This window comes from Sphingobium herbicidovorans, from assembly GCF_002080435.1.
GTDB classification, from domain to species: Bacteria; Pseudomonadota; Alphaproteobacteria; order Sphingomonadales; family Sphingomonadaceae; genus Sphingobium; species Sphingobium herbicidovorans.
Window position 1 is genome coordinate 114,734 of the sequence record NZ_CP020538.1, and the last position, 114,746, is coordinate 229,479.

102 protein-coding genes, 1 tRNA gene and 5 pseudogenes (2 of these 108 running past the window's edge) are annotated in these 114,746 nt (G+C 64.0%); 71 read left to right on the forward strand and 37 right to left on the reverse strand.

What is annotated here, in order from left to right; translation table 11 throughout:
• Together B6S01_RS20905 and B6S01_RS00620 are read left to right on the forward strand one after the other, a co-directional pair.
• Window positions 1-215, forward strand: partial view of a hypothetical protein gene (locus B6S01_RS20905; protein ID WP_156103372.1) — the 3' portion only. 178 nt of this gene lie to the left of the window's left edge; only the last 215 of its 393 coding nucleotides appear in the window; the start codon falls outside the window, past its left edge; the stop codon is at window positions 213-215.
• Entirely contained in the window at window positions 212-1,249 is a 1,038-nt protein-coding gene (locus B6S01_RS00620) for a rod shape-determining protein (protein ID WP_037466730.1), read from the forward strand. Before B6S01_RS20905 ends, B6S01_RS00620 begins: the two co-directional genes overlap by 4 nt.
• A gap of 23 nt (window positions 1,250-1,272) precedes the next feature.
• Here the strand turns inward: B6S01_RS00620 and B6S01_RS20910 are convergent.
• Window positions 1,273-1,365, reverse strand: a pseudogene (locus tag B6S01_RS20910) (IS5/IS1182 family transposase); the annotation flags it as partial.
• A gap of 848 nt (window positions 1,366-2,213) precedes the next feature.
• The gene (locus B6S01_RS22060) at window positions 2,214-3,020 is read right to left on the reverse strand and encodes a Crp/Fnr family transcriptional regulator (protein WP_407695210.1); all 807 of its coding nucleotides are present in this window, start codon (window positions 3,018-3,020) and stop codon (window positions 2,214-2,216) included.
• On the opposite strand from B6S01_RS22060, the gene B6S01_RS00630 reads away from it, so the two are divergent.
• The 9 genes from B6S01_RS00630 to B6S01_RS00670 all read left to right on the forward strand — a co-directional run bounded on the left by B6S01_RS00630 (window position 3,000) and on the right by B6S01_RS00670 (window position 15,694).
• Entirely contained in the window at window positions 3,000-4,034 is a 1,035-nt protein-coding gene (locus B6S01_RS00630; protein WP_077145338.1) for an AraC family transcriptional regulator, read from the forward strand. The two genes, B6S01_RS22060 and B6S01_RS00630, sit on opposite strands and share 21 nt — an antisense overlap.
• A 183-nt stretch (window positions 4,035-4,217) precedes the next feature.
• Complete coding sequence (locus B6S01_RS00635) at window positions 4,218-7,022, forward strand: TonB-dependent receptor (RefSeq protein WP_037466737.1); 2,805 nt, start codon at window positions 4,218-4,220, stop codon at window positions 7,020-7,022.
• 559 nt (window positions 7,023-7,581) lie between these two features.
• Window positions 7,582-8,226 carry a Crp/Fnr family transcriptional regulator gene (locus tag B6S01_RS00640; RefSeq protein WP_037466741.1) on the forward strand — a complete coding sequence of 215 codons (645 nt, stop codon included), beginning with the start codon at window positions 7,582-7,584 and terminating at the stop codon, window positions 8,224-8,226.
• 120 nt (window positions 8,227-8,346) lie between these two features.
• The gene (locus B6S01_RS00645; RefSeq protein WP_037466744.1) at window positions 8,347-8,877 is read left to right on the forward strand and encodes a thiamine pyrophosphate-binding protein; all 531 of its coding nucleotides are present in this window, start codon (window positions 8,347-8,349) and stop codon (window positions 8,875-8,877) included.
• Between the two features lie 48 nt (window positions 8,878-8,925).
• Complete coding sequence (locus tag B6S01_RS00650) at window positions 8,926-9,489, forward strand: thiamine pyrophosphate-dependent enzyme (RefSeq protein ID WP_197689939.1); 564 nt, start codon at window positions 8,926-8,928, stop codon at window positions 9,487-9,489.
• Window positions 9,482-11,119 (forward strand): GMC family oxidoreductase, encoded by a 1,638-nt coding sequence (locus tag B6S01_RS00655; RefSeq protein ID WP_037466748.1) that lies wholly within the window; start codon window positions 9,482-9,484, stop codon window positions 11,117-11,119. The genes B6S01_RS00650 and B6S01_RS00655 overlap by 8 nt, the downstream gene beginning before the upstream one ends.
• Window positions 11,120-11,129: 10 nt before the next feature.
• Window positions 11,130-12,422: an MFS transporter gene (locus tag B6S01_RS00660; RefSeq protein ID WP_037466751.1), complete on the forward strand. Its 1,293-nt coding sequence runs from the start codon at window positions 11,130-11,132 to the stop codon at window positions 12,420-12,422.
• A 44-nt stretch (window positions 12,423-12,466) separates the two neighbouring features.
• Window positions 12,467-14,833, forward strand: a complete 2,367-nt coding sequence (locus B6S01_RS00665) for a TonB-dependent receptor (protein WP_037466753.1) — start codon at window positions 12,467-12,469, stop codon at window positions 14,831-14,833.
• Window positions 14,834-14,899: 66 nt separating this feature from the next.
• The gene (locus B6S01_RS00670; protein ID WP_062793000.1) at window positions 14,900-15,694 is read left to right on the forward strand and encodes a Crp/Fnr family transcriptional regulator; all 795 of its coding nucleotides are present in this window, start codon (window positions 14,900-14,902) and stop codon (window positions 15,692-15,694) included.
• Window positions 15,695-15,779: 85 nt separating this feature from the next.
• Here B6S01_RS00670 and B6S01_RS00675 read toward each other — a convergent pair whose 3' ends face one another.
• A complete protein-coding gene (locus B6S01_RS00675; RefSeq protein WP_037466758.1) occupies window positions 15,780-17,867 on the reverse strand; it encodes a malate synthase G in 2,088 nt (695 codons plus the stop codon).
• Window positions 17,868-17,962: 95 nt separating this feature from the next.
• Here B6S01_RS00675 and B6S01_RS00680 point away from each other — a divergent pair, with 95 nt between their 5' ends.
• Complete coding sequence (locus tag B6S01_RS00680) at window positions 17,963-18,862, forward strand: LysR family transcriptional regulator (RefSeq protein WP_034156878.1); 900 nt, start codon at window positions 17,963-17,965, stop codon at window positions 18,860-18,862.
• A gap of 45 nt (window positions 18,863-18,907) precedes the next feature.
• Here the strand turns inward: B6S01_RS00680 and B6S01_RS00685 are convergent, their stop codons facing one another.
• The 6 genes and pseudogenes from B6S01_RS00685 to B6S01_RS00710 form a co-directional block, all read right to left on the reverse strand.
• Window positions 18,908-20,347 carry an NAD-dependent succinate-semialdehyde dehydrogenase gene (locus B6S01_RS00685; RefSeq protein ID WP_020997462.1) on the reverse strand — a complete coding sequence of 480 codons (1,440 nt, stop codon included), beginning with the start codon at window positions 20,345-20,347 and terminating at the stop codon, window positions 18,908-18,910.
• 259 nt (window positions 20,348-20,606) lie between these two features.
• Entirely contained in the window at window positions 20,607-21,833 is a 1,227-nt protein-coding gene (locus B6S01_RS00690; protein WP_256837422.1) for a Rieske 2Fe-2S domain-containing protein, read from the reverse strand.
• A gap of 156 nt (window positions 21,834-21,989) precedes the next feature.
• Window positions 21,990-22,658, reverse strand: a complete 669-nt coding sequence (locus B6S01_RS00695; protein ID WP_052215406.1) for a dienelactone hydrolase family protein — start codon at window positions 22,656-22,658, stop codon at window positions 21,990-21,992.
• 66 nt (window positions 22,659-22,724) lie between these two features.
• Window positions 22,725-23,740 (reverse strand): annotated as a pseudogene (locus B6S01_RS22065) (chlorocatechol 1,2-dioxygenase).
• Window positions 23,741-23,757: 17 nt separating this feature from the next.
• Window positions 23,758-24,837 carry a maleylacetate reductase gene (locus tag B6S01_RS00705; RefSeq protein WP_020997467.1) on the reverse strand — a complete coding sequence of 360 codons (1,080 nt, stop codon included), beginning with the start codon at window positions 24,835-24,837 and terminating at the stop codon, window positions 23,758-23,760.
• Window positions 24,838-25,023: 186 nt separating this feature from the next.
• Window positions 25,024-25,914 (reverse strand): LysR family transcriptional regulator, encoded by an 891-nt coding sequence (locus tag B6S01_RS00710; RefSeq protein WP_077145339.1) that lies wholly within the window; start codon window positions 25,912-25,914, stop codon window positions 25,024-25,026.
• 179 nt (window positions 25,915-26,093) lie between these two features.
• Here B6S01_RS00710 and B6S01_RS00715 point away from each other — a divergent pair, with 179 nt between their 5' ends.
• The 23 genes from B6S01_RS00715 (at window position 26,094) to B6S01_RS00815 (ending at window position 46,752) form a co-directional block, all read left to right on the forward strand.
• On the forward strand, window positions 26,094-27,290 hold the full coding sequence (locus B6S01_RS00715) for a muconate cycloisomerase family protein (RefSeq protein WP_081570248.1): 1,197 nt from the start codon (window positions 26,094-26,096) through the stop codon (window positions 27,288-27,290).
• Window positions 27,287-28,033 (forward strand): sulfite exporter TauE/SafE family protein, encoded by a 747-nt coding sequence (locus B6S01_RS00720; RefSeq protein ID WP_037468440.1) that lies wholly within the window; start codon window positions 27,287-27,289, stop codon window positions 28,031-28,033. The genes B6S01_RS00715 and B6S01_RS00720 overlap by 4 nt, the downstream gene beginning before the upstream one ends.
• Before the next feature lie 77 nt (window positions 28,034-28,110).
• Window positions 28,111-28,623: an AraC-like ligand-binding domain-containing protein gene (locus B6S01_RS22070; protein ID WP_409372958.1), complete on the forward strand. Its 513-nt coding sequence runs from the start codon at window positions 28,111-28,113 to the stop codon at window positions 28,621-28,623.
• A 68-nt stretch (window positions 28,624-28,691) separates the two neighbouring features.
• Window positions 28,692-29,111 carry a helix-turn-helix transcriptional regulator gene (locus B6S01_RS22075; RefSeq protein WP_409372959.1) on the forward strand — a complete coding sequence of 140 codons (420 nt, stop codon included), beginning with the start codon at window positions 28,692-28,694 and terminating at the stop codon, window positions 29,109-29,111.
• A 212-nt stretch (window positions 29,112-29,323) separates the two neighbouring features.
• Entirely contained in the window at window positions 29,324-30,766 is a 1,443-nt protein-coding gene (locus B6S01_RS00735; protein ID WP_037467195.1) for a TonB-dependent receptor, read from the forward strand.
• 26 nt (window positions 30,767-30,792) lie between these two features.
• A complete protein-coding gene (locus B6S01_RS00740; protein WP_062793167.1) occupies window positions 30,793-32,592 on the forward strand; it encodes an FAD-dependent oxidoreductase in 1,800 nt (599 codons plus the stop codon).
• 99 nt (window positions 32,593-32,691) lie between these two features.
• On the forward strand, window positions 32,692-33,378 hold the full coding sequence (locus B6S01_RS00745; protein WP_020997479.1) for a 3-oxoacid CoA-transferase subunit A: 687 nt from the start codon (window positions 32,692-32,694) through the stop codon (window positions 33,376-33,378).
• 14 nt (window positions 33,379-33,392) lie between these two features.
• Window positions 33,393-34,046: a 3-oxoacid CoA-transferase subunit B gene (locus B6S01_RS00750; RefSeq protein WP_034156879.1), complete on the forward strand. Its 654-nt coding sequence runs from the start codon at window positions 33,393-33,395 to the stop codon at window positions 34,044-34,046.
• Between the two features lie 24 nt (window positions 34,047-34,070).
• Window positions 34,071-35,276, forward strand: a complete 1,206-nt coding sequence (gene pcaF / locus B6S01_RS00755; RefSeq protein WP_020997481.1) for a 3-oxoadipyl-CoA thiolase — start codon at window positions 34,071-34,073, stop codon at window positions 35,274-35,276.
• A gap of 252 nt (window positions 35,277-35,528) precedes the next feature.
• Window positions 35,529-35,858, forward strand: coding sequence for a Rieske (2Fe-2S) protein (locus B6S01_RS00760; RefSeq protein WP_051908354.1), 330 nt, complete (start codon window positions 35,529-35,531; stop codon window positions 35,856-35,858).
• A 48-nt stretch (window positions 35,859-35,906) separates the two neighbouring features.
• The gene (locus tag B6S01_RS00765) at window positions 35,907-37,301 is read left to right on the forward strand and encodes an MFS transporter (RefSeq protein ID WP_051908352.1); all 1,395 of its coding nucleotides are present in this window, start codon (window positions 35,907-35,909) and stop codon (window positions 37,299-37,301) included.
• Window positions 37,302-37,494: 193 nt separating this feature from the next.
• The gene (locus B6S01_RS00770; protein ID WP_231568033.1) at window positions 37,495-38,016 is read left to right on the forward strand and encodes a helix-turn-helix domain-containing protein; all 522 of its coding nucleotides are present in this window, start codon (window positions 37,495-37,497) and stop codon (window positions 38,014-38,016) included.
• A 59-nt stretch (window positions 38,017-38,075) separates the two neighbouring features.
• On the forward strand, window positions 38,076-38,408 hold the full coding sequence (locus B6S01_RS00775; RefSeq protein ID WP_037467191.1) for a hypothetical protein: 333 nt from the start codon (window positions 38,076-38,078) through the stop codon (window positions 38,406-38,408).
• A gap of 38 nt (window positions 38,409-38,446) precedes the next feature.
• The gene (locus B6S01_RS21240; protein WP_051908350.1) at window positions 38,447-38,923 is read left to right on the forward strand and encodes a hypothetical protein; all 477 of its coding nucleotides are present in this window, start codon (window positions 38,447-38,449) and stop codon (window positions 38,921-38,923) included.
• A gap of 62 nt (window positions 38,924-38,985) precedes the next feature.
• A complete protein-coding gene (locus tag B6S01_RS21245; protein WP_169802885.1) occupies window positions 38,986-39,858 on the forward strand; it encodes a JAB domain-containing protein in 873 nt (290 codons plus the stop codon).
• Window positions 39,859-40,048: 190 nt separating this feature from the next.
• Entirely contained in the window at window positions 40,049-40,807 is a 759-nt protein-coding gene (locus B6S01_RS00785) for a transcriptional regulator domain-containing protein (protein ID WP_051908348.1), read from the forward strand.
• Window positions 40,808-41,044: 237 nt separating this feature from the next.
• The gene (locus B6S01_RS00790) at window positions 41,045-41,839 is read left to right on the forward strand and encodes a LuxR family transcriptional regulator (protein WP_081570252.1); all 795 of its coding nucleotides are present in this window, start codon (window positions 41,045-41,047) and stop codon (window positions 41,837-41,839) included.
• A gap of 81 nt (window positions 41,840-41,920) precedes the next feature.
• Window positions 41,921-42,532: an acyl-homoserine-lactone synthase gene (locus tag B6S01_RS00795; protein ID WP_037467180.1), complete on the forward strand. Its 612-nt coding sequence runs from the start codon at window positions 41,921-41,923 to the stop codon at window positions 42,530-42,532.
• A 10-nt stretch (window positions 42,533-42,542) separates the two neighbouring features.
• Window positions 42,543-43,445 (forward strand): phytanoyl-CoA dioxygenase family protein, encoded by a 903-nt coding sequence (locus B6S01_RS00800; protein ID WP_051908357.1) that lies wholly within the window; start codon window positions 42,543-42,545, stop codon window positions 43,443-43,445.
• Between the two features lie 14 nt (window positions 43,446-43,459).
• On the forward strand, window positions 43,460-44,065 hold the full coding sequence (locus B6S01_RS00805; RefSeq protein ID WP_037467177.1) for a GntR family transcriptional regulator: 606 nt from the start codon (window positions 43,460-43,462) through the stop codon (window positions 44,063-44,065).
• A gap of 96 nt (window positions 44,066-44,161) precedes the next feature.
• Entirely contained in the window at window positions 44,162-44,302 is a 141-nt protein-coding gene (locus B6S01_RS20920; RefSeq protein ID WP_156103381.1) for a hypothetical protein, read from the forward strand.
• A gap of 69 nt (window positions 44,303-44,371) precedes the next feature.
• The gene (locus tag B6S01_RS00810; RefSeq protein ID WP_077145342.1) at window positions 44,372-45,019 is read left to right on the forward strand and encodes a lasso peptide biosynthesis B2 protein; all 648 of its coding nucleotides are present in this window, start codon (window positions 44,372-44,374) and stop codon (window positions 45,017-45,019) included.
• Complete coding sequence (locus tag B6S01_RS00815; protein WP_037467172.1) at window positions 45,016-46,752, forward strand: asparagine synthase-related protein; 1,737 nt, start codon at window positions 45,016-45,018, stop codon at window positions 46,750-46,752. The genes B6S01_RS00810 and B6S01_RS00815 overlap by 4 nt, the downstream gene beginning before the upstream one ends.
• Before the next feature lie 58 nt (window positions 46,753-46,810).
• Here the strand turns inward: B6S01_RS00815 and B6S01_RS00820 are convergent, their stop codons facing one another.
• The 4 genes from B6S01_RS00820 to B6S01_RS00835 form a co-directional block, all read right to left on the reverse strand.
• Window positions 46,811-48,793: an Atxe2 family lasso peptide isopeptidase gene (locus tag B6S01_RS00820; protein ID WP_037467169.1), complete on the reverse strand. Its 1,983-nt coding sequence runs from the start codon at window positions 48,791-48,793 to the stop codon at window positions 46,811-46,813.
• On the reverse strand, window positions 48,787-51,726 hold the full coding sequence (locus B6S01_RS00825; protein WP_037467166.1) for a TonB-dependent receptor: 2,940 nt from the start codon (window positions 51,724-51,726) through the stop codon (window positions 48,787-48,789). The genes B6S01_RS00820 and B6S01_RS00825 overlap by 7 nt, the downstream gene beginning before the upstream one ends.
• A 91-nt stretch (window positions 51,727-51,817) precedes the next feature.
• Window positions 51,818-52,726, reverse strand: coding sequence for a FecR family protein (locus B6S01_RS00830; protein WP_051908346.1), 909 nt, complete (start codon window positions 52,724-52,726; stop codon window positions 51,818-51,820).
• The gene (locus tag B6S01_RS00835; protein ID WP_051908344.1) at window positions 52,723-53,307 is read right to left on the reverse strand and encodes an RNA polymerase sigma factor; all 585 of its coding nucleotides are present in this window, start codon (window positions 53,305-53,307) and stop codon (window positions 52,723-52,725) included. The genes B6S01_RS00830 and B6S01_RS00835 overlap by 4 nt, the downstream gene beginning before the upstream one ends.
• Window positions 53,308-54,399: 1,092 nt before the next feature.
• Between B6S01_RS00835 and B6S01_RS21980 the strand changes: the two are divergent.
• The 9 genes and pseudogenes from B6S01_RS21980 to B6S01_RS00880 form a co-directional block, all read left to right on the forward strand.
• A pseudogene (locus B6S01_RS21980) lies at window positions 54,400-54,579 on the forward strand (ArdC-like ssDNA-binding domain-containing protein); the annotation flags it as partial.
• Between the two features lie 164 nt (window positions 54,580-54,743).
• The gene (locus B6S01_RS21985) at window positions 54,744-55,109 is read left to right on the forward strand and encodes a zincin-like metallopeptidase domain-containing protein (RefSeq protein ID WP_322788857.1); all 366 of its coding nucleotides are present in this window, start codon (window positions 54,744-54,746) and stop codon (window positions 55,107-55,109) included.
• A gap of 156 nt (window positions 55,110-55,265) precedes the next feature.
• Window positions 55,266-56,615, forward strand: a complete 1,350-nt coding sequence (locus B6S01_RS00850) for a tyrosine-type recombinase/integrase (protein WP_015449377.1) — start codon at window positions 55,266-55,268, stop codon at window positions 56,613-56,615.
• Window positions 56,612-58,402 (forward strand): hypothetical protein, encoded by a 1,791-nt coding sequence (locus tag B6S01_RS00855; protein ID WP_037465845.1) that lies wholly within the window; start codon window positions 56,612-56,614, stop codon window positions 58,400-58,402. Before B6S01_RS00850 ends, B6S01_RS00855 begins: the two co-directional genes overlap by 4 nt.
• A complete protein-coding gene (locus tag B6S01_RS00860; RefSeq protein ID WP_015449375.1) occupies window positions 58,399-60,612 on the forward strand; it encodes a phage integrase in 2,214 nt (737 codons plus the stop codon). The genes B6S01_RS00855 and B6S01_RS00860 overlap by 4 nt, the downstream gene beginning before the upstream one ends.
• Window positions 60,613-60,661: 49 nt before the next feature.
• Complete coding sequence (locus tag B6S01_RS00865; RefSeq protein ID WP_015449374.1) at window positions 60,662-61,564, forward strand: ArdC family protein; 903 nt, start codon at window positions 60,662-60,664, stop codon at window positions 61,562-61,564.
• Window positions 61,565-61,620: 56 nt separating this feature from the next.
• The gene (locus B6S01_RS00870) at window positions 61,621-61,887 is read left to right on the forward strand and encodes a zincin-like metallopeptidase domain-containing protein (protein WP_322788858.1); all 267 of its coding nucleotides are present in this window, start codon (window positions 61,621-61,623) and stop codon (window positions 61,885-61,887) included.
• A complete protein-coding gene (locus tag B6S01_RS00875; protein ID WP_077148360.1) occupies window positions 61,884-62,396 on the forward strand; it encodes a DUF2958 domain-containing protein in 513 nt (170 codons plus the stop codon). Before B6S01_RS00870 ends, B6S01_RS00875 begins: the two co-directional genes overlap by 4 nt.
• Before the next feature lie 171 nt (window positions 62,397-62,567).
• Window positions 62,568-64,382 carry a ParB/RepB/Spo0J family partition protein gene (locus B6S01_RS00880; protein ID WP_234810777.1) on the forward strand — a complete coding sequence of 605 codons (1,815 nt, stop codon included), beginning with the start codon at window positions 62,568-62,570 and terminating at the stop codon, window positions 64,380-64,382.
• 247 nt (window positions 64,383-64,629) lie between these two features.
• On the opposite strand, the gene B6S01_RS00885 is transcribed toward B6S01_RS00880, so the two are convergent.
• Window positions 64,630-64,923 (reverse strand): hypothetical protein, encoded by a 294-nt coding sequence (locus tag B6S01_RS00885; protein ID WP_037468476.1) that lies wholly within the window; start codon window positions 64,921-64,923, stop codon window positions 64,630-64,632.
• Between the two features lie 430 nt (window positions 64,924-65,353).
• On the opposite strand from B6S01_RS00885, the gene B6S01_RS00890 reads away from it, so the two are divergent.
• The 6 genes from B6S01_RS00890 to rlxS all read left to right on the forward strand — a co-directional run bounded on the left by B6S01_RS00890 (window position 65,354) and on the right by rlxS (window position 70,209).
• Complete coding sequence (locus tag B6S01_RS00890; RefSeq protein ID WP_037468478.1) at window positions 65,354-65,677, forward strand: DUF736 domain-containing protein; 324 nt, start codon at window positions 65,354-65,356, stop codon at window positions 65,675-65,677.
• A gap of 158 nt (window positions 65,678-65,835) precedes the next feature.
• Window positions 65,836-66,105 (forward strand): helix-turn-helix domain-containing protein, encoded by a 270-nt coding sequence (locus B6S01_RS00895; protein WP_051908552.1) that lies wholly within the window; start codon window positions 65,836-65,838, stop codon window positions 66,103-66,105.
• Window positions 66,098-66,670 (forward strand): S26 family signal peptidase, encoded by a 573-nt coding sequence (locus B6S01_RS00900; RefSeq protein ID WP_037468480.1) that lies wholly within the window; start codon window positions 66,098-66,100, stop codon window positions 66,668-66,670. The genes B6S01_RS00895 and B6S01_RS00900 overlap by 8 nt, the downstream gene beginning before the upstream one ends.
• Complete coding sequence (locus tag B6S01_RS00905) at window positions 66,658-67,365, forward strand: lytic transglycosylase domain-containing protein (RefSeq protein ID WP_077147482.1); 708 nt, start codon at window positions 66,658-66,660, stop codon at window positions 67,363-67,365. Before B6S01_RS00900 ends, B6S01_RS00905 begins: the two co-directional genes overlap by 13 nt.
• 240 nt (window positions 67,366-67,605) lie before the next feature.
• Window positions 67,606-67,965 (forward strand): hypothetical protein, encoded by a 360-nt coding sequence (locus B6S01_RS00910; protein ID WP_037468482.1) that lies wholly within the window; start codon window positions 67,606-67,608, stop codon window positions 67,963-67,965.
• A 267-nt stretch (window positions 67,966-68,232) separates the two neighbouring features.
• Window positions 68,233-70,209: a relaxase/mobilization nuclease RlxS gene (gene rlxS / locus B6S01_RS00915; protein ID WP_037468483.1), complete on the forward strand. Its 1,977-nt coding sequence runs from the start codon at window positions 68,233-68,235 to the stop codon at window positions 70,207-70,209.
• A 289-nt stretch (window positions 70,210-70,498) separates the two neighbouring features.
• Here the strand turns inward: rlxS and B6S01_RS20925 are convergent, their stop codons facing one another.
• Genes B6S01_RS20925 through B6S01_RS00930 form a run of 4 tightly spaced genes read right to left on the reverse strand, consistent with a single transcriptional unit; the run spans window position 70,499 to window position 72,741 of the window.
• Complete coding sequence (locus B6S01_RS20925) at window positions 70,499-70,660, reverse strand: hypothetical protein (protein WP_156103405.1); 162 nt, start codon at window positions 70,658-70,660, stop codon at window positions 70,499-70,501.
• 22 nt (window positions 70,661-70,682) lie between these two features.
• Entirely contained in the window at window positions 70,683-71,591 is a 909-nt protein-coding gene (locus tag B6S01_RS00920; RefSeq protein ID WP_037468721.1) for an exonuclease/endonuclease/phosphatase family protein, read from the reverse strand.
• A 59-nt stretch (window positions 71,592-71,650) separates the two neighbouring features.
• Window positions 71,651-72,232: an alpha-ketoglutarate-dependent dioxygenase AlkB gene (locus tag B6S01_RS00925; RefSeq protein WP_051908554.1), complete on the reverse strand. Its 582-nt coding sequence runs from the start codon at window positions 72,230-72,232 to the stop codon at window positions 71,651-71,653.
• Window positions 72,229-72,741 (reverse strand): SOS response-associated peptidase family protein, encoded by a 513-nt coding sequence (locus B6S01_RS00930; RefSeq protein WP_077147481.1) that lies wholly within the window; start codon window positions 72,739-72,741, stop codon window positions 72,229-72,231. The genes B6S01_RS00925 and B6S01_RS00930 overlap by 4 nt, the downstream gene beginning before the upstream one ends.
• Window positions 72,742-72,796: 55 nt before the next feature.
• On the opposite strand from B6S01_RS00930, the gene B6S01_RS00935 reads away from it, so the two are divergent.
• The 3 genes and pseudogenes from B6S01_RS00935 to arr all read left to right on the forward strand — a co-directional run bounded on the left by B6S01_RS00935 (window position 72,797) and on the right by arr (window position 74,259).
• Complete coding sequence (locus B6S01_RS00935) at window positions 72,797-73,414, forward strand: SOS response-associated peptidase (protein WP_037468486.1); 618 nt, start codon at window positions 72,797-72,799, stop codon at window positions 73,412-73,414.
• A pseudogene (locus B6S01_RS22080) lies at window positions 73,411-73,764 on the forward strand (DUF1810 domain-containing protein); the annotation flags it as partial. The gene B6S01_RS00935 and the pseudogene B6S01_RS22080, both read left to right, overlap by 4 nt.
• Before the next feature lie 81 nt (window positions 73,765-73,845).
• Window positions 73,846-74,259 carry an NAD(+)--rifampin ADP-ribosyltransferase gene (gene arr, locus B6S01_RS22085; protein WP_256838305.1) on the forward strand — a complete coding sequence of 138 codons (414 nt, stop codon included), beginning with the start codon at window positions 73,846-73,848 and terminating at the stop codon, window positions 74,257-74,259.
• Window positions 74,260-74,316: 57 nt separating this feature from the next.
• On the opposite strand, the gene arsH is transcribed toward arr, so the two are convergent.
• Genes arsH through B6S01_RS00960 form a run of 4 tightly spaced genes read right to left on the reverse strand, consistent with a single transcriptional unit; the run spans window position 74,317 to window position 76,922 of the window.
• On the reverse strand, window positions 74,317-75,069 hold the full coding sequence (gene arsH / locus B6S01_RS00945) for an arsenical resistance protein ArsH (RefSeq protein WP_037468489.1): 753 nt from the start codon (window positions 75,067-75,069) through the stop codon (window positions 74,317-74,319).
• 5 nt (window positions 75,070-75,074) lie between these two features.
• Window positions 75,075-76,139 (reverse strand): ACR3 family arsenite efflux transporter, encoded by a 1,065-nt coding sequence (arsB, locus tag B6S01_RS00950; RefSeq protein ID WP_037468492.1) that lies wholly within the window; start codon window positions 76,137-76,139, stop codon window positions 75,075-75,077.
• An 11-nt stretch (window positions 76,140-76,150) separates the two neighbouring features.
• On the reverse strand, window positions 76,151-76,579 hold the full coding sequence (gene arsC, locus B6S01_RS00955; RefSeq protein WP_037468496.1) for an arsenate reductase (glutaredoxin): 429 nt from the start codon (window positions 76,577-76,579) through the stop codon (window positions 76,151-76,153).
• A 13-nt stretch (window positions 76,580-76,592) separates the two neighbouring features.
• The gene (locus tag B6S01_RS00960) at window positions 76,593-76,922 is read right to left on the reverse strand and encodes an ArsR/SmtB family transcription factor (protein ID WP_037468498.1); all 330 of its coding nucleotides are present in this window, start codon (window positions 76,920-76,922) and stop codon (window positions 76,593-76,595) included.
• Between the two features lie 122 nt (window positions 76,923-77,044).
• Between B6S01_RS00960 and B6S01_RS00965 the strand changes: the two genes are divergently transcribed.
• On the forward strand, window positions 77,045-77,581 hold the full coding sequence (locus tag B6S01_RS00965; RefSeq protein WP_231568073.1) for an arsinothricin resistance N-acetyltransferase ArsN1 family B: 537 nt from the start codon (window positions 77,045-77,047) through the stop codon (window positions 77,579-77,581).
• Window positions 77,582-77,637: 56 nt separating this feature from the next.
• On the opposite strand, the gene B6S01_RS00970 is transcribed toward B6S01_RS00965, so the two are convergent.
• The 3 genes from B6S01_RS00970 to B6S01_RS00980 are packed head-to-tail and all read right to left on the reverse strand — an operon-like array spanning window position 77,638 to window position 83,186.
• Window positions 77,638-81,000 (reverse strand): error-prone DNA polymerase, encoded by a 3,363-nt coding sequence (locus B6S01_RS00970; protein WP_081570256.1) that lies wholly within the window; start codon window positions 80,998-81,000, stop codon window positions 77,638-77,640.
• Window positions 80,984-82,534: a Y-family DNA polymerase gene (locus tag B6S01_RS00975; RefSeq protein WP_037468501.1), complete on the reverse strand. Its 1,551-nt coding sequence runs from the start codon at window positions 82,532-82,534 to the stop codon at window positions 80,984-80,986. The genes B6S01_RS00970 and B6S01_RS00975 overlap by 17 nt, the downstream gene beginning before the upstream one ends.
• Window positions 82,455-83,186 (reverse strand): ImuA family protein, encoded by a 732-nt coding sequence (locus B6S01_RS00980; protein WP_037468504.1) that lies wholly within the window; start codon window positions 83,184-83,186, stop codon window positions 82,455-82,457. Before B6S01_RS00980 ends, B6S01_RS00975 begins: the two co-directional genes overlap by 80 nt.
• Window positions 83,187-83,363: 177 nt before the next feature.
• Here B6S01_RS00980 and B6S01_RS00985 point away from each other — a divergent pair, with 177 nt between their 5' ends.
• Complete coding sequence (locus tag B6S01_RS00985) at window positions 83,364-84,278, forward strand: HEPN domain-containing protein (protein ID WP_231568074.1); 915 nt, start codon at window positions 83,364-83,366, stop codon at window positions 84,276-84,278.
• Between the two features lie 15 nt (window positions 84,279-84,293).
• On the opposite strand, the gene B6S01_RS00990 is transcribed toward B6S01_RS00985, so the two are convergent.
• The 6 genes from B6S01_RS00990 to B6S01_RS01020 all read right to left on the reverse strand — a co-directional run bounded on the left by B6S01_RS00990 (window position 84,294) and on the right by B6S01_RS01020 (window position 94,461).
• Window positions 84,294-84,542 carry an EexN family lipoprotein gene (locus tag B6S01_RS00990; RefSeq protein WP_156103406.1) on the reverse strand — a complete coding sequence of 83 codons (249 nt, stop codon included), beginning with the start codon at window positions 84,540-84,542 and terminating at the stop codon, window positions 84,294-84,296.
• Window positions 84,543-84,816: 274 nt separating this feature from the next.
• Window positions 84,817-85,458 (reverse strand): hypothetical protein, encoded by a 642-nt coding sequence (locus B6S01_RS00995; protein ID WP_051908556.1) that lies wholly within the window; start codon window positions 85,456-85,458, stop codon window positions 84,817-84,819.
• A gap of 19 nt (window positions 85,459-85,477) precedes the next feature.
• Window positions 85,478-89,383 carry a CHAT domain-containing protein gene (locus tag B6S01_RS01000; RefSeq protein WP_037468506.1) on the reverse strand — a complete coding sequence of 1,302 codons (3,906 nt, stop codon included), beginning with the start codon at window positions 89,381-89,383 and terminating at the stop codon, window positions 85,478-85,480.
• A 198-nt stretch (window positions 89,384-89,581) separates the two neighbouring features.
• Window positions 89,582-91,744, reverse strand: coding sequence for an ATP-binding protein (locus tag B6S01_RS01005; RefSeq protein ID WP_062793020.1), 2,163 nt, complete (start codon window positions 91,742-91,744; stop codon window positions 89,582-89,584).
• Between the two features lie 49 nt (window positions 91,745-91,793).
• The gene (locus B6S01_RS01010; RefSeq protein ID WP_062793022.1) at window positions 91,794-92,780 is read right to left on the reverse strand and encodes a DNA cytosine methyltransferase; all 987 of its coding nucleotides are present in this window, start codon (window positions 92,778-92,780) and stop codon (window positions 91,794-91,796) included.
• A gap of 331 nt (window positions 92,781-93,111) precedes the next feature.
• A complete protein-coding gene (locus B6S01_RS01020; protein ID WP_013039775.1) occupies window positions 93,112-94,461 on the reverse strand; it encodes an IS1380-like element ISSp1 family transposase in 1,350 nt (449 codons plus the stop codon).
• Between the two features lie 155 nt (window positions 94,462-94,616).
• Between B6S01_RS01020 and B6S01_RS01025 the strand changes: the two genes are divergently transcribed.
• The gene (locus B6S01_RS01025) at window positions 94,617-94,937 is read left to right on the forward strand and encodes a hypothetical protein (RefSeq protein ID WP_081570258.1); all 321 of its coding nucleotides are present in this window, start codon (window positions 94,617-94,619) and stop codon (window positions 94,935-94,937) included.
• 113 nt (window positions 94,938-95,050) lie between these two features.
• Here B6S01_RS01025 and B6S01_RS01030 read toward each other — a convergent pair whose 3' ends face one another.
• A complete protein-coding gene (locus tag B6S01_RS01030) occupies window positions 95,051-95,659 on the reverse strand; it encodes a hypothetical protein (protein WP_037468513.1) in 609 nt (202 codons plus the stop codon).
• Between the two features lie 254 nt (window positions 95,660-95,913).
• Between B6S01_RS01030 and B6S01_RS01035 the strand changes: the two genes are divergently transcribed.
• From B6S01_RS01035 to B6S01_RS01100, 14 genes are all read left to right on the forward strand, one after another.
• A complete protein-coding gene (locus B6S01_RS01035) occupies window positions 95,914-97,950 on the forward strand; it encodes a conjugal transfer protein TraG (RefSeq protein ID WP_037468514.1) in 2,037 nt (678 codons plus the stop codon).
• Window positions 97,947-98,354, forward strand: a complete 408-nt coding sequence (locus B6S01_RS01040; protein WP_037468516.1) for a hypothetical protein — start codon at window positions 97,947-97,949, stop codon at window positions 98,352-98,354. Before B6S01_RS01035 ends, B6S01_RS01040 begins: the two co-directional genes overlap by 4 nt.
• Entirely contained in the window at window positions 98,351-99,340 is a 990-nt protein-coding gene (trbB, locus tag B6S01_RS01045; protein ID WP_037468518.1) for a P-type conjugative transfer ATPase TrbB, read from the forward strand. The genes B6S01_RS01040 and trbB overlap by 4 nt, the downstream gene beginning before the upstream one ends.
• Before the next feature lie 11 nt (window positions 99,341-99,351).
• Window positions 99,352-99,681: a TrbC/VirB2 family type IV secretion system protein gene (locus B6S01_RS01050; RefSeq protein WP_037468729.1), complete on the forward strand. Its 330-nt coding sequence runs from the start codon at window positions 99,352-99,354 to the stop codon at window positions 99,679-99,681.
• The gene (locus tag B6S01_RS01055) at window positions 99,678-99,938 is read left to right on the forward strand and encodes a VirB3 family type IV secretion system protein (RefSeq protein ID WP_037468520.1); all 261 of its coding nucleotides are present in this window, start codon (window positions 99,678-99,680) and stop codon (window positions 99,936-99,938) included. The genes B6S01_RS01050 and B6S01_RS01055 overlap by 4 nt, the downstream gene beginning before the upstream one ends.
• Entirely contained in the window at window positions 99,932-102,397 is a 2,466-nt protein-coding gene (trbE, locus tag B6S01_RS01060) for a conjugal transfer protein TrbE (RefSeq protein WP_037468522.1), read from the forward strand. Before B6S01_RS01055 ends, trbE begins: the two co-directional genes overlap by 7 nt.
• A 14-nt stretch (window positions 102,398-102,411) precedes the next feature.
• On the forward strand, window positions 102,412-103,110 hold the full coding sequence (gene trbJ / locus B6S01_RS01065; protein WP_234810778.1) for a P-type conjugative transfer protein TrbJ: 699 nt from the start codon (window positions 102,412-102,414) through the stop codon (window positions 103,108-103,110).
• 115 nt (window positions 103,111-103,225) lie between these two features.
• The gene (trbL, locus tag B6S01_RS01070) at window positions 103,226-104,548 is read left to right on the forward strand and encodes a P-type conjugative transfer protein TrbL (RefSeq protein WP_037468526.1); all 1,323 of its coding nucleotides are present in this window, start codon (window positions 103,226-103,228) and stop codon (window positions 104,546-104,548) included.
• 4 nt (window positions 104,549-104,552) lie between these two features.
• Window positions 104,553-105,341 carry a conjugal transfer protein TrbF gene (trbF, locus tag B6S01_RS01075; protein WP_037468528.1) on the forward strand — a complete coding sequence of 263 codons (789 nt, stop codon included), beginning with the start codon at window positions 104,553-104,555 and terminating at the stop codon, window positions 105,339-105,341.
• The gene (trbG, locus tag B6S01_RS01080; protein ID WP_037468530.1) at window positions 105,338-106,162 is read left to right on the forward strand and encodes a P-type conjugative transfer protein TrbG; all 825 of its coding nucleotides are present in this window, start codon (window positions 105,338-105,340) and stop codon (window positions 106,160-106,162) included. Before trbF ends, trbG begins: the two co-directional genes overlap by 4 nt.
• Complete coding sequence (locus tag B6S01_RS01085) at window positions 106,159-107,415, forward strand: TraB/TrbI/VirB10 family type IV secretion system protein (protein WP_231568076.1); 1,257 nt, start codon at window positions 106,159-106,161, stop codon at window positions 107,413-107,415. Before trbG ends, B6S01_RS01085 begins: the two co-directional genes overlap by 4 nt.
• Window positions 107,415-107,639, forward strand: coding sequence for a DUF2274 domain-containing protein (locus B6S01_RS01090; RefSeq protein WP_037468731.1), 225 nt, complete (start codon window positions 107,415-107,417; stop codon window positions 107,637-107,639). Before B6S01_RS01085 ends, B6S01_RS01090 begins: the two co-directional genes overlap by 1 nt.
• 5 nt (window positions 107,640-107,644) lie before the next feature.
• Window positions 107,645-107,983: a helix-turn-helix domain-containing protein gene (locus B6S01_RS20830; RefSeq protein WP_037468532.1), complete on the forward strand. Its 339-nt coding sequence runs from the start codon at window positions 107,645-107,647 to the stop codon at window positions 107,981-107,983.
• A gap of 17 nt (window positions 107,984-108,000) precedes the next feature.
• Window positions 108,001-108,960: a tyrosine-type recombinase/integrase gene (locus B6S01_RS01100; RefSeq protein WP_037468534.1), complete on the forward strand. Its 960-nt coding sequence runs from the start codon at window positions 108,001-108,003 to the stop codon at window positions 108,958-108,960.
• A gap of 17 nt (window positions 108,961-108,977) precedes the next feature.
• Here B6S01_RS01100 and B6S01_RS01105 read toward each other — a convergent pair.
• The 5 genes and pseudogenes from B6S01_RS01105 to B6S01_RS01125 all read right to left on the reverse strand — a co-directional run bounded on the left by B6S01_RS01105 (window position 108,978) and on the right by B6S01_RS01125 (window position 114,038).
• A tRNA-Lys gene (locus tag B6S01_RS01105) sits at window positions 108,978-109,053 on the reverse strand.
• 435 nt (window positions 109,054-109,488) lie between these two features.
• Window positions 109,489-111,542 (reverse strand): annotated as a pseudogene (gene mrdA / locus B6S01_RS01110) (penicillin-binding protein 2).
• Window positions 111,539-112,066 carry a rod shape-determining protein MreD gene (gene mreD / locus B6S01_RS01115; protein WP_037468540.1) on the reverse strand — a complete coding sequence of 176 codons (528 nt, stop codon included), beginning with the start codon at window positions 112,064-112,066 and terminating at the stop codon, window positions 111,539-111,541. Before mreD ends, mrdA begins: the two are co-directional and overlap by 4 nt.
• Entirely contained in the window at window positions 112,063-112,974 is a 912-nt protein-coding gene (mreC, locus tag B6S01_RS01120; RefSeq protein ID WP_051908560.1) for a rod shape-determining protein MreC, read from the reverse strand. The genes mreD and mreC overlap by 4 nt, the downstream gene beginning before the upstream one ends.
• A gap of 17 nt (window positions 112,975-112,991) precedes the next feature.
• On the reverse strand, window positions 112,992-114,038 hold the full coding sequence (locus B6S01_RS01125; protein ID WP_007685698.1) for a rod shape-determining protein: 1,047 nt from the start codon (window positions 114,036-114,038) through the stop codon (window positions 112,992-112,994).
• 159 nt (window positions 114,039-114,197) lie between these two features.
• Between B6S01_RS01125 and mutL the strand changes: the two genes are divergently transcribed.
• Window positions 114,198-114,746, forward strand: the beginning of a protein-coding gene (gene mutL / locus B6S01_RS01130) for a DNA mismatch repair endonuclease MutL (RefSeq protein ID WP_037468542.1). Its footprint extends 1,239 nt past the window's final position; the window shows 549 of its 1,788 coding nt (coding positions 1-549); its start codon is at window positions 114,198-114,200; its stop codon lies off the right edge, out of view.

The window sequence follows — 114,746 nt, forward strand, 5'->3', positions numbered from 1 at the left end:
ATATTATTCCCTTGCAATATCCATTGTGCTTGCTTTGCTCTGACAAGCGGCAAACTCGTATCTGCCTGTTCTTATCAATTGCGATCGATCCGTCGAGCCTTCGCTTGGCCCCGCTAACCGGACGGGTCGTCGCACGGCTCTTCTGCTCACGCGAAGGCATGGGCAGGGGGCAGGCTTCCTCATGGCCTCTCAAAAAGATTGCTTTCCTGCGATGAAATTGCCTCGGTTCCTTTCGTCCTCCGCCTACGACATGGCCATCGACCTGGGCACCGTTAACACAGTCATTCACGTTCGGGATCGAGGCATTGTGCTGAACGAGCCGTCGGTGATCGCTATTGAAACCCGACAGGGCTTTCGTAAGGTCAAGGTTGTGGGCAATGAGGCCAAACTCATGATGGGCAAGACGCCCGCGAACATCCAGGCGATCAGACCTCTGCGCGACGGCGTCATTGCCGACATCGACGTCGCTGAGCAGATGATTAAGCATTTCATCGATAAAGCGCTGGACGGAAGCCGTTTTGGTCGACGTCACGAAGTTGTCGTTTGCGTGCCCTCTGGTTCCACCATGGTTGAGAGGCGTGCGCTTCGCGATGCAGCCGCGAACGCGGGCGCAGCTCGTGTACAATTGATCGAAGAGCCGATGGCTGCGGCGATCGGCGCAGGCCTGCCCGTTACCGAACCGCGCGGCGCGATGGTGGTCGATATCGGCGGCGGCACGACCGAGGTTGCAGTGCTGTCGCTGCGGGGCATCGCCTACAGCAATTCCGCGCGCGTCGGAGGCGACCGGATGGACGACGCCATTGCTTCGCATATCCGCCGCAATCATAATTTGATGATAGGCGAAGCGACGTCCGAGCGCGTGAAATGTGAAATTGGAGCTGCTACTCCTCCTGATGGGGAAGGGCGACGGATCATCGTCAAAGGTCGAGATCTGGTGAATGGTCGGCCCGCCGAAATGAGCATAAGTGAGGCCGAGATCGTCGATGCACTCGCTGAACCGGTTGGACAGATCAAGATGGCGGTGAGAACGGCGCTGGAACAGACCGCGCCTGAGCTAGCCGCCGACATCATCGACGAAGGCATAACGCTGACTGGCGGCGGGGCACTGCTCAGGCGGCTCGATGAAGCACTGATGGAAGAAACCGGACTACCGGTAAAGGTGGCCGACACACCGCTGATGTGCGTCGCGATGGGGGCTGGGAAGGCGTTGGAAGACCCCGCCTATCAGGGGGTCCTAACCATTTCCTGATAGGCGGGATCAGGACTCATTGATCAGAGCCAGAAGCTGACGGTTGCGATGGCGGACATGAAGGTTTGGACGTAGCGGTCGTAGCGGGTTGCGATATGTCGCCAGTCCTTCAGGCGCTGTTGGTGGGTGCTTGTCGGAATGGTGTGGACCTTGCGGTTGGCAGTGGCGGGATTCGCCTCCTGAACACCAGCATGAGGCGGTCCTGTTCGCTTTGCCGACCGGCCTGCGTTAGGGCAACATACTATATCTGCGATGGGATCAGGTCGATATGACCCGGCGCGTCGTCACGATCGGGCACGGCGAAACCAAGAGCGGGAAGGCGCTTGGCATTCCCCTGAACGATGGGTGCCGCTGGGCGTGTTACGGCGGGAGAAGGGAAAGCATCCGGTTCTTGTGTTCACATCTCGGGCAAGCGCTTGCCAATGCGAGTACGCGAACCTGGCATGCGGGTCTACGGCTCAGACTTGTCGCCGGCCTCGACGTAAACTCTTGATTATGAAGTAAGAAAAATGGTGGACGCACTAGGGCTCGAACCTAGGACCCGCTGATTAAGAGCGCGGTGGCCATTATTTTTATTTTTTAATGTTAGTTACTTAGGTGCATCCGTGTTCAATTCATTCTAATTCTGGCAACCGAATTCTAACATGCTCTACCATATCCTACGGCACAAATTCACCTACAACGGATATCGGGTTGAGTGTCAGTTCAGCGCCCGATTGTGGACATTCGGCGCGCGCCGTACGATGCCCGACAGTGGACATTCGTTGGATTGGCCGATGAGCTAGCCGTTCAAGGTCAAACGGCCGGCAAGAATCTCTCGGCAGATTGTCGATCCTCGTCCGGACGGGGGATATCATGCCGTCGGCCATAGGTTCCCGGAGAGCGCCTGGCCACTGGAAGACTGGCTACGCATCCGCTTCTTGGGAAGCTTCGCTGGAACTGACCTGTCGCCGGCCTCCATCGGTTACGGAGGGTCGAGGTTGGCCGCGCGCTCGGCAAGGGAGCCGAGCAGCTGGATATAGCCATAATGCTGCCGGACCTGATTTTGCTGCGCGAGTTCGGCCAGCGAGGCGCCGAGCGTCATGCGCGAGACGCCGAGCAGGTCCGCGAGCTGCTGCTGCGTCGCGCGGGCCACATCACGACCGGCTTCGTTCCGCGCCATGACGACAAGCATGTTTGCGAGCCGTTCGGTCGTGTTCAATCGTCGTTCGGCGTCGATGATGTTGAGTGCGCCCCCGAGCCGTTGCGCCAGGTTTGCCATCATCAATTCGGCCCATCTGACATCCGCGGCAATCAACCGGTGCAGCAAAGGCCGATCGATGGCGATCAGGCTCGCCTCGCCTTGAGCGATCGCATCATCCTGTCGCGGCATGCCGGTAAGGAAAGCCAGCTCCCCGAACATGGCGCCCGCAGCGAGAACTGCGAAATGGGTAAAAACGCCATCTTCGGAATGCCGGCCGATGGTGACATGGCCATCGAGGATCGCCCAGAAGACGTCTCCCGGATCGCCCCGATGCTGGACGAACTGGCCATCGGCGAAATGCTGGACCTTTGCGTACGCGGTCAGTTCCGCGAACTCGCGCGCGGAAAGTTCTGATCGCTCCGGCGTCGCTAAATGATAGCTCTTTGGCATTTCCGGACATCGAGTTGTGGCATTGCGTGCGCAATAGCAAGCCGCAATCTTTCGCGCATGGGGGAGGGGATGCGGTTTGCGGCAATCATTTGTGGGAAGCAGGCAGTGGACCGCGGGATGAAAAGCAGGCCTGAACATTTCTCGGTCGAGGATTTCCGCGTGCCCCGGGATTATCTCCGGCTCATTGCGGGAAAGGCTGCGAGCGAAGCGATGCTCGCTGCTACAAACGACAATGCGGGCGACAATGCAGGCGATGACGACAGCCTCTCGTCGATCACCTTCGTCAATCTTTGCCTCCATTATTTCCGATCGACTTATCGTGAGAGCCTTGCCAACGGACCCGAGGTCCGGTTTGGCGCGTTCGGCCTGATCGTGTCCGCCGCAGGACAGGGATTGAGTTTCGCCGATGCGCTCGAGCGCACCGTCGGCGCGATCGAGATTCTGCGCCCCGAACTTTCGGCGAAAGTCACCAGCAATCCTACCTCGCTGGCCCTGTCCCTCGAACCGAGGCAGGGCGGACCGGCGGCAGAAGTCGGCGTCGAATTTCTGGCCATGTCGCTGCAATGCGCGTTTCGGTGGCTCACCGGTAGAAGGCTACGGCCGGTCCAGGTTCGCGCGGCAGAGCCCGCCGCACGGCACGAGGTGTCGATGCTCAACATTCTGGCTTGCCCCGTCGTCCGGCGCGGTACCGGCGTGACCATCTATTATGATCGCGCGGATGGCGCGCGACCGCTCCAGCCGCAAAAATATGATTGTTGGGCGAGCAAGGAACTTCCCGAATTCCGCGCGCTGCTTCGCGAATTCGCCGACAAGATCAACCGGCATGAACATGTAGCCGAAAGCCCGCTCGTCGCGCGCGTCGACGAACTCCTCACCACGGGCGTCCATCTCGAGGCCGAGGTCGCGGCGCGGCTTCATATGAGCCCGGCTTCGCTGCGACGCCACCTGTCCGAATATGGGACGTCGTTCCGGGCGCGGCTCGACCGGATGAAGCGCGATACCGTCGAGGCGCTGCTCCAGACCGATATGCCGCTCGAGGCCATCGCGGCGGACACCGGATTCTCCGATGTCCGCAGCCTGCGCCGGGCGTGCGTGCGCTGGTTCGGATCGCCACCCGCCTCGTACCGCCGGAGCGGACCAAAGGGGACATAAGGCGAGGGGGGGCATTTTAAGCGATAAAGTCCCCCCACTTTGCGCGCTCGGGTCATTGTTGGCCGAAAAACAAGGCCATATCGAAAGAGTATTCCGGAAATGGCGGGCCCTCCCCGGGACCAGGGACATCGCCAAGCGGGATTGCGTGCCGGCTCACTGACCGGAGTATTTGGGAGGACTTTGATGAATTATGTGGAACGCGCGGCATCGCCGCGTCGGCGGGGTCTTGTTGCACGCCTGCTGTTCGGGGCAGCGCTACCGGCCATCGCAATCGCCTTCGCCATGCCTGCGCACGCGGCCGAAGATGGCGCAAGCGCCGACAGCGCCGACGCCGCTGCAACCGATGCTGATAAGGACATAATCCTTGTCGTCGGCGAGCGTCTCGAAACGAACCTCATGAAAATCCCGATGGCGATCCAGGATATTCCTGCCGAACGCCTGCAGGATCTGAAAATCAATTCGGTCAAGGACCTCAATCTCGTTGCGCCGTCCTTCACCGTGTCGCGCAGCTATCAGGGCACGCCGCAATACAGCATTCGCGGCATCGGCTTCAACGCGATCAACATGTCGGCCTCGCCGACGGTGACGCTGTATCAGGACGATATCGCCTATCCCTATCCTTTCACGCAATTGGGTCCGGTCTTCGACCTTGGTGGCGCGCAGGTGCTCAAAGGACCGCAGGGCACGGTGTTCGGCCGCAATACGACCGCGGGGGTGATCAACCTGACGTCGAACCAGCCGACCGAGGAATATACGGGGTCGCTCGCGATCGACGTTGGCAATTATGAGACATTCAATCTCGAAGGCTTTCTGAGCGGACGGGTTTCGCCATGGCTGAAAGCGCGCCTCGCTTTCCGGACCGAGCAAAGCATGAAAGGCTGGCAGCGGAGCGAATCGCGTCCCGAAGACCGGCTGGGCGAGGTTCACAATACAGGCGCCCGCCTGATCCTCGCGGCCGATCCGTCGCCGGGGCTGGACATTACGCTGACGCTGTCGGGATGGAAGAATGAATCGGACACCCGCGCGATGCAGGCGATCGGCCTGACCCCCGGCGCAGACCAGAAATATGGGAATGGTGCGGCGGCGCTCTCGACGAATGACACTTTGAGGGAGTTCGTTGGCGCCCCTTGCCCGGCTGACGATACAGAATGTTATAATGGCGGATATGATTTTGAGCTTGAGGAATATGTCTATCCGAAGGATCATATCCGCGAATGGGACAACCGGACAGCAGACTGGTCACCTGCACATAAGACGTCATATCGACACGCTGCCGTTCGTGGATATGATCCTGACAGCTTTATCTATAATCATCCCTTTTTTCAGGATGTGGTGCCGGGCCGCGCCGACGGTATTGGCAACAGCGAAGCTTTGCCGGGCAAGCTGAACGAAAATACCAGCTTCTGGTCCACCAGCCTCGATATCGGATATGATATTTCCGATGGTCTGCGGCTGATATCGCTCAGCAACTTCCAGAAACTCAGCCGCGATTCGCTGCAGGATGTCAGCGGTGCACCCTATGAAGTTCTGATCCAGAATCCCAAGGGATCGATTCAGTCCTGGTCGCAGGAACTGCAGCTGAAGGGCGATACGGGTCCGGTCAAATGGTCGGTTGGCGGCTATTATGGGAAGGACAAGATCGAGGAAAATATCCGGAGCAATATCTTTAACAACTCCAACTCGCAGGCGGTTCGGCGATATTTTTCCAATGGCGCGAACGTCGCCGAGGGGCTCCCCGGATATGACGAGTATATCGAACAGGTTAGCGACGACGATCGGGCCGGTGCGTTCCGCTCGCTTCGCGATGTGGGCCAATTCGACGTCGAGACGAAAAGCCTTCTCGCCAACGCCGAATGGGCGGTTACCGATACGCTGACCCTGAGCGGAGGCGCCCGTTACACTTGGGATCGCCTCGAATTCCGGGGCTGTACAAAGGACGTCAACGGCAACGCCCTCCTCGGCGCCCACTCGGGGGTGCTTTACCTGATAGAAAGGGCGTATGGAAAGGCAGCCATTCCCGACGCTCCGGCCAAGCCGAACGAATGTCTGACCATGTATCAGGATGGCACCCGGATTGACGACGAAAAGGGAGAGGTTCCGCATTTTGAGCGCGGCGAGGTCCACAATATCCAGAAAGAGAGCAATTTCTCGTGGCGCGCGGCATTGAGCTGGCGGCCTGTCCCGGAATTGATGGCTTATGCCTCTGCCTCGCGCGGGTATAAGTCGGGGGTCAACCCGCTCAACACCGCCAATTCCGAAAAGCAGGATGCTCCGGTAAAGCAGGAAGAACTAACCGCCTACGAAGCCGGTGCCCGCCTCGATATCGATCGCTTCCGATTGGGTGTCGGCGGCTTCTATTATGATTATCGCGATAAGCAATTGTCGGGATATTACAAGGATCCAGTGTTCACGACCCTCGCAGCGCTGGTCAATGTGCCCAAATCGAAAGCCTGGGGTATCGAGGGAGACCTGAGCGTCGAGCCGGTGCGGGGCATCACCCTGTTTGGTAACGCTCTCTATCTCAAAACCAAAATCCTCGAAACCGACCCAACTGCAGTCAACGAACTGGGACGTTTGGCAAGCTACAATGGATCGGGCTTCGGCGTTCCCAAATGGGCATTGAGCGGCGGTGCGTCGTTCAACACCTCACTTGGTGAGGCACTTGGCCTGCGTGCGACGGTGAACTATCGCTGGCAGTCAAAGACGATTGGCATGCGAAGCACCCAGTTCGCCTATGAGGAATTTGGTGAAAAGATACCGGAACAGTCCAGCCCGAAGGAGCATTATTACGATATCAAGGCTTACGGGTTGCTCAACGCGAACATCACCTTGTTCGACGGCGACGACAATGACTGGGAATTCTCGATCTGGGGTCGCAACCTGAACCAAACCGACTATGCCATCGGGGTCAAATCGAACGCCACGACGATCTTCCGCATTCCGGGCGATCCGCGCACCTTCGGCGCGACCTTCCGCGTGAATTTCTAAACCTCCACAGCCTGCGTTCGAACCCACCTCTCATTTTCGGGAACGCAGGATCACTGCTGCCGCGCAAATATCATTGCGCGGTAGCATTTTTTTTCGTGCCACATTTACCGGGCGCCAAGGTTCCCCATTTCCCGATATGCGGGGAAGGTCGCGCCCGATGCTTCTGGTTCATCATTTCGGTGGAGTCCGCTCTGTCCTTTTGACGACCGGAAGCGGACCGTCGGTAGAGGGGCAGGGCCGGTTCTTCCTGGCGCCAGAAGGCGCTGTGGCGGATATCTACATGGCTCGAAAGTGCAGGCGGTCGGGCTCGATAGCGCCCGCCTGACGCACAGCAACCGCGCCTCCCGTGTCGTGGGATCCCCCGTAAGCAGACCTACCCTAAACGGCCATCATTCGACCGCGATACCGCGAGCCATCGGGACCCATGGATATGCACCGGGGATGCCGGCATCCATATCCTTGTTCTCCGGAAAGATCGGCCACAGCAATTGCCGCTTGCCATTGCGTTCCCGGTGCCTCAGCAGAGCATGCGGGAATGCAAAGAAGTTATCATTTTGCGATGGCCGAGCGATCACGGCTTTCCGCGCGCGAGCTCGCGCAACTGGCCGCGCGCGCAAGGGTTCAGCATTTTTCTGGCGGACAATTCATTCAGCACCAGGGCGATCCGGGCGATGCCTTCTGGGCGGTCGTCGACGGTCATGTCACCATCGGCCGTCATTCCGAAGACGGCGTCTTCACCCACTTCGCGGTTCTCGCCGCGGGAGACCTGTTCGGCGAGCTTGCCTTCTTCACCGATGTGCCGAGGCAGGTCGACGCGATCGCCGACGGCAGCGCCAGCATGATCGCCATCGATCGGCCCCTGCTGCGCCAGCTGATGGCCGCGGATGTCGGTTGGGCCGAATTGCTGCTGCGGAGTCTGTCGCGGCAGCTCGCGAGCGCGCTCGACACCATCGATGCCGACCGGCGATTGAGCGCGACCGAGCGGCTCGCCAATCTGCTTGTCACCATCGCGCGGAGCGATGCCGGCCGTGACATCGTTCGCGCGACGCAGCAGCAGCTCGCCGACCTGCTCGGTGTCTCGCGCGTGACGCTGGGCGCCGCACTGACCGACCTCGCGAAGCAAAATCAGGTCCGGCGGCACTATGGCTATATCCGGCTGCTTGGATCCCTTGCCGGGCGGGCGGCCGATCCAGATTCCGAATAGGCCGCGACAGACCCGATCCAACGATTGCGTTCACCGGGTGGCGGCAAAAGTCGCAAACTTGACAGACCGGCCTCGCCGTCCGGCGTAACCCGCTTCCAAACATAATGGGAGAGGAAGCGAATGGAAGCGCATCCGTACAATATTCCGGCGTCGGCCTGTCTCGCAGCGCTGCAGCGAAACGGGGTCGATCACTTCGTAACGGTGCCGGACTGGATCCAGCTCGCGCTGCACGAGCGGGTCGAGGCCGGGGTCGATGGGCTCGAGCTCGTCCGCTGCAGCAACGAGGACCAGGCCGTCTGCGTATCCGCGGGCCTCAGGATCGCCGGCAAACGTCCGATCACCGTCATCCAGAACCAGGGCCTCTATGCCTGCGTCAACGCGCTCCGCGCCGTCTGCCTCGATGCGTCGATCCCCGTGGTGTTTCTCGTCGGGCATTTCGGCCGCGAATTCGGCAATTTCGGGCAGGACCCGAACCTGTCCGAGCGCAACACCGTCAAGCTTCTGGAGCCCATTCTGAACGCGCTCGGCGTCCGCTTCTGGCGGCTCGAAACCGAAGGAGACCTTGCCGGTATGGATGAGGCCTTCGCCTATGCCGACAGGGAAAGCCGCAGCGCGGTCCTGATCGTTGGCGCCCCCACGGGCTGGAACTGAAAGGCGCACGACATGGACATCAACGAAGCCTGCCGCATCATCGAGGGCGTGCGCGGCGGCGCCATATTGGTCGCAACGATGGGCGCGATGGGCGCGTTCGACCAGCTCGGCGCCGCGCAGCCGCGGATCAATTCGGTCCCCCTGATGGGGGGCGCCGCGAGCATCGGGCTGGGGCTGGCGATCGGCCGGCCGGATCGGCGCGTGATCGTCGTCGACGGCGACGCGAGCCTGCTGATGCAGCTCGGCGGCCTCGCCACGGTCGCCGAACGGCAGCCGCGCAATTTCCATCATTTCGTCATCCGCAACGGCACGCAGTTTTCGGGCTTTTCGAACCTCGCGACACCTGCCGAAGATATCGTCGATTTTGCGGCGATGGCGAAAGCGGCCGGTTATCGTGGAGCGTCCAGTTTCTCGGACGCAGCCGCCTTTTCCGAAGCGCTTCCCGCGATCCTCGCGGAAGACGGCCCCATCTTTACCGAGCTTCGCGTCACTCCGCCGCCGCCGATCCCGGGTGCCAACACCCAGTTCGAGATCCCGCCGCAGCAATTCGTCCGGATGGGCGCCGAGGCGGTCGCCCTGTCGGCGTGGCTCGCGGAGCGCGGCAATGACTGAAATCCAGGCCGATATCATCGTCGTCGGCGCGGGTTCGGCGGGCGCGACGCTCGCATCGCGGCTCGCCGAACGAAACGCAGGGAAGATACTCCTGCTCGAAGCGGGCGGCGCGCGGCAGGATGATTTCTGGGTCCGCACGCCGATCGGCATCGCGAAAATCCTGCAGAACCCCGACTATGTCTGGCCTTCTCAGACCGTTCCGCAGGCCAATCTTGTCGGCCAAAATGTCTATCTGCCGATGGGGCGGATGCTGGGGGGATCAAGCTCGGTCAACGGCATGGTCTATGTTCGCGGCGATCCGGAGGAGTTCGACCATTGGCGCGACCTAGGGTGCGAGGGTTGGGGCTATGACGACCTGCTGCCCTATTTCCGGCGCATGGAGGATTTCCCCGAAGGCGATGGGGCGACGCGCGGACGCGGCGGGCCGGTGCATGTCACCTCGCTCGCTCCCGACGCCGATCCGCTGACCGAAGCGTTCGTCGCGGCGTGCCGCGAGGCCGGCATTCCGCAGACGCGCGACTATAATGGCGGCCGTGCGGGTTCGAACAGCGGCGGTTATGAAGGCGTCGGCTATCTCCAGCTTTCGACCGAAGGCGGCGAGCGGTGCGGCACCGCGCGGGCCTATCTGAAGCGCACCGCACGGAATACCGATCTTCGCATCGAGACGGGCGCCCGCGCGGCGCGCATATTGTGGGAGGGCAAACGCGCCGTTGGTGTCGAGTTCAGCCAGAACGGCAGGCTGGTCACTGCGCGCGCGGCGAGGGAAGTGATCCTGTCGGCCGGTCCGATCCGGTCGCCGCAACTCCTCGAGCTGTCGGGTATCGGGCAGGCCGCGCGCCTCCAGGCACTCGGTATCGAGCCGGTCGCGGAGCTGCCGGGGGTCGGCGAAAATTTCCTCGACCATCTGCAGTCGCGCATCACCTTTGAATGTACCGGCTCCGACACGCTGAACATGATCCTCGCGAGCCGGATCAAGATGCTGACGATGGGCGCCAAATATCTCCTCACGAAGAAGGGGCTGATGGCGACGCCGTCGGCTACCGCCCATGCGACGGTGCGAACGAGCCGCGAGGCGCGGCCGGCGGTGAAGATCCAGATCCATCATCTCAGCGGCGCGGATCGTTATGCAAATGCGAAGGGAATGGGGCTCGATCCGTTCCCGGGTTTCGGGATCGGCTTCTTCCAGCTCCGCCCGCGCTCGCGCGGCAATATCCATATCACGTCGGCCGATCCGGCGCTCGACCCCGCGATCGATCCCAATTATCTCGCCGACGAAGGTGATCGTGCCGACATGCTCGACGCGCTGCGCATTTCGCGCGACGTCGTCGCGCAGGACGCTATGCGGCCCTTCGTCGTGCGCGAGACGCGGCCCGGTCCAGAGATCGCCGACGATGCCGGCCTCCTCGACTATATCAAGCGGTCGGGACAAACCTCGTGGCATCCGATCGGGACGTGCAAGATGGGTAGCGACCCGATGGCGGTGGTCGGCCCCGACCTTCGCGTGCAGGGTGTCGAAGGGCTGCGCATCGCCGATTCCTCGATCATGCCGACCATGCCATCGTCGAACACCAATGCGGCCTCGATCATGATCGGCGAAAAGGCCGCCGATCTGATCGCCGGCCAGCGTTGAGCGCGCCGCGATGAACGCCGATCAGTCGTTCCAGCCAGGCAAGGCATGGCGTATCGCCCTGCTGCTTGCGCTGTTCATCTTGATCAACTTCCTCGACAAGATTGTCTTCGGCCTCGTCGCGGTGCCGATGATGGCCGAACTCGACCTGTCGCCGACCGAGTTCGGCCTGATGGCGGGCGGGTTTTTCTGGCTGTTCGCGGTCGGCGGCATCGCCGGCGGGCTGCTGGCCGACCGCTTCCCGACCAAATGGATCATCGCCGGCATGGCGGCCTCATGGGCGCTGCTGCAGTTCCCGCTCGCGCTGACCTCGTCGATCGCGGTCATCTTGATCGGGCGGGTGCTGCTGGGCATGGCCGAGGGGCCCGCTTGGCCCGTCGCCGTCCATTCGCTTTACAAATGGTTCCCCAACACGAAGCGCACCCTCCCGGCCTCGATCCTCGGCCAGACCGCCGGGGTCGGATTGATCATCGCCGGACTTCTCATCCCGCAGATCACCCACAATTTCGGATGGCGCGCCAATTTCCTGATGCTCGGTGCGCTGGGCTGTCTGTGGCTTCTGCTCTGGCTTCTATTCGGCAGCGAAGGCCGCCTGATAGATGACAACGAGGCCACTGCGAGCGAACGCGCCGGGTTCAGCGAACTTGCCCGAAACCGCACACTCGTCGCCTGCATCATTGCCCATTTCGCGGCCTTCTGGACCTTGGCACTTACGCTGACCTGGGTGCCGGTCTATCTCGAAACCGGGCTTGGCTTTGATGCGATCACCGCCGGTCATATGTTCTCGGCCTTCATCGCGATCAATGTCGTCTTCGGGCTGCTCATGCCCGGCCTGTCGCAAAAGCTCTCCGCAAGCGGCCATAAGAGCCGTACCGCGCGGGGGCTGCTGACCACCGCCACGCTGATCGTCGCGGCGCTTTGCTACATCGCATTGCTCCTGCCCGACTTGACCCCGACTTTGCGGATCATCCTGCTCGGTCTCGGCGCGGGGATGGCGCAGACGATCTATTTCACCGGCCCCGCGATGATCAGCGAATGCACGCCGCCGCGGCAGCGCGGCTTCCTGCTCGCGCTCGATAATTCGCTCGCGTCGACGGCGGGAATACTCGCCCCCGTCGTCACCGGCTATCTCGTCCAATATTCGGCGGGCGGGATGACGCGTGGCTATGATTTGGGGTTCGCGGTCGCGGGCGTCCTGCTGCTCGTCGCTGCCGCGATCGGCGCCAAATTCCTCCATCCGGAACGGTCGGGCTCGCGCGAAGCGACCAGCCTCGGTGCGGCGAGCGCCATTCCAACTCAAAATTAGAAGGCGGGCACGAAACCACGTCTTCGATCAACAGGGAGAGTCTTATGTCCAGGAAATTCGTCCATCTGCTCCTCGGCGGCGTTGCGGTCACGGCAGCCTGCCCGGTCTTTGCGCAGGACACGGCGACAGCCCCGGTCGCCGACGGCGATAGCGGCAGCGAGATCGTGGTGACGGCGCAAAAGCGCGCTGAAAATCTCCAGGATGTTCCCGTGTCGATCGCCGCTTTCTCGTCAGAGACACTTGCCGCGGCCAACATTGACGAGGTGGAAGAGCTTTCCGCGCTCACGCCGAACTTCTCGGTCAACAAGGCGACCGCCAGCGCGGCGGTCCGGATCAATATCCGCGGCGTCGGCGCATCGGGCAATACCGCGACCGAGCCCAGCGTCGCGGTCTTCCTCGACGGCATCTATGTGCCGCGCGCGGGATCGACGATCGCAACCTTCCTCGACATCGACGGCGTCGAGGTACTGCGCGGGCCGCAGGGCACGTTGTTCGGCCGCAACGCGAGCGTCGGCGCACTGTCGCTGCGGACCGCCCAGCCCGAATTCACCTTTTCGGGCGAAGTCACCGGCGAAGTTGGCAATGCCGATCGCTACCGCCTCGCGGGCCACGTCAACCTTCCCCTCAATGACAAGGTCGCCGTCCGCCTCGCGGCTGCCGGGAGCTGGTTCGACGGCTTCTGGTTCAACGAATATGACGGGATGCGTTACGGGCAGCAGGACGATGTCGCGCTTCGCGGCAGCGTGAAGGCCGAACTCGGCAATCTCGAATGGATCGTCAGGGCGGACTATACGAAGATCAGCGGCGACGGGGTCACCGACAGCGACTTCGACGCAAGCTCGGTATCGCCGACGCAGCTTGCGCAGTTGCGCACCATCCTTGGCGGTGACCTTCCCGATACGAATTTCAACGACCGCGTGATGAACTATGCCGTGACCGCCGATCTTGATGACCGGCAATGGGGCCTGTCGAGCGATGCGACGTTTTCGCTCGGCGACAGCAAGATCCGGCTCATCAACAGCTATCGCGACTGGCGCAACGACCAACTCGATGGCGATGTCATCTTCTTGCCGCTGCCGCTGCTCTCGCGCCAATCCTATTTCGATTCCAAGAGCCAGAACCACGAACTGCAATTCATCTCGCCGACCGAGCAATGGCTCGGCGGCAAGCTCGACCTCGTTGCCGGCCTCTATTATTTCGACGAAGAGTACCGGCTCGGTGAGGTCCTCAATCTCGGATCGCGTTTCTGCAATACGCTGCTCCCGGCGGGGGCCGCGCGAGACGGTTGCAACGCGTTCCAGACGACGACCGGCGGGGCGAATGCGACGACGCAGCGCATGGCGCAGAACACCACGAGCTACGCGGTTTACGGCCAGCTCAACTATCGCCTCGCCGAACCGCTAACCCTCGTTCTCGGTGGGCGCTGGACGCATGAAGAGAAGAGCGGCAGCTTCGCCCAGTCGATCGCGACCCCCGTTGCCTCGATCCTGCGCGCACCCGAAACGCTGACGCTGCCCGACCTCAGCGAGAGCCGCTTAACCTACCGGATCGGTCTCAACTTCAAGCCGACCGACGATGTGATGCTCTTCGGCAGCTATTCGACGGGCTACAAGTCGGGCGGTTATAACAGCGGCGGCGGCACACCGTCGCTCAGCACCTTCGACCAGGCGGGCAATCTCGTCTCGACGCGGCGGGTCTTCGGCCGCGAGACGGTCGACAATTATGAAGTCGGCATCAAGTCTGAATGGCTGGACCGGGCGCTGACGGCGAATCTCACCTTCTATCGGATGGACATCAACGGCTATCAGGATCGCAGCTTCGACGGCGTCAGCTTCATCATCCGCAACGCCGGGTCATTGCGGCAGCAGGGTTTCGAATTCGACACGGTGCTGCGTCCGTCGCGGAATTTCACCGTCAATGCCGCGCTCGCCTATCTCGACAGCGAGTTCACCAGCTTTCCCGGCGGGTCGCCGCTGCCGGGCCTGCCTGCCGGATCGGTGCAGGACCTCACCGGCACGCGCGCCAATTTCTCCCCGGCGTGGAGCGGGCAGGTCGGATTCAACTGGAAGGGAGATATCGGCAATTCGGGGATGAGCTGGAGCGCGAGCTCGAACGTCAACTTCGTCTCCGATTATCGCAACAGCCAGATTACCGACAACAACCCGCAGACGATCCAGGACGGCTATGCGCTACTGAGCGCGCGGCTGACGCTCGCGGGTGTCGACGATCGCTGGTCGGTGGCGATCTTCGGCAATAATCTCACCAACGTCCAATATTCGACCGTCATGTTCAACCAGACGCTCGCCGGCGCCTTCGGCCTCAACAATGGCGTATTCCCCGGTAGCACCGCCATTCGGCAAACGCACGCCAGCCCGCGAACCTATGGCGCGTCGCTGACGCTGCGCTTCTAACGCCAGTTGCTGTCCGGACTTACCCTCGCATGCGCCGAACATGTCGGCGTGTGCGAGGGGCATGGCATGCTGTGGTTTCTCGACTTTGATGTTGTGGACCCATCCCGAGGCGATCTAGGATCGTCGGAGGAAGGTGGCGGGCCATTGCCGGAACAGGATGCGAAGCGTGCGCGGTCGGTTTTCGACCGGGTGAAGGGCGAGGACTGGTATCTTCGCTGCAGCGACCGGGCGCTGGAGGCCTTCGCGCGCGCGGGCTCGACGCGGCGGATGACGCATGGCGAGATTCTCTCCCAGCGTGGCGACATGGTCGACGCTTTGGCGATCATCCTCGACGGCACTCTAGAGGTCAGCATAACGACTTTCGACGGTCGGCGTCATGTGCTGGGCTTCGTGGGACAGGGGCAACTCGTCAATCTTATCCCCATTCTCGACGATCAGGTCGCGATCCACGATTTCTACACGCACCAGCAGTGTGAGCTTTTCATCATTCCGAAGTCGGCGTTCATCGATGTCGTCGACAGCGAACCGGTTCTCGCACGCCATTTAATGCGCTTGCTGTGTCTGCGCTCCCGGGTCCTGTACGACCGGCTGGCGGACGCGTCGCTTTTGCCGCTCCGGTCGCGCTGCGCCCGCGCGATACTCTCGTTGCTTCCCGTCGCCGACGTGCAGCAGCCTCAGGCGGAACCAGTCCAGATACAGCTCGCGCAATGGGAACTGGCCGACATGGTCGGCGTGTCGCGGCAGACGCTCAACGCGGAGCTGCGGCGGCTGGAGAATCTCGGCGTAATCGAACGCAAATATTCGAACATCCGCGTCACGGATATGAGCGCGTTCATGGAGATTGCTGCTAGCGAATATTAACGACCGATGCCCAAGAAGGCGGGGTGCAATCATCCGCTTTATCCAGTTGGCGTCCCAAAAGCTGCCAGACCGCAATCGGCCAGAGCTAGCCGCCCGCCTTCTTCTGAGCGCGAAAGACATGGAGCAGCGGTTCGGTATAGCCATTTGGCTGCCTGCTACCCTCGAAAACCAGGGCCTGTGCCGCCCTATAAGCGAGGCTCTTGTCGGCATGTTCCGTCATCGGCTGATAAAGCGGATCGTCTGCATTCTGCGCGTCGACCTTCGCCGCCATATGCTCGAATGCGGCGTCCACTTCCTCCACGGTGCAGACGCCATGGTGCAGCCAGTTGGCCATATGTTGGGAACTGATCCGCAGCGTCGCGCGGTCCTCCATCAAGCCGACGTCGTGGATATCGGGCACTTTGGAACACCCGACGCCCTGGTCGATCCAGCGGACGACGTAGCCCAGTATACCCTGTGCATTATTCTCGAGCTCTTCACGAACATCCTCCGGCGACCAGTTCCGCCAAGCGGCCACCGGGATGGTCAGCAGGTCGTCGAGACCGTCGATCGGTTCCGCCGCCCGTTCTTTCTGGCGAGCGAACACATCGACTCGGTGGTAGTGCGTGGCATGGAGCGTCGCGGCCGTAGGTGAAGGCACCCAGGCGGTGTTGGCGCCCGTCCTCGGATGGCCGATCTTCTGGTCGAGCATGTCGGCCATCCGGTCGGGTGCAGCCCACATACCCTTGCCGATCTGGGCTTTGCCCGAGAGGCCGCAAGCAAGCCCGATCTGGACATTGCGGTTCTCATAAGCCTGAATCCAAGCCGATGTCTTCATGTCGCCCTTGCGGATCATAGGGCCCGCCAGCATCGACGTATGTATCTCGTCGCCGGTGCGGTCGAGGAAGCCGGTGTTGATGAAGACGATGCGGTCTTTCACGGCGTGGATGCAGGCGGCAAGATTGGCGCTGGTGCGGCGCTCTTCGTCCATCACCCCGACCTTGATCGTGTGGCGGGTAAGCCCGAGCAGATCCTCGATCGCATCGAATAGCCGGTTTGTGAAACCGGTCTCGTCAGGCCCATGCATCTTGGGTTTGACGATATAGACGCAGCCGGCGCGGCTGTTGCCGGCATCGCGTGCCAGATCGTGCATCGCGATCAGGCTGGTGACGATGCCGTCGAGAATGCCCTCGGGTGCTTCGTTTCCGTCCGGCAGCAGGACCGCCGGCGTCGTCATCAGATGGCCGACATTGCGTACGAACAGCAGGCTCCTGCCCGGCAGCACGACGTCCTCGCCGTCTGGCGCCGTATAGATACGGTCGGGATTGAGCGCGCGGGTCATGAGCGTGCCATTCTTCTCGAACGAATCGGTGAGGTCGCCCTGCATCAGGCCGAGCCAATTCGCATAAGCTGCAACCTTGTCCTCGGCATCGACGGCAGCGACCGAATCTTCCAAGTCGCAGATCGCCGTTAGCGCCGATTCGAGGATGACATCGGCTATTCCGGCCGGATCCGTCTCACCAATCGGATGCGCGCGGTCGAAGACGACCTCGATATGCAGGCCGTTGTGGCGGAACAACCGGCCCTTTTCGCTGCGACCGACATATTGACCGGGGTCGGCCAGAACGATTTCTTCGCTTGCCAGATCGGCCCAACTGCCGCCGGCGAGAGGGATGGCGTTGTCGAGGAATGCCTTTGCCCAGGCGACCACCCGCGCCCCGCGCGCCGCGTCATAGTTTTGGCCGGCAGGGGCTCCGGGGATGGCGTCCGTTCCATAGAGGGCATCGTAAAGGCTGCCCCAACGCGCATTGGCGGCATTGAGCAAGAAGCGGGCGTTGAGAATCGGGACGACCAGTTGCGGGCCGGCCAGGCGTGCGACCTCATCGTCGACAGCGGTGCTGCCGATGGTGAAGGGCGCGGGTTCGGGAACGAGATAGCCGATCTCGGTCAGAAAATGGCGATAGGCTCCGATTTCGAATTCCGCGCCCGCCCTGTCCTTGTGCCAGCCATCGATCTGCGCCTGCAGTTCGTCACGGCGAATCAGGAGCTGCGCATTCTCCGGTGCGAAGCGGGTGAAGATTGAGGCGACGCCGGCCCAGAAGGGCTGCGGCTCGATACCCGTGCCCGGCAGTGCGCGCTCTTCAATGAAATGCGCCAGTACTGGCGAGATCCGTAGCCCGGCTTTCTCGATCATGGTCTTCGTCCTCTCGTTGCCATACGGACATAGACCCGGATCGATCCTTTCGGTAGAGAAGCAATATGAATGTCACTCATTCTCTAGATGAACGAATGATAGGCAACGAATATCGACTGTTCGCTGCCGTGGTCGACGCCGCAAGCCTCGCGGGGGCCGGCCGAGCGCTCGGGATATCGCCCTCGATGGTGTCGAAGCGTCTCGCGGCACTCGAGGAGCGGCTCGGGACGAGGCTGGTGAACCGGACGACGCGGCGTCTCTCACTTACCGAACGCGGCGCCCGCTTCCATGACGAGGTGACGGCAATCCTGGCCTCCATGCGCGAGGCCGAGCGGCGTGTGTCGGACCGCACCGACCATCCGTCCGGTCCGCTGCGGCTTTCGCTCCCGACTTCGTTCGGGCGCCTGCACGTGGTCCCTCATTTGAAGGCATTCCTCGATACCTGGCCCGATATCGAACTGACGCTCGACATGTCGGACGGGCTCAGGGACCTCTTCGCAGAGCGGATCGATGTCGCCATCCGGATCACCGCCGCGATCACATCGGGCTTGACGGCGCACCACCTCGCGCCCAGCCGCCGTCTGCTATGCGCGGCACCATCATATCTGGAAGCATATGGCGCGCCGCGCTCGATTGCGGATCTCGGACACCACCGCTTGCTCGCGGCGACCGGGCAATTGCCCTGGCAGCTTGACGGCCCGTCGGGGCCGCGGATCGTCCGCGGCAGAAGCGCCGTGAACACCAATTCGAGCGAGGCGGTGCGCGAGCTCGCCCTCGCCGGCGTCGGTATCGCGCTGCGGTCGATCTGGGACGTCGGCACGGAACTTCGCGAACGAGAACTGATTCCGGTTTTGCCCGCCTATCAGGGCTCGCTCGAGACGGGCATCTATGCGGTCTATCCGGCCGGAGCACCGCCCACGGCGGCCGCCCGGGCGTGTATCGAGTTTCTGGAAGCGCTCTTCGCCCGGATGGAGTGGGCGGCAGGTGGAGGCTGAAACGATCGCCTCGGTATCGGGCGGGTGCTGCCGTGCCCGCTGCAATCAAACGTTGGCGACCACGACGGCGCGTGGATTGATATAGTTGTCGAGCGCCTCGGGGCCTCCCTCGGTACCATATCCGGAATCCTTGATACCGCCGAAAGGCAGTTCGGCGGTTGGCGTCGCCGGACTATTGACCCACAGCATCCCGACCTCGACCCGGCGAGCAAGAATATCCGCAGTTGCGAGGGATTTCGTGAAGGCGTAGCCGGCAAGGCCGAAGGAAAGGCGATTGGCTTCGAGGATCGCTTCCTCCAGACGATCGAAGCTGCGGATACCGGCGACAGGCCCGAAGGGCTCGTCATTGAAAAGACGGGCCTCGAGCGGCACATCGCTCAGCACCGTCGGCGCCCAGAAATTGCCAACGTCGCCGACCCGATTGCCGCCGGTGAGGAGCGTGGCGCCCTTCTCGATCGCATCCTGCTGGAACTCGGCCATCGCGGCCAACCGACGCGAATTGGCAAGTGGCCCGATCTGCGTACCGTCCGCAAAGCCATCTCCGACCCTGAGGTCGCGAGCGGCGGCCGCCAGCGCGTCCGCAAACGCATGCTTGATGCTCGAATGAACGAGAAAACGAGTCGGAGCGATGCACACCTGCCCGGCATTGCGAAACTTCGAGGCGCTCAGGCTTTTCACCGCGAGCCCGATATCGGCATCCTCGCAGACGATGGCCGGCGCATGACCGCCAAGTTCCATCGACACGCGCTTCATATGTTTGCCGGCTAGGCTCGCAAGCAGCTTGCCGACCGGCGTCGAACCCGTGAAGGTGATCTTGCGAATGATCGGGCTCGAAATCAGATAATTCGAAATCTCCGCCGGATCGCCGAACACGAGATTGAGCACGCCATCGGGAAGACCGGCATCCTGAAATGCCCGGATCAGTTCGGCGGGGCTTGCGGGCGTCTCTTCGGGCGCCTTCACGATCATCGAGCAGCCAGCCGCAAGAGCCGCCGAAATCTTGCGCACCACCTGATTGATCGGGAAGTTCCACGGCGTAAATGCCGCCACCGGCCCAACCGCGTCCTTGATCACCATCTGGCGGATCGCGATGTCCGTTCTGTGCGGGACAAGCCGGCCGTACAGGCGAAAGCCTTCTTCGGCGAACCACTCGATGATGTCACCGGCGGCCATTGCTTCGATCTTGGCCTCGTGCAGCGGTTTGCCCTGCTCCTGCGTGAGAAGTCGCGCGATCTCGTCGGCGCGTTCGCGCATGAGGCCGGCAGCTCTGCGCATGATCTTGCTGCGCTCAGCGGGGGTGAGGTCCCGCCAGATTTCGAAGCCGCGTTGGGCAGCATCGAGTGCGCGGTCGAGATCGGCGCGTCCGCAGTGAGCGACGCGGCCGATTTCCAGTCCCGTCGCCGGATTTTGCACCGCCAGCGAACGGCCATCGGCTGCATCCTGCCAACGGCCGCCGATAAACAGCCGGGTGTCCGGATAGGTCATTGACAGCTCCAAATAAGGTCTTGAGGGCCGCGCGATCGTTGCCGCAAGCGCGCGGGGGACGCGGTGGAAGGGGCGGCATCGTCACAAGTTCGCCGATCCTTCGGGCTTCGCGAAAGTCCGCAGCTATACGGCCCACGCGTCGCCGGGTCGAACGAAGCGGGAGCAGAAACGGGATCGCTTCTACCCCCGCCATGCAGCCCGTCCTGCGGACAAGATGCGACGATAGCTTTGCTTCGGACCGCGCGCGGACCGCGTCAGGCTAGGCCGGCTGCGATTCCTTGTTGCTCGCGGTGGCCGGTGCCTCCTTCTTCTTCAGCGGGACATGCTCTGGAACAAAATCCTTCCAAGTCTTGCCTTCGGGGACGAGGAAATGAGTTCCTGCAATCGTCATCGGATTGCTGTAAAGTGCCGATGGTTCCTCGCCGTTGGCGATGGCATCGGCGAGCCGCAGAAAGACGCGGTAGAGACGCGCGACACCGATGTCGGCGGGTGCCAGAATCTCCTTCGAGCGATCGCGGATCGCGCCCGAGGAGGAGAGGATCACGACATCTTCGGGAACGAGCGGCGGGATTCCGGTCCACGCCCCATTCTTCATCGCCTCGCGATCCTGACGGTAATTGTTCATCCGGTTCGGCTTGTCGGGAAGGAACCAGGTGTCGGGATGTGTTCCCATTTGGATCAGCAGTTCTTCGGTCAGGTTTCCGTCGCGAAGGATGGCGGAGCGCGTCGGTTCGAGACCGAGTTGCTTCTCTTCGTCCCACCAGACGAAATAGTGCAGGGTGCGCGTATCGGTCATCGGCACAATGATGCCGAGAAAATTGCCGTTGGCGTTGTGATAGTGGAACGGCGCAACGAAAGTCGCGAGCCGCACTTCATCGACCGTACCGCCGTCTTCGGTCGGCACTGCGCGCGTCGCGGCGTAATAGAGCCCGAAATCGGTTTCCTGGACCTCGATTTTAGGGGCCGCGACCGCTCCGGCATTCTTCACGGCGACCGCTACCACCGTATCCGAATCCCTCGCGAAGATATCCTTGTGCAGGATCGTCAGGTGCGAACTGTCAACGAGCGCTTCACCGAGCTGAACGAAATTGCATTCGTCGACGACGAAGGCCACGGCCAACCGATTTTCGGCAGGAACATCGAAATAGGGCCAATGCGGGAAGGGCGGCTCGAGCTCCGCGGGCCCCATATACATCCAGATCATGCCGCCTTCCTCACGAACGGGATAGGATTTGGCGCGGAATTTTTCCTTGAAGCGCGGGTCGAGGACGTTGGGCGTTTCCATGATCGTACCGTCGACCGCGAATTTCCAGCCGTGGAAGAGGCAGCGGATGCCGCAGCCTTCGACGCGGCCAAGCACGAGGCTGGCGCCGCGGTGACAGCATTGCTCGTCGAGAATTCCGACAACGCCATCGGTGTTGCGGAACGCTGCGAAGGTCTCACCCATGATCTCCAGCCTGCGAGGCGGACCATCGGGTTCGCTCAGCTACTCGCTCAGCAGGACCGGAATCCAGAACCGGCGCAGCGCTTCGCCCATCGGCGTGCCGCGGCCGGTCTGGCACATCTTCATATTGTCGGCGTGGGACAACATAGGATTCTCCTATTCGCTTGATTTCTGGAGGGGCGTTTTCGGGCGCAGCATTCAGTCTCTCTCTTTCGCTTCTCCGACGAGCAGCACCTCTTCGACGATTTCTAGGGCAGCCCGCGCATTTTGCGCGAGCGAAGGGTCGTCGCTTCCGATGTCTGCTAGAAAGCCGTGACCGGAGCCGGGAAATAGGTGGAGCCCGAAGTCAGGTGTGCGCTCGGCAATCTCCGTCAGCCGAAGGAAATTCTCGGGTGACTGCGATTGGTCCTGATCGCCGAACAGGGCAACATGACGGTGCGGCAAGCCCTCGAGATAGTCGAACGGCACGGGTAGCGGGTCGTCGTTCGCCAGCCCTTGCGGAAATCCATAGAGGCTTACCAGGCTCACCGGAATCCCGCGCCGGGCGAGTTCGAACACGTAAAGACCGCCGAGGCAAAAGCCGGCAACGCCGGTGATGCGCTGCTCGCCTATGAAATGCGCGAAGGCATCGACATAAGCGCGATCACGGACGCGGTGCCGACGCGCGAACGCCGCCTCGCGGGTAACCTCCGGCAAAGGGCCCAGCTCGTGGAAAGGGTCCATCAAATGCACGAATGCGCCGCGCTCGGCCATGTGCGTCGCCAATTGCTGGTAGAAGGGGCCGGCCCCGTAGATGTCCGGCAAAATGGCGATCCGGACCCTTTCTCCTTCGTCGCCGAACGCGAGGCTCGGCAGACCATCGTTCATCGCAACATATTCACCCGGCGGCGGCAACGCCGCCGATGCTTGGCCATGGCACATGATCCGCGCCCGTCAGGCCGCTGCAGCGGCGTGCGCCAAGGCAGGTGCGAGCTCAAAGTCGGTCTCGATCACCTTGATGCCGCTCTCGCGCACATCGGCATGAATCAATTCCGAGTGAACGCCTTCGCAGCAATCGCTGTCCACATACTCGCCGCCCTCGAAATAGGCCTGGGTGGTCAACGTGTGGAATCCGGGTGCGCGAACCTTGTAATGGACATGCGCGGGACGCCAGCTGTGCCGTCCCATGGCTTCCAGCAATGCGCCGACCGGACCTTGATCCGGAATTTTATAAGCGACGGGCACGGTGGTGCGCACTTCATACCCCCCGCGGCATCGGTGCGCAGCTTCCCGCGATAGAAATCGCGCGGAATATTATTGTGGAAGCCGCCATAATGGCCGTCGGGCGTCGAATGCCAGACGTCGATGATCGCGTCGGCAACCGGCGCGCCGGCTAGGTCGAGGACCCGGCCGCGCAGCAGGAGCGGCTCGTGGCGGTCGTCCTCATAGGTCTTCAGCGCGCCCTCGACGAAGGGCGCATCGTCGAGGAAATAGGGACCCTCGAGCGTGCTCGTGCTCCCGCCGAAGTTGCGGTTCTCGATCTGGCAAATGGTCGTGTTCAGAAAGGCATCGATCATAAGCGGCAGCTCGCCGGCCTCGACGGTTTTCATGATGTAGCCGATGCCCTGCCGATACTCGTCGAAGGTCACGTCGTGCTTCATCAGCGCGCCGCGGATGCCCTCGACGATATCGGCCACGACCGCTTCCAAACGATTGCTCATATAACCTCTCTCCTGTGCGTCGCAGCGCCGCCACGACCGCATTCTTCCATTTTGAACTGCAAGACTATGGATTGTGGCGGATTCGGGAAAATACTTTATCGGCCGCCCGCCCATACCTCGACCGTATTGCCTGGAGGCGGATCGCATCAAATTGATCGCTGCCGAGCCGTGAAGATCAAATTGTTCGGAACCTCGATCCGTTCCCGCTCCCGTTCCCGGCCGGAGCAGGCCATGCGACCTTCGAGACATTCGATCCTTGAGGCGCTTTAATCCGTGTAAGTGCTGTGATCGGGCCGGACGCCCGCCCAGGCGTTTGCGATCAGGCGGCGCAGGAGATGCGGCTCGAGCGGGCGCGGATTGGCATAGGCATTCGCAAGCGCCAGCGCGACGGCCCGGTCGATATCGCTCTCCTCCATGCCGAGATCGCGTAGCGCCACCGGGACGCCGGCCCCTTCGGCCAGGTCGTAGATACGACCGGCTATCCCGTCGCCGCCCAGCGCGCGCTTGATGGCGTCGACGGCATCGCGTGCGGTGGGCGCATTATAGGCGAGCGCGTGCGGCAGAATGATCGTGTGCGTTTCGGCGTGCGGGAGGTCGAAGGAGCCGCCCAGCACGTGGCAGAGCTTGTGATGAAGGGCCATACTCGTCTGACCCAGGCAGATCGCGCAGAGCCACGCGCCGTAAAGCGCGTCGCGGCGCGCGTCCTTGTCGTCGGGCCACTGTGCGATTGTCGGTAGCCCACGATAGAGTGCCGCGATGCCTTCCTCGGCCATCAGCTGCACGATCGGATTGCCGTTGGTCGCATAAAGGGCTTCGACCGCGTGCGCCATCGCATTGATACCACTGGTAACCGAAAGCTTCGGGGGCAAGGTCAGCGTCAGATCGACATCGTATATCACCGTTTCGGGGAGAACCTTGGCCGTCACCTGGGTCGTCTTTTCTCCCGCTTCGGTCTGGCCGATGATCCGGGTCATCTCCGATCCGGCATAGGTCGTGGGAATGGCGATCTGGGGAAGGTCGGTTCGAAGCGCGATTGCTTTCGACAGGCCGATCGCCGACCCGCCGCCCAAGGCTACAAGACCATCGATCCGATGCTCTGCGACGATCGCCATGGCGTCGATGGTCACCTCGACCGGGGTGTGCATCCGCGCGCCGTGATAGGTGGCGGCGCACCGGTCGCCCAGAAGCGCGGCAACCTCCTCTGCTGCCGTTCGCTGGTCAGGTGTCGAAACTATGAGCAGACGTTCGCAGCCCAGTCGCTCTGCCTCCTCGGGTAACTTGCCGAGCGTCCCATGGCCGAACAGAACCCGATAGGGCTGACCTTCGAAAACAAACGGAATATTCATGCGATGACCTCGTGGCACTGGAGCCGGGTGCGACTGTCGCGCGCCTTCCGGCAACCCCGGCGCGAATGTGGATGACGACCACGCCGGCACGGCTGGAAGGCTCGCTCTTCGCCGGTCGTCATGATCCTTCGCCCCTGACGCTAGAGAGCGCTAGCCATGCGGTCCAATACTGTTGCTGGCTCCCGGCTATACGGAAGTGCTATCGCTTTCGGCCAAGCTCGCGAGAAACGCATCCACGACGGGCGGTCTGCCGTCGCGGAGGAAAACGCAGCTGATCGCGGAAACGGCTGCGGGATGCTCGATCGGCGAGAAGCAGATGCCAGGCCATGCGAGGCGGGCCACCGATTCCGGGACGATGCTGAGCGAATCGCTGACCAGCACCATGGCGAGCGCCGCAAATACATCTTCGGCGGGATCGGTCATCGCAGGCTGAACGTTTACGGTCATCAGAAACCGCAGGACCTCATCGGCGAAACCGGGACGGCCCAGCTGCGGAAATACCGTCAACGAGCGTCCGTGGATCTTCTCCAGCCCGTCAATCGGCGACGGCGGTTGCGCTGCATCGAGACGCTCGGCGAGGTACAGGCGCTCTTCGCCGATCCGCATGGTCTGGAGGTCGTGATCGACCGAATAATATCGGGCGAAGCCGATGCCCAGCTGGCCGTCGCGGAGCCGCGCGACCTGTTCGTCCTTGCTGGCTCTTTGTATCTTGACCGAGATATGGGGGCGGGCGGTCATGAAAGTGCGCACCAGCTGCGGAACGACCGTGTAGATTGTCGCTCCGAAATAGCCGATGTCGAGGCGCCCGAGCTCGCCGGCCTGCGCTGCCCTCGATTTTTCGATCGCGGTATGGCTGATATCGAGCAGGCGCTTCGCCTCGACGAGGAACAGCTTCCCGGCTTCGGTTACCTGCACACCTTTCGAGGATCGGACGAGCAGTTCGACACCGAGCTCGTCCTCCAACTGCTTGATCTGCCGCGTGATTGGAGGCTGCGAGACATGCAGCTTGCGCGCTGCGGCGGTCAGATTGCCTTCTTCGGCGACGGCAACAAAATAGCGTAGTTGGCGAAATTCCAAAACATGCTCCCATACCGTTCACGTATTGCGTGAGCCCTGCATTAGTATTTTTCTTCATCGAGCAACAGGGGCAACATTGGCCGACAAACGGAGCTGTCGGACAAACCGGTTCGATGGCAGCCGGGAAGCGAGACGAGCCCTGGTTCGCCCCGCTTCGGCGCAGGGGAGACAGATTTCAGATGACTTTGGTGACAGAGCTCACGCCTCCGGCGGCGAGCGCGCCCCCATTTTCCGACCATCCGGATCATGTAATCGCCGCCGTCACGGCGACGATCGTCGACTTGCCCCTTCGTCGACCGCATTTTCATGCAACCGGCACTCACGCCACGCAGTCGCTCGTTATGGTGGAGCTGGTCACGTCTGGCGGTGCCGTGGGCTGGGGGGAGGGCGGAACGCCGGGCGGCACGGCCTTCTGGGGCGGCGAGTGCGTCGAAACGATCAAGCTGATGATCGACCATTATCTCGCGCCGGCCGTCATCGGCATTAGCGTTTTCGACCAGGAGCGAATTCTTGCTGCGATGGACCGTATCGCGGCAAACAATCATTTTGCAAAGGCGGCGATCGATATCGCCGTCCACGATGCGGCCGCCCGCTTGATTGGCATATCGGTGTCGCAGATGTTCGGCGGAACGGCGCGTTCGACCGTTCCTGTCCTATGGGCTCTGGCAGCAGCTGCCTATGAGGCCGATGTCGCCGACGCGATCGAGCAGATCGAGGCCGGCCGCCACAGCGTCTTCAAGATAAAGATTGGCAAGGGCGATGCCGCCTCGGAAACCCGGCGCGCGCTGGAGACGGCGACGACCATTCACGATGCTCATCCCGATGCAAGGTTCGTCGTCGATCTAAATCAGGCGTGGGACGAGTCGACTGCGATGCGCTGGCTCGCGGCTTTTCAGGAGCGCGATTTCCTCTTCGTCGAGCAGCCCGTTCCGGCCTGGAACGTCGAAGGCATGATCCGTCTCGCGTCGCGCTTCGAAATTCCGATCATGGCCGACGAGGGATTGTGGGATTTCCACGATGCCTATGAGCTGATCCGGCGCGGCGCGACCGACATCTATGCCGTAAAGATTGCCAAGGGCGGCGGCCTGCGGCGGGCTTTCAAGGCCGCCGCCGTTGCCGAGGCTGCCGGGGTTCCTCTGTACGGGGGGATGGCGCTCGAGAGCTCCGTCGGGACGGCGGCAGGACTGCAGCTGTTTAGCGCGCTCCCGAACCTTCCCTTCGGCTGTGAGTTGATCGGCCCCAGGCTTCTGGCGGAAGATCTCACGGTCCAGCCGATCGCGTATCGCGACCGGGAAGTCGTCGTCCCGTCAGGCGTCGGCATGGGGGTTGAGATCGACCGTGATCGTGTCCGAAGCTTCACCCGGCGCAACAAATGACAGGGGATTCCGCTCTGATACTGGCTGCCGTGGCTGTGGGTGTGGCGACATATATCCAAGGCATCACGGGCGTTGGCTTCGGGATGGTAGCGATGCCTTTGCTTGTGCTGATCGATCCCGGCGCCGTTCCTGGCCCCGTGATAATCGCCGGGATTTTCGCTTCGGTGCCTTTCCTTATTGCCGGCTGGCGACAGGTTGCGTGGCGCGAGCTCGCCATTCTGCTTCCAGGGGTCGTGATCGGTTCGCTCGTCGCGGCGATTGTCATCAGCCTTGTCGCATCGAACACCTTGCGCGCTTTCGTTGGCCTCCTGCTCGTTGTCGTAGGAGGCGCAGCGGTGTTTTCGAAGTCCCGCGCGCCGGGTCCGGTCGCTTTCACTTCGGCTGGCTTCGCTACCGGATTCATAGGCACCGTTGCGGGCGTTCATAGCGCGCCGCTTGCGATCCTCTACCGCTACGACACGCTGGCGAAGGTGCGTCCGACTGCTGCAGCGCTGTTCGTTGCGGCCTATATCCTGTCGCTTGCGGGGTTGGCGGCGATTGCTCCGAGCCAGCTGGGATCGCCGACGATCGTGCTCGCAATGATACCGGGCGTCTTAGTTGGCCTTTTTGCTGCCAGCGGGCGGTTCGCCCGGCCGGCCGGCGGCATCATGCGCCCCATCATCCTCATGCTGTGCATTCTCGCCGGGCTACGTCTCATCGCGAGTGCCATGGGAGGCGGCATCCTTGCCGCGATGGCGATATGAGCGCGGTTCTCGATGCGTCCCGCGATTTCGAATGGTCGACGGACTCGGTTCGCGGCCCCTCGGCCCTGAGCTGCTGGATGGATCGCGTCGGGGCCTGCCTGACCGAAGTCGATATCGAGAGTCGGGCTTTCGGTGGACATCGCGCTCGCATCCAGCATTTCGAATTGGGTCCGGTGCAGCTGAATTTCCTGTCCGCCACCTCGCAGCGCATCGTGCACAGCAACGCGATGATCAAGCACAGCGCGAATGATTACCTTCTCCTGTTTTTCGAGAAGGGCGCCGGGAAGCTGCGGCATTATGATCTTGAAGTCACGGCTCCCGAACAATGTTTCATTCTCCTCGACAACCAGCAACCCTATGAGCTGCTCCGGGAAACCGGGGGATCACACTGTCGATGCGTCTCCAGGATGCCTGGCTACGCCATTGGCTCCCCCACCCTAAGACGGCGGTCGCTACACCTATCTTTGCGGAAGACGGATGGGGATCGTCGCTGGCCGCGACGCTCAAGACGATCTCTCACCATGGCCTGGCCGACGCGATCCTGCCGCGCGGGGTCATCGCCGATCAACTCGGGGCATTTCTGGCGCTGATGATGGGTGGACGGTGCCAGGCCGTCAGCCGTCATCGGGGAGAATTGTTCGTGCGCCTCAAACGATCCATGCGCGCCAGACTGGATGATCCCGATCTGGATCCCGGAACGATTGCTGATGCTGTCGGAATATCCAAGCGTCATCTGCATGGCCTGTTCGCACAGGCGGGCACGACCTTTGGCGCCTTGCTGATCGAGATGCGCCTCGAGCGCGCCGCCGGCATGCTGCGTGATGGACGTTTCAGCGGGTATCGCGCGGCCGATGTCGCATGGACGTGTGGCTTCGCCAACGCGAGCCACTTCGCGCGGCGATTCCGGGCAAAATATGGCGAGACACCCGTCCGCTACCGCAAGGGGGACGGATCCGGATCCATTCGGGCGCGTCCCGTCGCGTCGGGCCGGACTCCTTCTTGCGCTTTGACGGCAGGGGCGCCTTCTGCCGGACACAAGGAACGCCCGGCGCCTGCCGGCGCTGCGGGGGCCGAATGAGCCCGGCTCGCGATTTCAAGCCGCGAAGGTTGCGCTCGGAGAGCATTTTTCGCGCGCTGCGAGGCGCGCAGCAAAGCCTGCGCGAAGATATGATCGAACGCAGGAGAACAAGGATTCTGGGACAGGAGACGATCCGCCGGTTGCTGTCGGAAGCGACGCGTGCCGCCCTTGCGCGGCGCCCAGCAAGAACCGGTTTTGCGCGTCGAGCGGGCATGCCCTTCGCTGCAACGCAATCTTTGATCACATCCTACGACAAGTCCGACGTCCGTTTCACATATGATCTAGGCGGCCCGGGCGCGACCGATAACGACATCACGATGATCAACGGCAATGATCAAAGCTTTAAGCAGGTGAGCCAGGAACTGCGGCTGCAATCGACCGGCAAGGGGCCGTTACGCTGGATCGCCGGCTTCTATTATTTTCACGAAAGCTCGCTCCTCGGGCAGAATATGGGGTTCGGCCCATTCAATGGCGGGACCGGCGCGGGCGGTGCGGCTGCTCTGCTGCTGCTTGCCGGCGACCCGTACAGCAATCAGGCGGCGTTCAGTATCGCCCGGCTCAAGAACGAGGTACTCTCGCCCTATGGCCAGGTCGAATATGATATCAGCCGGAAAGTGACGGTCAGTTTCGGTCTTCGCTACACCGACGACAAGAAGAGGGCACCTTCGCTCTTCGTCGGCAACGTCGGAACCGGGACGCTCGGCCGTGACCAGTTCCGGTCGAACGAGGTGATCGGCTCGCTCGCGGGCGGGCTGCCGCTCTGCGACCTGGACGGGGACGGAAATCTCGCCGGTGGCACGCCCGACAATCGCGGCAAACCCTGTTCGCAAATCCTCTCGCCGGACGACATCCGCGCCAAGGAATGGGGCGGGAAGGTCGGGATCGACTTCAAGCTTGCCGACGACACGCTTCTCTATGTCAGCGCTTCGCGGGGGTTCCGCTCGGGCAAGCACGACATCGAGTTTTTCCATGGTCCGCAGACCGGCTTTGCGCGGGAGGATCAGCAGGTCGAGACGCTCGATGCGTTCGAGGTGGGGCTGAAATCGGAACTGTTCGACCGTACTCTGGTGCTGAACGCGGCGGTCTTCTACTATATCTGGAAAGATCAGCAGTTCTTCGACGTCAACCCCAATACCGGTCCGGTCTTCATCAATGTCCCGGAATCGCAGCTCAAGGGCGCGGAGATCGAACTGCGCTGGAATCCGGGGAGCGGCTTTTCCGCTCAACTCTCGGGCGGATTTCTCGACAGCGAGGTGACCGACGCCGGCACCGATCCGTCGGGTTTGGTGCAGAAGGGGCACGCCCTGCCATTTGCCCCGAAATATTCGGCCAATGCACTGGTAGCCAAAGAGTTCGAGATCGGCGACAACAAGCTGCGTCTGCAAGCCGACCTTCAGTATCTCAGTAAGTCGAAGGGCTTCCTGCGCGACGTCAATTATGTCGATGCGATCGGGAGCAGCGTTTTCCTGAACACGCGGGCGACATGGTCCTTCGGTGCGGACCACCGCTACGATCTCAGCGTCTATGCCACGAACCTTACCGGGCAGACGCGCTGTGAGTATAAACGCGACCTGTTCGCCTTTTCGGGAGCCGCTTACTGCCTGCCGAATTCGGGCCGGACGCTTTTTGGCGCCGAGGCGCGAGTGAAGTTCTGAATCAAATCACTTAGGAGGATGGATGCGTGTCTGAGACGGACGTGATCACGAAGGCAGATGTATTGGTTGTCGGTACCGGCCCAGCCGGCGGAACGATGGCGTTGGCGCTCGCGAGGCTCGGCGTCGATGTCATGGTCATCAACAAATACCCCTGGACCGCACCGACGCCCCGGGCGCACATCACCAACCAGCGGACGGTCGAAGTCCTCCGCGACCTTGGTCTGGCCGAGGAAGCGCTCGCCCTGGCGGCGCCCAACGATCTCATGGGCGAGAACACCTATTGCACGAGTCTCGCCGGCGAGGAGCTCGGCAGGCTGCGCACATGGGGTACGCAGCCGCATCGGCGATCGGACTATGAACTCGCGAGCCCGGAGCAGATCTGCGACCTGCCGCAAAATCTGCTCGAGCCGCTGCTGGTTGGCGGCGCTGCCCGCCAGGGCGCGCGCGTGCGGTTCAGCACCGAGTTTTTGCGGTGCGAGCAGGACTCGGACGGCGTTACCTCTTGGGTGCGCGAACGCGATACCGGGCGCGAATATGCGATCCGCTCGAAATATCTGATCGGTGCGGACGGCGCCAACTCGCGCGTGGTCGATCAGGCGGGGCTGCCGCTCGAAGGGAAAATGGGCGTATCGGGTTCGATCAATATCGTTTTCGAAGCCGATCTTTCGCGCTTCGTCGCTCACCGCCCGAGCGTTCTGTACTGGATTTTCCAGCCCGGCTCGAGCGTGGGCGGGATGGGTATCGGGGTCGTCCGCATGGTGCGTCCTTGGCACAAGTGGCTCGCGATCTGGGGCTATGAAGATGTCGCCAATCCGCCGAAGATCGACGACGAGTTTGCCAAGGGCATCCTCTATAATCTCATTGGCGACGATCAGGTCGATATCAAGATCGAGAGCTTCTCGACCTGGACGGTCAACGACATGTATGCAACCAAACTGTCGGCGGGCCGGATCTTTTGCATGGGCGACGCCGTGCATCGCCACCCCCCGACCAACGGTCTCGGCTCCAACCACTCGATCCAGGATGCATATAATCTCGCGTGGAAAATGGCGTTGGTGCTGGGCGGCAAGGCGGGGTCGGACCTGCTCGACAGTTATAACGCCGAGCGGGCGCCGGTCGCGGAGCAGACGGTGACCCGTGCCAACAAGAGCCTTGGCTGTTTTCCGCCGATTCTCGAAGCGCTTGGACTGTTCGGTACCGACGATCCCGAACAAATGCGCCGCAACATGGCGTCGATCAAGGACTCGACCCCCGAGGCCGCCGATCGCCGCGCGGCATTGCGGACCGCGATCGATGGCTCCGACTTCGTCTATAATTGCCACGGTGTCGAGATGAACCAGCGCTACGCCTCCAATGCCGTGGTCGGCGATGGAACCGCGCCGCCGCAATATGATCGCGATCCCGAACTTTTCTACCAGCCCACCAGCTTTCCGGGCGCGCGGCTGCCCCACGGCTGGGTCGCGCGCGATGGAGCGCGGGTCTCGACGCTCGCGCTGTGCGGGGATGGTGAGTTCACCCTCCTGACCGGATTGGGCGGCGAGGCGTGGGTGGACGCGGCGGCTGCGGCATCGGAGCAATTTGGCGTGCCGATCCGGGTGCACGTCATCGGTCCCGGGCGGCCGATCGAAGATCCGCATGGCGATTTCGCCCGAATCCGCGAGGTCGGCGAAAATGGGGCAATCCTCGTCCGGCCGGATGTTTACGTCGGTTGGCGCGCGGAAGCTGTCTCGGCCGATGCCGCCGAACGGCTGTGCTCGGCGATGGCCACCATTCTCGCCTTGCCCGCCGAAACGACTTCGGAACGTGCGGACGAAATGGTCGTCTGACGGATCGTCCGGCCGCTGTCTTGGGTGAGACTCCCTTCCCATTGCTGCAGCGGCCGGGCGATGCTTAGCCTTTGCCAATGTGAAAGTTTGGAGGGTCGAATGATCGACAAGTCGGTCGTCAGCGCCGAGGCGGCGGTGGCGGACATCAAGAATGGTTCGGCGGTCATGATCGGCGGTTTCGGTACCGCTGGAATGCCCGACCAGCTCATCGAGGCGCTTATCGCGCAAGGCGCCGGCGACCTCACGATCATCAACAACAATGCGGGCAACGGCGAGACCGGCGTTGCCGCATTGATCAAGGCCGGTAAGGTGAAAAAGATCATCTGCTCCTTTCCGCGTCAGGCGGACTCGCATCATTTCGACGCTGCCTATCGTGCCGGGCAGATCGAGCTCGAACTCGTGCCCCAAGGCAATCTTGCGGCGCGCATTCAGGCGGCGGGAGCGGGACTTGGCGCAATCTTCACGCCGACAGGCTTCGGGACGCTTCTTGCCGAAGGGAAGGAGACCCGTGAGATCGACGGGCGTCAATATGTGCTCGAATATCCCATCCACGCAGATTTTGCGCTGATCAAGGCGCAGCGGGGCGATCGCTGGGGGAACCTCGTCTATCGCAAGACTGCCCGGAATTTCGGACCCATTATGGCGATGGCGGCCAAGACGACGATCGCGCAGGTTGCCCGGATCGTGCCGCTTGGCGATCTCGATCCCGAAGCAGTCGTGACACCGGGGATATTCGTGCAGCGGGTCATCGAAACGGCACCCGTGCCTCTCCACGCCGTGGCCTGATCGGAAGAGATGATATGGAACGCTTGAATCGGCACCAAATGGCCGCGCGGGTCGCAAAGGATATTCCCGAGGGCGCCTATGTGAATCTCGGCATCGGCCTTCCGACCACGGTCGCGAACTATCTTCCTGTCGACCGCGACATATTCCTGCAGAGCGAAAACGGCCTGCTCGGGATGGGGCCAGCACCGGTGCCCGGCGAAGAGGATTGGGAACTCATCAATGCCGGCAAGCAGGCTGTGACACTCCTGACCGGTGGATGCTATTTCCATCACGCCGACAGCTTCGCGATGATGCGGGCCGGCCATATCGACATCTGCGTGCTCGGCGCCTTCCAGGTTTCGGTGCACGGCGATCTCGCGAACTGGCACACCGGGGAACCCGGCGCCATTCCGGCGGTCGGCGGAGCGATGGATCTCGCGATCGGCGCCAAGCAGACCTTCGTGATGATGGAACTGCTGACCAAGCAAGGCGAAAGCAAGCTGGTCGAGGCGTGCCACTATCCGCTCACGGGGCTCGGCTGTGTGTCGCGCGTCTATACCGATGTCGCTGTCTTTGAGGTGGGCCCGTCCGGTGCCGGCGTTCTTGAGATGGTCGAAGGGCTTGCCATCGAGGATCTCCGCAAGCTGACCGGCGTCCCGCTTCGCGAGAGCATGGCGCTTCCGGCCTGACACTGACCTATCGAGAGGACTCATATGACCGACGCATTCATTTGCGATGCCATCCGCACGCCGATCGGCCGCTATGGCGGCATCCTCGCGAACGTGCGTGCGGACGACTTGGGTGCGCTCCCGCTCAAGGCGCTGCTCGATCGCAATCCCGCTCTCGATCCTGCCGCGATCGAGGAGGTCTTCTACGGCTGCGCCAACCAGTCGGGCGAAGACAACCGCAACGTCGCGCGAATGAGCCTGTTGCTGGCCGGTCTGCCTTTCACGGTGCCGGGGGTGACGCTCAACCGCCTTTGTGCGTCCGGGCTCGAAGCGGTCGGAGCGGCGGCCCGGGCAATCCGCTCGGACGAAATGGCGCTGGCGATCTCGGGGGGCGTAGAGAGCATGACACGCGCGCCGTTCGTCATGGGCAAGGCCGACGCTGCCTTCGGCCGCGGGCAGAAGCTCGAGGATACGACAATGGGCTGGCGTTTCGTCAACCCGGCCCTTGATGCACTCCACGGCACCGAGACGATGCCGCGCACCGGTGAAAATGTCGCCGAAGATCACAAGATCAGCCGCGCGGATCAGGACGCATTCTCGTTGCGAAGCCAGCAGCGCGCGCTCGCCGCGCAGCATAACGGCTTTCTCGCCGAAGAAATCGTCCCGGTTACCGTTCCGGGCCGGAAGGGCGAGACGGCCCTCGTCGCGATCGACGAGCATCCGCGGGCGGATGTGACGATGGAAGCGCTCGCGAAGCTGAAGCCGCTCTTCGGTCCCGAGGGCACGGTCACTGCCGGCAATGCCTCGGGCATCAACGACGGCGCCGCTGCCATGGTTATTGCCAGCGAGGCCGCAGCGAAAGCGCATGGCCTTACGCCGCGAGCCCGAATCCTCGGCCTCGCCTCGGCCGGCGTCGAGCCGCGCGTGATGGGGATGGGCCCGGTCCCGGCGACGCAGAAGCTGATGGGTCGGCTCGGGCTTGCCATCGGCGATTTTGACGCCGTCGAGCTCAATGAAGCTTTTGCCAGTCAGTCGCTCGCGGTGTTGCGCGCGCTCGGTCTGCCGGATGACGCACCGCATGTGAACGCGAATGGCGGTGCGATAGCGCTTGGCCATCCGCTCGGCATGTCGGGCGCGCGCATTGCGATGACGCTCGTTCACCAGCTTGAGAAAAGCGGAGGCAGGCGCGGCCTTGCCACGCTGTGCATCGGCGTCGGCATGGGTCTTGCTCTTGCAGTCGAGCGCGTTTGACGATCCCGCCGGATCGGGAGTGGACGGCGTCTGCGAAGTCTGCCCGTCACGCGGGCGGAAGGCGCTCGGCCGGGCGACGCGCTCCGAGACAATCTTTTGAACGCTGTGAGGCGCGTTTCGCGTCCGGGCCCGCGCTATATTTCAGTCGGCGCATGATGGACTGCGCCGCAATGAGAGACGCGAAGTGGGGAATGGGTGCGGTCGGTGCCCGCGCTCCCGGCTCTTCTCGGGCGATGGTTTTTGAGGGATCATATGGCAGGTCCAATCGAAGACGCCACCGTCTGGCGGCCGATCATTGCTTTGGAAGATCTTTCCGAGGGTGCCCTTCATGTCGCCGAAATCGCGGGCAGGCACATAGCAATATATCATGTCGAGGGCTCGTTCTACGTGACGAGCAATATAGCCGGCGCTTGCTTTGCGCTCGCGTCCGAGGATTTGCTCGAGGTTCGCATAATCGAGGGGCCCGCGCACATCGCGCGCATCGAGGCTCGCGCGAGGGACGAGCTCTCCGGCCCGGCGGGCGTGCCGCTCGAACGCTGTTCGGTGCGGTTGGCCAATGGTGTTGTCGAGGTCCGCATATAGATTCGGCCGGCCCGGTCTGGCCGGAAAGCGCACGACCGGAGTGGGAAAATGGACGAGAAGAATAGAGACGACAGCCCTGCGACCCTGCTTGGAGAGGTCATCGACAAGCAGTCGTGGAATATGCTGGTCGTGACCACGGTGCTTTTGTCGACGCTCATGATGTTTGTCGACGGATATGACCTGCAAACCATTGCTTTTGCTGCTCCTTCCATCATGTCCGAATGGAGTTTGTCGTCCGCGGCCTTCGGATTGGTGTTCGCGGCCGCCTCCTTCGGAATGCTGGTCGGCGGGATCGTCTTCGGCTGGATCGGCGATCGGCACGGCCGCAAATTTGGATCTCTCGTCGCGCTCGTCGTGTGCGGCTTGGGATCGCTGTCAGTCTTGGTCGCGCGCGACATTTATCTGTTGAGCCTTTGCCGCTTTCTCACGGGAATCGGAATCGGCGGCCTGACGCCGCTTCTCTATGCACTCAATCAGGAGCTCGTGCCGCAGCGATTTCGCGCGACTGTGGTTGCGGTCATCATGATGGGATATATGGCTGGCTCGGCCAGCGGGGGCGCCGTGGCGGCCGCCTTCATGCCTCATTATGGCTGGGAAGCACTGTTCTGGATCGGCGGTGTGTTATCGCTTCTTCTCGCCGGCGTCGGCTACGTCCTCCTCCCGGAATCGGTTGCGTTTCTCTCCCGGCGGTCGACCCGGAAGGCGGAACTGGAATCCCTGCTGCGCCGTATCGATCCCTCGATCGCGGCGGAAACCGTCGCCCGCATCGCGGCTCTTCCCGATGTTCCGCACGCCGCCGCATCCCGCGGCCTGTCCCCGCTCTTTTCCGGACGCCTGTCGACGATCACCCCCTTGCTGTGGCTAGCCTATGTCTGCAGTTCGGCGACTGTCTTCTTCATGATCAGCTGGCTACCGACGCTCATGCTCGGCGCGGGGTTGCCGAAAGCCGAATCCGCGCTTGGACTGTCGCTCTTCATCTTGGCAGGATCGATTGGCGGCCTCGTCATCTCCGCCTTCATCGACCGCCTGGGCTTGTCGTCGATCACAGTTATGCCGGTCATCGGCTGCATTCTTCTTGCTACCCTCGCGTTTCCCGACTTGTCCTCGTCGGGCTATATGATCGCCGTCGGGATATGCGGTTTTTTCGTGTTGGGCGGACATCAGGGTCTGAACGGTGCCGCCGGCTTGCTCTACCCGTGTCCTGTCCGCGCGTCCGGTATCGGCTGGGCATTGTCCATCGCAAAGATCGGTTCGATTGCCGGCCCGCTCGTCGGCGGTATATTGTTAGCCACAGAACTGCCGCGCCTGCAGTTGATGATGATCGTGGCCTCGCCGCTGCCAATTTTCGCCGTTAGCTTAATTCTGCTCGGACTGGCTAAATCGCGGGAGGGGAGAGCAAGCGCCGTGAAGCGCATCGAATTGGCGGGCTCCGACGTCGTCTGATTGTGTTTCGGGTCGCGTTATTCCGATAGTCGCATTGCGTGCCCTTTCGTCGGCCTCCACCCGGCAGAGTGCCGAAGACCATCGGTCGCGCACATTCCGCGACAGGGCATCCCCGGCCCGGTCCCGTTCGGTGAAATCGCATGTTGTTCAAAAAAATGGGTCTTGTGCGCCGACGGGATGTCACCACACTGACATGATGGAAGGGTCGCAATCTTCTACCGCCGATGATCGTCTCCGATGGAATCGTCTGACCGACAAGCAGCGCGCTTGCCTCGAGCTCCTTCTCGAACGCAAGACATCGAAGCAGATCGCACGCGAGCTCGGCATCTCAAAATATACCGTCGACCAGCGGATCACCGCTGCCAGGCAGCTTCTCGGGGCGAGGGATCGTGACGATACCGCGATCCGCTACGGGCGCCTCAAGCAAATATGCGACCGGATCGCATACGATCCGGTGGAGCTTCCCGACACCGCAACGATCATGCCATCCGGCTTCGCAGACGATGGCCCTTCGAATGTTTTCGATTTGCGCGAGACCAGCAAGTCGGTGGACCGGCTTTCAGGAGAAGGCGCCCCGTCCGGGAAGATCTGGAGGCACGACCACAGGCTCTCGGCCAGGCTCACGATCATGGCGACCATTCTCGCAGCCGCGATCATTTTCCTGCTCGGCAGTCTCGGAATTGCTGAGACGCTCACGCGGCTCATTTCCGGCTGATCTTTCTCATATCCGATCGAACGAGCGCCGGAGCCCGTGCTTCCGGCAAAGGAGAAGTCATGTCCGATACCATCAGTTTGGCCGCCGCGCGGCTCCAGCAACAAGTCCCCGCCGCCGAGGCCCGCATCGACGACGCCATCATCGCCGCCTCGTCGCTGATGACGAGCGTCGTGACGGCGCGACGCGATACGCCCGGCGTCCCCGCCGTCAAGGCGCAATCGACGATCCACCGCATCGCCAGGCTACAGACCGTGCTGGTCGGTGCGAGCGGCGACGCCTTGCGTATCCATGGCGAGCTGGCCGACATCGCGCGCGAGACCGGCGGGCTCGATCTCCATGAATGTCCCGCCATCGCGGGCGCCGGAGACGCTGCAATGGCGGCGACCTCCTAGCGATTGACCCGGGGTCGCCGGCATGGTCATTGGTCGCGATGGTTCGGATCGCAATCTTCCTGACGATCTTGCTGGCGGCGCTGGTCTATGCCTTGAGAAAAGGCGGCGGCCCGGAGCGGGCGATGGCATTGATCCTCATCGCGATGGCGGTCGCCGATCAAGTCCTGCACCAGTTTATTCCGCCGACCTTCACGTCGGTCGATGCGGGGCATCTGGCGATCGATCTCGCAGCCGCGGCGGCGAGCGTCACACTTGCGCTGACGGCGTATCGCTTCTGGCCGATGCTGGCAGCGGTGCTCCAGCTTCTCCCGCTCATGGCGCATGTCGGCAAGGCGGCGGACATGTCGGTTCATCCGGTCGCCTATCTGACGATGCAGGTCGCTGCATCCTGGCTTCTCCCGCCGCTTCTCGTTTTTGCAACCTGGCGGCACCAGAAGCGGGTGCGCGCGAATGGGAGCGATCGGTCCTGGCTGGGCTCATCGCGGCGATCGCGCCCGAAGATTGCGAACTCATAGCGCGCGTCCTCCTCGATGAATTCAGCAGCCTTGGGCGCCTCTGGGCCCAAACCGCCGAACGCATGGCGGCCGTTCTCTGCGACTGGCCCGAAGTTGGTTCCTTTCTCGTCACGCTTCGCGACACGATGTTCGATGGAATGCGATCGGACCTTCGCGCCGGGAGGATCGACCCGTTCGATCCCGCGCTGCGCCGCTACCTGATCGCGTCGATGGGATCGCTCCCCGACGAGCGGCTCCGCGTCTTGTTCCTCGATACAGCGCATGGGCTGATAGCCGACGAGCAGATGCAGCATGGCACGCTTTGCCATCTGGCCATCTACCCGCGAACGATCTTCCGGCGCGCGCTCGAGCATAATGCGGCGGCGATCATTCTCGTCCACAACCATCCGGGCGGCGATGCGACGCCGAGCGAGGACGATATCGAGGCAACGCGCAAGCTCGACCAGATCGGGCGCGCGCTCGACGTGGAGGTTCTCGATCATATCATCGTCACGCCGACCCGGCTTCACCATATCATTTGCGAGCGGAGGAGCGCCGCACGCCGCGCCAATCCCGCGTCCTTCACGCTGCGAAGCGAGGTGCTGCCGGAGGATGAGGCGATCGATCGCGCCTGTCGAAACGCCGAGACAGTGTTGCGACGCCGCATCCTTCGCCGGCAGCTCGTCGGCAGCGCCGAACTGTTCGGCGAGCCGGCATGGGACATGCTCATCGATCTCTTCATCCACGAGTGCAAGGGACAGCAGCTCTCGATGTCGTCGCTCTGCGCGACCGCCGGCATTCCGACCAGCAGTGCGATGAAGCTCGCGCAACGCCTGTGCGAGGCAGGCATATTGGAGCGGACGCCCGACCTCTTCGACGGGCGGCGTACGCTGATGAAGATCGCACCCGAGGTTGGGCATCGGCTGCGGGCCTATTTTGCCGAAGGAACCGAATAAGCTGCGCCTGAAGCGGGCGCGGCCCGTCGCGGGCGTGCGTCGTCGTCTCTGCGGCCGCTGGTCTGGCGCGTCAGCGACCAAGGCGCCATCACATCGATCCTTTCTGCTCGTCACCAACTGCTGATGCCGGCCTGTTCTTGCCCGATCGACGCCGCATGGAAATATTCGGAAAATATTCTGGCGATACGATATGAGCGGCGGACCTGCCGCGAACTGGCGATTTCCCGAAGCTTATGGCGGGCTTCTCGTCTCGGACCGACGCGCGTTCGCCTGGGAGTGGCTACGCCGAAGTCCGCTGTACCGGACCCTCTGGAAAAACCGGGCGCGCGTTTCGGACGAGCGGCTCGAGAGCCTTGGCCTGCACGGCTGGATCGATCCCGCTTTGTCCGCGTCCGAAGCCCGTCCAATCTGGAGCGTCGTCAGAGATCCACGCGTGCTGCGCGGGCGGCCCGCCCGCGTAGACAGTCCTGCTGACGACCTGTTCGACGTGCGCGATGTCGCCCCATTTGTGTCGGTCGAGATCGACGCAGAAAAGACCGAGCATTGGTTGCTGAGTGACGGACATTGGGCCATCCGCCTCGACTTGCACGACGGCACGCTGCTGGGCGGCCCGATCCTAGTCGAACATCGGATATCCGGCCTTCAGTCGGCAAAGCCCAAGCTCGAAGCTCTCCGCCAGTTTGTCGTCCTGGCCGAGAGCGGCCGGCTACCGCGTTCGATGATGCCGCGCGAGCGTAAGGCGGCGCAATGGATCCTCGAGCTGCGCGTCGGCGATGCGATTCTGTCCGGCGCGACACAACAGGAGATGGCGCGCATCTTGTTCGGTGCGGTGATCGCGTCCCGGCGCTGGCGGATTGAAAATGCCTCGCATCGTCTTCGTGTCCAGCGGCTCGTGCGGATCGCTCGGCGGAGACTTGCTGACCCCTTGTCGGGACCATGGTTCGGCTAGCGCGCCACCCGGAGCACGCGACGTCGTCCGCCGCGCACGGAGCCACCAACCGTCCCGGGGCTGCTCTTCATGACAACAAAAACTCTCAATTTGAGACTAAATCGCGAATATATTTGAAAAATATTATCGCGCCCATAGCTTTGACGGGCTCCGCATCGTCTATGACCAGCAACGATGCCCAACCGCGGTGACCCTGCCCATTGAGAGGGCGAGGGGATCGGCACCGGACTGGGAGCAATGCCGGGCAAGCAGGTTCGAGAATGCTGCCGGCGTTGCCATGGGTCATTCATGCCAACCCTCGACGCCGCGCTGCGGCTCGCGGCCGAATCCTTGAAGGTCGCAAATGAAGATGCATTGATCGATATTCTCGACGAGGCCTGTTCGAGGCTCGGCTGCTCATGGTTCGCGTTGAGTCATCATGTCGACTTCCTGGCGGCGCCCGAGAAGGGATTGCGCGTCCACAATTATCCCGAAGACTGGGCACGATGGTTTGATGAACAACGGCTCGGCGTCCGCGACCCGGTCCATCGTGCGAGCGCTCGCCGCGCGGCCGGTTTCCTCTGGCACGAAATGCATCATTTTTCGCGGCCACGGCCTGGTGACGGCGCGATTCTGAAGCGCGCGCGCCGGCACGGGATCCATGATGGCCTCACCGTTCCGACGCATATCCCCGGCGACGCACACGGGTCGGTATCCTTCGCTTGGCAGAAGGGGCATTATGCGACACCCGAGGCCTTGATGTTCGCGCAGGTGATCGGCGCTTTCGTCTTCGAGGCGGCACGGCAACTGTCGGGGCTGGTTCCTGCCAATGATCAGCCACGCCTCACCGACCGGCAGATCGAATGCCTTCTCTGGGCCGCGCGCGGCAAATCGGATTCGGTGATCGCGCAGATCATGGACTTGCAGACGGATACGGTCAGTGAGCATTTGCGCAACGCGCGCGCGAAATACTCCGCTCGAAGCCGCGTTAGCCTGGCGATCCGCGCCTTGTTCGACGGCACGATCTGCTTCAGCGACGTCGCCGGCGGCTGAAACACCCCCCTTTCTTGGTATGGCGGAGATGATTTTTTCGGTTCAATTGGTCTGTCTCTTTCAACCGAGGAGACAAAACCCATGTTCATCACGGTCAATCAGGACAATAGGGCGGACGAGCATGTCGCGCTCCGTTCGATGTTCGAAGCGCGCAAACGCGTCTTTGTGGATCTGCTCAAATGGGACCTTCCCGTGCTCGCGGACCGGTTCGAGGTCGACCATTTCGACGATCCCTTTGCCACTTATCTGATCGTCACCGACGGGCAGGGCGAACATCTCGCCTCGGCGCGGCTTCTGCCGACGACGCGGCCCGCCCTTCTCGACGGCATCTTCCCCTATCTTGTCGACGGCCCAGTTCCGCACGGAACAGCGATCTTCGAAATCACCCGCTTTTGCCTTTCGCCGGGGATCGGCGCGCGGCAACGCCGCGCGGCGCGCGATACGCTGCTCGTGGGGCTCGTCGAGCATGCGCTGGCGCATGGCATTTCAACCTACACCGGGGTCGCCGAGCTATCGTGGTTCCGGCAGGTCGAGCGGTTCGGCTGGGATTGCCGCCTGCTCGGCGAGACCGCGATTCACGATGGCCGTGCGCTGGTCGCACTGGCGATCGCGATCGAGGCCGACACCCCCGCAAAACTGGCCGAGACCGGCATCGTCGCGGCCGCCGCCGACGCGGCCGCCGAAGCCGCGTGAGGAGGGAATGATGGCGAACCATTCCTTTTCGCGCCGCGACTCCGCTGGCACCGCCGCGCAGCGCTTGGCCGATGATGGCTATGTCCTGCTTCGCGGCGCGGCACCGCCGGCCGAGATCGCGGCAATCGCGGCGGACCTGGCACCGCGCTTCGTCGCGACACCCTTTTGCTCGGGCGGCTTCTACGGCGCGCGCACCAAGAGGTTCGGGCGCCTGCTGATCCGTTCGCCGCACATGGCGAACCTCGTGATGCATCCCGGTATATTGGCGCTTGCCGAGGCGGCGCTCGGCCCCTGGTGCGAGCGTATCCAGCTCAACCTCACGCAGGCGATCGAGCTCCATCCCGGCGCGCTCGCGCAATTCCCCCACCGCGACCAGGATATGTGGCAGGGCTCGCTCGGCGAGGTCGAATATCTCCTCAACGTGATGTGGCCGCTCACCGAATTCACCGCGGAAAATGGCGCGACGATGATCTGGCCCGCAAGCCACGGCGTCGAAGCGCTGATCGAAGAGCCGCGCGAGCAGCCGGTGGTTGCTGGAGCCGAGCCGGGCGACGCGATCGTCTTCCTCGGGTCGACACTCCACGGCGCAGGCGCAAATTTGAGCGCGATGCCGCGCCGCGGTATCATCGTCAGCTACTGTCTCGGCTGGCTCAAGCCCTACGAGAACCAGTGGTTGGCCTATCCTCCTGACATTGCCCGCCACTTCCCGCCCGAGCTCGCCGCGCTCGCTGGATACGCGCAGCACCGCCCCAATCTCGGCAACTTCGAAGGACAATGTCCCTCGGTCCTGTTCGGCGGCTATCCCGACGAGCCGCTGGCTGCGATCGACGCGCTGCGGCCCGATCAGCAGGCCTTGCTCGCTGACCATGTCGCCGCGCAGCGCGTCGCGGTAGACGGAGCGCGCCGGGCATGAATGCCGGCTCGACTATGGAGCGCGTCTATCTCGACCTCAAGGCGCGGGTGCTCGATGGCCGCTATCCGCCGGGCACGCGGCTCGATCCGGTCGTTCTCGCGCGGACGCTGCGCGCCAGCGCGACCCCGGTCCGCGAGGCATTGCACCGCCTCGCCGGCGAACGGATCATCGACAGCTGGCATCAAGAGGGGTTCCGGCCCCCGATCCTCGCCGAGGCCGATCTCCACGATCTCTATCATTGGGCGTCATTCCTGCTCGGGCTCGCGCTCCAGGGTCCGGTGCCAGAGCGCGATCGGCCGACGGGCCTCGTGAAGCTGACGCATCACAGGGATTATGCCGAGGCCCTCGACTCGCTCTTCCGGGCGATCGCACTGTGGAGCGCCAACCGCGAGCTGCGCTTCGCGATCTTCAACCTGGTCGAACGGTGTCATCTGTTTCGCAAAGCCGAAGCCCGCGTCGACACCTCGGCGCGCGATATGCTCGCCGCGATGGAAGCCGATTACCGCTTCGGACGCTGGAGTGCACTGCGGGCCAAGATCACGCGTTTTCACCGGCGGCGGATGGCGTTCGCGGGACGTGTCGTCGCCGAGCTCAGACCCCGAGACACGCCGCTCAGATAATATTCGAAAGATATTCAAACTATAAAAATTCTATTCTGTCCGATCGGCGTAGCTTTCTCGATGCCGCAATCCCGCGGCATTTAAGAGGAGGTTCTCATGAACCACAATGACACCGTCGAAGACGGCATCGAAGAACTGGGCGTCGCCAGCGTCGTCACGCTCGGGCCGGCTCCGCCCTATCCCGAGGATCATCTCCTCAGCCCGATCCCCGTCGGCGGCGGCATCTCCGCCGACTGACGGCTTTGCGGACGCGGCGTCCTGCGCCGCGTCCGCTTCTTCACCATGACATATCATCTCGCACCTCATGTGAGCTACGGGCTGCTCGGCCACCGGGTGGTTCTGCTCGACCTCGCGGCCGACCGTTATCTTCTGCTCGGGGAAGCCGAGGCGGCCGTGCTGGCCGCACTTGCGGCGTCCGAACCGCCGCCGTCTTCAACGCTCGTCGAGACGCTTCTGGCGCGTCGCCTGATTTGTGCGGGGCGGGGGGCCGGAATTGCGCCGGTCGACCAGCCGCCGCCACTCATAAGCGCCCTCGAAGTCGATGGCGGCAGCGGCAGCATATCTTCATGGGAAGCGATAGCCTCGGTCGCCCGCGCACGTTTGTCGCTCCGCTTCCTGGGGCTTGCGCGAACCGTCTCGCGATGGCGCGCTTTCCGGGCTCTATGTGCGAGGCAGTCCAAGGGACGGGACGGCCTCGCCAGGGACAGCGAAATTGCCGCGGCTATCGCGCGGGGCTTTGCCGAAGCGCGCATTGCTGTCCCCACGCGCCGGCTTTGCGTCCCCGACAGCCTCGCGCTTGCCCGCTGCTTGTGGACGCGCGGTATCGCCGCCGACGTCTATTTCGGCGTCCAGCTCGATCCGCTCCTCGCGCACAGCTGGGTACAGAGCGATAACCTTGTCCTGTCGGATCCGCTCAACATCGCCGCCGATTATACGCCGGTGTTCAAACTTTGAGCCTGCGTCTCGCCCTGATCGACGGCGCGGCCGCGCTCGGGCGGCTGCCGGAAGAGCTTTTGCCGCTCGCCACGATCGGTCCGGGGCGGCTCGTCGGAGACGGCGCTGCGCCGCTGACCGTTGCCGGAAATGTCGCGCTGGCGGGTTGGGCCTTTCATCGCGATGGTTTCGGTCCCTGTTCGGACCTGTCGGACGAGGCGGCGGCACAGATCGTCGCCACCCGCGGCGCCTGGGCGCTTTCGGTGCTCTGGGGTCATTATCTCCTGTGCTGGGCGGACGCGGCGGGCAGGGTATTTCTGCTCCGCTCGCCCGTTGCCGGCCCGCCGGTTTTCCATGCGCGGGGAGACGAAGGTCGGTCGATGGACGGCAATGGCAATGGCGCCGCGAGCCGCTGCGCGTTCACCGATCTTTCCCTCGCGCACTCACTCGGCTTTGCCCGTGGCGGACCCGATCCGGCGCGGATCGACGCGGCGCTGCGCTACCCCTTCTTTCGCGGACCCGACACCGAGATCGCCGGGGTCAGAGAGGTCGTCCCCGGTGAGATTGTCGAGCTCGCGAGCGGCCGCCGCCAGGCCGGCAGCTGGTCGCCATGGGATCATAGTGTCCGGCCGCCGCGTCGCGCTGCGCCCGACGAGCTCCGCCGGCTCGTCGGAGCCGTGACCGGGGCCTGGGGACGCCGCTTCGATCGCATCCAGCTCGAGCTGTCGGGCGGCCTCGACAGCTCGATTGTCGCGACCTGCCTGGCCGAAAGCGGCGCGCAGTGGCGCGGGATGACATTGGCGACAAGCGATCCCGACGGCGACGAGCGGCCCTATGCGCGAGCGGTGACCGACCGGCTCTGCGCCGAACTGGCCGAACGGTGGCGACCCGCTCCCGGCGATCCCGTCGCATTGCCCCACCGGCTCAGGGTGCGTCACGGCGGTTTCGGCCTGCTGGCGCCGAGCGACGCCGTCTTCCTCGAGACGGCGCGGGAGTATGGCGCGGACGCGATCTTCACGGGGGCCGGCGGCGACAATGTCTTCGGCTATATCACTTCGACGGCGCCGATCCTCGATGCCCTGCGCTTTGCCGGGCCGCTCGCGTCATGGCGCGCGGCAGGCGACCTCGCGCGGATGGCGCATGACAATCGGTGGAAGGCGCTCGCCTATGCCGCGCGGCGGGTTTTAAAGCCGCCACCGCCCTGGCCGATCGATACCACGTTGCTGTCGCGCCGCTACGAAGGTCCGATGCCGGCGCATCCGTGGATCGCCGATGCCCGTCGCGCGGCGCCGGGGCAAAGGGTCTATGGCACGAGCCTCTTCCTGACCCAGTCGTTCGTCGACGCTTATGACCGGGCGCTGGCGATGCCGATGATCGCGCCGTTGCTGTCGCAGCCGCTTGTCGAGTTCGGCCTCGGGCTTGCCAGCTGGCAATGGGGCGAGGGCGGACAGGATCGGGCGCTCGCGCGCCGTGCCTTTGCCTGCGAGCTTCCTCGCGAAGTGCTGGCGCGGCGGAGCAAGGGGCGCATCTTGTCGATCTTCCTGCCGGCCTTCGCCAAAAATCGCGAGCGCCTCCGTCCCTTCCTGCTCGATGGCTGGATGGCCGGGGCGGGGATTCTCGATCTCGATGCGGTGCGCACGATGCTCGATGGCGGGGCCGGCGATCCGGTCACGATCCTGCGCATCCTCGAGGTCGCGGACATGGAGGGATGGGCCCGTTCCATCGTCGCGTCGGGCGTCACGTCGGATAACTGAGTCCGAGGCCGATCGACCGTGCCGGGCACACGCCGGGGTGCGCGTGCCCGGCACGGTCCTAACGCGCGGGAACGGGCAAGGACTGTCCCGCGCGATATTGGCGCCAGCGGCGATATTGCCCGGCTTTATCCGGGGCTTTGTCCTCTTCGCCCTTGAGCCAGAAGCGATACCAGTCGAGATTGCGCTCGTACGAAGCGCGCTTGTGCGCCGGCTGATATTTGATGTGCAGCTCGTCGGCGAACACGATCATCTCGGCGGGTTTGCCCGCGCGTTTGAGCCGCGTGTGGAGTTCGACATTGGATTGGACCTCGGACTCCGGGACCTGCATCAGAAGCGGCGTGTCGAGCGCATCGATGTCCCAGAGCGCGGTAACGGACCTCCAGCGATCGGGAGCCGTGTCGGGCGGGCCGAGTCCCCAGACATCGTCGAGAACCGCGGTGAAGCCGCGTCCGGGAAGCGCATTCATCCAATAATAGTGCGGCGAAATCTGACCCGACGCGATCGTCGCTGCCGCGAAGCGCTTCGACTTGCGGATGGCCCAGAGCGCGACCGACGAGCCGAAGCTGAGTCCGCCGATGCCGACGCGCGATGGATCGATTTTCCCTTGTGCCGCCAACCCGTCGAGCGCGGAACCGATCGTCTCGAGCGCGAGCGCGTAGGAGCCCTCCATTCCCGCCGCGCGTGGCGCACGGACCGCGTCGATGCACAGCACCGCAATGCCATGTTCGGCGAGCGGCAGCATCGGTATCTCGTCGCCCGACCCGCCCTTCAGAAAGCCCTCGCACATATAATATTGGACGACGACCGGGAGCGGGCCTTTGGCATCGATCGGGCTCAGGAAATAGCCGGTGAAGCCGCCGGGCCACGCCATCGGCTCGGCTTTCGCCGCGATCCGCGCCGCGAGCGCACGATTCGGCTCGGCGAGCACCTGCGTTCGACCCGAGGAATAATCGATGCGGACGAGGCGCGGCGGCACGAGCGGCTGTGCATCGGCGCAATAGAGCGCCTCGGCTCCGACCGCGCAGCGCGGTGGCTGGCCGGGCACGCGGAGCGCGCCGCTGGTGACCGTCAGTCGTTTCGCCTTGGAGGCACCGACTGCCCATAGCCAGACGATCTCGCGTTCGCTGCGATCCTTTTCGAACAGCAGCAGGGCATCGCTGCCACCGCGCCAGGCGAGCGCGCGCAGCTTGCCCGACCGGCACGGCGACGCGGAACAGACCAGGAGGCGGCCATCGGCGCGCGTGACGCGAAGCTGCTGCTTGTCCCTCTCGCCGACGATCTCGGCGAGGCTGCCGTTCGCGGCACGGCTCGCGATGTCTTGCGCGGGTGGAGGGGGCGCGGGACGCTGGGCCGGATCGCTCGGGACGGCGGTCTTTTCGGTCGCCGCCACGTCCCAGAGGATCCGCCGATTGTCGAACCAGGGTGAGGAAATGCGGCGCATGACGCGCTGACCATCCTCGATTACCCCGCCCGCAACCGCCTGGTTGAGGTTGAGGCTCCCATCGACGAGCACGCCATCGCGGTAGGCCGAGCGTTCCGCATCGGCGATCGCGGCACGCGTTGCGCCGACACTGTAGCGCAGCGCGCCGCCATCGGCCGACGGGCCAAAGTCCGTGATGTCGGCCTCGTCGACGATCTCGCGTTGAAGCGGCGCGTCGTCGCGCCAGTGCCAGATTGCCTGCACGCCGTCCTTTAGCGCGAGGAAACGAAGCCCGCGGCTGTCGGCATCCCAGACGGGCGTGGTTTCGACGGGCACGCCGCTCGCGTCGGGTCGGACGGCGCCGCCGTCGAGCACGACCGGTTCGCCGCCGCCGTGAACTTCGACGACGAACCAGCTGAGATGTGATGCATTTTTGTCGACCGACGGCTGGCTCAGACGGTAGGCGATGCGGCGGCCGTCGGGCGAGGGCGTCGGCGCCGTGATGTCGGCAAGTTCGACGAGATCACGCGTCGTGACCGGCGCGCGGCTGACGGGACTGGGCAGCTCCGTCGCGGCGGGAGCTGCCGCCGCGACCGCAAGCAGGCTCGCGAGCATCACCATGCCACAACCGCCTGGAGCGCGATTGTTCGCCCGATCGCATTCGCCTGTTCGGGATCGTAACCGATCGCCGAGCCGATGGACTGGAAGCGCGCATAGGGCGGGTCGCTGTCGAAGAGATTGTTGATGCTGAGCGCGAGGCGGAGCGACCGTCCGCCCGGATCATCGGCGCCGGCGATCCGCGCACCGAGCTGGAGGTCGACCGTCGTCCAGCTCTTCACCCGTTCCTCGGGGGTAATCGTCCGGTTGCGATAGCTCCCGACATGGTTGACCGCGACCCCGCCGTCGAAGGCGCCGAGCGTGAAGCCAGCGCGTCCGCGCAGGCGCAGCTTCACCGGGTTGCCGAGCGTGCCGACGACATTGTTCGGCGCCGCGGTTTCGATGAGCCGGTTGTCGATCTCGAACAGCCTGCTGCCGCCGAACGACAGGTCGATATGGCCTTCGCCGATCGGGCGGCTGTAGCCGAGGTCGAAATCGAGCCCGCGGACGCGTGATGAGGAGAGGTTGCGCGTCCGGACATCGATGATCGCACGCACGTCGCCCGGCGCGGCGCCGATCGCGTTCGAAAAGCTCGGATCGGCGAAATAGGCGGCGACGACGGCCGGATCCGGATTATCCTCGATCAGCGGCGCGTAGATGTCGCGCGCGACGAGGAAGTTGCGGAATTCGGCCGATCCCGACGCGATGCGGCCGCGATAGTCGATGTCGAACCAGGTCAGCGCGAGCTTCGCGCCGGGCAGGAACGCGGGCTCGAAATCGACCCCTGCGGTCCAGCTTGTCGCTTTCTCGGGTCCGATATCGGGCCGGAAACCGAACAGCGCGAGCACGATCGATTGCCCGGTCGGCGACGCCGGATCGGCAACGCGGATCGCCTGGTAGCGGGCGTTGGCCGTGCCGACGAGTTCGTCGAAGAAGGGCGCGCGGAACGAGCGGCCGTAGGAGGCACGCAGCGCGAGGCCGGGGAGCGGCGTCCAGCGGATGCCCGCCTTCGGATTGGCGGTGTCGCCGACGTCCGAATAATCTTCGTAGCGCCCCGCGAGCGAGAGCGAGAGTTCGCCGGGAAAGCTGCCGTCGGCATCGAAGACGGGCAGCGCGAGCTCGGCGTAGAGCGAGCGCACGATCCGCTTGTCGGGGAGCCCCGGAATGCCGTCGGTGCGCGGCGCGGTGCCGACGAGGTCGCTTGTCTGGACATAGGTGAGGCGGTCGCGGCGATATTCGGCGCCGAGCGCGAGCTTGGCCTCGCCCGCGGGAAGTCGGAACAGCGGGCCATCGGCGCGCAGTGCCCCGGTCCAGACGCGGTAGCGCGTATCGACCGCGAGGCTGCCGCGAAGCCGGTCGATCAGCGCCGGGTCGTTGACCGCGCCATCGCCGAACGGATTGAGCGCGGTCGCGAACGTCGACGCCGCCGCGGCCTGCGGCAGGCGCGTGAAGTGGATCAGGTTGACGCCGTCATAATGTTCGCGCTGCAGGCCGTAGCCGCCGGCGACTTCGATCTCCCAGCGCCCGACGTCGGCCCGCGCCCCGAGCGCGGTGTTGAGCGCGCGGACTCGGCCGCGCACGCCTTCGGGCCCGAAATCGGCCGCGGGATCATAATAGACGGTGATCGGCTGGCCGGTGCCGATCGGGTCGACATAATAGGGGTTGGCGGCGGTGACCGTGAGTGGGATCGTTCCGTTCAGGCGGCGGCGCGCTTCGAAGCGCCGGTCGGCATAGAGAGCCCGCGCCAACAGCTTGACATGATCGCCGATCGCCTGTTCGGCACTCGCATAGAGGCTCGCATTTTTCTGCTCCGGCAGGATGTCGACATGGCGCCGCCCGTCGCCGCTGTTGAAGTCGGCGCTCGGAATGAGGTCGGCGGCGCTGAGATCGCGACCGTCCTGCCCTGCCGGGATATGGAAGCGGCGGCCGTTTGCCGCGACGATCGTGCCGGGATTGTTATAGTTGGAGCGGAGGTCGGGGCCGCCGAACGGCCGGAGATCCTCGCTCGCGAAGGCGCGCTGGGTCGAGGGCAGGTTGCCGCGGTGATAATATTCGCCCGCGACGACGAGATGGCCCGTGGCCCAGCCCGTTCCAACGATCTGGCTGACCTGAATTTCGCCATAATCGCCATCGGCGGTGCCTGCGCGAAGCCGCGTCTCGGCACCGTCGAAGCGATTGCGGAAGCGGACGTTGACGACGCCCGCGACCGCGTCCGACCCGTAGATCGCCGACGCCCCGTCGGTGAGGATTTCGACGCGCTCGATCGCCGCCGACGGCACCAGCGACAGGTCGGCGAAGGCGCCCGAGGCGCCGCCGAGCGCCGGGCGCGTGCCGTCGAACAGCGTCAGCGTCGCGCCCGGGCCGAGGCCGCGCAGGTTGATCGCCGAGCCGAAACCGATGTTGCTGAGGCTGTTGCCGCGATTGCTCATCCCGATATTGGCTTCGGTCGGGCCGCCCGAGAAATTCTGCGGGATCGTCTGGATGAAGTCGGCAAGCGTCGCGCGCCCGCTGCGGTCGAGCGTGTCGCGGTCGATCGTCGCAAGCGGCGAGCCGATCGGACCCGCGCCGCGAATGCGCGAACCGGTGACGATAATCGCCGGGTCGCTCGCCGCGTCAATCGAAGCTTCGTCCGCCGCAGCGCCGTTTCCCGCACGGACCACGAGCCGGCCTTCGACGAGCTCGGCGGTGAGGCCGGTGCCGGCGAGGAGACGCGAGAGTGCGGCATCGGCGGTCAGGCGGCCTTCGACGCGGCCGCTGCGCTTGCCCGCGACGAGGCTCGAGGCGGCGACGATCTCGCGGCCCGAGATCGCCGCATATTGGCGCAGCGCGTCGCCGAGATCCTGCGGCGGAATGGCGTAGCTGCGCTGGGCTGTCTGTGCCTGCGCCTGCGCGGCCGGTGCGGTTGCGGCCAGGATCGCGCCCGACGCCAGCAGGACCGCGAGATATTTCGATGTCATTCTACCCTCCCGAATGCGGCCGTCATTGGCCGTCCGGGGGTGCAGAACACCGGGGAAGGGGCTCACCCCCCTCGCGTGCGTTGGGGGTGGATTATTTCTTCGTCAGGACGATTTCGCCGCCTTGTTCGCTTGCCGCGAGATCGAGCGCCACCGCGAGCGTGCGCGCGAGCGAACGGCTGTCGGTGACGTCGAACCGGCCCGTGACCTTGAGCCCGGCGAGGGCCGGGTCGGCAAGGCGGATCGGCGCCGCGCCGGCCTTGTTCGCCGCAGCGAGGACTGCGCCGAGCGGCAGTTCGTCGGCGTCGAGCAGCGTCGCGGGCACCGGCGATTGCATCGCCGTCACGAGCTGTGGCCCGCTGGCGATCACGTCGGCGGCCTGGCCGGGGGCGAGCCGGAGGCGGTCGCCGCCGGCGCGCGACCGCACTTCGACCGCGCCCTTGATCAGCGTGATGCGCGGTGCGGCTTGCCTGAGGTCGACCTCGAAGACGGTGCCGAGCGCGACCGTCTCCGAGCCGCCGGCGACGACGACGAAGGGCCGCGCGGGGTCGTGCGCGACATCGAAGCGCGCGCGGCCGCCATTGAGTATGACGCGGCGTTCGCTGTCCGAGAGCTGCGGATTGACCCAGGCGCCGTCCATCAGGGTGACGGCGCTGCCGTCGGCGAGCTTCAGCTGACCCGGCAGCATCGGACCGGCGGCGATCTGCGGCGTGTCGCCGCGGCTTTGAAGATAGAATGCGAAGCCGATGGCGAGCCCGATCGCGGCGATTGTCGCGACCGCCCAGCGCAGGCTTCCCGGCGCATTGCGTTCGCTGCGCGCTTTCGCCTCGATGCGCTGGCGCGAGGTTCCCGCGGAATAGGCCCAGTCGTCGACCGCGCGCGCATAGGCCTCGGCATGGCCCGGCGCGGCGCGCCAGGCGTCGAACGACCGCCGGTCGGCATCGCTCGGGTCTCCGCGCATCCGGGCGGCCCAGTCGGCCGCCTCGCGCTGCTCGTGCGTCACGATTGCGCGTCTCGCGCCTTGCGGATCGCGACGAGGGCTTTGGCGATATGCTTTTCCACGCGCTTGACCTTCATGCCCTTGATTCTTGCGATCTCCGGATAGCTCAGATCGTCGAACCTGTGCAGCAGGAATACATCCCTTGTGGCGGGAGCGAGGCGCGCGATCGCATCCTCGACGCGGCGGATCATGTCGCGCGCCTCGAGCGCAGCGTGCGGATCGGGGCCGGCGATATCCTGCTCCTCATAGCTGTGATGCAGCGCGTGCAGATTGCGCACCCCCGAGCGCGCACGGTTCTTGAGGATGCTCCGCGCCGCGGCGGCGAGATAGGCGGCGGGGGCGTCGAGCAGCCCGGCGCCATGGCCCTTGGCCGAGAAGACGCGGCGGAAGGTCTCCTGAACGAGATCGCCGACCTCCTGCGGGGGGACGCTGCGCCGGAAGATGCTTGCAACGAGGGGGCGCTGCGCCGCGTAAAGCGCCTCGGCGCGCGCCATGCTGCCGAAACCCGCCCAGTCGTCGGGCGGCAGCGGATCGGCGGCATCGAGGCCGCGTCGTCCGTCCTTCTCGCTGTCGTCATAGTCCATCGCGTCCGCCTTCGAGGAGGCAGCGACGACGCCGGAAAGCCGGGCGTTGAGAACAGGTCGAGAAACCCGCGCCGCCGCCTTTGGCCCGAGGGCTTGGACATGCGCAGACGGCCACCCGGCAGGATGGATAAGGATATCGCTCTCGAACGGAGTTCTCACGCTCCGGCATCCGGCGCTTCGCTGCCCGATGCCGGACCAGCATAACCGGCTGTGCCGTAAGGGCAAGAGTCTGCCGGGAGACCGCTCGACTATGGACGGGATTCGGAAGGGGGCGGGGAGCCGGCCCTGGACTCGGCTGTGCTCGACCAGGTCGGTCAGAGGACGGAATTCACAAAGTCACGGCTGATGAGCGCGGCCCGAAAGGAGCGCGCACTGGCGGCGGCAGGCGCCGCCAGAGGTCGCGCGTCGCACGGTTGGCCGCGCTGCGCTCTTGGGCTCGCTGGTCTTGGCGCGGCGGCGGCTAAGCACAGCTGCGCGCGCACGCCGCCGCGCCTGCGGCTCGCCAAGGGCGCGAGTTTTCAGGCCCTTCGGGCCGGGATCGAGGCCGATCGTTTCGACATCGCCGCACGGCGCCGTTCGGGGCGCCGGAGTGATGCGGTGAATAGGCCGACAAACCCGGGCTGAGGACGCCGCGCTGCGCGCGGCGGCGCTTTGGTGGGCCGGCACCTCGGACATCGGCGCGGGCGGCGCACGGCCTGTGGGACCGCCCGGCGCCCGCGCAAGCCCGGCTTCGCCGGGCTCCTCCACTTCGTTCCGGCCGTGCGGGTGCGCGGCCGCCTTGCTGGGCGGTCCCCTGACCGTGGATTCGCCGCCCGCCCCGCTGTCCGGGGCCGGCCGCGGCGGATTTTGGTCCGAAGGAGACGCACCGTGAACGCATTCCCGCAATCCTTGGGCGAGGCCGCACCCTCGCGAAGCCCCGCGCGACCGGGCGACAAGGGCGCAGACAGCGCGGGCGGCGCGGCGACGCGCGGTCGTTCGCGCGGCAAGCGCCGCAACGGCGACGGGGCGGGCGGCGCTGCGCCGGGGGTGTCGCTCTATGACGAGGTAACCGCGCGCATCGTCGGCGAACTCGAGGAAGGGCGCATCCCGTGGGTGCGGCCTTGGGACGCCGCCACCTTCGCGCCGGGTCTGCCGCGCAACGCCGAAACGCGGCGCAGCTATTCGGGCATCAATATCCTCATCCTCTGGTCCGAAGCGGTGCAGCGCGGTTTCGCCTCGCAAGGCTGGCTGACCTTCAACCAAGCGCGGCAGGCGGGCGGACAAGTCCGCAAGGGCGAGAAGGGCATAACGATCTTCTACGCCGCGCGCTTCACCCCGAAGGGCGGCGAGGACGGCGCAGCGGTGGCGCCCGCTTCCGTCCCCGAGGGGCGCGGCGGCGCGGGAAGCGCGAGCGGAGAGGGGGCGACCGCTCGATTCCGTTCCTCAAGCGCTTCACCGTGTTCAACGTCGCGCAGGTCGAGGGCCTCCCCGAGCGGTGCACCGCGCCCGACCCCTTGCTCCTGCCGCGCGAGACGATCCCGGTTGCCGAGGCGCTGCTTGCCGCAAGCGGCGCCGATATCCGCATCGGCGGGGGCGAGGCCTATTATTCGCCGTCGGGCGACTTCGTCGCGCTGCCGCACCAGCAGGCGTTCCGCGCGCAGATCGACTTTTACCGCACCGCGCTCCACGAACTCGGCCACTGGACCGGCCACGGGTCGCGGCTGGGCCGCGACCAGACGGGCAGCTTCGGCAGCGCCGCCTATGGCCGCGAGGAGCTTTGCGCTTTATCTGGACAGTCTGCACCGCATGGCACTTTGCAGTAGGATGTGGTGATGGACGCCGACGGTAGGCAGTTATCAGGCTGGCCGTAGCGCTGACCCAAGAGCTGGCGGAGGCCAGCCTGATAACTGACGGGCCATAGGGCGCAACGGTGCGAGGTCAGCTTCCGGGTGGGGGGTCCGGGGGAGGGTTTCGCGCTGATGTCGATCATCTCTGTCTGCGAGCGTCGCGAGGCCAAGGGTCTCGATGCGCATGTGCCGCTGATCTTGCGCGACGACGCGCTTTACGATCCCGATCTGGATCGCTTCTTTCTCGACCTGCCGCTGTCGGGCGTCCGCTCGCGGCACTCGCTTCGCGCCTGTGCCTACGATGTCGCGGTCTGGCTTCGCTTTCTCGATGCCTTTGGCAAGACCGTGTGGACTGCGACCCGCGACGATGTGGTCGCCTATCATCGTGAGCGACGCCGCGACGAGGCTGATAACCGGATCACGGCGGCAAGCTGGAACCGGGCCGTCGCCAGTCTCGATCGCCTCTACCGCTGGGGCGAGCAGCAAGGGCTGATCGCCGAGGCGCCGTTCAGCCGCCGTGCCGTGTGGCGACCGGCGCAGGGCGGCCGTCGCGGCATGATCGCGGCGCGCAACGACGCCTATGAACGTGTCGCGAGGCGGTCGGATGTTCGGTTCGTCCCGATGGACGACTACCGCATTTTCCGTGAGGTCGGCCTGCGCGGTCTCGCCCCTGACGGCACCGAGCGCCCTGGCGCGCGCGATCGGAACGGGCTGCGCAACGCGCTGTTCGCCGATCTTCTCGTCACCACCGGCCTGCGCCTCGAAGAGGCGTCGTGCCTGCTCGCTGCCGAGCTCACGGCGATCGACCGCGAAGACGGTGATGGACAACAACTTTGGCTGCCTCTCCCGCCGCCGCTCACCAAGGGCGACCGAGGACGCAGCGTTCTGGTCCCGCGCCGGCTGCTTCGTCAGATCGCCGCCTATGTCGCCGTCGAACGGGCCGCAGGCGTTGCCAAGTTTGCCGCGCGCGATGGCGCGGCCAGTTTTGAGCGACCGATCCCTGTCACTCGCGCCGGTCTCGACCGCATGCGGGATATCTGCACCCCGGAGGAACGATGCCGCCTGATCCTGTGTGATGAGGATGGAACGCTCCGGGAGCCGGCGGCGCTATGGCTGACCGAGGTCGGGCAACCTGTCCGTCCCAACTCGTGGGAGGTGATCTTCACTCGGGCCTGCAAGCGGTGCGCGGAGAACGGTTTTCCGCTGTCGATCAGCCCGCACCAGCTTCGCCACACCTTCGCAGTCCATATGCTCGCGTTGCTGATCCAGCAGCGACTACGCGAAGCCGCATTGCCGGCGGGGGCGGTAGAGAGCTACCGGCTGATCTTGGGCGACCCGCTGCAACAGGTGCAACGCCTGCTCGGCCACGCGAGCCTTACGACCACCTATATCTACCTCGACCATATCGCGACCCGCGCCGATACGGTCGACGCAGCCGTAGAGGAGCTACTCGCGCTGCTGCCGGGACCGCAGGGCGCATGAGCGGGCGTCCCCGCAGGGGCCGGCCTGTCGCTTTCGCTCCGATCACCCCGGAGGCTGTGCAGCCCGATCCGGTGCTCGGCCTCAAGTTCACCATCGAGGCGCGGCATGGCGGGACCGTCCTGGTCGATATGACCGGGCTCGAGCCTCGTCCGCTCGCCATTGCCTTTGCCGGCGCGCTCCATCGGTCAGCGGCACTCGGCGGATCAATCGGTGCGGCCAGCGTCATCAAGCAGTATCTCCAGGTCTATCGTCACTTCTTCGCCTGGCTTGCCGACGAAGCGCCGAAGGTGGCCGGCATCAGTGATCTCCACGCGGCCCATATCGATGGTTTTTCCTCCACGCTCGAGCGACTCGGGAAGAGCGCGATCCACCGGCACATAATCGTGGGCAAGGTGATCAACACATTGCGCATGATGGAGGCAGATCGGCCCGACCGGATCGCGCCCGACCTGCATGAGCGGCTTCGTTACACGTTGGCCACTTCGGCAGGTCGCTCGACCCCGCGCGATGCCTACAGTCCGTTCGTCGCTCGCGCACTGCGCGACGCCGCAAGGGCCGATATCGAAGCGATGTTCCGCCGTTTCGGCGCCGATGACGACCACACCGATGAGGGCGATCCGATCATCGCCAGGGCGCGCGCTGAAGTCGAAGCGGTCATCGCGCGGCAGGGCTTTATCGTCGCAGACCATCCCGCGCTGAAGAGCCTCTATTTCATGCGCGCACGGCGCGGCCTGCCGATCAGCACGCTGGTCGATGACCTGCATCGCCGCCATCATCTTCACGTCACCGATATCCCCCCATTGTTCGTGCTACTTTCGCTCGATACTGGCCTGGAGCCCGAGTGCTTGAAGGCGTTGACGGTTGATTGCCTGGCCAACCCATCCGCTGGCACTGTCGAGTTGCGTTACCTGAAGCGACGCGCCCGCGCTGCCGAGCACAAGAGTATGCGCGTGCGCGACGGCGGCATCGGCACGCCAGGTGGCCTTATCCGCCGGCTGATCGAGGTCACGGCAGTTGCGCGCCAACATCTGTCCGCTGATTGTCTCTGGGTCTACCACAACGCTGGCGGGCTGCACGCCGGTATTCGTCATCCGCGCGAACGTCTCGATGCGTGGGTGGCTCGGCACCGGATTGTCGATGACGACGGCAAGCCGCTCTACCTTCTGCTTTCCCGCCTTCGCAAGACCCACAAGGCGCTGTGGTACACCAAGACCGAAGGGCATATGGCTCGGTTCGCGGTCGGGCATAGCCGTGAGGTCGCCGCGCGCCATTACGCGGATCTACCCTCGCTCCGGCCCCTGCACGAGGCCGCGGTCGCCGATGCCTTCCGCGAGGCGGTCGCCGCTGCGATGCCGACCATACTCCCGCCCACTGCGGAGCAGGCACTGCGCGAAGGGCCCGAACAGGCCGCGCCGCTGATGCCGCCAGATACGGTCGATCCGCTGCTCGACGGCGAACAGGATGTCTGGCTCGCCGCTTGTGCGGGCTTCCATCGCAGTCCCTTCGCCGAGGTTGGTTCGCCCTGTTCTCAGCCTTTCTGGGGGTGTCTCCATTGCCCCAACGCTGTCATCACCGCGCGCAAGCTGCCCGCGATCCTGGCCTTCCTCGCATTCGTCGAAGATCAACGGCAGGGCCTGCCTGGTTCTGACTGGATGGCCAAGTTCGGGCAGGTTCATGCCCGGATAGTCAACCAGATTCTGCCAGCATTTTCCGATGCGGTCGTCGCCGAAGCGCGGCTGCGCGCAACCGACGAGCATCTCTATCTCCCGCCCGAGACGCGCGCATGACGGCCCCCGCCTATGTCCCGGCGCTCGCGTTCGATGATCGGCCCGTGTTGACGATTGTGCCGCTCAAGCCGGGCCATTCCCGTGAGGCACTGTCGCGTGTCGGTGACCCGAGCTGGGATCTTGGACCCGCTGTTTTCCGCGAGAACGCCCGGCGCTGCCATGTCACCGTGCATTTCGACGTGCTTGAACATGCCGATGTGCAGGCGACGATGCGCGCCTATCTCTATGCCCGTCTCAACGTCGATCTCCCCGGCTACCGTCCGAAGCTATTGCCCGCCTGTATCCGGCAAGCGTTCAATCGGGCGCGGCGCTTCTTCGGTTTTGCGCGCGGACGACTGGGTGTGCTCGACCTTAGCCGCATCGATCCCGCGCTGATCGATGCTTATGCCCGCCATCTGCGTGATGATCCCGCAAGGAGGCCCGTCATCGTTGGCCACCTTCTCGAGGTGATCATCGATCTATACCATTACCGCGACCATCTTCCCGGTGGCGGCCTGTCGTTTGAGCCTTGGGAAGGACGGGCTCCTGCGCGCGTCGCTGGCTATCGGCATGTCCGGGAGAACCGCACACCGCGTATGCCCGAGGGGATCATCACCCCGCTGCTGGCCTGGTCGCTGCGCTATGTCACCGTCTTCGCGCAGGATATTTTCGCGGCCCGGCGTGAGCTTGATCGCCTCGAAGCCCAACGTGACCGCTGGTTTGCTGCCGAACGGGGACTGGCACACGCCGAGCGTCGTCAACGGCAGCGGATGCGATTGCAGCGCTATTTCCGGTCGCGCGCGCGGCAAGGCCGAGGCGTACCGGTCTGGGTAAGCCCACCCAACGGATCTGCCTCCATCGATCCGGCCAGCGGGACGACCATGCCAGTCGTCAACGTGCAGCTTCTCCATCTCCACGTCGGGGTCGACGCCGCCGCAGAACCGGCGATGCACCTTACTCTCGCTGGCGGTGCTTCCGATCTCATTGAAGCTGCCATCGCGGATATGGGCGTCGAACCTGGCGGTATGGATACGCCGATCTCGATTGATCCCGATCGTGGTTTACCATGGCGGCCCCGTTTCGATGCCAAGTCCCTTATCCTCGAAGAGCGCATGCTGCAGGCGGCAGCCTATGTGGTCTGCGCTTATCTGACCGGGATGCGCGATTGCGAGGTGCAGGCGATGCGTCGGGGATGCCTGACCCTCAAGCGGAGTGAGGATGGCGTCGTGTCACGGCACCGCGTGCGTTCCACCGCCTACAAGGGCAAGGGTAGCGGGGGAGCGCCGGCCGAGTGGGTGACCATTGCTCCTGTCGCTGATGCGATCAGTGTGCTCGAGCTATTGTGCAAGCGTGCGGCCGACGCTCGCGGCCTTGATACACTCTGGCCCGTGCTGTCACTGACGCGGAGCCGCAAGTCGCACGTTTCCGCGGAGATCGTCCGTCAGATCAACGCCTACCGTGACCATCTCAACACGCTGTTCGGTTCGGACGAGGCGCCCGCTATTCCGCCAGGACCGGACGGCAAGCCCTGGCGGATTACGACCCGCCAGTTTCGCCGCACCATTGCATGGCATATCGCCAACCGCCCCTTCGGAACGGTGGCTGGCATGATCCAGTACAAGCATGCCTCCGTTGCCGCCTTCGAGGGCTACGCAGGAAGCAGCGCCTCCGGGTTCCGCGCCGAGGTGGAGACGCAGCGCGGACTCGGCCAGCTCGACGACTTGCTCGATTATTTCGACAGGCGGCGAGGTGGGGCCTCCCTTTCCGGACCAGCGGGCCGGCGCATCGAGCGCGTCCTCGATGAGACGGCCACGCAACTCAGCCCATTGCCAGCGATGATCGCCGACCGGTCCCGTCTGCGCACCATGCTCGCCAGCCTTGCCCGCACCCTGCATGTCGGCACGCTGGCCGATTGCTTCTTCGATCCGGCAACAGCCTTGTGCCTCAAGCGTGCGACAGATTCCTCGGCGAACCGGCCGTTGACAGCACTTTGCGAACCGACCCGCTGTCCGAACGCCTGCATCGCCGAACGTCACCGGCCCATCTGGGAGCGGAGCGCCACCGAGGCGCGGATGTTGCTGCGCGAGAAGCGCCTGCCTGGATTGCAACGAGCAGCGCTCCAGCACGAGGTTGACCGGATCGAGGGCGTGCTGGCCCAGATCGCGCCTGAAGGCGCGACGCCGCCCTTTCGGGCGGCGGTAGAGGGAGAGGAGGGCCTGGAGATGGGGTGACGGGATGAGGAGCGGGAGAGGCCTGCTTCGCCCGTCGTGGAGATCGAACATGTCCCGCTCATCAGCGCCGGCCGAGCGCGCCGACGTTTATACCCGCATCACCACCGAGATCATTGCCGCCATCGAGGCGGGCGCGGGCACCTGGCGCATGCCCTGGCATCATGATGGCGCCGCCGTCACGCGGCCCGAGAACTTCTCATCCCATAAGCGCTACCGGGGCGTGAACGTGCTCGCGTTGTGGGCGGCCGCACAGGTGAGCGGCTATGCCAGCGGCCTGTGGGGCACCTATCGGCAGTGGCAGGCGGTCGACGCCCAGGTTCGCAAGGGCGAACGCGGCACGACAGTCGTTTTCTGGAAGCAGGCTGCGTCCAACGTCGATCAAGACCATGACGATGGCGATCAGCGGCCCGGTCGTATGTTCGCTCGCGCTTTCACCGTGTTCAACCTCGCGCAGGTCGAAGGTTATGAGCCTGCGCCGGTCACCCTATTGCCGGAGACCGAACGCCTCGCCCATGCCGAAGCATTCGTCGCGGCGCTGAACATTCCGATCACCGAAGGCGCCTACGATGCCCATTATCGCATCGATCTCGACCAGATCTTCATGCCGCCTTTCTCGGCGTTTCACGATGCAGCCGCTCACATGGGCACCCTGCTGCACGAGTCCGGCCACGCCACAGGGGCAAAGCATCGGCTCGACCGCAACTTCCAGGACCGGTTCAAGCGCGATTGGCTGCCGATCGAAGAAGCCTGCGCCGAACTCACCGCATCGTTCGTCCTGGCGGACCTCGGCATTGCCCATCATCCGCGCCCCGATCACGCCGCCTATGTGGCATCGTGGCTCAGTGCTCTGAAGAAAGATCCACGGGCGATCTTCACCGCCGCCAGCAAGGCCCAGCAAGCCGCCGACTGGATGTGGGCGCAGCAGCCCCAGCGCGAGGAGTTGGCAGCATGACCAGCACCTCCGCTCGACCCCCAAAAATTCAAATTAGGGCTGGACTGTCAGGATATGTGGCTGAACTGGCAAGCGCCTTCCTCTGCGCTTCGCTCGGCATCGCGCCGACCGTCCGCCACGCCGATTATATCGGAGCGTGGCTCGCGATCATGCGCGCCGATACGCGCGCGATCTTCAAGGCCGCGAGCCTCGCCTCGAAAGCGGCGGACTATCTGCTCGGATTTGTGCCGGATGCCGCGCAGGGCGCGGCGGCCGCCGCCGAAACCGCGCGCGGCGGGGACATGGCGCGCCCCGATGCGACGGACGAGGAGGCGGGGCAATGATCCTGCTTCCCGCGCATCTGCGCTTCGCGCTCAACGCCAATGGCCTGACGGGCCGCATCCACGCCGCGCAGGATAAGCGTTTCGACCCGCGCCCGGTGGTCAAATTCTTCAATCCCATCGGCGCGGCGACATGGCTCGCGACCGAGATCGACGAGGACGGCGATACGCTGTTCGGGCTGGCCGACCTTGGTTTCGGCTGTCCCGAACTCGGCTGTTTCTCGCTCCGCGAAATCGAGGACGTGCGCTTGCCGCTTGGCCTCGCCATCGAGCGCGACGAACATTTCGAGAGCCTCGCGCCTTTGTCGGTCTGGACCGACACGGCGCGGCGCTCGGGGACGATCATTCAGGCCGAGGCGGCGCTGCGCCGCAAGGCGCGCGATGCGCGCGCTTCCAATTCTTCCCCTTCGCCGAACCCCGGCGCGGGCGAATCCCCGGCGCCCGAGGGCGAGGAGCCGGGAGAGCATCCGGCGCCGCCGTCGGCGGCGAATGACGAGCTTCCGCCAGACTAGGCGGCAAGGCGAGGCGGCGCGCCTTCGCCGTCAGGCCGGTTTCCGGGGGCATTCCCCCGCCCATGGAAGTCCCGGGCGCGGAAACCGGAAACCGGCCACCCCAATGAATGGAGTGACGACATGAAACTCGATTTTATCCCGCTCGACAAGCTGTCGGTCGATCCGGCCAATATGCGCGCCAAGGGCCGCGACCCCTATGTCGGCGATATCCTGCCGAGCATACGCAAGCGCGGCGTCCTTATTCCACTGCTCGTCCGTCCCGGCGCGGAAGAAGGGCATCACCGCGTGACGGCGGGTCGGCGGCGCTTCACATGCGCCAACATCGTCGTCCGCGAGGGCGGCCCGGCGCGCCCGCTACCCTGCGCCATTCTCGAAGAGGAGGACGACGCCGACGCCATCGAGGCATCGATGCTCGAAAATCTCGCGCGCGTCGCGCCCGACGAGGTCAGCCAGTGGGAGGCGTTCGTCAAGCTGGTCAAGGCGGGCCGCAAGGTCGAGGAGATCGCCGCCGACTTCGCTTTCGAGGTGCCGACGGTGAAGCGCATCCTCGCGCTCGGCAACCTCCTGCCGCGCATTCGCTCCCTCTACCGCGCGGGCGATATCGACCAGACGACGGTCAAGCAGCTGACGCTTGCGAGCAAGAGCCAGCAGACCGCCTGGCTGGCGCTGTTCGACGACCCCGACGCCTACTGCCCGAAGGGTCTCAATTTGAAGGGCTGGCTATTCGGCGGCCATGCGATCAAGGCCGCGCACGCGCTGTTCGACGTCGAGGAAGCCAAGCTCGCGGTGATTGCCGACCTCTTCGACGACGAAAGGTTGGTCGCCGACGCCGACGCTTTCTGGACGCGCCAGATGGCCGAGGTCGAGGCGCGCCGCGCCGCCTATATCGAGGACGGCTGGAGCGATGTCGTCATTCTCGAACGCGCCCCGCGTTTCCATCGTTGGGACCATACCCAGACGAGCAAGCGCAAGGGTGGCCGCGTCTATATTGAGGTGCACGGGACCGGCGAGGTCGAGTTCCACGAGGGATTTCTGACCGACAGGGAAGCCAAGTCCCGAGCCAAGGCCGAGGCGGGACCTGTGACCGAGAAGCCGGGGCGCCCCGAGGTCACGAGCTCGATGGGCACCTATATCGACCTGCACCGCCACGCGGCGGTGCGCGCCGAACTCGCGAAACATGGCGGGGTCGCGCTCCGCGCGATGGCCGCGCATATCATCGCGAGCGCCGACCATTATCGCGTTGAGGTCCAGTCCTATGTCTCGGCGAAAGACGAGGTGCAGGAGAGCGTCGAGACGTGCGGCGCCGAAGTGATGTTCGACGAGCGCCGCCGCGCGGTGCTTGGCGTTCTCGGCTTCGACGGAGAAGACCTCACGGTCACCGCGCGCCGGTCGGGTCACCGCCAGTTCGCGCCGATCTTCGCGCGGCTGCTCGAATTGCCCGATCCGGTCGTCCTCGAAATCCTTGCCATCGTCATGGGCGAAACGCTCGCGGCGGGCAGCGAGGCGGTCGAGATGATCGGTCAGTATCTGGACGTCGACATGGCGAAGCTCTGGACCCCCGATGCCGCATTCTGGAACCAGATTCGCGACAAGGAGGTGCTCGGCAAGATCGTCGCCGAGGTTGCGGGCGATGACGTCGCCGCCGCCAATTCGGGGCAGCAGGCGAAGGTGCTCAAGACCATCGTCGCCGATCATCTGGACGGCGCGAACGGGCGTCCGAAAGTCGAGGGATGGGTGCCGCGCTGGATGCGTTTCGCGCCGAGCGCCTATACCCCGCGCGGCGGGGTCGGGAGCGTCGCGGCGCACGATCGGATGCTCCACATCATCGCCCGCGCCGCCGAGGCCGACGCCATGCGCGAAGCCGAGGCGGCGGCGGTCGAGGCCGAGGCGGATGCCGGGAGCGGCACCGCGACCGAGGCCGATGCCGATACCGGAGATGCGGGTGAAGGCACGGCGGCGGACGGCGACACCGCGCTCGCGGCCTGACTTGATGGGAAGGGCGGCGGCGCGCCGCCCTTCCTCTCGCTTGATCCTGTTGCTGCCCGGAGGCCCGGCGCGCCGCCCCTGACGGGGCGGCGCGGGGAGGGTGGAAAAGTCACGCGCCGGGGCGCGCCGCGAACGATCGCAGCGCGCCCCGGCGCGTGACTTTGCGTTGGTTCTGCTGTTGCCGCGCGGCAGGCCTGCGGCGCCGCGCGATGTCTTTTGTCAGGATTGGGGCGCCCTGGCGCCGCGCTCAGGCGAGCAGGCGGCGGAGGAAATAGACGCGGAACAGGTCGAGCAGCGCCTCGGCGGCCTCATTGTCGTTCGCGTGCGCGACCACTTCGAACCCGCCGTCGGCCGCGGGGCTATATTCGAACGGATGGAGCCCCGAGAGGCGGAGGGCAGCGGGGTCGAGGCCGTCGCGGCGGATCGCGGCCAGCGCCTCGTCGTCGAGCGCCAGCCCGATCCAGATGCCCGCGCTGCGCGCGGCGATCATGTCGAGGTCGCGCCTGTCGGCCGCGATGCTGAGGCTTGCCCGTCCGTCCATTTCGGTCCCCTGTGCGGCCGTTGCCGGCCCCTGTCGATCGTCTGAAAAGCGGTCAGCCGTCCCCACGAATCCGGCGCCCGAAGCCGAAGTCCATGCATCGAAATCACCGTCTTGGCCACCGGGATTCGTCTGCGGCCGTCACCGCTCGCCGCATCGCAGCCGCGTCGCTCCTGTCTCCCCACCGGCACCCTTCCGGGGCTTGGGAAGGCGGTCTGGAACGGGACGGCGGCCGCGCAACGGGCGCGTTCGCGCTATTTTCCCCGCCGGCTGCGCCGGCTCCTCGCGCCGGTGCCGGGGGCACCCAAAATAGCGCGCGCGCACGTCCTCCGCTGCGCTGCGACCCTCCGGGTGCGCCGCCGCCTGATGCCCCGTCCTCGTCGTCCGCCACGCCCCGGGATGGTCCCGGCGGTGCATTTCAAGGAGACGAACCATGGCAGCAATCGGCTTTGTGAACGGCAACATGTCCGACGGATATCGCGGCCAGCTCAAGACGCTTTCGATCCGCGCCGAGATCGAAATCCGGGTCAACCGGACCAAGAATGGCGACGCCCAGCCCGACTTCCGGGTCTTCTCGGACAATGTCGAGATCGGCGCCGCGTGGGTCCGCACCGGGCAGACGTCGGGCGAACCCTATGTTTCGCTCAGCCTCGCGGCGCCCGAATTCGGTCCGCGCCGGCTCTACGCGAACCTCGGGCGCGCCGCCGGGCAGGACGACGATGATACCTACGCGCTGATCTGGAATCCGGTCGACTGACGTCCACCCCGCCTCGCCCCCGCGCCTTTTCCGGCGCGGGGGCTCGTTTTTCGCTGGGTCATTCTTCGAGCCTCTCCGCCCGGCGCACCGAAGCGCATCTCCGGCGCACCAAGCGGAACCGAACGGCACCGCGCACCAATGAGCCGGAGACATGAAGGATGAGCGAGCAGGATGACGAGATCATAAGGGCGCGGACGGCCAAACATGGCAGCCCCTTCCTCAACACCGAGCAGGCGGCGGCCTATCTCGGCCTTTGTCCGCGCAAACTCCAATATATGCGCAGCCGCTGCATCGGACCCCGATATCGGCTCCACAGCCGCTTCATCCGTTATCATATCGACGATCTCATCATCTGGTCGCGCTCGACCGCGCCCGCCGACGATGCGCCGAAGCCGCGCGCGAACCGGAAGGGGAAGGGCGATGCGTGAGCGTCCCGACCTCCCGCTGATCGCATGGGGCGAAGCGCTTCGTGCTGCGCGTCTCGCGCGCCAGCGGCGCCAGCTTCGCTTCGCCTTTGCGGCGTTCGGCATTGGTGCGCTTGGCCTTACCATGGCCGTGCCGCCGACTCCGCGTCTTGTCTGGAACGTCAGCGCCAGCGCGCCGCGCGGCCTCTATGTCGTGAGCCCCGGCGTGCCCGTAGTGGCAGGCGACATGGTCGCCGCGCGGACCCCCGCCCCGTGGCGGATGCTCGCGGCAAAGCGCCATTATCTGCCCGCCAATGTGCCGCTGGTGAAGCGCGTCGTCGCCGCGCGCGGCGATGTCGTGTGCGCGCGCGGCCCCGACATTTCGATCAATGATATTCCTGCTGTGACGCGCCGCGCGCGCGACGCCATGGGGCGCATCCTGCCATGGTGGGACGGGTGTGTCCGGTTGGGCGGCGGCGATGCCTTCCTGCTCATGGCGAGCGAGGATGCGTCGTTCGACGGGCGCTATTTCGGGGTCACGCGGGGGCGCGATATCCTTGGCAGGGCGCATCTCTTATGGGCGCGCTGAGACGCCGCGCGGCGCTGCTCGCCGTCCTCCTGTCGTTTGCCGCTGGACCCTGTTTTGCGCGCGAAGGGGCGCCGTGGCGTGACCATGTCACCGCCGCCGCCGCGCGCTTCGGACTTCCCGAAGAGTGGGTGCTCCGCGTCATCGCCGCCGAGAGCGGCGGGCGAACCGAGCTCGGGGGCAGGCCGATCACCAGCCATGCGGGCGCGATGGGCCTGATGCAGGTGATGCCCGCGACCTGGGCGAGCCTGCGCGCGCGCTACCGCCTCGGACCCGATCCGCACGACCCGCGCGACAATATCGTCGCGGGCACTGCCTATCTCCGCGATATGTATGATCGCTTCGGTTATCCTGGGCTGTTCGCGGCCTATAATGCGGGGCCCGGACGCTATGGCGAACATCTCGCGCGCGGCCGCCCGCTGCCGCGCGAGACGCGCGATTATGTCGCGAAAATCACCGGGCAGGCGGCATTGCCGCGCGCGGTGGTGACGAGCGCGCGACCCACGCAATCGGTTGTGCCGCACGCACACATCGACTCGATCTTCTTTGCGCTAAGCGAGCGCGCGGGCCCCGCAGCGCCTGAGACAACGCCGCAGGCGGAGGCACCGGCAGCCATCAATCTTGTGGCGCCCGAACAGGGTGCGGCGCGTGCGGACCCGCTCTTCCTGCTGCGTAGCGGCGGCGATGATAAGCGCTAGGACATCGGCCCAGCGCCGGGATGAGAGGGTGGGGCTCGTCTCGGCAAGGCCGAGTATGACGGGCGGCGGTGCGGCTGTGCAAGGCCGGCGGGTGCCCCCCAATTTGCTGCGCAAATCGGTTCCCCCCACCGCCGCTTCGCGGCGCCTGCGCTGCGCTCCGGCGGCCCTGACAGCCGCGCCGCCGCCCGTCCCTGAAACATCGTTCCCGACTTGGGGGACGGTCGATTTCAGGAGGATATCATGGTCGATGTTGCAATCTCCGGTGCTGCGGATCGCGTGTTCGAACGGCTCGTTTCGGGACTCGAAACCGAGTTCGGAAGCGCGGCGGCTGAGGGGCTGGCGCGGGTGTTTGTCGAAGCCGAAGGCGGCGATTTCTACTGGGAGGCGCGCGAGAAAATGCGCTGGCTCGGGCTCTGGGAAGGTCTTGATGAGGAGCAGGTGGATGCCCTCGACCGGGTGGCGGTCGCAGGCGTTTTCGACGGGCGCTGCTATGTCGCGGTGCTGCTTATGGATGGCTGGGACGCGGTGCAGGCTCTGCTCGGGGTCCGGCATTTCGAGGAACGGGCGGCGGCGGATGACGCCTTTGCCAAAGCCCATTGATCGCTATCGGCGGTTGGACGGGAGCGGCGCCGGTGCGGCGCTGCTCCCTTGTTTTTTCCTCGTCGCAGAGTGGGGTCGCGGATGGAGCGGCGGAGCGGTTTCGAGCAGGAAGCGGAGAAGGCAAGATAAAAGCAGAGTCTCGCAAGGCGAGCCATCTTCTTGTCTGCACATCCTTTTTTACGAGATGCGGCCTGCTGCCTTGAGACTCTTGCGCCGGAATCGGCGCGTTTCCGCCACCTGGCGCGAGATTCAGACGAGCGCTGCGCGATGAGCGGCGACGAGGAGGATTTCGAGCCGCGGCTCGGCAAGATGCGCAGCACGCGCGGCAAGAAGGCGCGCAAATATCTCGGTCGGTTGCTCGCCGCGGGTGTTGCCGCGGCGGGCGCTGCGCGGGCCGGGCGCAAGGGCTTTGACGGCAGCCGGATCAGTCGGGGCAGCGCAGCGGGGCGGCTGCTTGCATCGCGTGGATCGTCCGACCGTTTCGCGGCGCGCCGTGTCGTCGTGAAGACACGGCTGGTGCGGCTCGGCGGCAAGGGCCTCGACGCGGCGCGCGCGCATCTCAAATATATCCAGCGCGACGGCGTCACCCGCGATGGCGCGCCCGGCCAATTATACGGTCCGCAGAATGATGCCGTGGACGGGAAGGACTTCCTCGGGTCCGCGGTTGGCGACCGCCACCAGTTCCGCTTCATCGTCTCGGCCGAAGAGGGCGATCTTTATGCCGATCTCAAGCCGTTCGTGCGGCGGTTGATGGCGCAGATGGAGGAGGATCTCGGGACGCGTCTCGATTGGGTCGCGGTCGACCATTTCAACACCGGTCACCCGCATAGCCATATCATGCTGCGCGGGCGCGACGATCGTGGCAAAGATCTGATCATCGCCCGCGACTATATCGCGCATGGTTTGCGGACGCGTGCGAGCGAGATCGCGACGCTCGACCTCGGCCCGAAGACCCGACTCGAAGTCGAGACACGGATGCGACGCGATGTCGATGCCGCACGGCTCACCGACATCGATCGCGACCTGCTGCGCGAGGCCGAGCGCCAACCGCTCGTAATGGCGATCGACCGCGATCCGGTCAGCCAGTCGATCCGTGCCGGGCGGCTCCAGAAGCTCGGCACGATGGGCCTCGCCGACGAGATTGCGCCGGGACAATGGCGGCTCGCGAAAGACCTGCGCGAAACGCTGACCGGGCTTGGCGAGCGCGGCGATATCATTCGCATGATGCAGCGCGAACTCACCGCGCGGTCGCGCACCGCGGCGCCGGGGGATCGCGTCGTCCATGACGGCCGTTCGCCGCTGACCGAACCGCTCGTCGGACGTTTCGTCGCGCGCGCTCTCGACGACGAGCTCGCCGACCGCCATTATCTGATCGTCGACGGCATCGACGGGGCCAGCCATTATGTCGCGATCGGCAAGGGCGACGCTGTCGAGACCTTGCCCGAAGGCGCGATCGTGCGGATCGTGCCGGCGGTGGGCGCGACTGGCGAGGCCGACCGCACCATCGTCGCGGTCGCCGCAGCAAATGATGGGCGATACGATGCTGCCGCACACCGGCGGTTCGATAGCCGCGCGAGCCCGGCGTTCATCGAGGCGCATATTCGCCGCCTCGAGGCGATGCGCCGCCAGGGTCTTACCGACCGCACGGCCGACGGCAGTTGGACGATCGCGGCCGACCATGCCGAGCGCGCCCGCGCCCATGCAACAGCCTCGGCGCGCGAGCGCCCGGTGACCGTCGAGCTCTTGTCGCCGGTGCCCGTCGAGCGTCTCGCGCGCGCCGAAGCGCGGACCTGGCTCGACCGCGAGGCAGCGAGCGGCGGCACCTTGCCGGTGCGCGACAAGGGGTTCGGGCGCGAGGTGCGGACCGCGATCGCGCTTCGCCAGCAATGGCTGATCGACGAGGAACTCGCCGACGCCGCGGGCGAGGGAATTTCCTATCGCCGCGGCGCTTTGGCCGTGCTGCAGCGGCGCGAATTATTACGGCTGGCGCGGAGCCTCTCGGCCGAGCTCGGCAAGGCGTTCGTCGAGACCAGCGAAGGCGAACGCGTCGAGGGGCGGCTCGCGCGGCGGATCGATGCCGCCGGCGGGCGCTATGCGCTCGTCGAGAAGGCGAAGCAATTTACCCTGGTGCCGTGGAAGCCCGTGCTCGATCGCCATGTCGGCAAGGATGTCGGCGGCGTGGTCCGCGAAAGCGGGATCAGCTGGACGATCGGGCGGGGCCGTGGCGGGCCGACGATCAGCTGATCGCGAGCGTCCGCAATCCGTTGCGGAAAGCCACGAAAGTTCAGCTTGGCGGCGGCGTCAAATCTCTTGTTTCCGTAACGGAAGTGTCATCCCTATCGGCGGCGCGTCGACTGCGCTCATCCGTCGACAAGGAGGGGGCTCCTCTTCGATGAAATGAGCCGGCTGAACACGCGACCCGTTCGGCCGTCACTAGGCGGCATCGTGCTCGGCTTTTCCCGGGACGTTCGCGCGGTGCCGCCGTTTTTCTCTGGCCGGTCGCTCGTTTGATCCCGGATCGCTGTGATCCTGCCTATTTCGCGTCCTGCGTTGGCAAGTGCCGCCGGACGACATCGAGCGCGGACTCAAGCGCTTCGGAGCGGTAGCCGCCCCCGTCGGCTTGCCGATCGAAAATCCCGTCGGCATCGTCGAGCTGGATGAGCACCTCGAGCGCTGCCTGCAATTCCTCGTCCATCAATTGTCTCCAGCGCGTTCCATCAGCGCGTCAGTGCGACCGACACGGGGCAGTGGTCGGAGTAATGTTTTTCATTCGGCGCGTAGCGTGTTTCGGCGAAATCCTTCAGGTCGCCGCCCGCGCGCTTGTCGAGGACGATATGGTCGATGAAACTGTCATAGCGCGGATCGCAGCGCGGCGGCGTTCCTTCGTCGGCGAGGCGAAGATCGGCGTTCGTCGGCTCGCCGTCGTCGATCTCTTTCCAGACGGCGTCGCCCGGCAGCGCGAGACGGCGGTTCCAGTCGCCGAGGACGGCAAAACGATCGGGTCCGTTCGCGGCCGCGTCGATCCAGTCTTCGAGTGCCGGGATTTGCTGCAGCAGCACCGGGCAGGCCTTAGCCTCGGCGCCCGAAAAGCATCCCGATTTCAAATGGACCGACAGGAGCCGTATCGGCGCGCGCCCGCGCGGCCGCAGCGTGATGTCGACGCCAGACCGGAGCTGCGGATTGCCGAGCATCAGCGAGGTCACGTCGGCGTGGCGGTCGAAGGCGATGCCCTTGCGGATTGCAAAGCCCACAGCCTGCCGGATAACCTGCTGCTCGGAATGGTCGCCGCCGCACGTTCCGCTTGGGTTCCCGGGCCGCGTTTCCATCACGATCGTGAAGCGCGCGGGATCGAAGATGCGCGCCGCTGCCTTGGCGTTCTCGGCTTCCTGGAACGCGATGACGTCGGCGTCGAGTCCGTCGACGATCCGGCGCATCGCGGCATAATCCTGGGGCGCACGCGGCGCGCAGCCCACGCCGTCCTTCTCGGCCAGAAATTCGAGGTTCCAGCTCGCGAGCTTGAGCGGCGCCGTGTGCGCCGTGCCGACCGCGGCGGGCGGAGCCGGTTGCGGCGCGCACGCGGCAAGCGCGAGGAGGACAGCGAGCGGAGCGGTGAAGCGGTGCGACATGCGCGGTTTGTGCCGTCGTTGCGCGCCGACATCAATCGCGGCAGGCGCAGCTTGTCGCATTATCGAAGACTGCGGAAGGTGACCGACCAGCGCGGCGCGTCCATCGCGGCGATACTATGCTCCCAATCGTCGCGAATCTCGCCTTGCATATGGTAGATCGAGCGCGGCGCGAGATCGGCGGTCGCGCGGTCGAACCCGCCTTCGCGCCGCCGCCGGAAGCGCATCGTCGCGGGTGCGCCGAGCGAAACGCCGATCACATGTTCGAAGACAGGGCGGTCCTTGTGCCAGCCGATGCCGGCGCCGGCCCAATATTCGATCACGAGAGCCTGCTCGAGGGTCTCGGGTCCGATGCCGGCGAATGCGGCGGCGCGGTCGCGAAGCGGGTCGAGCCAGCCCGGTATCGGCTCGCCCGGTGCGAAGCGGCCGGTCTGGAAATCATAGGTCCAGCCGAACGAACGCGTCAGCCTTTTGCCTTCCCATTGCTGGAACTGGAACGGGGTGAGGTTCGCGGTCTCGATCTGCGCGATCAGCGCATGCTCTTCGCGGGCGTCGATCAGCGCGTCGCGATAAGCGAGGCCGGGCAGGAGCGGGGCGCCGAACAGATCGGCCTGGCGCGCGCACGCCGCTGCGCGAGCGGTCACAGCGGCAGCGCGGCCTGCGCGCGAAGCGGTTCGACGAACAGGCTGTGTTTCGGGGGCAGCGCGAACAGGGTTTCGTTCGGGAGCGTTCCGTCGAGCCAGTGCATGACGTCGCGCCGCTCGACGATGACCCCATGGCGTGACTGATATGGGCTGACGTCGGGGCCCGCGTCGATGGTGAGAATCCGGTAGGAGAGTGGCCAGTCGGCGAGCGGCGGATCCCAGATCGCCGCGAGATAGAAGAAGTTGCCGCTGTCGAGCGTCACCCGGTATCTCTTGTCGTCGGTGCCCATCCGGAATTCCGACGCCGGGATCAGGCAGCGGCGCGCGGGGAAGGCGCGGCCTTCGGACCGGATGAAGCGATAGTTGATCCCGTCGCTGAAACGCGGGTCGGAACCCCAGACAGCGTTGACCATTTCGATCTCGGTCATATCGTCGGGATTGCGCCGTACGAGCGCGCGCGCCGCGTCGCTCGCGGCGTTGGGATCGAAAGGGGTTGGCGCCATAGCCATGGATAGAACATAATGGGAACGAAGATGAGTCGCAAGAGCCAGGAGAGTGCGGCCGATGTGCAATGATTACCGGCTCGAGGTCGATATCGCGTCGATCGCCGAGGATTTCGACGATCTCCAGATTAAGATCGACATGCCCGAGGGCACACCGAACGTTGCGGCGCGCGAGGACATCAAGATCACCGACATGGCGCCGATCGTGCGGAGTAGCGAGGGTGCCGCGCTCGGCGAGCTGGTCAACCGGCGCTGGAGTTGGCCGGGGCCAACCGGCAAGCCGGTCTATAATTTCCGGTCCGAGGGGCGCGATTTCTCGTCGCATCGCTGCCTGATACTATGCGACGGCTTCTATGAGTTCACCGATTCGGCGGACAAGGCGCAGAAACGCCTCGATAAATGGCTCTTCACGATGAAGGATCATCGCTGGTTCTGCATGGCGGGCATCTGGCGCCAATATGACGGCGGTGAGGCGTTCACGCTGCTGACGATGGACGCCGGACCCGATATTGCGCCCTATCATCACCGGCAGATCATCCCGCTTGCGCGCGACCGCTGGGCCGACTGGCTCGATCCGCGCGTCCCGGCAGCCGATGTGCTGGGGTGGTTGCCCGAAGGCAGTCTCGAGGTCACGCAGGTTTTCGGTCAGCCGCCGGCGCAAGGTGCGCTGGCGCTGTGAGCGAGACGTCGGACCTCGAACGCTTTGTTGCCGCACAGGACCAGGTTTATCCGCGCGCGCTCGACGAGATCAGGCGCGGTGCCAAGCGGTCGCACTGGATGTGGTTTGTTTTTCCGCAGCTCGCAGGGCTGGGGCGGAGTGCGATGGCGCAGCGTTACGCGATTGCCGATCTGGATGAGGCGCAGGCCTATCTTGCGCATCCGTTGCTGGGAGCGCGTTATCTCGAATGTGTGGAAGCGCTGCAGGACCTCGAAGTCAGCGATCCGGTCGCCGTGTTTGGCGCGGTCGACGCCGCGAAGCTCCGCTCTTCGCTGACATTGTTCGAATTGGCCGGCGGTCTGTCCCTGATCGGAGCGGCACTTGCGCGCTGGTTCGGCGGAGCGCGCGATGAGAAGACGCTCGAGCTGTTGGGTAGCGGAGATAGCACCGACGTGTTGGACGAGGGACCGTTCTTTCACGGTACGATCGCGGATTTGCGCGTGGGCGATTTCCTCGCCGCGGGCCATCGATCGAACTATCGTCCCGAAGTGGTGATGAATCACATCTATTTCACTGCCTTGGTGGATGGCGCGGGACTTGCTGCTGAAATCGCGGCGGAACTTATCGAAGGCGATGCAGCGCCGCGTGTTTATGCCGTAGATCCGACGGGGGCGTTCGAGAACGACCCGAACGTGACCGACAAGAAGTTTCCCGGCAATCCCACCCGGTCGTATCGCAGCAGGGCACCGCTGAAAGTTATTGGCGAAATCACGGATTGGACCAGATTGACGCCCAATGCGCTTGAGCTGTGGAGAGAGAGGTTGAGGGTGCTGCGCTCAAATGAGGGTGGTGAAATCATCAACTGATGCGCGGCGACGCGCGTGGCACGCTCGTTGCGGGCCCGGATCGCTTGAAGGCGATGATCAGCTCTGCAGCCCTGCCAACTCCGCCGGCGTAACGACCGGCTCATTCCAGTCCTTGCGTTCCGAGTAGCGGTCGACGAGTTGGTCGGTATGACCGCGGGTGAGGACGGTGAAGCGCACCAGTTCTTCCGCCACATCGACGATCCGGTCGTAGTAACTCGACGGCTTCATGCGGCCGGTCTCATCGAATTCCGCATACGCCTTGGCGACACTTGATTGGTTGGGGATGGTGATCATCCGCATCCATCGGCCGAGGATGCGCAGCGTGTTGACGCTGTTGAACGACTGCGATCCCGCCGAGACCTGCATGACCGCGAGTGTGCGGCCCTGAGTGGGGCGCAGCCCCTTGTAGGCAAGGGGGAGATGGTCGATCTGTGCCTTCATGATGCCTGTGATCTGACCGTGGCGTTCGGGGCTGCACCAGACCTGGCCTTCGGACCAGAGCGAATGTTTCCGGAGCTCTTCGACAGCGGGATGATCGTCGCCGGCGACCTGATCGGGTAACGGTAGGTCCGACGGATCGAAGATGCGCGTCTCGCAGCCGAAGAACCGGAGCAGCCGCGCGGTCTCCTCGACGACGAGCCGCGAATAGGAGCGTTCGCGAAGGCTCCCGTAGAGCAGGAGTATGCGCGGCGCCGGATCGAGCGGACCGAGACCTAGCGCCGGCTGCGATCGGATATATTCGGCGCTGTGCGCCGGAAGGTGCTCGGGATCGGCCAGCGTGCGCAAACGGGAAAAGATCGGAGTGGTCATCAAAATCAGTCTTTCGCGGGAGTGGACGCCGGAAACCAGCGGCGTCCGAACCAGAATGCGACGCTCACCAGAAGGATGAGGACGGGCACTTCGACGAGCGGGCCGATGACCGCCGCGAAGGCGACGGGCGAGGCGAGGCCGAACGTGGCGATTGCGACCGCGATCGCGAGTTCGAAGTTATTACCTGCCGCGGTGAAGGCGACCGCGGTCGTGCGCGGATAATCGGCCTCAATCAGCTTTCCCATCCAGAAGCTGATGACGAACTGGACGACGAAATAGATCGTGAGCGGGATCGCGATCCGGACGACGTCACCCGGAATGCTGACGATCTCGCCGCCCTTGAGGCTGAACATCGCAACGATCGTGAAGAGCAGCGCGACAAGCGTGATTGGCGCTATCCTCGGCAGGAAGCGCGTCTCGTACCAATCGCTGCCCTTGGCGCCGGCGAGCCATTTTCGGGTCAGGTATCCCGCAGCGAAGGGGATGCCGAGATAGATGAGCACCGCTTCGGCGACGGTCCGGAAGCTGACGTCGATCACGCGGCCTTCGAGCCCGAACAGAGGCGGGAGTATGCTCAGGAAGAACCAGGCATAGACGCTGAAGAAGAGGATCTGGAAGATCGAGTTGAAGGCAACGAGCGCGGCGACATATTGATTGTCTCCCTTGGCGAGCTGGTTCCAGACGATCACCATCGCGATGCAGCGCGCGAGGCCGATCAGGATCAGACCCGTCATATATTCGGGCTTGTCCGACAGGAAGGTCACCGCGAGCGCGAACATCAGGACCGGACCGATGATCCAGTTCTGGATCAGCGAGATGGCGAGCACTCTTTTGTCCTCGAACACACGCGGCAATTCCTCGTAGCGCACACGCGCGAGCGGCGGATACATCATCAGGATGAGGCCGATCGCGATCGGGATGTTGGTCGATCCCCAGGAGAGGCTGTCGATCGCGGCGGGAAGTCCGGTGAAGACCGAACCGAGCAGCACCCCGAGCGCCATCGCGAGAAATATCCACAAGGTGAGATAGCGATCGAGGAACGACAGGCGTTCGTGCTTGGGCAGCGTCATTGGATATCTCGTCAGGTGCCGACGCGGTTGCCGGCGTCGTCGACGACCTGTTCGCCATCCTCCTTGGCGAAAGCGCCGCTCTGGCTCGCCGGGATCAAGTCGAGAACGACTTCGGACGGGCGGCAGAGCTTCACACCCAGCGGCGAGACGACCAGCGGCCGGTTTATGAGGATCGGATGCGCCATCATCGCGTCGATCAGTTGATCGTCGCTGAGCTCAAGGCGCTCCAGTCCGAGTTCGGCATATGGCGTGCCCTTTTCGCGCAGCAGATCGCGCGGCGCGATTTCGGCGCGCTCGATCAACTGCACGAGCAATGACCGCGCTGGTGGGGTCTTCAGATATTCGACGATATGAGGTTCGACACCCGCGTTGCGGATCATTGCGAGCGCATTGCGCGACGTCCCGCATTCGGGATTGTGATAGATGATGATGTCGGTCACGGGCCGGTTTCCGTCAGCAGCAGGCAAGTTCGGCGAGCAGCGGCTCGCACAGCTCGGCGCGGCCCTGGCAGCAGTCCTTCGCGAGAAAGAGCATCAGCCCCTTCAACGCGTCGATCTCCGCGCGTTGGATGAACTGCCGCCCGCGCTTCTCCGATTTGACCATACCCGCCTTTGCCAAGACCGCGAGATGTGTGGAGAAGGTGCTTTGCGTCAGTCCCGAAGCGGCGACGAGCTGCCCGGTCGATAGCCCTTCGGGCTCGTGCTGGACCAGCAAGCGGAACGCTTCGAGCCTTGTCGGGTGTGCCAGCGCAGCGAGCGCTGCAAGGGCGGCGTCGGTGTTCATGTATCGGAATTATCCGATGGGTGTGTGCGCGTCAAGACCTATCGGAAAAATACGATGTATTTGGCCGGCTGCATGTTCTTGTCGCGCATCCTGCGCGTCAGTGGACCTACGCTCTTGATCGCATGGACGCGTCGGGCCAGTTTGACGAAATTCTGCTTCTGGGGTGGTGCAACATGCATGTCCGTCAAATAGCCATGGGGGATGCGCCAGCGGTTCAGGCCATTTACGCGCCCTATGTAACTTCGACCACGATCTCCTTCGAGGATGTGCCGCCAGACATCGTGGAAATCGAAAGGCGGATTGCGGCTATTCTGCCCCGCTATCCTTATCTGGTGGCGGAAGAGGATGGACGCATCGTGGGTTATGCATATGCCTCTGAGCATAGGACTCGTGCGGCTTATCGGACGTCGGTCGATGTAACCGTTTATGTGGCGCCGGGCGCACAACGGCGTGGCGTCGCGCGCTGTCTATATGCCCGACTGCTGCCTGCCGCAGCAAGCCTGGGCTATCATGCTGCGTTCGCCGGTATCGCGCTGCCAAACGACGCGAGCGTCGCGCTGCACGAAGTCATGGGGTTCGAGTTGGTGGGCATCTACCGCGAGGTCGGACGAAAATTTGATGCTTGGCACGATGTCGGTTGGTGGCAACGACTGCTGTGAGCGATGCGAACGGGCCGGAGTAGCCGAGAAGACCCCCTTACTTCGTTGTTTCGTACCTATCGAAAGTCGCGCGGCTTGATCTTGATGCCCTCGGTCGGCTTGCCGGGGATGATGCCCGAGCCGAGCCGGAGGTCGGGAATGAAAATATCGCGCGGATTGCGGCCGAGCGGTTGTGTCGTCGGGTCGCGCGGGTCGCGGCCGACCGGGCTCTTCACGACATCGGCGCGGCTGACGCGATAAACATCGGCGACATCGGCACGGTTGCCGACGCTCGCGAGCAGCGGCGACAGATCGTCGAGCCGCTGCGCGATGACATGGATGACCTCGCCCTCGCGCTGCACCTGGCCGCGCACCCCCATCATCGACGCGCCGAGCACCGTGCGGCGATTGGCCTCGAAGACCTTGGTCCAGACGACGAGATTGGCGACATTGGTCTCGTCTTCGAGCGTGATGAACATGACGCCCTTCGCCGATCCCGGCTTCTGGCGGACGAGCACGACCCCGGCGAGTTCGATCCAGCGCCCGTCCTTGACGCTCTGCAATTCCTGGCAGCTGATCATCTTGCGCGCGCGCAGCTCGTCGCGGAGGAAAGCAAGCGGATGCGCGCGGAGCGATAGCCCCGAGGCGCGGTAGTCCTCAACGACTTCGGCGCCTTCGCACATCGGCGCGAGCGGAACGGCAGGTTCGAGCGCCTCACGCTGCAGCATGCCCGCGCGCTCGTCGGCGGCAGCGAAGAGCGGAAGCGCCGCGTGGCCAAGGCCCTTCACCTCCCACAAGCCTTCGCGACGCGACGAACCGAGCGAGGCGAAGCCGTCGGCGTCGCCAATCCGGTCGAGCGCACCGCGACCGACGCCCGCGCGACGCTGGATTTCCTCGGCGCTCGTGAACGGCGTGTCGGCACGCGCAGTAACGATCGCCGCGCCATCCTCGTTGGCGAGCCCGCGCACCATGCGCAGGCCGAGGCGCACCGCGAGATATTTGCCGCGGGTTTCTTCGAGTGTGCAGTCCCAGCGGCTGTGGTTGACGTCGATCGGGCGCACCTCGACGCCATGCTGGCGCGCATCGCGGACGATCTGCGCCGGCGCGTAAAAGCCCATCGGCTGCGCGTTGAGCAGCGCGGCGCAAAAGACATCGGGATGATGGCATTTCATCCACGACGAGGCATAGGCGATCAGCGCGAAGCTCGCGGCATGGCTTTCGGGAAAGCCGTAGGAGCCGAAGCCCTCGATCTGCTTGAAGGTCTTCTCGGCGAATTCCTGCTCGTAACCGCGCGCGACCATGCCGTTGATGAGCTTGTCGCGAAAATGCGAGACGCCGCCGGTCAGCTTGAATGTCGCCATCGCGCGGCGGAGGAGATCGGCCTCGCTCGGCGTGAATCCCGCGCATTCGATCGCGACGCGCATCGCCTGTTCCTGGAAGAGCGGGACGCCGAGCGTCTTTTCGAGCACGCGGCGCAGCTCGGGGGTCGGGTAGGTGACCTCTTCCTGCCCGTTGCGGCGGCGGCGATAGGGATGGACCATGTCGCCCTGGATCGGGCCGGGGCGGACGATCGCGACCTGGATCACGAGATCGTAGAAGGTGCGCGGCGCCATCAGCGGGATCGACGCCATCTGCGCACGGCTTTCGATCTGGAAGACGCCGAGCGTGTCGGCCTTGCGGATCATCGCGTAGGTCGCGGGATCTTCCGCAGGGATCGTCGAAAGATCATGGTCGATGCCCTTGGCTTCGCGCAGGAATTCGAAGGCGCGGCGCATGCAGGAGAGCATGCCCAATCCGAGCACATCGACCTTCATGAAGCCCAGCGCGTCGATATCGTCCTTGTCCCATTCGATGACCTGGCGGTCGTCCATCGCGGCGGGTTCGATCGGCACCAGCTCGTCGAGCCGGTCGCGTGTCAGCACGAACCCGCCGGGATGCTGCGAGAGATGGCGCGGGGTGTTGATGAGCGTGCGCGCGAGCTCGAGCGTCAGCATCAGCCGCTTATCCGCCATGTCGAGGTTCAGCGCCGCCGCATGGCTTTCGTCGACGCCTTCGCGGCTATAGCCCCAGACCGCGCCCGCGAGCCCCGCGGTCATGTCTTCGCTGAGGCCAAGCGCCTTGCCGACCTCGCGCACCGCGCCGCGCGAGCGGTAGCGGGTGACCACCGCGGTGAGCGCGCTGCGTGTGCGGCCATAGGTCTCATAGATCCACTGGATGATTTCCTCGCGCCGCTCATGCTCGAAATCGACGTCGATATCGGGGGGCTCGCGCCGCTCGGCCGAGACGAAGCGCTCGAACAACAGTTCGGAGCGTACCGGGTCGATCGAGGTGATGCCGAGCACATAGCAGACCGCACTGTTCGCCGCCGAGCCGCGGCCCTGACAGAGGATCTCGCGGCGACGCGCCTCGGCAACGATCGAGTGGACCGTCAAAAAATAGGGTGCGTAATCGAGCTGTCCGATCAATCGGAGCTCATGCTCTAGCTGTGTCCGCACCTTGCCGCCGATGCCCTCGGGATAGCGCGCGGGGGCTTTCTCCCAGGTGAGAAGCTCGAGTTCCTGTTGCGGCGTTCGGCCAGGCACGCGGATTTCGTCGGGATATTGGTAGCGCAGCTCCTCGAGGCTGAAGGTGCATCGCTCCGCGAATTCGACCGTGCGCGCGACGGGCGAGGCGTCCTTGAGGTAGCGGCGAAAGAGCCGCTCCATCTCGGTAGCCGATTTGAGGTGCCTGTCGGCGAAGCGCTCGCGGCGATCGCCGAGATCGTCGATCGTGCATTTCTCTCGGATGCAGGTGACAACGTCCTGCAGCAGGCGGCGCTCGGGGGCGTGGTAGAGGACATCGCCGGTTGCCACGGTCGGGACGCGCGCGGCGGCCGCCAGCGCCGCGAGGTCGCGCAACCGGATCGCGTCGCGCGGGCGGCGGCGGATCGTCAGCGCCATATAGGCGCGGTCGCCGAAGATGCGTTTCGTGCGTTCGAGCGCGCCTTCGGTGGTCGCGTCGGCGCGATCGGGAACGAGGCAGGCGATCAGCCCTTCGTTCCATTCCTCGACATCGGGCCAGTCGAGATGGCACGCGCCCTTGCCGGCGCGGCCTTTGCCGACGCTGAGCAGCCGGCACATGCGGCCATACGCCGCCTTGTCGGTCGGATAGACGAGGAGGGCGGTGCCGTCGGTGAGGTCGAGCCGCGAACCGACGATCGCACGCACGCCCGTTGCCTTCTCGGCATCCCATGCGCGGACGATGCCCGCGACCGAATGGCGGTCGACGATCCCGAGCGCGGGCAGGCCCAGCAGCGCGGCGGCGGCGAACAGCTCGTCGGGCGACGAGGCGCCGCGCAGGAAGCTGAAATGCGTGGTGACCTGCAGTTCGACATAAGCGGGTTCGGCCCCGCTCACGCGAAGGCTTTCGGGTTCGGTCGCATTCTCAAGCGAATGCTCCATGAATAAACCAGCGCATCGAGCCGGTCGCAGCATGGACGCCGTCGCCAAGGCGGAACAGCCAATAGCGCCCGCCGGCCTCGGTCTCGACCTGGTAATAGTCGCGCACGCTCAGCGGCGTCTCGCCTTCTATCCCGCCGTCGCGCCACCATTCGCCCTGCAGGCGCTCGGGCCCATCGCCCTGCGTCACGCGGTAGCGCTTGCGGCGCCAGACGAAGAGGCGCGGCGCGTCGTCGGGGAGCAGGGCAATCACGTCGACGGGTTCGGGCCGCGCCAGCATCCGTGACGGGCGCGGGAGCTCGTCGGACCATGCCGCGCCATCGGCTTGGCGCAGCGCCGGCGTGATTGCGACCGATCGCTCGGGCATCGCGCCTGCCTGGGGCATCGTCCGGTGCAGGCTGCGTTGCCCGAAGCGGTTGGCGAGCGCGTCGACGAGCGCGGGAAGGTCGGGACCGCGCCGCGTCAGGCTTTCGAGACTCTCGCCCTGGCGCAGTGCCTGCACCTCGATAAGCGGCGCGACGAGCGTCATCGCCTCGATGCCGAGCCCGGGCTCGATGGTTTCGATCTTCGCGGAGAGAAGTTTCGCGAGATGCTTGGGATCGCGCGACGGTGCCGCGGTGCCGACGCGGATCGCCTGCACATGGCCATCGACGCGGTGGAAATAGCAGTCGAGCCGGCGCGCGCCCTTGCCGAGGCGACCGAGCTGGTCCGCGATATCGCGCGCGAGGTCGCCGATGACCTGCGCAAAGGCTTCGGCGGTCGCGATCGGCTCCATGAAACCGCGCCGCGCGCGCGGGAGCTGATCGGGGAAGATCGGTTCGATCGGCTCGGGCAGCGTGCCGAACGCCTGGTCGAGGCGGCGGTGCAGCTCGCGCCCGAACCTTTTGGCGAGTGGGCCGCGCGGGGCGCCGATCAACTGCTCGATCCGCTCGAAGCCGAGCTTGCGCAGCGCCTCGACGTCGGCGGGCGGCAGGCGAAGCGCCCGGATCGGCAGCAGCGCCATCGCCTTGCGGTGCGCGCCGGGCTCGATCGTGACCGGGCGCCCCGCGGGGACATAACGCGCGACCGCGTGCGCGCAGCCCGCAGTGTCGGCAACCGCGATCTGGAGCGCGAGGCCGAAGGCGGCGGTGCGGCGGTGGAGATCCTTGAGCAGCGCGCGCTCGGTCGAGAAGCGCGCGGCGCAGCCGGTGATGTCGAGCCAGAGGCCGTCGGGCGGATCGGGCGCGACGACCGGCGAATAGCGCGCACCTGCCCAAAGCGCGAGACGGCGCAATCCCTCGAAATCGGCCTCGGGCTCGGCGTCGACGACATCGAGTTCGGGCGCGAAGGCGCGCGCCTTGGTGATCGTCATGCCGGGGCGGATGCCGAGCGAGCGGGCGTCCCCGTCGACCGCGGCGACGATCCGCCGGCCATGGTCGGGGATCGCGGTAACGAGCGGCCGGGCAGGGGTGCCGCCGTCAGGCCGCGGCTTGCCGGTCTTCCTGCGCAGCCGGTCGGTCGACCAGTGCGGCAGGAAGAGCGATACGACCCGTCGCATCGCAGCCCTCCAATATCCAGAAATGCGGATTGCCGCCGCGTACGCGTTCGAGCGCGACGCGCCAGCGTGGGCGGCCAAGGCTCGGAATGCCAAGGTCCTCGCTTGGGCTCGCGGTGATCCGCCAGCGCGTCACCGCGGCCGTGCCCTCGGCGGCTTGGTCGGCCTTGCAGGTGCGGCGAAAGACGAACGCCGGAACGCCCGAGGTTTCGGCGGCGAGCTGGAGGCGCTTCGACGCCGTCGTCGAATATTTGCTCACCTCGCCGACGACGCCGGCGAGGCCAGGATGGCGCAAGCATTCTTCCATCGCGAGCAGGACATTGGTGTCGCTGCCCGCCTCGACATGGATCACGCGGTCGGGGTGCAATCCCGCGAGATGCAGGGCAGGGGCGAACAGGTCGTGCCAGCGCAGGCACCAGAAAACAGTCCCTTCGGTCCGCGCGAGGATGCCGGCGAGGAAGATCGTCGCGCTCGCATCGTCGGCGAGCTCGGGGCTTCCGGCTATCTCGTGGAGCGCGCCGGTCGCGATTCCGCCGCCCGGGAGTCGCGAATCGACCGCCTCGACGCCGAACGGAAGCACCTCGTGCCGCGCGCACACGCCTTCGATCCGCGCAATTTTGGCGCGAAGATCGGCGAGGACGGCAGGGTGGCGCATGATAACATAGGACTCGGCAGATAGTTGATTCGTTTCCTCTTTGTTCCTTGTCGGCTTGCCGAGTCAAGCGGGACGCCGCAAAGGGCAGGCCGATCACGATGCGATCAGGTCCGGAATGAATCGAGTTTGGCTTGCCAGAGTCTTGATTGTCGGCCAGATTCAGGGGCTGAAATGAAAATGGACATCGATCATCTTCCCGCGCGGCAGCAGGGCGAACTCCAGCGCATCAAGACCGTGCTGATGGAGGAATTCGCGCGATCGATCGAACGTGCGACGATGCCCGCCAAGCGCAACGGCAAGATTCTGAAGATCATCCTGTTCGGCAGCTATGCGCGCAGCGACTGGGTCGACGAGCCCGAGAACGGCTATCAGTCGGACTTCGATCTGCTGGTCATCGTCAGCCACGAGGACCTGACGGATATCTCCGACCACTGGTATATCGCCGAGGACAAGATCCTTCGTGATCCCGACGTCGACCGGACGCTAAACATCATCGTCCATACGCTAGCCGACGTGAACAAGGCGCTGACCCGCGGCGAATATTTCTGGGTCGACATCCTGCGCGACGGAATTCTGCTCTACGATTTGCCCAACCATCCGCTGGCGGTGCCGAAGCCACTGACGCCGACCGATGCGTATCGGATGGCGGTCGAGTATTTTGAAACATCGCTGCCGGCGATAGACGTTCAATTGCAGACGGTGGATTTTCAGGCTCAGCGCGGTGACAATGAGCTGATCTGGCGGAAGGCGGCCGCATTTTCGCTACATCAAGCGGTTGAACGTGCCTACGCGTGCTTCTTGCTCACCAGCACCTTCTATTTCCCGCGCTCGCACAACATCAAATTCTTGCGTTCGCTCGCCGAAGACCGGGAGCCGCAGCTTGTGGAGGCTTGGCCCCGCGAGAGCAAATTGGATCGGCGCCGTTTCGAGCTGTTGAAGCGCGCCTATGTCGAGGCACGATATTCGCCGAACTACGAAATCACCGTGGAGGACCTCGAAGCGCTCGCGGCTGCGGCCCGCAACCTGCGCGAGATCGTCGAGCGACTTTGCCAGGAACAACTGGACCGGCTGCGTTCGGCCGCCGGACTGTAGCGCTCCGCCCCACGGTCAACGGGGCGTATAGGCTTTCCCGTCACCGACAAACCGCTTGCTCCGCGCCTTCGCGTCGGCCCGGATAACGGCCATCTCGGCGTTGTTGCATTCGTTGCCGCGAACAGAGCCATCTTGGCACCCCGCGAACACCTCGCGCGCCTCGTCGACATGTGCGTCGAAATACTGCTTGCTGCGCGGCTCTTCCTTCCCGCAGCTCGCCAGCGCGGTTCCGAGAAGAACAATTCCAATAACTTGCGTCCTCATCAGGCTCTCCTTTGCGAGCCAACAAATTATCGCGGGGCGTCACCACCGATCAACAAAAGACCGCAGAAACTCTCAAATCGAGAGCGATTGTTAGCGCACACCATCGCCAGCACGCCGGGCATTTGATAAAGGCATCACCGCCGGGCGGCCGTCGCATATGTGCAAGCCTCGGCTAAAAGCGGCGGCGCAAGTTCTCGAACTTGTTCTCAACGCCCGGCTTCACGCCCAAACCGGCAGCCTGCGCCTCGATCTCCGCCATCCGGAATCCGTTGGATCACCGACCCTTCTTAAGACGTTCGAAATCAGTTAGACCGGCTGCGCGAAAAGCATCGAACATCTCGGCGCCATCTCCTAACGGCGTGACTTGGCTATGGGTCGCTGCACCAAGATCATCACAGAGTTGTATCGCAGATCTGATTGTAGAGGACAGCCAGGCGAGAAAGCGCTCCATATCGGGCGGATATAAAAGATCGGTCTCGCTTTCGAACATGCCATGTGAACCGTCTTCGGTGACGTAGGTGTTAATCGCGGTTTCAAGAACAAAGAGGTTGAGAATCGCGGTTGCAGTAAGATCGCGCTTATCTGGAAGCGCCCTGAGCTCAGGGCGCCATTCGTAGGTCTTTGCGATCAGTGCATCGTTGATATGCCCTGCAAAGACATTGCGCAGATACTTTGCGAAGCGCAGCGCGCTCGCTAATTCTTTGACGGTCTCGCCGAGCGAAGGATACTCGCGGTAGAGCGGCTGCAAAGCCGGCGCGAGATCGGCGAGCTCGCCGAGCGCCACAAGCGCTGTCTTACACGCAGCAACCCAGCGGCTCGAAAGTTTCGTACCGGCTGATAGATCGCTATCCGCGAGGAAAAGATCGCCATGAAGAATGCGCGACCTAAAATAGATGAGTTCACTGCTTGTCGCCATGCGCACCATACCCTTTCGCTCAGCAGGCTTGACCGCCTAAGTCGGTGGTCGGATGCCGGAGGTCGGGGTTGCCGAACAAGGTCATCGCGAGGCCATATGAGGGATCCTGCGCGAACCGGTCGTCGACCAGCTTGTTTGCCTCGAAACAAGCCTCGATGATGCGGGCCCCATTCTTCCAATGCTGGAGAAAGGCCGGGAGCCAGTGCGATGGAACGCGAGAATCGAGCGGCCATGGCGAAGCAATCACAGCAGCGCAGCCTCGATCAAGTATCTGCTTGGCAAGACCGACGGAAGTATTTGCGGCCGGATGCTTGTCCGCGCGCCCGCCACTGCAAACAAATAGAATCACAATTCCGACGTTCCTCAAAGCATTGGCGAGCTCGCCAGCACTTACCTTCAATACGCCCTCGTCCGACACCATCTGGAAATAACGGCCCTCGGAATTGACTCCACCGTGCGCTGTTACCACCGCAAGCGTTGATCCAGCGAAGGACGCCGGAAGGGTCGGGCCGTTGTCCGCAATGAATTGGTGCTCATTGAAGCAACTTTCTAGCCGTTCCGCGACCATCGCAAGAGTCTGGCTTTCGCCTCCACCCGCTGTCGAAATCCATGCACAATAGCGTCCGTCGCCGATCAAGCCGGTTCGGCGCGCACCCGCGAGCCAAGCGAGGGATGGCGCCGAAGCCATCGGCCGCGTCCGACCAGCGAACTCGCTGTCAACAAAAAGCAAATTTGGCGGGAACGACTGAAGGCTTGCCTCGGGGATCAGCACAATTGGACCTGGGGGCAGGTCTGAAAAGCGAAGATTATCAGTCGTTGTATAAAAAATGTTAGGCGGTCGATCATCGAGTCCATAGCCGAACGGGAATCTCTCAGCCCATTGCCGAAGCCTCGCCTCAGTGAAATGGTCGTCGGCTTCAACAACCGGCGGGCCGACATCGCCGCCGATGGTACTCACCCTGACGAGGCGGCCGCGATCATCGAAACCCGCCTGGACAACGGAAATACCGGTGAGGGAAATCGCGCGCGCGTATTCGCCGCTCTCCTCGATCGCCTTCGCAAGCGGCGGAGGAACTGCGGCTTCGTCCCAACCGGGAAGTGCAACGCCATAGTCAGCAAGGAGATCGAGGAGGAATGACGCTTGTTGCGGCTGGCGTATGATCTCGGAAGCTCCAAGTGCACGGCTGGCGATAATTGTGACGTCTCTCAGGTCAAACCCGGCATCGGCGGAGTAGCGAGAAGCTCCGCGGCCCTTCAAAACCTCGAACACAGTCTCGGCGCTGGGGCTGGCGGCGGCGGCGGCCTCAAGCATCGCACGGGTTCGGGAATCCGTTCGCGCCAGAAGTTCGCCGAAAAGCGTCTCCGCGTCTTCGACACCATGATTGCTATCGCGCATCTCGCGCAGCAACTGGCCGACGACTGCGGCAATCGGCGCGGTCATGGCGTTGCTCGCCAGGACATCGTTGCCGTTGGCAATCGCGTCGGGAAGCAACGCGGCCAGCCCCTCGAAGTCCCGCTTCTGAAGGAGTTCCCTATGGCGGATCTGGATATCCAGTGTGTCCGCGAAATGTCCGTGTGTGTCGGCCTTGCCCATTGCTTCGAGCCAAAAGCGAGACCGCGCGGCCATCCGCTTGGCCTCACGGTATAAATTAGCGTCACGCGTCAGTCGTGCGAGCGTTACGGCCTCCTGATAGAGCTGCTCGAGTTCCGCTTCGTCATCGGCAAGCATCGCGCACGCGAGTGCGACCATCGCATCCACAAAGTTGGATGAGCGCGCATAAACATCCGCTAGGGCGAACCAGGCGAGGCGTCGCCGGCGCGGCGTACTCGCCCCATTGAGAAGCGCCTGCTCGACAAGGTCGCGAGCTGGCTGCGCTGATCCTGTGGACACTAGACGACCCGCGACAACACGCAGCAACGCGAGATCGATATCGGGATCCGCTGAGTGGCGTGCAAAGGCCGATGCCACGAGCAGCCAAGTTACATGACTGTGTTCCTCCTCGGCCGAACCGGCGGGCGCATGAGAGAGATATTCGGAAACACTAGAAACAACGGCATCCGCATCTTCGCTCAAGAGTTCGGGGGGGAGCGTCAGCCGCCCAATTATTGCCGGTTCCTCGCTCTTGATCCATTGGAAGACCGATTCCATGAACGGCTTCTTCTCCATCAGCCATTCCATTCCAGCCGTGCTGATGAATGCGTCCGGAAGCGCTTTGATGGTTTGATTCGCAAGTTTTGCATTGATGATTGCGAGAATGGCAAGACCATCGGTACCCGACGCTGGAGCTTCGAGGAGTTCAGATAGCGATACGCGAAGGTCTGCCCGCGAAGGGTCGTCGGCAAGTCGCTTGAGCAGAGCGACGATCGCGTCCTCGACCCGCTCGCGTCCGATCGGCCAGGCGCCCTTGGACCCCGCGAGCAGAAATATCTGTCCTAGAACATGTATGAGGTATCGCTCGCCGCGTGCAGCGTGTGCTCCGATTGGCAAGGGCTGCACTAGCTCAAACGCATGAATCGGGAGCGCCCTAGCTATAGCATCGTCGACTGCCGCCATGCGATAGGCAGTGGCAAGATCCTGATCGGTGCCCGCCTGCGCGATGAAGGAACTATAGTCGGGGACGGTCGCGCCACCGAGATTCTGGTCGAGTATTCGGTAGAAGGCGGCGGATTCTCCGTTTTGCAGCCGGTCCGCCGCCACATCCGCCGCCAACGCATATTGTCGCTCAGCGGCGAACCGACGAAGATCACGACGTGCAACGCTCTCGTTGCCAGGGAACAGCGCGTCCAGCCGCGCTGCGGCGGCGGCGGCGATTACGGTAAGATCACCGTCCATTGCGATCCCAAGTGCCGTTTCGAGATATTCAAGCGTATCAAGTTCGGCGATCGCCGGAGCCAGAAGCTCGCCAGCAAGCCTTAACGCGTTTGCCTCGCCTGCAATTCGGGCGAGGCGAACGCGCGCACTTGGGAGAAGCGAGGCTCCGCGATCTGCTTCGCCGCGGATCGCCTGTAAGACGTGCGCCGAAAAACCGGCGCGGCTCATCAGCTGAATCCGGAGAAATTCTTTGTGGTGGTCGGCGCTGGCAGGAAGTCCTTCGAGATCGCGAAGAGCTGCACCTAGTCGACCCTCGTCAATCCATTGCGCCCACTGGTCGATGCGCTTGGCAATCAGGTCGTCAGGCCCGTCTTCGCTCCAACTCGACACAACGCCACAACCCTCGATCGAAAGGAGCAGGTCCTGGAGCGGCTTTCTGCTTGGGTAGGAAAGCCCAGTATCCATGGCCGTGTAGGTGAGACGACCCTTGCCATTTGCCGTCGCAGCAGCCGCAAGCCCATGAACTTGTGGCACCCAGAAATCTTCATCAAGGATCGGCGCGGAAAGCCCACGCGGAACGTTGGGTTGAATGTCGTCCGCGCGATAGGCAGCCGCGTTGACAACGACGATCGCCGTGAAGTCGTTTGCATCGGCAATGCGTTCGACGATCCCGCCAGTGAGGAGGTTCGGCATCACCTCGATGACGAATGTCGCGCGGCGCGCAGCCTCGTGTTGTCCGGAAAGTTCGCATCCCGAAAAACGTTCGTAGACCTCGCGAAAGTTATCCCAAAAAGTTGTGAACCACGCGTCGGCGTCAGAATTCGGCGGCAAAACAATAATATATCGACGGAATGCCGGTTCGTTGCCATTGATATGAATCGCGCTGAGAGCCGCCGCGATGATGCTGATGCGACGATGCACCGTTGCGACGTCAAGGCACAATATGTCGGACCCGCCGAGAACGTTCGGTTGATCGGAGTAGTATTGGACAATATGGTCCGCAGCAGCAGCCCAGTCGCCACGCTGAATCGAAATCAACGCGCGTTCCGATGCACCAGAAGTGGCGGGATCGTCGTCATTTCCGTCGTTGCCGGAAGGCTCTTCGATTATCATGCCGTCGCCGCGCCTAAGAGGTAAACAAAATCAACGACAGCGAAGTGCTCATCAATAGCCATCGCTAGCGCATAGATGAAAGATGCTTCCCGGCCAATCCGGGAGCGGCTGAACCATGAGAATAGTCCTGTTTATGGATGGTTGATTCGCAAATTCGTGGCCGATTTCGCGTATAACCCAGAGCCAAGAAACGAGTTGCTATTGGAGGGTCGTAACCGTCTGTACCGATTCTTGCTCAGCAGCCGAAGCGGTCACTTCTTCTTCGTCGTCGGCTAAGCCTCGGCGTATGTCGATTTCGAGGGATTCAATTACCGACGCGTGTGCAACTTGCGCCCCCTCCAGAAGGGATCGAAGCCCCACTACTTTCCAAGCAGTGTCAGGACCTGCCTTCCCGACTCGGTTGAGCAAAAGCCTCTCGTCATCGTTGGTCGTCTTTGTGTCGGGCATAGATCCGATAAGGTAGCCCTGAACGTGAACCCGACGGTGTAACTCCATTAGGCAATATTCTTCGACCTTCGCCATATAGCCCTCGAGCTGTGACAGATGGGCGTTCATCAAGGGAAGCGACGGGCTCTTCAATTCTACTATATTTATCTGATGCGGAGCGCCCGTGTCGCTCATAACAAAGACAAGGTCGGGGCGCTTAGCGTCATCCATCGCCTTGACCTGTTCATCTATGCCAAGGTGAGCCGCAATAGCAGTCGATACTCTTGAGAGGTTGGCATCACTCGTTAAGTATCTGGAATACTCCGGCTTGATTAGCCAAGGCTGGTCTTTGAGAAGGCCATGGAGGCGATTCTCGATCCCTTTCGTCTTCCAGAACTCTCCCTCACCATCTTCGATAAGCTTCAAGAGGGCATTGATGCCATTTCGCTTGCCGCGATAGTTTTTCAAAGCATCGCTTTTCTCGATATCTGCCAGCTCGACAAGATTGAGCGCGATGATTTGAAGGGACTTAGGATCATGTCCGAGTTCGCTAAGCCGGATTAGAACTTCGCCGGCATTGACAGATTGCGCCACCAGCGGTGCCAATTCTGCAAATTCTTCTGAGTCAGCGCCATGTTCCACCGCGAGCGCGCGTATGAGCTTCTTGGCTGAGGTCTTTGCTCGACCTTCCAGGGCATCTGTGAATCTCATCACCGATCGGGCAGTTTTAGACCTCTCGATATCATCGTCGACCTTGTCTTCTTTCCACTTTGCGTGGGCAGCAAGCGCCTTTTTCATCGCTTCTTCGACGAAGGTGATCAGGGCGCGCACGATTTCGTTGTCTTCGCGCAACTGCGTCCGGTTGGTATTCACCAAGTCGATGCCATGACGGTCAAGGTCATCGGCGCGAACAACACATTCCATGTAGCTCTGGCTGTGGAAGTTGTGCATGCCGGTCGGAAGTCCGAACAAAGATGGCCCAGCGGCGAGCCGATCGTTGCAGTAGATTCGGGCTCCCCGCTGCGACGTCGGTAGGTGCTTCCCCCTGGGGCGAAATCCTACCATATATTTGACGGGCAGGGTGGTAACGTCTTCCACATTCACGACATCGTCGGCCAAATTAGCCAGAGAGGCGCCCGCGGGATAAACAAAATCATACTCTGCGACTTCGGCTTCTACCAAGACGTGGTTTATCTTGATGGCCAGTTCGTCGGGCTCGATCCCGAAAAACGCCTGGCGAATAGTATTTCCGATGGTATCGGTGGAAAAGCGCACCGCATCGGCTTTCAATCCGGTCAACGTGATCTTGGTGCCATGATCTTCAGAGGGGAGATTGTCTTCATAACTCGCCGGAATGTCGACCGATCCTAGGTCTTCGGCATGTCGGATTGTGCTATCGTCAAGTATGAAGGTTGTGGCGAAAGTTTCACCCTTGCGCTTGGTACGGATAACCACCTTTGTCGCGGCGCCGAACCCCGCTAACTTCCCAAGTCCCTTTCGCCCCATCACGTTTCGGACGCCCGTTTCGGACTTCAAAATCGTTTCTGCCCCGGTCTGGACATCCAGGCGGCGCTTTCGATTTATAGGCAGGAATTTCTGTTCAACATCAGCCGGTGACATCCCGTGACCATCGTCAGAAATTACAATCGAAATATTCTCTGGAAGGGGGGTAAGAAGAATCGTGAACGGATCGCGCTGATTTTCGGCGACTTCCTTCTTTGCGGCAGCCTTCGCAGCAACCCGAGCTTCATGAATTTCGTCGGTCGGGATCGTAATTTCTACTTGTCGCGCCTCGCTGTCGTACGCGTTGGCGACAAATTCGACTAGGCATTTGCCTATCGTCGCATACATGTTGATTCCAAGTGCTTCTAGCATCCCTCCCTGAATTCGGAGGGGAAAAGAAGCGGGCCGCTTATCGAAAAGGTCGTGGCTCATTCGGTCAGCATGATACTTGTTGAACCGAATTGGAAGAGCCTGCATCCAATTACGCGGCTACTTTGATCTCCGTTTTGGATATCGCGTCGCGCACGGCGCCCGCGACGGCGCGGGCTAACGGTACCGGGACGCCGTTCCCGATCTGACGAGCTACAGGGTAAGGCCTGCCAGCGAACATCCAATGATCCGGCACTCCCTGAATTCGTGCGCCCTCACGAAGCGATAGCGTCCGATTCTCTACGGGATGTAGATATCTACCCTTGGAGGGGTTCTGGAATGTGCATCGGATAGTGTTGAGAGGTTGATCTGGATCGACCCGCCCCCAGACGTCTGTTGCCTGGCATCCGACCCGCGTCCACGATGGGGGGCAGAGTTCGGGAGCCAGCCGCATCAAATCTCGCTTGTCACCTCTTGGCGGAATGAGCTGAATTCGTTGAGCCGCGATCCCGACCGGCTGTGGCCAGCGATGTAGTTCGTCGCCCACAGGTATTTCTCGGGCGAGGACATCGCCAGCGGTAATGCGTTCATGATGCGGCGCAGGAGCGTTGAACCTTCCAATCTTCGAAGCAATCGTAAAGGCTCGGCGGCGCAGCTGCGGCGTCCCGTAATCCACGGCGTCAAGGAGCCATGTAAATATCTCGTATCCTTGACCTTCCAGCATCACAGCAAGGCGCCGCCACTGCTGAGACGACAGAAATGGTGGGACATTCTCAACCACAACCACTTCCGCGTTGCTCGCTTTCGCCCACCTCGGAACTTCGAGCGCAAGATCGTTCCTGACGTCCAAGGGGTCTTGCCTGCCGAGCGTGGAGAAGCCTTGGCAAGGCGGGCCCGCGATCAACACATCCGCCTGTGGGATGTCGTCGAATCCTGACACCGATGCCGTAACTCCGACGTCGCGCAGGTTCCGATTGTAGGAAGCAATTGCTTCCTTCGAAATGTCGATAGCGAGAACTGGTTCGAAGCCATGATCGACGAAGCCAGCACTGAAAAGGCCGGCGCCGCTAAAAATATCACAGAAGGTCATATTTCGCATATTCGCATAGCTTTAATGTGAATATGCGAATATGCAAGGCGAATTATGCGATTCGAAGATGTCCCTGATGATGTCCTGGAACTCTTGGCGGCGATGCTCCGAGTGCCGGGATTGCCCGTTCAAAAGGACATTGCTCGTGCGATCGGAGCTGATCAGGCACTAGCCTCTCTTATTCACGACGCTCGGTTTCGGGCCCGCTCTGGGCATTTGCTGCGGCTGGCTGTATTGCGCGGACGACCGGCATCGCTGGCGTTTGTTTCACCGCATTCGGATTGATGGGCTTTTCGGGTTGAAGGGCTGGGCTCGGAGTTCTGCGGCGCTGCCGCATGGGCTACGTCGGCGCAGGCTTCAGCCGGAGAACGAGGGCGCGGAACAGGTCGGCATCCGGACAGGCGGAAGCGAAGGCAATGCGGATGCGGCTAGCACTTTCTACGACGCGCGCAGCGACCTTGAGCAGCCGCAGGCGCAAGGTGGTAAACTCCGCGCTTGCCAGAGCAGCGGTCCTGGGCATCGCCTGCTGGATGCGCCATAGCAGCCAGTATGCGGCAGTGTGCAGTATCAGGCGCATCTGATTGGCATTGGCCGAGCGGCACGAGGTTCGGTCGCTGGCGAGCTGGGACTTGTGGCGCTTGATCAGGTTCTCGGCCTGACCACGCGCGCAGTAGAGCGTGTCGTAGATGTGCTCGGCCGATCCTGTTGCCAACGAGGTGACGACATAGCGGATGTCCATGCCCAGCGTGCTGGCCTCGATCCGTGCAACGACGCGACGCTGGCACTTCCAGGTCTTTGCCCCATAGCGGGTCTCGGCATAGTTGCGCAGGACGGGACACTGACGCTGGGCGCGCTTGACCGCGCAGGCATCGGCGACCGCAACAATGGCGGGATCGGCGCGCAGCGCTGAATTGGTGGGCAGGCCGAACACGTAATCGACGCGGGCCGCATCGCAGTAGGCCATGACCTCGGGTCGACCATAGTGCCCGTCGCCGCGGATAGTGATGTGGGTATCGGGCCAATTACGGCGCAGGTGACGCACCAGGCGTCGGATGTGCCCCGCCGCCTCCTTTCCAGAAGGCGTCTTGCCTGTGCGCAGCAGCATGGCCACCGGCCTGCCGGTCGCGGTGTCGTAGATATGGATCGGTAGGAAGCAGCGCTCCCCATGATGCCCGTTCCAGAACGAGAGCTGTTGATAGCCATGCACGACGTCGCACGTGTCGTCGATATCCAGCGTGACCGCTGTCGGAGGGGCGGGATAGCTGGCGCAGTAGATGTCGATCATCGCGGCCATCATGCTGGCCAGTTCGCGCGTAGTCGGTGCATTTTCCCACCGGCTCATCGTCGGTTGGCTGGCCAGCCCCGCGCCCGATTCCGGCAGCTTGCCGAGCGCCAGGCGGAAGCCTGGATCGTCGCGCAGAGCATCGAGATCATCGGCATCCTCATAGCCGCACGCAATCGCGAACACACGGGCACGCAGAATGTCATCCAGGCGATGGATCACCCGCGCTGGATCGCGCGGATCGGCAATACAAGCCGCCAGGCGCTGGCAAATCCCCATCGCGCGCTCGGCCTGTGCAAGCAGTAGAACACCGCCATCCGAGGTAAGCCGGCCACCGTCGAACGCAGCTGTGATTTTCTTGCGGCCGACTGCTGGGAATCCAAATGAGCTTGCGATATCATCGTTCATGGCGGGTGTGGCCCGTGGCATTTTCTGCCCTGCGGCAGGTTCGGCTTAGACACCCAGTTCCTAATTCAGATCAGAGGCTTACGCCACTCCCGCCAACCCTTCAGGACACTTTTGGTGAATAAGGCGGGCTAGTATCGCGGGTGAGGAACCGAGAGGTGAAGCGCGTTACCCCGCGCATCGCCAACCTGTGGAACTATGTGAATCAACGAATTGCCGAACAGCGCCGCGCTGGCGCTGCCAGCGAAGAGATTGACAGCGACGTTTCGAAGAACGCGTTGTTAAAGCCAAAGCGGCGCGCGCGCGATCTTCCCAACGTTTCGACGTTGGGTCCGGCTTCCCAATACGCGGACGATGCTATTTCCGGCGTTAAGGCGTATTTGGCGGACGGCTACGATGCACGCCTGATTCTAGAACAGATTCAGGTGCTGCGTAGAGCTCAGCATGTTCGACGAGCCGGTCGGAGCCGCGATGTATAGCGCTTAGGCCGACTGACGCGCAGACTATGATAAACCACGGCGGTGCTGCGAGGCGCGAAGAGAGATGCGCCAATCGTCCCGGTTGCACAGCCGTTGCATATCACATTCCCCGCTTAGTCACGCATATCTCTCTCCAGTGCCAGCGCCTCCCGCGCTGTCTTTAAGTCGGCCATCGTGGCGGGCTCAGATATTCCGCCAATTCGTTCGATCTCGCGTAATGCGGGTTGCACGGCATCAATCGCGCTGATGGCCGGGTCGAGCACCCATTCGACGCCGTAACCAACCTTGCGGTCCTGATCTTCAACGATATGAGGAAAATGGGTCACCGCTTCGCCATAATATCCGTAAAACCGCGCCACGGGCATGAGAATGTCAGGAGACAAGAGACCGACCTTGGATGCCAGTGCTTTGAAAAGTGTGGCCTCGGGGAGGACAAAGCTCTCGGTAAAATGAGCAGGAAGTCCGCCCCCAGAAATCCCAGTGCGCAGGTACCATCGCCCTACTGAATTGGCTAGATGAACGAGTTCCTTCGAAATCAGCGTGATCTCGCTGTAAAGACCGAGGGCCACAGATAACGCCTCTTTCGCCCGGGTTTCATCATCGCGGCGCCGGTTCAACTTGTAGTTGTAGAGCGCGCCCCAAGTCAGCGCTGCGAAGCCGAGGATGGAGCCGATCATCGACTGCCAGCCCTTCAACTCCTCATATAACTCGCACAGTGTCATCAGGTCCCCCCTATGTCGTGAATGCGGCCACCCGTGTTTCGCGGCCTCGCGGGATGAAGTCGAGCATTCCCAACCGCGCGCCAGCTTCCCGCATACGCTCAGTCGTCACAATAATGTAGGAATACACGGCTCGATGGTCTGAAATGCGTCGGAGACGTACCTCGGTGCGTCGGAGACGTACTGTAAGTTTGGCCGTCTAGCGCGGATTTTGTGGGCTCGGGTCCGGACAAGGCCGTCCGGACGGGAGCCTCATCATGACCCCGACCAAATTGCTCATCGGCCAGATATTGATCGTCTTCGCGATTGTGGTTCTCGGCGTCTGGGCAGCCACGCAATGGGCCGCCGAGATGCTCGGCTATCAGCCGGAGCTTGGCGCGCCATGGCTCCGCCTCGGCGGGCTGCCGGTCTATCGGCCGTGGGACCTCTTTCCCTGGTGGTATCACTATGAGGCCTATGCGCCGCACGTCTTCGACAAGGCGGGTTCGCTCGCGGCGGCCAGCGGTTTCATCGGCTGCGGCGCGGCGATCGGCGGCTCGCTCTGGCGCGCGCGACAGAAAGGGCAGGTCACGACTTACGGCTCGGCGCGCTGGGCGAAGGAGCGCGAGATCGACGCCGCTGGGCTGCGCGGCGATGCCGGCGTGTTTCTGGGGCGGCTGTCGGGCCGCTATCTGCGCCACGCGGGCCCCGAGCATGTCATGGCGTTCGCGCCGACGCGTTCGGGCAAGGGCGTCGGGCTCGTCGTCCCGACGTTACTCAGTTGGACCGGTTCGGCGGTCGTCCACGACATCAAAGGCGAGAATTGGCAGCTGACCGCGGCGTGGCGATCGCGCTTCTCGCACTGCCTCTATTTCGACCCGACCGACGTCCGCTCGGCGCGCTACAATCCGCTGCTCGAAGTGCGCAAGGGCGCATGCGAGGTCCGCGACGTCCAGAATATCGCCGATATCTTGGTCGACCCGGAAGGGGCGCTCGAACGGCGTAATCACTGGGAAAAGACCTCCCATTCGCTGCTCGTCGGCGCGATCCTCCACATTCTCTACGCCGAAGAAGAGAAGACACTCGCGCGCGTCGCGACCTTTCTCTCCGATCCCTCGCGCAGCTTCGCCGCGACGCTCGTCGCGATGATGCGCACCAATCATCTCGGAACGGCAGACGAGCCGCGGGTCCATCCCGTCGTGGCATCGGCGGCGCGCGAGCTGCTCAACAAGAGCGAGAATGAGCGCTCGGGCGTGCTCTCGACCGCCATGTCGTTCCTCGGCCTCTATCGTGACCCGACGGTCGCCGCGGTGACATCGGGATGCGACTGGCGGATCGCCGATCTCGTCTCCGCCGAGCGGCCGCTCTCGCTCTATCTCGTCATCCCGCCGTCGGACATTTCGCGGACCAAGCCGCTCGTTCGCCTGATCCTCAACCAGATCGGTCGCCGCCTCACCGAGAAGCTCGACGACCGGCGATCGACCGTCCGCCGCCACGACCTTCTGCTGATGCTCGACGAGTTCCCGGCGCTTGGCCGTCTCGATTTCTTCGAGACCGCGCTGGCCTTCATGGCGGGCTACGGCATTCGCGCCTTCCTGATCGCGCAGTCGCTGAACCAGATTTCCAAAGCCTATGGCGATAACAACGCCATCCTCGACAATTGTCATGTCCGCGTCGCCTTCGCGACCAACGACGAGCGCACCGCGAAACGCATCTCGGACGCGCTCGGCACCGCGACCGAGCAGCGTGCAATGCGCAACTACGCTGGCCACCGGCTCGCGCCCTGGCTCGCCCACGTCATGGTCAGCCGGCAGGAAACCGCCCGCGCGCTGCTGACGCCGGGTGAGGTCATGCAGCTGCCGCCGACCGACGAGCTGGTGCTCGTCGCCGGGCTGGCGCCGATCCGTGCGAAGAAGTTGCGCTATTTCGAGGACGCCAATTTCAAGGCGCGCCTCGGCCCCGCGCCCGAACTCGCCGATGACGGCTATGCCGATCGACCGGCAACACGCGGCGACGATTGGAGCGGCTGCGTTGCGGGGTTGGTCGCTGCCGACATCGACGCGGATGACGCCGACGACGCCGCGATCGAGGATGGCGGCGCGCAGCAGGCGAAGGTGCCCGAACTCGCCGAACAGCCGGAACCGCGCGTCGAGACCGCGCGTCCCTCCAACCCGCTCGGCATCGACGACGATACCGATCCCGCGATCGACAAGAAATTGATGGACCGCGTCCGTCCGCTCGCGCCGGTCTTGATCGGTCACGCGATGGACGAAGCCGTGTCGCAGGACGGCGAGCAGCTGGGGCTCGGGCTGTGAGCGCGCGCGCGGGCCTCGTCCGGCACCAACTCTTCATCGAGCGCGGCCTCAGCGACCGGCTTTCGCTGCTCGCGAGAAAGCCCGGCGTCACCAAATCGACGATCCTCGCCGAGGCGCTCGAAGCCTGGCTGACGCGCCAAGGCGTCAATGAACTGCAGGAGCGCTTCGGTCCGCGCCTCGATGGCCTGGCGCGCGTGCTCGCGCGGATCGAGCGCAACGGCCAGATCGAGATCGAAATCCTCGCACTCCTCGTGCGCTACCTCCTCGCATCGGTCCCGCCGGTTGCCGAGGGCGATGATGTCGCGCGCGCGCAGGGCCGCGAGCGCTTCGAATGGTTCACGGCGAAGGTCGTCGAGGCCTTCCGCGAGGGCCGCGGCAGTTTTGGCTCGGGAGGCGGCGCGTGAGTGCGGCCGTCTCCGCCGAACGGCGGCGCACGATGCTGCGCAGCGCGATGGGCCCGGCGATCGAGGCGGCGCTGTCGAACGCGCATGTCGTCGAGGTGATGGTCAATCCCGACGGGGCGCTGCGCGTCGACGTGCTCGGTGAAGGCCGGGTCGATACCGGCGTGCGCATGGCGCCCGAACAGGTCGAGCGGATCATCCGGCTTGTGGCATCGCATGCCCGCTTCGAGGTGCACGCCGCGTCGCCGATCGTCAGCGCCGAGCTGCCGCCGCATGGCGAAGGGGCAGGCGAGCGGTTCGAGGGCCTGTTGCCACCGGTCAGCCTCGCCCCCTGTTTCTCGATCCGCAAGCCCGCGGCGCGGGTCTATACGCTAATGGATTATGTCGGCGCCGGCATCGCGACGCCGGAGGCGGCGCGCCTCCTGTCGCTGGCCGTCGTCGAACGGCTCAACATCCTCGTCGCCGGCGGAACCAGCTCGGGCAAGACGACGCTTGCCAATGCGCTCCTCGCCGAAATGGCGAGCCTCGACGAACGCGTGATCCTGATCGAGGACACGCGAGAGCTCCAATGCCCCGCGCCCGACCGCGTCGAACTGCGCACGCGTGCGGGCGCGGTCTCGATGGGCGATCTCGTCCGCTCGACGCTGCGGCTCCGCCCCGACCGCATCATCGTCGGCGAGGTGCGCGGTGCCGAGGCGCTCGACATGCTCAAGGCGTGGAACACGGGACACCCCGGCGGCATCGCCACGGTTCATGCCAATAGCGCGGCGTCGGCGCTGACCCGGATCGAGCAGCTCGTCCAGGAGAGCGTCGTCACCGTACCGCGGCGCCTGATCGCCGAGGCGATCGACCTCATTGTCTTCATCGCCGGACGCGGCGCCGCGCGGCGCATCGCGACGATCGCGCGCGTCGAGGGCGTCGGCCCGACCGGCGACTACGCACTGACCGACCTTTCCATTCAGCCTGAAGGAGAAATGCCATGTCCCTGATTCCCTTTGCGATGTCGCGCGCCACCACGACGGCGCACACCGCGCGTCCGGTCCTTGTTGCTGCTCTGACGTTCGGCCTTGCCGCAACGGCGCTCGCCGCGGGCTCGGGCATGCCGTGGGAGGAACCGCTCCAGCAGGTGCTGGAATCGGTGCAGGGACCGGTCGCGAAGATCATCGCGGTGATCATCATCATCACGACCGGGCTGACGCTGGCATTCGGCGAAACCTCGGGCGGCTTCCGGCGGCTGATCCAGATCGTCTTCGGCCTTTCGATCGCCTTCGCCGCCTCGAGCTTCTTCCTTTCCTTCTTCAGCTTCGGCGGCGGGGCGCTCGTCGCATGAGTCATATCGAAGGCTATGAGGCGCCGATCCACCGCTCGCTCGCCGAGCCGATCCTGCTCGGCGGCGCGCCGCGCGGGCTCGCGATCGTCAATAGCACGATCGCCGCGGCGATGGGGCTCGGACTTCAGCAATGGATCGCCGGCCTCATCCTCTGGGCGCTCGGCCACACGCTGATGGTATTCGCGGCGAAGCGCGATCCCGATTTCGCGCCGGTGCTCGCGCGCCACATTCGGCAGAAAGGCGAGCTCACATGCTGAACCTCGCCGAATATCGGTCGCGCGCCGACCGGCTCGCCGATCATCTGCCATGGGCGGCGCTCGTGGCGCCCGGGATCATCCTCAACAAGGACGGGAGTTTCCAGCGCAGCATCGCCTTTCGCGGCCCCGACCTCGACAGCGCGACCGAGGCCGAACTCGTCGCCGCCTGCGCGCGCGCGAACAATATGCTGCGGCGCTTCGGATCCGGCTGGGCGCTCTTCTTCGAGGCCGAGCGCGTCGCCGCGGCGGGCTATCCCGAAAGCGAATTCCCCGACGCGGCCTCGTGGCTCGTCGATGCCGAACGGCGCGCCGCATTCGACGACAGCGAGCGGCAGCATTTCGAGAGCCATTTCCACCTGACGCTCGTCTGGATGCCGCCTGCCGACCAAGCCGACGGCGCCGGGCGCGCGCTGATCGAACGCCCCGACGCCACGCAAGGCACGCGCGACTGGCGCGAGGCGCTCGCGCGCTTCGAGGCCGAGAGTCTGCGCGCGATCGACCTGATGGCGACGTTCATGCCCGAGGTCCGCGCGCTCGACGATAGCGAGACTCTGACCTATCTCCACCGCGCGATCTCGCCGCACCGCCACCGCGTCCGCGTTCCCGCGACGCCGATGTATCTCGATGCGTTGCTCGCCGACACGCCGCTCACCGGCGGGCTCGAGCCGATGCTCGGTGACCAGTATCTGCGGTCGCTGACGATCCTCGGTTTCCCCTCGATCAGTCGCCCCGGCATCCTCGACGCGCTCAACGGACAGGACTTCGCTTATCGCTGGACGACGCGTTTCATCGCGCTCGACAAGGCCGACGCGACTGCGGCGCTGACCAAGCTCCGACGGCAATGGTTCAACAAGCGCAAGTCGCTCTCGGCGCTGCTGCGCGAGGTGATGTACAACCAGCCGGCGCAACTGCTCGACAGCGACGCCGACAACAAGGTCGTCGATGCCGATGCCGCACTCCAGGCGCTCGGCGGCGATCATGTCTCCTTCGGTTATTTGACGACGACGATCACGGTATCGGACCGGAACCGTGCCCGCGCCGAGGAAAAGCTGCGCGCCGCCGAGCGCATCGTCCATTCGCTGGGCTTCACCGCGATCCGCGAGAGCGTCAACGCGGTCGAAGCCTGGCTGTCGAGCTTGCCGGGCCAGACTTACGCCAATGTCCGCCAGCCGCTCGTGCACAGCCTCAACCTTGCGCATCTGATGCCGCTTTCGTCGGTGTGGGCCGGACCCGACTGGAACCGCCACCTTGGCGGCCCGCCGCTGCTGATGGCCGAGACCGGTGGATCGACGCCGTTCCGCCTCTCGACCCATGTCGGCGACGTCGGCCATATGATGATTGCGGGGCCGACGGGGGCAGGGAAGTCGGTCCTGCTCGGTCTGATCGCATTGCAGTTCCGCCGCTACGCGGGCGCGCAGCTCTATATCTTCGATAAGGGTAATTCGGCGCGCGCCGCGGTGCTGGCGATGGGCGGACGACATCATGCGCTCGGCGAGGGCGACGATATGCTCGCCTTCCAGCCGCTGCGTGAAATCGATCGCGCCGAGGAGCGGAGCTGGGGCGCCGACTGGGTCGCCTCGCTCGTCGCGCACGAGGGCGTTGCGGTGACCCCCGACATCAAGGACGCGATCTGGTCGGCGCTGACCAGCCTCGCGAGCGCGCCCGCCTCGGAACGCACGCTCACCGGTCTGTCGCTGCTCCTCCAGTCGAATGCGCTGAAGGCGGCGATCCAGCCCTTCACGCTCGAAGGTCCGCACGGCCGTCTGCTCGATGCGGCCGAGGAAGGGCTGGCGCTCGGATCGGTCGAATGTTTCGAGACCGAGGCGCTGATGGGGCAGGCGAGCGTCGTCGAACCCGTCCTCTCCTACCTGTTCCACCGGCTCGACGCGCGGTTCAACGGGCGGCCGACCCTGCTTATCCTCGACGAAGCCTGGATATTCCTCGACAACCCGCTCTTCGCGGCGCGCATCCGCGAATGGCTGAAGGTGCTGCGCAAGAAGAATGTCGCGGTGATCTTCGCGACGCAGAGCCTCGCCGATATCTCGAACAGCAGCATCGCGCCTGCGATCATCGAAAGCTGCCCACAGCGGATTCTCCTCCCGAACGACCGCGCAGTCGAGCCGCAGAGCCGCGCCGCCTATGCCGCCTTCGGGCTCAACGAAGCGCAGATCGAGCTCGTCGCGCGCGCGACGCCGAAGCGCCAATATTATCTCCAGTCGGCGCGCGGCAACCGCCTCTTCGAGCTCGGTCTGGGCCCGATTGCGCTGGCGCTCTGCGGCGCATCCGATCCGGCGACGCAGGCGCGGATCGACGCCGTCCTCGCCGAGCATGGCGAAGGCGATTTCGCGGCGCACTTCTTGCGCGGCGCCGGCCTCGACTGGGCCGCCGACCTGCTCGCCGACTTCCCCGGTGCCCCCACTACCGATCGACCCGCCCCCCAAGAAGGAGAAATGCCATGAAGACGTTTGCCCATATGCTGCTTGCCGCTGCCGCCATTCCGGCGCTGCTGCTCGCCGTGCCGCCCGCCACCGCGATGCCGGTTTTCGACCAGGCCAATTATTCGCAGAACCTGCTCACAGCCGCGCGCACGCTCAAGCAGATCGACCAGCAGATCCGGCAGCTCCAGAATGAAGCGCAGATGCTTGCCAACATGGACAAGCATCTGAAGCGAGTCGACTTCCCCGAACTCGAAAAGCTGAAGGATAATCTCGCCCGCGTCGATGCGCTGATGGAAAAGGCCGAGGGGATCGACTTCGGGGTCGACCAGCTCGACGCGCGCATGGCGGCGCTGTTCCCGAAGGACTTCTCCGGCCTGCCCCGGTCGGCGAGCGTCGCCAATGCCAAGGCGCGGCTCGATACCGCGATGGCGTCGTACCGCCGCACGCTCGCGGTCCAGTCGCGCATCGCCGCCGACGTGAAGGCCGATGCCGCGGTGCTCGCCGACGTCGCGGCGCGAAGCTCGAGTGCGGAGGGCAGCCTGCAGGCGCAACAGGCGACCAACCAGCTTCTCGCTCTCGCCGCCAAGCAGCAGATGCAGCTCCAGCAGATGATGGCGGCCGCTTACGAGGCCGACATGATCGACCGCGCCCGCGCGGCGCAGAGTGCGGCGGAAGCGCGCGAGCGCACACGCCGCTTCCTCGGCGACGGCAAGGCTTACACGCCGATCCGCTGACCAGCGACACGAACGGCGCGAGGCTGCCCCTCTCCTGGCCCGCCGTTCGCCGCGGGGTCTCGAAAACTCCCCCCGAGACCCCGCGGACCCATCATCCTCTACGAAAGCCCGCCCGATGGACGATCTCAATGTCATCGACCGCTTCATGGAAGCCTTCATCCGCTACATCGACAGCGGCTTCGGGCTGCTCGGCGGCGATGTCGCTTTCCTCACCAGCATATTGATCGGCATCGACATCACGCTCGCCGGGCTCTTCTGGGCGATGGGCGGAGAGAATGACATCATCGCGAAGCTGCTCAAGAAGATCCTCTATGTCGGCGTCTTCGCCTTCATCATCGGCAACTTCGGGGCGCTTTCGGATATTATCTTCCGCTCCTTCGCCGGGCTCGGCATCACCGCCGGCGGCGGCACGATCTCGGCCGAAGACCTACTGAAACCCGGACGGCTTGCCGGCGCGGGGTTCGAGGCGGCGCATCCGCTCATCGACCAGATCAAGGACATGCTCGGGCCGATCGCTTTCTTCGAGAATTTCCTCGAGATCGTGGTGCTGCTGATCGCCTGGGTCCTCACGATCCTCGCCTTCTTCATTCTCGCAATCCAGCTTTTCATCACGCTGATCGAGTTCAAGCTGACCAGCCTCGCGGGCTTTGCGCTGATGCCCTTTGCCCTCTGGAACCGGACCGCTTTCCTCGCCGAACGCGTGCTCGGCAGCATCATATCGTCGGGGGTAAAGGTGATGGTGCTTGGCGTCATCGTCGGCATCGGCTCGGGTTTCTTTCCCGATTTTCTGACGACGATGGCGGGCTCCGAGCCAGACGTCGAGGAAGCGATGTCTTTGGCGCTCGGCGCGCTGGCCTTGCTTGGGCTCGGCATCTACGGACCGGGCATCGCATCGGGCATTGTCGCCGGCGCACCGCAGCTCGGCGCGGGCGCTGCAGTCGGCACCGTCGCCGCAGCCGCGGGAACAATGATCGTCGCCGGCGGCGCCGGCATGGCGGCTGCGCGCGCTGGCGGCGGCGCCGCGCTCGGCGCGGTTCGCGCCGGCACATTGATGGGCGCGGCGGCCTCGACGTCGTACAAGCTCGGGCAGGAAACCTCGGGATCGCAAACGGTCGGCGCCGGTCTCTCGGGCGTCGCAACCGCGACCAGGGGCGCGGCCGTCAACGCTGCGCGCCGCACTGGCAGCTCGCTCGGGATCGGCGACGCCGCCGCCGCCGGGCGCGATGCCGCCTGGAACGCCGGAAATCAGAGCAAGAGCCCGGCTTCGCCGCCGTCGAACGAGAATGCCGCCGCGTCTGCTGCACCGCCCGCGTGGGCGACCGATCTCAAGGCCGACCAGCGCCGTCGCTCGGCGCGGCAGACTGCCGCCCATGTGATTTCCGACGGGAGCCGCGGTGGCAGCGGCGCGAGCCCCGATATCGCCGAGAAGGAGGATTGATCCGATGAAATTCAAACGACCTATCCAGCGCTACGGGCACACGCCCGAGCCGGTCACGCCCTATCAGCGCGCCGGACAGGCGTGGGACGACCGGATCGGCGCCGCGCGCGTCCAGGCACGAAACTGGCGGATCATGGCATTCGGCGGACTTCTGCTCTCGACCGGGCTCGCCGCCGGACTTGTCTGGCAGTCGGTACAGAGCCGCGTCACGCCCTATGTCGTCGAGGTCGACCGGCTCGGCGAGGCGCGCGGCGTCGCGCCCGCAACCGCCGATTATAATCCGACCGACCCGCAGATCGCGTGGGCGCTCGGCCGCTTCATTGCGAATGTCCGCGGCATCTCGCTCGACCCGGTGCTGATGCGCGAGAATTGGCTCGTCGCCTATGACTTCGCGGCTGAGCGCGGCGCTCTCTTCCTCAACGAATATGCGCGGGCCTCCGATCCCTTTGCGAAGGTCGGGACGAGATCGGTGTCGGTCGAGATCACCAGCGTCGTGCGCGCCTCGCCGCGGTCGTGGCAGGTGAAGTGGAAGGAAAGCGCCTATGAGCGCGGCAGCCTTGCTTCGACGTCGCGCTGGACCGCGATGCTGACCGTCGTCGTGAAGCCGCCGCGCTCGGCCGACGTCTTGCGCAAAAATCCGCTTGGCCTCTATGTCGAGGCGATCGACTGGAGCCGCGAATATGAGCGCGAGGAGCGCGGCCCCGCCGCCGCGAACGCGCCGCCGCACACGGCGGGTGAGCCGCCCGCCGAAACTCCTCCTGTACCCGCAACCCCCGAAGGAGCCTTGCCATGACGTGCTTCCGCCCGATTCTTGCCGCTGCCGGTGCGGTGGCTCTGGCCTCTTCCGCAATCGCCGGTCCCGGGCCGGTCGAGCGCGTCCGCGCGGCGGCGGCTGCCGCCGTCAAGGAACCGCGCGCGCAGGACTATCGCGGTGCCATCCAAACCTATGCCTATGTCGAGGGCGGCGTTTACCGGCTCGTGACCGCGCCCGAGCATATCACCGACATTGCGCTCGAGCCGGGCGAAGCGCTCGTCGCGGTCGCGGCGGGCGATACCGCGCGCTGGACCGTCGGCGACACGACGAGCGGGGCGGGAGAGGCGCGCCGCGTCCATATCATGATCAAGCCGCTCGCGCCCGGCTTGGCCACGAATCTCATCATCACGACCGACCGGCGCGTCTATCACCTCGCGCTCGCAAGCACCGCGCGCACGGCGATGTCGGCGGTCTCCTGGACCTACCCGCACGACAGTCTTCTCGCGATCGAGCGCGCCGCAAGTGCAACGCGCGCCGCGGTCGAGGCGCGCCCGGCGATCGATCCTGTCCATCTCGACTTCAGCTACGCGATCCGCGGCGACAAGCCGGCATGGCGGCCGCTGCGCGCGTTCGACGACGGACGGCAGGTCTTTATAGAGTTTCCGGCGACGCTCGGGCAGGGCGAGGCGCCGCCGTTGTTCGTGACCGGGGAGGGCAATAGTCCCGAACTGGTCAACTACCGCGTCAGCGGACGCTTCTATGTCGTCGACCGCCTTTTCGAGCGCGCGGAGCTTCGTCATGGAACGAAGCGGCAGACCGTCGTGCGCATTGTCCGCGTCGGCCCCGGAGCGAGCCGGTGAACGCGTCCGACGTGCCCGATCGCAATGTGAGCGAGGACATCGCACCGAAGGTTGGCGCCGCGCCTGCCGATCCTGCCGCGTTGGAGCAGCCGGCCCCGCTGACGCCCAAGGTCGATCCCGAGAGCCTGGTGCTGCGGGGAAGCCCGCGCCGAGTGGTGCGGTTCCGGCGCGAGCTGATTATCGGCATGGCTGCCGTCGGCGCGCTGGCGATCGCCGCCACCGCATGGATTGCGCTCAGCCCCGCGTCCTTCAAGCTTGCCGCGAGCGGCGACGAGATGTTCGACGCGCAAGCGGCGCGCTCGCCCGAGGCGCTCGCCGCGGCACCCGGGAGCTATGATGCGATCCCGAAGCTCGGTTCGCCGCTGCCCGGCGATCTCGGGCGCCCGATCCTCGAGCATCAGCGCAAGCTGGCGGGCGAGGGCGAGGTGCTGCCTGCCGACCCTGCCGCCGATGCGGCCGCCGTCGCCCGCGAAAAGGCCTTGGCGGACCAAGCTGCGGCGCGCCAATCGGCGGTGCTGATGCTCGGCGGGCGGAGCGGGGCGGCTAACCTTACAGTCGCCGACACCGTATCGGCGCCGGAGAAACCTGGCGAAACGGTTCCGGGAGCTCCAGCCAGCGCCGCAGCGACCGGCAGCGCGGTCGCCGCTAGCGCGAATGAAGTCAGCGCACACCGCATTCGCCAGCCGGCCTCGCCTTGGATCGTGAGCAGCGGCAGCATCATCCCGGCGAATCTCGTGACCGGGCTCGACAGCGACTTGCCCGGCCTCGTCGTCGCGCAGGTGAGCGAGAATGTTTACGACAGCATCACCGGACGCACGCTCCTCATTCCGCAAGGCGCCCGGCTCCTTGGGCGATATGAAAGCAATATCGCCTTCGGCCAGCGCCGCGCTTTTGTCGCCTGGCAGCGCATCATCTGGCCCGACGGATCGTCGCTGACGCTCGACAACGCGCCCGCGACCGATGCCGCGGGCTATGCCGGGCTCGCCGACCAGGTCGACTTCCACAGCTGGGCTTTGCTCAAGGGCGTCGGGCTCGCGACGCTGCTCGGCGTCGGCACCGAACTCGGCTTCGGGAACGACGAGAGCGAACTCGTCCGCGCAATGCGCGAGTCCGCGCAGACCAACGGCGCGCGCGCCGGCGACCGCATCGTCGAGCGGAATCTCGACATCCCGCCGACCATCCGCGTGCGGCCCGGCTGGACGCTGCGCGTGATCGTCCACCGCGATCTCGTCCTCGCGCCGTGGAGGCCGTGATGCCCGATATCAAGCTGGCGAAGATCCCCGATCGCAAGCCCGTGAAGCTCGTCGTCGAGATGTTGCCCGACCTCGAACAGGCGCTAGCCGATTATGCCGACGCCTATGCGGCGGCTTACGGGCAGCGCGAGAAGCCCGCCGACCTCGTGCCCTACATGCTCTGGTCGTTCCTCGAGAGCGACAAGGCGTTCGCGCGCGCCCGGCGCGGCGGCGCGGCGCCCTAGCCGCGATGGCGGAGCCGGCGCTTCTATCGCTGATCGAGGCAGCGGATTTCCTCGGCCTGCATCCGAACACCGTGCGCCGCTACGTCCGGCAGGCGGTCATTCCCGGCGGCAAGATCGGGCGCGACTGGCGCTTCGTCGAGGCCGACCTTGTCGCCTGGCTTCGCGGGCGGTATCCTGATGACGCACGGATGCATCTGGGTGCCGACGACAAGGAGGCACTATGGCACTCTGGAAACGTGCAAATACCTATTATGTTGACATCACAGCCCCGGACGGAAGCCGAATTAAACATACTACTGGCACAGCCGACCGGGAAAAAGCGAAGGAATACCACGACAAGCTGAAGGCTCAGCTGTGGGACTTGGCGAGACTGAAGCAGAAGCCGAAGCGTTCATGGGACGAAGCGGCACTGCGTTGGCTCAAGGAGAAGGCGCACAAAAAGTCCTACCGGGACGATGTGCAGCGGATCCGTTGGTTCACTGGTCATTTGCGGGGCAAGACCCTCGACCAGATCGACCGGAGCCTCGTCGATGGCCTGGTGACGCGCCATATCCATGGCACGGATCGCACGAAGGATCTCTATGTGGCGCTCATCCGCGCCATCTTCCGAAGGGCGATGCGCGAATGGGAATGGATCGACGCCGTGCCGGCGTTCAAGACCTACAGCGTCGGCGGAAAGGTCCGCGTTCGCTGGATCACCGAGGAGCAGGCCGAAACCCTGCTCAAGGAACTGCCGGCCCATCAGCGTGAAGTGGTCGTGTTTGCGCTCGCGACTGGCCTGCGCCAGGGCAATGTGCTCGATCTGACATGGGACCGGGTCAATCTCGCCCGGCGCATCGCGACGATCGAGCATGGCGATACGAAGAACGGGGAAGCTTTGGGCGTCCCGCTCAACGATCTCGCCGCCGCCGTTCTCATGCGGCAGCAGGGCAAGCATGAAAGCCATGTGTTCACCTTCCGGGGCAGACCGCTCCGTTCGGCGAACACGCGGGCTTGGCGCAAGGCGCTCCGGCGCGCCGCGATCACCAACTTTCGTTGGCACGATCTGCGGCATACCTGGGCGAGCTGGCTCCGGCAGAATGACGTGCCCACCTGGGTGCTTCAGGAGCTGGGCGGATGGAAATCGGAATCGATGGTGCGCCGCTATGCGCATCTGTCGGTGAAGCATCTTCAGCCGTACGCCGACCAGCTGACTTTCGGGTCCCGAACCGGCCTCGCCGGAGAGGCGCAGAAGACTGCGGAAGTCCATGTCCCAAAATCACCCCCAGGCACGGCGCAAACCGGTCTGCGATTGGTGACCCGGGACGGGGTAACCGTTTGATTTGTAAGGGAAGAAAATGGTGGACGCACTAGGGCTCGAACCTAGGACCCGCTGATTAAGAGTCAGCTGCTCTACCAACTGAGCTATGCGTCCACACTCGCTTCCGGACATCCCGCTAGGGGCTCGCCGTGGCGTGGGCGGGCAGTTAGCATTGTCCTTTAACTTTGCAAACAGGAAATTGCCTCACTGCACAAAAATATGGGCCAGGCGCTTTCTGAGCCTCGATTTCGTCTCATCTGACTCTTGGGCTGTATCGACCAATGGCCATGATGATGCGGATGCACAGCAAGGGCCGCTATGGACGATTACCGCCTGCGGTCAGCTAGTACTGAGGCCAGTGTTTTACTCGTTTAGCCATAAGAAGCTCAGCGGCGAGTTGAAGCTGCAGGGAGCAAGAGCGGTCGGTGGCGGGGTGTTGCGATCGCGTGGGCGGCCTGCGGCATGGATGTTCGCTTGAATGTGTCGCAGCAGCGAACTCCAACATCGGATATATGCCATGCACCGACCGACTGGGATGCGGGGCAATAGTCAGGGGCCGACGGCTGGAGCGGTTGGAGGAGGGGCTTCGTCAGGGCTATCGGCAGGCGTTGTCACATTGCCTGCCGCATTGGGTGCAATGTTCGGACTACTCGCTTCAGTTGGCTCTTCTCCCCGCTCGATGGCCTTGGCGAGCCGAAATGCGCCCATTTGCCGTGCAAGCCGTTCTGCGGGCGGGCCGCCCCAGTCTTTTTCCAGCGTTTCCAGCTTTTCTATCGCCTTGGCCTTGTCGAACAGGAAGGACATCGTATCGCTGGCGATCATGGGGGCGTCTTCGATACGATTTGTATGGCCGCCATGTTCGATAATGCAGGCGATCGCATAGCGCGGGTTGTCGAAGGGCGCAAAGCCCTGAAACAACGCGTGATCGCGCAGTTTGAAGGGCAGTGATGCGTTGCCACGCACACCGCCTGCTCGTTCCGCCATCGTGATGCGGCGTACCTGCGCCGTACCCGTTTTGCCTGCTATCAGGACGCCCGGAATACTCATCCGCGCCGCGCCGCCGGTCCCCCGCCATTCACGACGGCGCTCATCGCGTCGCGGATGGTCACCAGATGCTCTTCCGGAACTCCCACAGGATCGGGTTGCGTCCGCTTCGCGCCGAAAAGGAAATTAGGCATCAATTGGCGACCGGTGGCCAGACGCGCCGCCATGACCGCCATTTGTAGCGGGTTTATCAGCATATAGCCTTGGCCGATGGTCGCGTTTACCGTGTCGTAGACCTGCCACTTCTGCCCATATTTTTTGAGCTTCCACGCGGGATCGGGAACTGTGCCATAGCTTTGACTGGGGAAGGGCAGGGGGAATTTCTGTCCCATGCCCACGCGCCGGGCCATGCTGGCGATGCGGTCCATGCCAATGCGCTGAGCCATCTGATAGAAATAAATGTCGCAGCTCTGCGCGATGGCGCCTCGCATGTCGAGCGAGCCATGCCCCCGTCTCTTGTGGCAATGGAACAAAGTGTTGCCGACGCGAATGGCGCCGGGGCAGTTGACGCGATCCGCGGCTGAAATTCCGGCTTCCAGCAGCGCCAGCGCAACCATCGGCTTCACTGTCGAACCCGGCGGATACAAGCCCTGCAGTGTCTTGTTGCGCAGCGGGACATGATCGTCTTTCGACAGCATTTCCCATTCAAGATGGCTGATGCCGTCAGAAAAGCTGTTGGGATCGAAGCTCGGCATCGATGCCATCGCCAGGACGTCACCATTACGGCAATCGATAACTACGACCGATCCGCTCTGCGTCGCCAGCCGCCGGCCTGCATATTCCTGCAAGCCAGCGTCGATCGTCAATCTGATCGAGTTGCCCGGTGTATCGGGTCGGGTTGTCAACTCCCGCACGATCTTACCGCGCGCAGTCACTTCCACCCGCTTGGCGCCCGGCTTGCCCGTCAGTGCTTGATCAAAGGACTTCTCAAGACCATCCTTGCCAACCTTGAAGCCGGGAGTAATCAGGAGCGGGTCCTTGCGCTCTTCGAAGTCCTTGGCCGACGCCGCGCCTACATAGCCCAACAAATGGCCGACAGTTGCCCCGGCCGGATAATGGCGGGAAAAACCTTGGCTCGGCGCTACACCTGGCAAGTCAGGTAAACGCACGCTGATGGCCGCGAACTGGTCGTAAGTCAGCTTTTCCGCGACCTGCACGGGACGGAACCCGTCTGACTTGTCCAACTCGGTTCTGATCCGCTCCACATCTTCGGGGGCCAGGGTCAGCAAGTGGGTAAGGCTTCTGATCGTGCCTTCAGGATCAGTAACACGCTCAGGGATCAGATCGACGCGAAAATCGGTGCGGTTATTTGCCAGAGGCTTGCCATGACGATCGAGAATCCACCCCCGTCGCGGCGGGATAAGCGTCAGGTTGACGCGATTGCTCTCCGCCAGGACGTTGTACTTCTCATTCTCTGCAACGCTGATCCATCCCATTCTGCCGATCAGCATCGCGCCGATCCCGGCCTGTAGTCCTCCGATCACCATGGCCCGGCGCGTGAAGGTAAAGGACAAGGATGTTTCGGTTACGGTTTTCCGCTGGAGGGTCGTCGATTTCATGCCATTACGCGCCAGCGATCAATCCGCGCGCATTGCCGCACCACGAATGGAAAGAGCAGGATCGTCCAAAGCATTTGCGGCGCGACCAGTTTCAGTTTGATGTCCCCTCCGCCTGTGATCCGTGCGAAGAACACCCCGCCGACAATACAGAAGATAATTGCGATCGCCGCAATTAACCAGTCCTGCCGGTAGCTGCGCCATACGATGCGGTGTTCGATGGCATCGATACCAATCAGCGTCATGGTCCACAGAAACATCGCGGAACCTATCGGCTGGCCGCTCAGGATATCATCGAACAGTCCCAGCGGAAGGCCGATCCATGCACGCCACAGTTCCGGGCGCAGGAGCCTCCACGACAGCAGCAGTAGAAGGCCGAAGGGCGGCATGACCGGTGCTTGGGCGATCAGGGGCATTACACTGATAGCAGATCCCAGCATGACCGCGATCACCGGCGCTCCCGCCAGCCGAAAGCGTGACGGATGGCGGCCGAGCCGGGGAACATGCTGGAGATGCGGGTCAATCATTGGACGGTGGCGTTTGTCACTGGCCCCGGGGTGATTTCCGCCGCAGCAGGTTCATTGCGCGTGACAGCTTCCTCGAACGAGCGTTCGACGACTACGGCATCGACCTTTGATGGATTGGCCAGCGGTACGCCATAGGCGATCTCTCCCGCTATTCGCACGACAACTGCCACGGGAATGTTTGGCTGGTAGATGCCGCCGACACCTGAAGTCACGAGAATGTCGCCAGGGCTGAACGGATTGCGACCCGCCGCCAGCGAACGGATTTCCAGCGTTCCGTCGCCCAGCCCGGTGGATATGGCGGGGACGCTATCGGTTGCCCTGCGGATTGGCACGATGTTGCTGTTATCGGTCAGCAGCAGCACTTCGGCGGTATTGGGGGTTATGCTATGAATGCGTCCAATCAGTCCTTCGGATGCGCGCACAGGCATTCCCGTTCGAACTCCTTGCCAACGCCCGGCGTTCAAACGCGCAAAGCGGCGAGGGCTGGAGGAGGATGAGGAAATCAATCGTGCCGTCAGCAAGCTGCTCTCATCCTCGTCAACCAGCTTCAGTAACTTTTTAAGGCGCAGATTTTCCTGCGAAATCGCCTTTGCTTCAATGATGCGGTTGTGATCGGCTTCGACCTGACGGCGCAGTGCGATATTTTGAGATCCTGCACGCCAATATGCGGTCAGCACCTCGTCGAGCGAACTGATGCCGCTCACCATATTACGCAGGCCGAGTGAAGCCGGACGCGAGATTTCGGATGTCGCAGTCCTGATTGCTGCAAAGCCGGTCGGATCGAAGATTGCGACGGCCACCAAGAGGAGGCCGACGGCAGCCCCCGTGACCGCCACGACATAGCTGACGAACAGGCTATACTGCGCCTTGCGGTTGTAGCCGGGACGCCGGCTGGGTGGCCGCGCCATCTGTGGTCTCCCCGACCTTAAGCGGTCTGCAGAACGCCTCGAAAGATCGGATCCTCCATTGCCCGGCCTGTGCCGATGGCGACGCAGGTCAGCGGATCTTCGGCGATGGTAACGGGCAGGCCCGTCTCGTCGCGCAATTCGTCGTCCAAGCCCTTGAGCAGTGCGCCACCACCGGTCAAGACGATGCCTTGATCGACGATATCAGCGGCCAGTTCCGGCGCGGTGTTTTCCAGTGCGATGCGCACGCCTTCGACGATGGTGCTGATCGGCTCGGCCAGCGCGTCGGCAATCTGACCCTGATTGATCGAGATTTCTTTCGGAACGCCGTTCACCAGGTCGCGTCCCTTGATGTGAATCGTTTCGCCTACGCCGTCCTCAGGCGGTTGAGCCACCCCGAATTGCTTCTTGATGCGTTCCGCGGTTGCCTCTCCGATGAGGAGGTTATGGTGGCGGCGAACGAAGGAGACGATCGCTTCGTCCATTTTGTCGCCGCCTACGCGCACAGAGGTGGTATAGGCCAGCCCCCGCAGCGACAGTACGGCGACTTCGGTCGTGCCGCCGCCGATATCGACGACCATGGAGCCAATCGGCTCGGTTACTGGCATGTCGGCGCCGATTGCGGCTGCCATGGGTTCCTCAATCAGGAAAACCTGGCTGGCGCCGGCGTTGCTTGCCGCATCGCGAATCGCGCGGCGTTCAACGCTTGTGGAACCAGACGGCACGCAGATGACGATTTCGGGGAAACGCCATGGACGAGACTTGCCGCCATGCACCTTGGTGATGAAGTGCTTGATCATCTGCTCGGCGACATCGATGTCCGCGATGACGCCGTCGCGTAAGGGACGAATGGCCTCAATCGAATCAGGGGTCTTGCCCATCATGAGCTTGGCGTCATCGCCCACTGCCTTGACCCGTTTGACGCCGTTCAGCGTCTCCACCGCCACTACGGACGGCTCATTCAGGACGATCCCTCGGCCGCGCACATAGACGACGGTGTTCGCCGTGCCGAGGTCGATAGCCATATCTTGGGAGGAGAGTTTGAAAAGTCGCGAAAAGATCGACATGCGAATTCCTGTTCAGCCCGCCCGTCCCGGCGACGCGAACCGGGGCGTTCGGATGTCCGTGCCACGTTCCGGCGTCCCTGTCATCCTCCCCTGTCAGGAAGTAAAAATTTCGGGGACAACGGCTCGCGGAAAGCGCTCGCTTGGGCTAGTCACTAATCAATGTCAATACGCCGCCTGCCTGAACATCTGATCAACCGCATCGCAGCGGGCGAAGTGGTTGAAAGACCCGCTAGCGCGCTCAAGGAAATTGTGGAAAATGCGTTGGATGCCGGAGCGTCGCGTATTTCCATACGCTTAAGCAATGGCGGGCTCGACCGGATCGAGGTCAGCGATGATGGATGCGGAATGGCTCCGGAGGAAATCGCCCTGGCCCTTGAAAGGCACGCGACCTCGAAATTGCCCGATGACGCAATCGAATGTGTATCGACCCTGGGTTTTCGAGGTGAGGCTCTTCCGTCCATCGCCAGCGTAGCCCGGCTTTCCATCGACAGCAGGCCCCAAGGCCAGGACGGCTGGAACCGAACGATCGATAATGGTGCGCTGCTGTCCGAAGGTCCCGTCGCTCTGCCGCCGGGTACGCGCGTCACGGTAGAACAGCTTTTCGCTCGGGTGCCTGCCCGCCGCAAATTTCTGCGCTCGGCGAAAGCCGAATATGCGGCATGTCTCGACATCGTGCGCCGCCTTGCCATGGCGCATCCGTCAGTCGCC

Bases quoted from the DNA above. Each gene is read 5' to 3' on its own strand.
- B6S01_RS00620 (WP_037466730.1), top strand. From the start codon at position 212: ATGAAATTGCCTCGGTTCCTTTCGTCCTCCGCCTACGACATGGCCATC.
- B6S01_RS00630 (WP_077145338.1), top strand. From the start codon at position 3,000: ATGAAAAGCAGGCCTGAACATTTCTCGGTCGAGGATTTCCGCGTGCCC.
- B6S01_RS22060 (WP_407695210.1), bottom strand. From the start codon at position 3,020: ATGTTCAGGCCTGCTTTTCATCCCGCGGTCCACTGCCTGCTTCCCACA.
- B6S01_RS00635 (WP_037466737.1), top strand. From the start codon at position 4,218: ATGAATTATGTGGAACGCGCGGCATCGCCGCGTCGGCGGGGTCTTGTT.
- B6S01_RS00640 (WP_037466741.1), top strand. From the start codon at position 7,582: ATGGCCGAGCGATCACGGCTTTCCGCGCGCGAGCTCGCGCAACTGGCC.
- B6S01_RS00645 (WP_037466744.1), top strand. From the start codon at position 8,347: ATGGAAGCGCATCCGTACAATATTCCGGCGTCGGCCTGTCTCGCAGCG.
- B6S01_RS00655 (WP_037466748.1), top strand. From the start codon at position 9,482: ATGACTGAAATCCAGGCCGATATCATCGTCGTCGGCGCGGGTTCGGCG.
- B6S01_RS00660 (WP_037466751.1), top strand. From the start codon at position 11,130: ATGAACGCCGATCAGTCGTTCCAGCCAGGCAAGGCATGGCGTATCGCC.
- B6S01_RS00665 (WP_037466753.1), top strand. From the start codon at position 12,467: ATGTCCAGGAAATTCGTCCATCTGCTCCTCGGCGGCGTTGCGGTCACG.
- B6S01_RS00670 (WP_062793000.1), top strand. From the start codon at position 14,900: ATGCTGTGGTTTCTCGACTTTGATGTTGTGGACCCATCCCGAGGCGAT.
- B6S01_RS00675 (WP_037466758.1), bottom strand. From the start codon at position 17,867: ATGATCGAGAAAGCCGGGCTACGGATCTCGCCAGTACTGGCGCATTTC.
- B6S01_RS00680 (WP_034156878.1), top strand. From the start codon at position 17,963: ATGATAGGCAACGAATATCGACTGTTCGCTGCCGTGGTCGACGCCGCA.
- B6S01_RS00685 (WP_020997462.1), bottom strand. From the start codon at position 20,347: ATGACCTATCCGGACACCCGGCTGTTTATCGGCGGCCGTTGGCAGGAT.
- B6S01_RS00695 (WP_052215406.1), bottom strand. From the start codon at position 22,658: ATGAACGATGGTCTGCCGAGCCTCGCGTTCGGCGACGAAGGAGAAAGG.
- B6S01_RS00705 (WP_020997467.1), bottom strand. From the start codon at position 24,837: ATGAATATTCCGTTTGTTTTCGAAGGTCAGCCCTATCGGGTTCTGTTC.
- B6S01_RS00715 (WP_081570248.1), top strand. From the start codon at position 26,094: ATGACTTTGGTGACAGAGCTCACGCCTCCGGCGGCGAGCGCGCCCCCA.
- B6S01_RS00720 (WP_037468440.1), top strand. From the start codon at position 27,287: ATGACAGGGGATTCCGCTCTGATACTGGCTGCCGTGGCTGTGGGTGTG.
- B6S01_RS22070 (WP_409372958.1), top strand. From the start codon at position 28,111: ATGGATCGCGTCGGGGCCTGCCTGACCGAAGTCGATATCGAGAGTCGG.
- B6S01_RS22075 (WP_409372959.1), top strand. From the start codon at position 28,692: ATGCGCGCCAGACTGGATGATCCCGATCTGGATCCCGGAACGATTGCT.
- B6S01_RS00735 (WP_037467195.1), top strand. From the start codon at position 29,324: ATGCCCTTCGCTGCAACGCAATCTTTGATCACATCCTACGACAAGTCC.
- B6S01_RS00745 (WP_020997479.1), top strand. From the start codon at position 32,692: ATGATCGACAAGTCGGTCGTCAGCGCCGAGGCGGCGGTGGCGGACATC.
- B6S01_RS00750 (WP_034156879.1), top strand. From the start codon at position 33,393: ATGGAACGCTTGAATCGGCACCAAATGGCCGCGCGGGTCGCAAAGGAT.
- pcaF (WP_020997481.1), top strand. From the start codon at position 34,071: ATGACCGACGCATTCATTTGCGATGCCATCCGCACGCCGATCGGCCGC.
- B6S01_RS00760 (WP_051908354.1), top strand. From the start codon at position 35,529: ATGGCAGGTCCAATCGAAGACGCCACCGTCTGGCGGCCGATCATTGCT.
- B6S01_RS00765 (WP_051908352.1), top strand. From the start codon at position 35,907: ATGGACGAGAAGAATAGAGACGACAGCCCTGCGACCCTGCTTGGAGAG.
- B6S01_RS00770 (WP_231568033.1), top strand. From the start codon at position 37,495: ATGATGGAAGGGTCGCAATCTTCTACCGCCGATGATCGTCTCCGATGG.
- B6S01_RS00775 (WP_037467191.1), top strand. From the start codon at position 38,076: ATGTCCGATACCATCAGTTTGGCCGCCGCGCGGCTCCAGCAACAAGTC.
- B6S01_RS21240 (WP_051908350.1), top strand. From the start codon at position 38,447: ATGGTTCGGATCGCAATCTTCCTGACGATCTTGCTGGCGGCGCTGGTC.
- B6S01_RS21245 (WP_169802885.1), top strand. From the start codon at position 38,986: ATGGCGGCCGTTCTCTGCGACTGGCCCGAAGTTGGTTCCTTTCTCGTC.
- B6S01_RS00785 (WP_051908348.1), top strand. From the start codon at position 40,049: ATGAGCGGCGGACCTGCCGCGAACTGGCGATTTCCCGAAGCTTATGGC.
- B6S01_RS00790 (WP_081570252.1), top strand. From the start codon at position 41,045: ATGCCGGGCAAGCAGGTTCGAGAATGCTGCCGGCGTTGCCATGGGTCA.
- B6S01_RS00795 (WP_037467180.1), top strand. From the start codon at position 41,921: ATGTTCATCACGGTCAATCAGGACAATAGGGCGGACGAGCATGTCGCG.
- B6S01_RS00800 (WP_051908357.1), top strand. From the start codon at position 42,543: ATGGCGAACCATTCCTTTTCGCGCCGCGACTCCGCTGGCACCGCCGCG.
- B6S01_RS00805 (WP_037467177.1), top strand. From the start codon at position 43,460: ATGGAGCGCGTCTATCTCGACCTCAAGGCGCGGGTGCTCGATGGCCGC.
- B6S01_RS20920 (WP_156103381.1), top strand. From the start codon at position 44,162: ATGAACCACAATGACACCGTCGAAGACGGCATCGAAGAACTGGGCGTC.
- B6S01_RS00820 (WP_037467169.1), bottom strand. From the start codon at position 48,793: ATGGTGATGCTCGCGAGCCTGCTTGCGGTCGCGGCGGCAGCTCCCGCC.
- B6S01_RS00825 (WP_037467166.1), bottom strand. From the start codon at position 51,726: ATGACATCGAAATATCTCGCGGTCCTGCTGGCGTCGGGCGCGATCCTG.
- B6S01_RS00835 (WP_051908344.1), bottom strand. From the start codon at position 53,307: ATGGACTATGACGACAGCGAGAAGGACGGACGACGCGGCCTCGATGCC.
- B6S01_RS00850 (WP_015449377.1), top strand. From the start codon at position 55,266: ATGTCGATCATCTCTGTCTGCGAGCGTCGCGAGGCCAAGGGTCTCGAT.
- B6S01_RS00855 (WP_037465845.1), top strand. From the start codon at position 56,612: ATGAGCGGGCGTCCCCGCAGGGGCCGGCCTGTCGCTTTCGCTCCGATC.
- B6S01_RS00860 (WP_015449375.1), top strand. From the start codon at position 58,399: ATGACGGCCCCCGCCTATGTCCCGGCGCTCGCGTTCGATGATCGGCCC.
- B6S01_RS00865 (WP_015449374.1), top strand. From the start codon at position 60,662: ATGTCCCGCTCATCAGCGCCGGCCGAGCGCGCCGACGTTTATACCCGC.
- B6S01_RS00875 (WP_077148360.1), top strand. From the start codon at position 61,884: ATGATCCTGCTTCCCGCGCATCTGCGCTTCGCGCTCAACGCCAATGGC.
- B6S01_RS00880 (WP_234810777.1), top strand. From the start codon at position 62,568: ATGCGCGCCAAGGGCCGCGACCCCTATGTCGGCGATATCCTGCCGAGC.
- B6S01_RS00885 (WP_037468476.1), bottom strand. From the start codon at position 64,923: ATGGACGGACGGGCAAGCCTCAGCATCGCGGCCGACAGGCGCGACCTC.
- B6S01_RS00890 (WP_037468478.1), top strand. From the start codon at position 65,354: ATGGCAGCAATCGGCTTTGTGAACGGCAACATGTCCGACGGATATCGC.
- B6S01_RS00895 (WP_051908552.1), top strand. From the start codon at position 65,836: ATGAGCGAGCAGGATGACGAGATCATAAGGGCGCGGACGGCCAAACAT.
- B6S01_RS00900 (WP_037468480.1), top strand. From the start codon at position 66,098: ATGCGTGAGCGTCCCGACCTCCCGCTGATCGCATGGGGCGAAGCGCTT.
- B6S01_RS00905 (WP_077147482.1), top strand. From the start codon at position 66,658: ATGGGCGCGCTGAGACGCCGCGCGGCGCTGCTCGCCGTCCTCCTGTCG.
- B6S01_RS00910 (WP_037468482.1), top strand. From the start codon at position 67,606: ATGGTCGATGTTGCAATCTCCGGTGCTGCGGATCGCGTGTTCGAACGG.
- rlxS (WP_037468483.1), top strand. From the start codon at position 68,233: ATGAGCGGCGACGAGGAGGATTTCGAGCCGCGGCTCGGCAAGATGCGC.
- B6S01_RS20925 (WP_156103405.1), bottom strand. From the start codon at position 70,660: ATGGACGAGGAATTGCAGGCAGCGCTCGAGGTGCTCATCCAGCTCGAC.
- B6S01_RS00920 (WP_037468721.1), bottom strand. From the start codon at position 71,591: ATGTCGCACCGCTTCACCGCTCCGCTCGCTGTCCTCCTCGCGCTTGCC.
- B6S01_RS00930 (WP_077147481.1), bottom strand. From the start codon at position 72,741: ATGGCTATGGCGCCAACCCCTTTCGATCCCAACGCCGCGAGCGACGCG.
- B6S01_RS00935 (WP_037468486.1), top strand. From the start codon at position 72,797: ATGTGCAATGATTACCGGCTCGAGGTCGATATCGCGTCGATCGCCGAG.
- arsH (WP_037468489.1), bottom strand. From the start codon at position 75,069: ATGACCACTCCGATCTTTTCCCGTTTGCGCACGCTGGCCGATCCCGAG.
- arsB (WP_037468492.1), bottom strand. From the start codon at position 76,139: ATGACGCTGCCCAAGCACGAACGCCTGTCGTTCCTCGATCGCTATCTC.
- B6S01_RS00960 (WP_037468498.1), bottom strand. From the start codon at position 76,922: ATGAACACCGACGCCGCCCTTGCAGCGCTCGCTGCGCTGGCACACCCG.
- B6S01_RS00965 (WP_231568073.1), top strand. From the start codon at position 77,045: ATGGACGCGTCGGGCCAGTTTGACGAAATTCTGCTTCTGGGGTGGTGC.
- B6S01_RS00970 (WP_081570256.1), bottom strand. From the start codon at position 81,000: ATGGAGCATTCGCTTGAGAATGCGACCGAACCCGAAAGCCTTCGCGTG.
- B6S01_RS00975 (WP_037468501.1), bottom strand. From the start codon at position 82,534: ATGCGACGGGTCGTATCGCTCTTCCTGCCGCACTGGTCGACCGACCGG.
- B6S01_RS00980 (WP_037468504.1), bottom strand. From the start codon at position 83,186: ATGCGCCACCCTGCCGTCCTCGCCGATCTTCGCGCCAAAATTGCGCGG.
- B6S01_RS00985 (WP_231568074.1), top strand. From the start codon at position 83,364: ATGGACATCGATCATCTTCCCGCGCGGCAGCAGGGCGAACTCCAGCGC.
- B6S01_RS00990 (WP_156103406.1), bottom strand. From the start codon at position 84,542: ATGAGGACGCAAGTTATTGGAATTGTTCTTCTCGGAACCGCGCTGGCG.
- B6S01_RS00995 (WP_051908556.1), bottom strand. From the start codon at position 85,458: ATGGCGACAAGCAGTGAACTCATCTATTTTAGGTCGCGCATTCTTCAT.
- B6S01_RS01000 (WP_037468506.1), bottom strand. From the start codon at position 89,383: ATGATAATCGAAGAGCCTTCCGGCAACGACGGAAATGACGACGATCCC.
- B6S01_RS01005 (WP_062793020.1), bottom strand. From the start codon at position 91,744: ATGAGCCACGACCTTTTCGATAAGCGGCCCGCTTCTTTTCCCCTCCGA.
- B6S01_RS01010 (WP_062793022.1), bottom strand. From the start codon at position 92,780: ATGCGAAATATGACCTTCTGTGATATTTTTAGCGGCGCCGGCCTTTTC.
- B6S01_RS01020 (WP_013039775.1), bottom strand. From the start codon at position 94,461: ATGAACGATGATATCGCAAGCTCATTTGGATTCCCAGCAGTCGGCCGC.
- B6S01_RS01030 (WP_037468513.1), bottom strand. From the start codon at position 95,659: ATGACACTGTGCGAGTTATATGAGGAGTTGAAGGGCTGGCAGTCGATG.
- B6S01_RS01035 (WP_037468514.1), top strand. From the start codon at position 95,914: ATGACCCCGACCAAATTGCTCATCGGCCAGATATTGATCGTCTTCGCG.
- B6S01_RS01050 (WP_037468729.1), top strand. From the start codon at position 99,352: ATGTCGCGCGCCACCACGACGGCGCACACCGCGCGTCCGGTCCTTGTT.
- B6S01_RS01055 (WP_037468520.1), top strand. From the start codon at position 99,678: ATGAGTCATATCGAAGGCTATGAGGCGCCGATCCACCGCTCGCTCGCC.
- trbE (WP_037468522.1), top strand. From the start codon at position 99,932: ATGCTGAACCTCGCCGAATATCGGTCGCGCGCCGACCGGCTCGCCGAT.
- trbJ (WP_234810778.1), top strand. From the start codon at position 102,412: ATGCTGCTTGCCGCTGCCGCCATTCCGGCGCTGCTGCTCGCCGTGCCG.
- trbL (WP_037468526.1), top strand. From the start codon at position 103,226: ATGGACGATCTCAATGTCATCGACCGCTTCATGGAAGCCTTCATCCGC.
- trbF (WP_037468528.1), top strand. From the start codon at position 104,553: ATGAAATTCAAACGACCTATCCAGCGCTACGGGCACACGCCCGAGCCG.
- trbG (WP_037468530.1), top strand. From the start codon at position 105,338: ATGACGTGCTTCCGCCCGATTCTTGCCGCTGCCGGTGCGGTGGCTCTG.
- B6S01_RS01090 (WP_037468731.1), top strand. From the start codon at position 107,415: ATGCCCGATATCAAGCTGGCGAAGATCCCCGATCGCAAGCCCGTGAAG.
- B6S01_RS20830 (WP_037468532.1), top strand. From the start codon at position 107,645: ATGGCGGAGCCGGCGCTTCTATCGCTGATCGAGGCAGCGGATTTCCTC.
- mreD (WP_037468540.1), bottom strand. From the start codon at position 112,066: ATGATTGACCCGCATCTCCAGCATGTTCCCCGGCTCGGCCGCCATCCG.
- mreC (WP_051908560.1), bottom strand. From the start codon at position 112,974: ATGGCGCGGCCACCCAGCCGGCGTCCCGGCTACAACCGCAAGGCGCAG.
- B6S01_RS01125 (WP_007685698.1), bottom strand. From the start codon at position 114,038: ATGTCGATCTTTTCGCGACTTTTCAAACTCTCCTCCCAAGATATGGCT.